Below are 115,343 nucleotides of genomic sequence, written 5' to 3'. Positions count from 1 at the left end.
CAGCCGGGATAGTTAAAGCAGCGCTATCTGCTCCCGGAAGTATAACTTCTGCCTGCATGCCGGGCAGGTACAGCCCCTCTTTGTTGGGCAGTTCTGCGCGCAGCAGCGCTACCTGGCTTCCGGCCCGGAGCTCGGGACTGAGAAAAGCAACCTTCGCAGCAACCGGTTCCTGCGCAAAGCCCTGCACCACAACACGTATCGGATCACCCGTGCTTACCTCAACAATCTCCTGTGGATAGAGTTCTGCTTCTACCCAGATGGTGCCCAGTTTTGCTAACCTGTACAGCACGTTCCCCTCAGCTATATACTGGCCTTCGGCGGCCGCAATTTCCGTTACCACACCGGATTCGGGTGCCAGAAAGGTAACGCGCGCATCCATGCGGCCGCTTTTTGCCAGCTTGTTAATTTGAGCTTCTGAAAGTCCATAGAGCAGGAGCTTCTTTCGAGCTGCCTCCAGGATAGAGGCAAAGCGCGGGTTCTCGCTCCCGAGCTCCCGGTTTTGTGCCAGGGCCAGCAGGTATTCGCGCTGCAGGGTCAGGAGCTGTTCACTGTACAACTCATAAAGCGGCTGCCCCTTTTTCACGGTTTTCCCAGTTTCTTTGATGTAGAGTCTTTCCACCCGGCCGGCGGCGCGGCTACTGATTACCTCCGTCTGCGTCTGATCGAGCGCCAGCCTTCCCGTCAGAATCGTGTTGCTGCCTACGGAACCACCCCCGGCGGGGCTTACCTTTATATTGCCCAGCGCCATCTGGCGATCGCTCAGCATCAGTGCCCCATCCTTGCTGCCCTGTTGGGAGACAGGCACCAGGTCCATGCCGCAGATGGGGCAGGAACCCGGCTGGCTTTGCACAATCTGCGGATGCATCGGGCAGGTATAAGTCGTTTCGCTGGCAGCATGCGCTTCTTCATGCACTTGCTCTTTGCAGGCCACAGCGCCTGCAGCCACAAAGATCAGCAGCAGCAGGTATATGATCCATCTTCTCATAAGCTTGTTTTTTTAAGTTTGATAAAGCTTTCACTGTCCACCAGGAACTGCGCGTTGGCGGCAATGACATCCCCCTGCTGCAGCCCTTCCATCAACTGCGTCTCGTTTCCTGTTGTGGTGCCGACAGTAACAGCTACCGGCTCAAACACGCCGTTCTGTTTCCTGAAAGCAACGGATCTGGCGCCGATGTCCAGCACAGCCGCTTTGGGTACCCACAGCGACGGGGCCGTAGTATAACTGGCTTTGGCGCTTACCAGTTGCCCCACCATGGCTGCCTTTTGGTTACCTGGCAGGAGTACCCGCACTTTGGCGAAATTCTCGCCCTCCTGGTAAAAGGGCTGCAGAAAATCCACTTTTGCCTGTAGCTTCTGATCCGGCAATTGCGGAAACGTAATCTCAACAGCGGTTCCCTTTGCGATGGCACTTATCCGTCCCGCCGGTATGTTGAACTCCGCCCAGAGCTGGTTTGGATTGACAACCTGCAGCAGGGATTGGCCTGTGCTTACGTACATGCCTTCGCGCAGCTGTATATCCTGGCCCGTAGCTGTTGCTGCGGAAACTGGCGCAGTGCTGCCGGAGCTGCTCTCCATGCTGCCCATGCCACCAACCGATGGGGTAGAAACTCCCGGCAGGCCGGGTGCGGCAGGAGTAGTATTAAGACCGATGGCATAGCCGTTGTAAGGGCTGTAAATGGCGAAAGTATAATCAGCTTTCCCTGAGCGGATGAGTTGCCTGATCTGTGCCTCGGTAGCGCCCAGTAAACGCAGCTTTTGTTTTGAAGCCTCGATAAGTTGCTTGTCCTCCGGAGCCGACTGCACGAGGTATAGCAGTTCCTGTTGTGCCGTTATCAGTTCGGGGCTGTAGATCTCCAGTAGCTTTTGACCTTTACTTACCGGCTGAAAATTATACTTCATGTACAGCTGCTCGATACGTCCGGACACGCGTGCCGGAATCGTATAAACACTGCGGGGATCGTAGGTGATGATGCCTTCCATTTCTACCGCCGATTCTACTGCTTTCTGTTCGGGGCGGGTAGTGGCCACCGAGGAAATAATGCTGTTGCTTGCGGGCTTCAGCAGAAAATCCAAATCTTCGGTGACAGCAGATGCGTCGTTGCCGGCAGGTGGAGAAACAGGCACCAGGTCCATGCCGCAGACAGGGCAGGAGCCGGGCGCGTCGCGTACAATTTCCGGGTGCATCGGACAAGTATAAGTTGTCTTTTCTCCGGCTGCATGTTCGTCTTCATGGCCGCAGGCTGCCAGGTTAACCAGCAACAGAAAAGCCAACAGGTACAGGATATTACTTCTCAATTTCTTTCTCATAACTTACTACCATTAAGTATAACTCCTGCAGGTTGTTCAGGTACTCCATCTGGGCCATATTCAGGGCTTCCCAGGCATCAATTACCAGGGGCAGCTCAGCACTGTTCTGCTCGTAGGCCAGCATGGTTACATCGTAATTTTTCTGCAGGGCAGGGATGATTTTGGTTCGGTAGTTCTCTACCTGTTCGCGTTTGGCGTTTAGTTCCAGCGCCATGCTGCGCACCATACTTTGCGCCTCGTTCAGCATACTTTCGCGCTCTTTCTGCATACCTGCAATTTCCAGGTTCATGCCCTTCGTGTTGGCTTTATACATTTTTGAGGCCCAGGGTGCAATGGGGATGGATACCATGGCCATTGCGGTGAACTGGCTGGGCATCATGTTGCTGCCGGGTATCATGTGGTCGAAACGTAAGCGGAAGTCAGGCTTTCGCTCCATTTGCTCCAGTTCCGTGTTCAGCCGCATCGCTTCGATGGTCCTGTCCAGCTGGCGTACATCGCTCCGCACGCTACCCAGGAAAGCCGTATCGGCAGGCAGCAGGATATTAGCAGGCACCTCCACCAGCGTATCAACCTGAAAACGGCTGTCCTGTGGCTGGTTCATCAGCATGTTGAGCTGCACATTCTGCTGTGCAATCTGGCTGGCCGTCATCAGCTGCATGTTTTCCACTTCGTGCAATTTTGCTTCTGCTTTATACACGCTGCCCAGGTTGCCCTGGCTGTAGGGGTACCGGATTTTCGCCAGCTTCAGCATGTAAGCCATAATGCGCTCATTGTCCTTCAGCACTGCCATTTTCTTCTCCAGCACCACCCAGGTATAGTAAGCTGCTTTTGCCTGCGCGCGGAGTTCGTTAAAAGCCACGTCCCTGCCTGCATTTTCGATGGCCGCTTTGGATTTCATATACTTTTCCTTGGCGCGCAGCCTGGCAGGGTTGGGGATGTCCTGCTCGGCAGACAACATCAGCATGCCTTTGTTTGCAGGTTCCATCACTTCCCCGCCCGGGTAAGGCGCCTGGAACACACCTGCGCCTACCATGGGAGCCATCATACTTTTAGCGCCTTCGGCATAGGCATTCATGGCCCGGGCGCGGTAGTCGTACTCCTGCAGCATCGGGTTATTGCTGCTGATTTTCTGTAGTACGCTGTCCAAGGTCATCGCTGGCTGTTGCTGGGCCAGAGCAGGGGTACACCACAGCAGTGCCAATACAGCAAAGGCGGCCGTGTAAACTCCCCATTTCCTTTTCAAGAGAGAAAGTATAAAAGTAGGTTTCTTAATGCTTGACATCGTAGATTTCCAGTTTACCGTGTTTTCTTAACTCGTATTCTTTCGCCATCATAAACACCACCGGCGTTACCAGCAGGATGTGAATAGAGGAGGTAAAGACGCCTCCAATCATAGGCAGTACAATAGGCAGCATCACGTCAGACCCCACGCCCGTTGCCCAGAGTACCGGTATCAGGCCGAACAGGGCTACGGAAACCGTCATGATTTTGGGACGCAGGCGTTTGGCCGCTCCCATAAATACATAATCACGGATGTCCTGCTTGCTGATGGTTTCGCGGCTGTTGCCTTTCAGCTTTACCAGTTCGCCCATGGCCTCGTTCAGGTATACCACCATCACCATGGCCGTTTCAATCGCCAGCCCGAAGAGCGCAATAAAGCCCACTGCTACTGCTACCGACAGGTTCACGCCATAGAAGTACACAATGTACACGCCGCCCACCAGCGCAAACGGAATGGTTATCAGGTTCAGCAAAGCCTCTTTCAAGGATTTAAAAGAAAGATACAGAATCAAAAGAATGATAAGCAGTACCAGCGGGATGATGATTTGCAGTGTTTTGGTAGCCCGCACCTGGTTTTCCCACTGCCCGCTCCACTCCAGGTAATAACCCTGCGGAATGCCTGTTACTTCTTGATTAATTTTCTCCATGGCTTCCTGCACCGTGCTGCCCATGTCGCGGCCGCGCACGTTGAAGAGCACCGCGCCCCGCAGCTGTGCATTCTCGGAGTTGATCATTGGCGGCCCGTCGGTGAAACGAATGGTCGCTACCGACGACAGCGGTATGGTGCCGGCGGAGGCAGTCTGGATCGGAATGCGTTTGATGCGCTCCACGCTGTTGCGATATTCCTGTGCCAGGCGCACATTGATGGAGAAGCGCCGGCGGCCTTCGATGGTATTGCCGATGGGGTTGCCTCCCAGGGCAGATTCTACCACCATGTTCACATCATCCACCGTCAGACCATACCGGCCCAGCGTTTCGCGGTTGATGTCTATCTCCAGGTATTTCCCGCCCGTAATCGGGTCCACGTACAGGTCCTTTACGCCCGGCACAGTTTCCAGGGCTTCCTTCACGCGCTCCGACACTGCATAAATGGAATCCAGGTTCTGCCCGTATACTTTCACGCCTACATCGGTGCGTATACCTGTAGAAAGCATATTGATGCGGTTGATGATTGGTTGTGTCCAGCCATTGACCACACCCGGGATCTGCAACTTGCTGTTGAGCTCCTCCACAATATCCTCCTTCGTGATACCTTCGCGCCATTCTTCCCGTGGCTTCAGCTGGATGATGGTTTCAATCATACTTAGCGGTGAGTTGTCGGTCGCAGTGCTGGCACGGCCCGCTTTCCCCAGCACGCTTTTAACCTCCGGCGTAGATTTGATGATTTTATCCTGCACCTGCAGAATGCGCTTTATTTCGGCGTTGGACACATCGGGCAGGGTAACGGGCATAAACAGGATGGAGCCTTCGTTGAGCGGCGGCATGAATTCAGTTCCGAGGCTAAACAGCATCGGGACGGCTACCAGCAAGGCCAGGATGTTAAGGCCAATGGTCGTTTTGCGCCAGTTCAGGCACCACCGCAGCACCGGCCCATACACACGCTCCATGCCGCGGTTAATGGGGTTGGCCTGCTCGTTTTTATACTTACCCTTCAGAAAGAAGGAAATGAGCACCGGTGTCAGTGTTATTGCCACCACAGCATCCACGATAAGTATAAACGTCTTCGTCCAGGCCAGCGGACTGAACAGCTTGCCTTCCTGACCTGTGAGCAGGAATACCGGCAGGAACGAGGTGATCACGATAATCGTGCTCCAGAACACGCTCGGGCCTACCTGCTTGCTGGCTTTTTCGATGATTTCTATTCTTTGCTGCTTGGTTAGTTGCATTGCAGTCTAATTTTGAATGAGCGATTGCGTGAATGAGTGAATTTTATCTGTTTGTATTTTTTCTGGCTTTAGCCATGACGGACAGGATTTCTGTTGCTTCTCTCATCAGCTCTGAAACAGCCACTTTGCTTGTTGTTCCGGATTCTTCCAGCAGTTCCAGCCAGAACAGCGTTTCATCTGCTTCTTCAATCACGATACTGATTTTTGAGTGGAACTCGGCCGAAGATCTTGCCCGGCAGGTGGCTCTGTAATTTGCGGCAACAGAAGTAGCAGATCTGAGTAGCTGTCGCTTCATTATTACAGCTTCTTCCGTTTTAGGTAAACTCTGGCTAAACCGGATAACATCCAGTGCCAGTTTTTTAGTGCGCTGACGGAACTGCTCAACGAACTGCTCTTTGGGTGTTTTATTCAAATCGCTCATTTACTTATTCTTTAAAATTCACTCAATCATTCATTCATTCACTCACTCATTAATATTCTCCTTACCCGCCTCTGCCAGATGACGGTAGGAATTCTCGACCATCACGATGGCGTCGTCCACGATTACACCGATAGATAAGGCGATGCCCGTCAGCGACATGATGTTGGATGTGATGTCAAATGCATTGAGCAGAATAAAACCGATGGCAATGGAAAGAGGCAGCTGGATAAGTATGACCAAAGCGCTGCGCCAGTGGAACAGGAACAGGAACACAATAACAGCCGCGGCAATCATCTCTTCTATAAGCGTGTGTTTGATGGAATCAATGGATTCTTTGATGAGCCCGCTGCGGTCGTACACGATGTTAAATTTCACGCCTTCAGGCAGGCCTTTGGCCACTTCAGCCATTTTGGCTTTTACCTGGCTGATTACTTCATCAGCGTTTTCGCCGTAGCGCATCACCACAATACCACCCACAGCTTCGCCTTCGCCATTTAAATCAAATATGCCCAGGCGGCTCTCGCCGGTCATCTGCACGGTGGCGATATCTCTTATTCTGACAGGAATGGTATTGTTGGTGGCCACGGCAATGTTTTCGATCTCCTCAGCTGATTTGAGGTAGCCGGTAGTTTTGATGATGTAGCCGATATCGGAAAGCTCGAACTTGCGCCCACCCGCCTCGTTGTTGTTGGCCCGGACAGACTGGATGACCTGCGGCACGGTGAGGTTGTAGTACGTCAGCTTATTGGGGTCTAGTGTAACCTGGTATTGTTTCTGGAAACCGCCGAACGAAGCCACCTCGCTTACGCCCGGTACATTCTGGAGCGCAAATTTTACGTACCAGTCCTGCACGGCCCGCTGCTCGCCCAGGTCCATGTCTGGTGCATCCAAAGTATACCACAGGATGTGGCCCACGCCTGTGCCATCGGGACCAAGGGTAGGGGTTACACCCTCCGGCAACATATTACCGGCAGAACTTAAGCGCTCCAGTACACGCTCGCGCGCCCAGTAAACATCCGTATCATCTTCAAAAATAACATAGATAAAACTCATGCCGAACATAGAGGTGCCCCGCACATACTTTACCTGGGGCAGGCCCTGCAGGTTGGTTACCAACGGATAGGTAATCTGGTCTTCGATAATTTGGGGGCTGCGGCCCATCCACTCGGTAAAAACGATGACTTGGTTCTCCGACAGATCCGGGATGGCATCTACCTTGTTGGTTTGCACCGAATAAACACCCCAGCCAAACAGTACGGCAGCAACAAGCAGCACGAGGGCGCGGTTGCGCAGCGAAAAAGAAATCAGCTTCTCAATCATGAAAATAAGAATTTAACCTTTACAGGAAACAGGACGGGCTACAGAAAATGTAGCAAAGGGGAAAGTGCCTGCCGGGAAGTATAGACTATGGCAAACGCCAACTGCCGGCAAGTATAGCCACAGTCATGCGCGTACCACAGCGGCACTTAGGTCTGTAAGGTTATATAAGAAAGGCTTGCACCAGCACCGGAATATCGCGGGCCAGCGGGGGAGAAGTATAAAGAGCGTAAGCAGGTGTCGTAGCCGTTTCTGGAGCGAACAGCTGAAGAACGACCGCTTTAAAAGCGGCAAGGAATTTTACATCCGGTGTTTTATGAATGGCAATTTTAGTGTCAGCCCCTGCATCCAGACGCTGTACAACCAGCTGGTGATTTTCGCAGCAGCCCTTACTTTCTACCTGCTTCTTTTTTGGCTGGTGGCAGGGAGGGAGCACATCCTGCTTTTGCTCCATACCGCAGCTCTCCGCCCTTCCGAAAAAGCTGAGATCCTGGATTTCGCCGCCGCACATATGCATACCTACCGAGAGGCCTGTCGAGGAGACAAGCAGCAGCAAGGCAAGCGTTAGCACTATAATCTGACGGAACAGCTTCATGGAAAAATAGCAGGTACAATAGTATTACTTCACAAAAGTACGAAAGAAACAGCAGTTAAGCTTTATACATTCCGCTGTATTTGTTATATATTTTCACCAGAGGCATACAAAGCCACAAGTATAGATAGCAGCAAAACAAAAGATTATTATGATGTACAGCATGCCTGAAATTATAATGCCGGGCAAAACACTGTAGTGACATCTCTGTTCCGGCAACGATGTAGCAAATCTATAAGTGCATAAGCTACCATGGCAAATAAAACAGAGATATTTTGATCCAAAAAATTTGGGAGTATGTATTTGATTTAATTAAATTTTCTTCGTAAAATAGTTTAATTATTTTAAGGATATTTTTCCTTGTAAACGAAAGCTGCCCACTTAAGAGGGCATAGCAACTTCGTTTTGCTGCTGGTTAGCAGGCAGGGCAGGGTGCACCTTAACAGCCTGTTTTCTCTGATCCAATTTCCAGGTAGAGCTGTGGCTTTCTTTTTGCCGTTTCTCCTGCTACCTGCGGCATTAAAGATGATACAGGTGGCATACCATACTTGCAGCAATATTATTCATAAACATGAAGCAGCCTGAAAATTTAGTTGAAGCCAGGTTTTCGTTAATCAGACTTTCACCGGCTGCAGCCAATTATTCCGCTGCATTTTGATCAAGATAATACAGTAGCTTATATATGAGCATGTTGGGTTTATTATTCCTGTACCAGGGTACAAGACAAATCACTAAATCGGCATAGCATGAAGATACTTGTAGTTGATGACGAAACCGACGTACAGCCGCTTTTTGAGCAGCGCTTCCGCAGGGAAATTCGTGACAAGGCAGTAGAATTTGTGTTTGCGCTCTCCGGCGAAGAAGCATACACCTATGTAGAACAGCATCCCTTTGAAGTAGTATTGATTTTATCGGACATTAACATGCCTGGTATGAGCGGCCTGGAGTTGCTCCGCCTGCTGCGAAAAAAGTATGGCACACCGCCGCCACTTATAATGATGATTACGGCCTACAATGATCAGGAAAATTACAGGCAGGCCATGCAATTTGGTGCAAACGATTTTTTAACCAAGCCTTTAGACTTTAATCTCCTGAAAGAAAAACTTAAAACGCTTGCTTATTGATGGCAAAGATACTTGTGGTAGACGATGAGGTAGACATGGAACTCCTCATCAAACAGAAATTCCGGAAAAAAATACGCGAAAACGTGTATGAATTTGTTTTTGCCCGGAACGGAGTAGAAGCATTGGCAAAACTGAAAGAGCACCCGGATGTGGATGTTGTTTTAAGTGACATCAACATGCCCGAAATGGACGGGCTGACCCTGCTAAGCAAACTCCCGGAAGCCAGCCCCATCATTAAAACAGTAATTGTGTCGGCTTATGGCGATATGGTAAATATCAGGACGGCTATGAACCGCGGTGCTTTTGACTTTGTATGCAAACCAATCGATTTTGATGACTTGGATCTTACTGTTGCCAAAACGATTGAACATGTGGTGCAACTGCGCAAAACCCTGCAGGCCATTAAGGAAAACAATATTCTGAAAATGTATGTGGATGAGTCGGTGCTGAATTTTATGACACATCAGGAATTTGAAAACAGCCTGCTGGTAAACGAGGCAGTGGAAGCCAGCATTATGTTTGTCGATATTTGCTGCTTTACAGCCATTGCAGAGCATGTTTCGGCCAATACGGTTGTAAACCTGCTGAACAAGATTTTTGATCTGATGGTACACGAAATTATTGAACAGAAGGGGCGCGTCGATAAATTTTTAGGTGATGCCGTGATGGCCGTATTCCGGGATAAATACCACCTGGACCGATGTGTTGAAGCAGCGCTGGCCATCCGGAAGCGGCTTAAAGCCTTTGAGGAAACACTGCCGGATAATTCAGTTTTCAGGCCGGAGGTTTCTATTGGTATAAATTCCGGCGAAGTAATTTCCGGAAACATAGGTTCGGCCTCGCTCCGCAGGTTAGATTATACTGTAATTGGCGACACGGTTAACGTAGCGCAACGGCTGCAATCAATTGCCCAGCCCGGGCAAATTGTTGTAACGCACAAAGCCTATGAGCAGATCAAAGAATCGTTCTGTTGCGCCGAAATAGGCGAGGTTAAACTGAAAAATAAAACTGCGCCCATAATAGTATACGAAGTGACGGAATAAACCTGCATGGGCATCCCCAGCAGAAACCATTGCCCGTGCAGGCACCAGCCTGGGCAGGATTTAACAGCAAATTAACTTTATGAAGTAACCCTCATCAGGTAAAGTATAAAGATCACCACTAAATCGAAAGGTTATGCAGAATTACTTAGCCAGCTGCGTTTTTGGATTCTTGTGTGTATGGATAGGGGCTGTTACAAGCCTCCAGGCACAGGATCAAACTTTCGTTAAAGTTCCTCTGGTTCAGGATAACGGGCTCGGACTCATTGCCGGTATCACACAGGACAAGGACGGTTTTCTGTGGCTTGCCACCCACACCGGCCTGTACCGCTACGACGGCTACCAGCAGGTTGCATATACCAATAACCGATACGACAGCAATTCCCTGGCAGATAATCGCCTGGAGTGTGTTATGGCTGATCACAAGGGCTTTATTTGGATTGGTGTCTGGTCAATGGGATTAGACAGGTTCGATCCAAAATCAGGAAAATTTATACATTACCGGCACAACCCCAGGGATCCCGGAAGCCTGAGTGACGATGTGGTAACAGCGTTGCTGGAGGACCGTGAAGGGAATATCTGGATTGGTACGCACAAAGGCCTCAACTTATTTCATCCGGAAACAGGGACTTTTACACACTTCCGGCATAAGGACACTGATCCGGCAAGTATAAGTGATAACAAAATAAGAGCTATCTACCAGGACCGGCAAGGAACAATCTGGGTAGGCACCGGCAGCCCCTGGGAATCAAAACCATCTGAAGGCGGGCTGAATCGCTTTAACCCCAAAACCGGCACCTTCGAGCGCTTTATGCATGATCCGGATAACCCGCATACTTTGTTCTCGAACTGGGTAAGGGCTATTTATGAAGACAGCCGCGGTACCTTTTGGGTAGGTACTTTCGGGGATGGGCTGCATCAGATGGACCGGAAGAAAGGCGTTTTCAAGCGACTGCCTTATGATGCACAGCATTCTGAAAAGCTCAGCCGGCCTTATGTGGACAAGGAGAAACAAAACGATGGAGTTAACATTATTCATGAAGATCATGCCGGCGCCATTTGGATTGGCACATACGACAGTGGATTAAACCGCTATGACCCTGCAACCGGCAAAGTAAAGCAATACCAGAAAAGTACGGCTGCTGCTACAGGCTTGGATGATAATAATATATGGGCAGCCTATAGCACCCTGGAAGGAAGTTTATGGTTTGGCACGGCTAACGGGAATTTGTTCCGCCTGGACCCGCACCGCCACCGCATTCCGCATTATACAACCAACACGGATGTGTATAGCTTCTACGAAGACCCTGCCGGTTTTATGCTGATAGGCACCTCGGAAGGCTTATTGAAAAAAGATCTTAAGAGTGGAAGTATAAAACAGTTTTCCCATGATCCGGCTGATCCGAGCAGCATCAGCAGCGACACTGTTTACAGTATTTATAAAGATCGCCATGGCGCCTTTTGGTTGGGTAATGCCAGTGGCGACCTTAATAAGTTTAACGCCAAAACAGAGGCGTTTACCCGATACACGCATGATGAAAAGAACCCTTCCAGTTTAAGTGCAGGCCCCATTTTTTCTATGCTGGAGGATGCGCATGATAATTTCTGGATAGCCACCGGCTTTGGCCTGGATAAAATGAATCGTGCCAAAGGTACTTTCATACATCATCAAAGCAATCCCAACGATGCCGGGAGCATTAGCCATAACATGATAACCTCTGTCATGGAAGGTCCGGAAGGTTATTTATGGTTAGGAACCAGGTATGCAGGAGGCATTAATCTGTATAACATCAAAAGCGGCAAATCCAGAAAATACCTGCTCGGCAGCAACATCTCTAAGATCTTTAAGGATTCTAAAAGCAGGATATGGGTGGCAACCGAATCTTCCGGTATTTTTTACTACAACAAGGCTGCGGATGCTTTTATACCTTTTAAGTTAAATCAGAATAAAGAAGCTGTCAACATCAGAAGCATTGTGGAAGATAACCAGCAGAACCTTTGGTTTGGCACCCGGCAGGGGCTTCTGAAGCTTAACAGCAAGCGGGATAATATGATCTTGCTTGGTACACCTTACGGCGTCTCACCGGAGGCGCTTACTTTTCTAGGAGCCTATAAGGGCCGCGACGGAAAGCTTTATTTCGGCAGTACTTCCGGGTATTATGCTTTCTTTCCGCAAACATGGCATCCAAACAGGCACCCGCCGCTTATTACGTTTACCGGATTGCGCATTTTTGATGAACCGGTACTGCCCGGAAAAAACAGTCCACTGAAAGCGCCGCTAAACGAAACAAAAGCAATAAAGCTCGGCCCTAACGAAAATGTGTTCGCCATTGATTTTACCGGCATCCATTTTATAAATCCGGAGCAGAATAAATATCTGTATAAACTGGAAGATTATGATCATGACTGGCGGGTAGCCAGTGAAGAGCGTGCTGCCTCTTACTATAACGTGCCGCCCGGGAATTATACTTTTCGCGTGAAGGCTTCCAGTAGTGACGGTGTCTGGTCAGAAAAAGTATTAGCCGTTCGTGTTGACCCGCCTTGGTGGAATACCTGGTGGGCTTATATCATCTATTTGCTGATAGTTGTAGCCGTGGTGGTAACATTTAACCGCTGGCAGCGCCAGCGCCTGATAAAAATCGAAAGATACCGCGCAAGGGAACGGGAACTGGCGCAGGCCCGCGAAATTGCAAGGGCCTACAAGGAACTCAAGCAAACGCAGGCGCGGCTTGTGCAGCAGGAAAAACTGGCTTCTCTGGGAGAACTGACGGCCGGTATTGCGCATGAAATTCAGAATCCGCTGAATTTTATCAACAACTTTGCTGAAGTCAGCAAAGAACTGGTGGATGAAACCCAGCAGGAGCTTTCGGCAGGTGAGATAAATGAAGCAAAATCTGTTATGGAGGTGCTAAAGGAGAACCTGGAGAAAATAAGGGCGCATGGCCAGCGGGCGGATAACATTGTAAAAGGCATGCTGCAGCATTCCCGATCCAGCAGCGGGCAGAAGGAACTGACCGACATCAATGCTTTGGCCGACGAATACCTGCAACTGTCTTATCATGGCTTGCGAGCAAAAGATAAAGCATTTCGGGCCGGCCTGCAGACAAATTATGATAAAAACCTGGACAAAGTAGCTGTGGTGCCGCAGGAGTTGGGGCGTGTGTTGCTCAACCTGTTTAGCAATGCCTTTTATTCAGTATTGCAGAAACAGAAACTGCAGGGGAACAGCTATGAACCAAAGGTAGAAGTAAGCACGTCCAGGGTTAATGGGCACGTGGAAATAAAGGTACGGGATAATGGAATGGGTATTCCGGAGAAGTTAAGAAACAAGATATTTCAGCCGTTTTTTACCACCAAGCCTTCGGGCGACGGCACCGGTCTGGGGCTTTCCCTTAGTTACGACATCATTACCAAAGGCCATGGCGGCGAGTTACTGGTAGAATCAGTGGAAGGGGAATTTGCAGAGTTCAGAATTCAACTGCCGGTAACGGTTGTTTCGCCTGCGCCTCTACTTACTATATGATACATAATAAAAGAAGCTGTTGTGCTTATGTTTAATAAGTACAACAGCTTCGCTTGTATTTATTATAAATGTTAAGCCGGACGCGCTGAATTAAGCTACAGGTTTCTTAATTCAGCATAAGAGTTGTGCTACTGCCGATACTTTCTGCTCGCTGCCCTGAGAAGGGAATAATCAATAATACAGCGCTTGGCAGGCTAATTGCTGAAAAACAGCCATGCTACAATATAGCTGATCAAAACGATACCGAAGCCAACCGCAAAGATTGTATAAGATAGTTTGAGGAGCCGGTACTTACGCGACAGTACCTTGCCTTGAACGTAAATATTATCGGCCATACTGTTGTATAGCAGGTTGTGGTCACGCATAATATTTCTGATGCCATCGCGGTAGGTATCTGCATTTAGCTGCACAAAGTCCCCGAAAAAGAGCAAATCTATTTTGCCTTCCGGAACCAGTGTGTTCTTGATGTTGGGACGCGTAGACTGCAGGGCAAAAATAATCGTGACAACACATACCACTGTCAGCAGGATAGAGGGCACAATCAGGTGCGGCACATCCTGGAATTTGCTGAAAAATGAGGAAATCATGATAGACGCGATAATAGCGTTTACGGAAATTAGCATATTCGCTTTGTTATCGGCTATAACGCTTAGCTGCAGGTGGCTGGCCATGGTGGTCCGGAACATGGTCTCAATTCCTTTGCTTACTTTCTGTTCCTTTTCTTTTTTCAGATCCTTCTTCAGGTTCTTGTTTTCCTCCCAAAGCGCTTCCACCTCGGCGTTGTCCTTGCTTAGGTCTTTGCGCTTTTTCTTTAGCAGGCTCAGGTTAGCTTCTTTGCCGGCAGAAAAAGCACGCTTGGCATACTTGGTAAAATAATAATGCTTTTTCAGCAGCAGTTTGTGCCTGTCCATCCATTCGTATTGGTCGCTTTTACTGTCGGGAGTGGTTTTAGCCCGCCGCTCTGCCTGCTGCAGGTAATCATCAGAGGCCAGGAAACTCGACACTGCATCACAGAGCGCTTCCTCCAATGTATCCTGCGGTTGCTGCGGATAGCGGGTAGCGGCTATACTCTGGCGTATTTTTAGTATTTCCGGTTTGGTTAAGCCACTGCTATCCAAAAATTCATTTACAGACTGAAGCTTACTGTCATCCAGCAATTCACCGGATTCGGAGAAGTAAAGATCGCGGAGCCAGGCTGTCAGCAGCAGCAATTTCATATCGTCATCATTCAACTCACAGTGCCTGCCGATTACTTCTGCCACAGAAACCAGCGTTCTGGTATGTTGTAAATCAAAGCCGGCCACCGGCAACTGATGTTCCACATAAATGTGTGCATTTTCCAGGATATCGTCATTAAGCATGATCTTTTGCGATTAAAGTTGCTGTTATTCAGATCTTTATTTAAAACTATAATGGCTTTATCAGCCGGTTAGCACACAAGTAAGGAGGGGTAGATTAAACAATGAAAAATAAGCTATAAAATAAGAATTTCCAAACAATTGTCAAGTTTATTATTATTTTTTATTAGCTGAGCTATAGAAGTTAATGTTATGTATAGAACCTTTTTTACAGCCAGGCCGCTTAATCATAAAACATTAGCTGAAGCTTTAAAAATTTAAATGGTGCAGTAAATAACCATATTGGTGCGCTATTCAGGGCACGTAAATAGAAGATTGTTTCAGGAATACGGGTTTATACTTGAATTTTGCACTGTGTTTTGCCTGTGGAAAGCAATATTATGTAATAAGTCGTTTATGGCCGTTATTCTTTTTACATCATTATCGTAAGTATAAAGTATGCGTTTATAACAATAAGCATTATCCAAAACATACAATCCCGACGCAAATCCGCCCTTACCGCGTCCTCAGTTCAGTGTTAGTGTGGCAATCCTTAAGCAAGGAGCCGGTTCCGCCTGTTCTTATACCTGAAGTAATTTGTGTATGCATAAGTTCTACTAAAAATGTTATGAGTCAGCATCGCCAACTTGCGGCCATCATGTTCACAGATATAGAAGGGTATAGTGCCCTTATGCAGCATAATGAGCAGCAAGCAATAACGCTTAAAAACCGCCACCGCCAAGTCTTACAGGACCAGCACAAGCACTGCAACGGACACATTGTTCAGTACTATGGCGACGGCACGCTGAGCATTTTTCAAAGCGCTGTTGAAGCTGTAGAATGTGCGTTAGCCATGCAGCAGGCTTTCCGGCAGGAACCTAAAGTTCCGGTTCGGATAGGACTGCACATGGGCGATGTTATTTTTGATGATGAGCAATTATTTGGTGATGGGGTTAATATCGCCTCCCGCATCGAATCGTTGGGTGTGCCCGGCAGTGTGCTGCTGTCGGACAGGGTACAGGAAGAAATTGTCAACCACCCTGAATTTAAGACCTATTCTGTAGGCAGGTATCATTTAAAAAATATAGCACGCAGGGTAGAAGTATTTGCACTCGATCATGAGGGATTGGTAAAGCCCGCTCCATATTCCTTAAAAGGAAAAACAGAAGAAGCAGAAGGAAGAAACAGACAGGGTTTAAGGACATTTTCAAAGCTTCCTCCGAAAAGTATAGCGGTGCTGCCACTCGTGAATATGAGTAACGACCCCGAGCAGCAATATTTTGGTGACGGCGTAGCAGAAGAAATTATCAATTCACTTTCTAATCTGAAAGATCTGAAAGTTGCGGGCCGTACTTCATCTTTTCAGTTTAGTGGCAGGAATATAGACCTGCGCGAAGTCGGGGAGAAACTGGGTGTCAGCACTGTGCTGGAGGGCAGCGTGCGCAAACAAGGCAACCGGCTGCGGATTACGATTCAGCTGATCAAGGTTGAAGATGGTTTTCATTTATGGTCCGAGAAGTATGACAGAAGTATGGATGACATCTTTGCCATACAGGATGAAATAGCGAATGCTATTACAGAAAAGATGAAAGTGACCCTGATGGAGAAAAGCCGGAACAGAATAAAAAAACCCACAACGAAAAATACCGAAGCCTATGAATTATACCTGAAAGGCCGGTTTTATGTAAACAGGCGGGGCGCTTCCATTATTACCGGAATCAAATACCTGCAGCAGGCAATAAAGTTAGACCCCGGCTTCGCGCTGGCACATACAGGTTACGCAGATGCCAACCTGATGGCTGGTCTTTATGGCCTGTTACCGCCAAAGCAGGTCATGTATAAAGCAAAAGAATCAGCAGAGCAGGCTTTAAAACTAGATCCCTCGCTTTGTGAGCCTTATTGCTCCCTGGGCACCTACTATTGTTATGAATGGAATAAAAAAGAGGCAGAAAAGAACTTCCTGAAATCAATAGAATTGAATCCGCGCTATGCACAGGCACATTTGTGGTATGGCTTAAATTATCTGACCTGGATGAAAGGCGATTTTGCCAGGGCAGAAGAACATGGGCGCATTGCTATTAAACTCGAACCCCTCAGCGCCATTTCTTATGGTATTTATGCCCAGATCCTGCATACAGCCGGTAAGTTCGAAGAAGCCCTTGCTACTTGTAAAGCCGGCCTGGAACTGGATGCCAGCTCCTTCCTGTGCCGCTTGTATGAGGGTTACTCCTACCTGTTTCTGAAACAATACGATGAAGCGGTGCAGATATTTGAACAGCTCATGAAGCTGTCGAACAAGCATAATTTCTCGCACGGCGGCCTCATTATGGCCTATTGCAAAATGGGGAATTATGAGAAAGGCAGGCTATTGTTAGAGGATCTGAAAGCCCGATCCCTGAAGGAATACATTGTATGTACAGTAATAGGAATCGCTGCCAGCTGGGTCAATGAAAATCTGGATGAAGCCTTTAAATATCTGGAAAAAGGATATCGGGAACACGACCCGATGTTGCTTTCACTGAAGTATGAGCATTGGGTTCCTGACACACTCAGAGCTGATCCGCGCTACCAGGCCCTGTTAGATAAAATGGACGCACCGGAAAAGCTGCCTGCATAGTTCCTTTTGTGGCTCATAAAGCGGAGGCAGCTGTTTGTTTTAAATTTAATCCCGACACAGATGGCCGCTTACTTCGACTTCCACTTTCATCCGCTTGGTAAAAGAATGCTTACTGAATTTGATGACCAGGAACGGCAGAACAGGGATTGCACCGAGCGCATTCTGTTACCGCCACTTGGAGGGGTGATAAATAACAGGATTGGACGTATCCTTAATAGTCAGGCATGTATAACGCAGGCTGTTTCAGGAGGCATCAGGTTAGGAGTAGCCAACATAGTGGCCATTGAGTATATTTTCGCCACAAAAAAAGGCATATTAAAACTTCTGGAATGGGAGTGTAATGGAAACGATGTAATTGCCCCGCTTGATAATAAGCTTTTCGAGTTTATCCGGAATGGTTTGGGAAGTTACCTGAAACTTTTTAATAATGAGCTTGATTTTTATCAATGGGTCGCCCGGCAAAATAATTTACGGCACTGCATCAACCTGCTCTCCCGTAAAAAAGGAGATGATCTCCAACTGCAGCAGGGGAAATTAAACCTTATTCTGGCCATAGAAGGCGGGCACAATCTCTCCGCTAAATTCATTAATAAACCGGCCGGTGCATCTGACCCTGTCGCAATAGTCATGGATTATCGTACTGATCCCTTCGTTGATTTTCTTTATCTCACTCTAACCCACCTGTCTCATATACCGGAGCAACCACTATGCAGCCATGCCTATGCTTTTAAAATGGTTAATAACCTGCCTGAGGCAAGGCCTCAGGTAAAAGGCCTGACTAGCCTGGGCAGGCAGGTGGTGCGGGCCTGCGTAGATACAAAGGAAAATGCATACCCTATTTTAATTGATATCAAGCACATGAGCCTGTTGGGGCGCCGCAATTTTTATGCTTACCGCAGGCTCTTGCTGAACAGTCGCCCGGATGGCTTTAAGCCACCAAAAGAGAGCAATGGAGAGCCGTGGTGGCCCATTATTGCCACACATATGGGAGTAACAGGTTACAACAGCATCGACTTAAAGCATTTAATTAATACTTATGGGATTGAGGGAGAAAATAAACATAGTGTGCGCATAAGCCTCTCACGCATAAAAGCCGCAGATTTACCACACACTACTATCCGGAAAAAGCTGACCTTCAATCCTGCCACAGTTGGTTTGTGCGATGACGATATAGAAGAGATTGCACGCAGCAGGGGCCTGATTGGCATCAGCCTGGATGCGAGAATTCTCGGGTATGAAAACATGTGGAAAAATTTACAACCTGATTATGATTACATGTCGCGGAAAGATTTTGCTCAGCTTTTCCCTGAACTGGATAAAAACTTGCCTCCCGTAGATCCCGCTGATGAAGAGCCTGCGGAAGAACAGTCGCGTCTTTTTTCCGACAGGCGCAAACGTGAACTTTATCTTTTCTGCCTGAATATGTTGCATGTGGTGGCTGTGATAAACAGGATGCCCGAAGATGAGCGGCATGGGAAAGATGGCTGGGAATATGTTTGCCTGGGTTCTGACTATGATGGCCTGATTGACTCGCTGGAAGCTGTCGACACTGCTGAATCTCTGCCCGAGTTTGAGCAGAAACTGCAACTATACCTGCCCCCGGCAGAAAAAGCTTATCTTGATGCCCATGCTAATGCACCCGAACTGTTGCCTGCAGGTGGAGAAATTTCTGTAAAACAGGTGCTTAGGAAGGTGTTATACGAGAACGGAGAGCGCTTTGTCCGCGAATGGTGGGGATAGGACCTTCAGAAAGTTACTTCCGGCACTGGCTTTATCGTTATAACGGGCCATCTACAAATCAACCGGCTGCACGAACATTTCCGGGCTTCACGCAAACTACAGCCTTTTAAATTAAACCCCTGCTTGCAACATAAATGTAGCCGGATTACATCAGGAGCAGGTAGGGAAGCAACCCACTGCTTATCCGTCAAAAACAAACTTTCTTCAAAGTAAAATTGTAGTGTTAGGCATCAACGAGTAATAAAAACTGCCTGCCTGCAATCTCTTGTCCGTGTTCATTTACTTAAGTCCTTATACTTTCCTATTTTAGCAGTTTGGCTTTCTATAGGAACATAGCTGGCCAGGCTGACATACAAAGTGTAGCTTGGTGGAATAAAGCCTAGTTCAAGCCTTAGATAGTACCTGCAATTAAATATTGTTATGATAAACCGATATTATAAGACTGGCCTTGCTGCGCTGTTGGGCATGTGTTTCCTTTTGCCGGCGCAGGCACAGCAAAATGTTCACCCGCAGTCTACCGGGTACGAGGCACCAACAGATCCCTTGGTGAAGCAGAAGTTGGAAAAATGGCGGGATCAGAAATTCGGGATGATTATACACTGGGGCTTGTATGCTGTGCCCGGTATCATCGAATCGTGGGAACTTTGCTCTGAAGACTGGATAAACCGCGACAGCACCATCGCCTATAATGATTATAAAAAGTGGTACTGGGGGCTGAGCAAACAATTTAACCCGGTAAACTTTAACCCGGAACAGTGGGCCAGCGCAGCGAAGGGAGCCGGGATGCGTTACCTGGTGTTTACCACCAAACACCACGACGGCTTTAATATGTTTGAAACGAAAGAATCGGACTTTAAAATTACCAATGGGCCCTTTGCAAATAATCCACGCGCCAACGTGGCCAAATACGTGTTTGATGCCTTCCGGAAAGAAGGGTTTATGATTGGGGCCTATTTCTCGAAGCCGGACTGGCACTCAGAATATTACTGGTGGCCCAGATACGCCACACCCGACCGCAACAACAACTACGATATCCGCAAAAATCCATGGCGCTGGGACAAATATAAGCAGTTTACCTATAACCAGATAAGCGAGCTGATGCATGGGTATGGCGATATGGACATACTCTGGCTGGATGGTGGCTGGGTGCGGCCGCTTGAAACGGTTAACGAGGAGGTGCGTGCCTGGGGCGCCGCCATACCGGCCTGGAGCCAGGATATCGACATACCGCGCATTGCGGCTATGGCCCGGCAGGCGCAGCCCGGCTTGCTGATTGTAGACCGGACGGTACATGGCCCTTATGAAAACTACCAGACACCAGAGCAGCGCATACCCGAAAATAAGTTAGATAATCCGTGGGAAAGTTGCATGACGCTGGCCAACAACTGGGGCTACGTGCCAAACGATCAGTATAAATCTTCTGCCAAAATTATTCACTCGCTGGTAGAGGTAGTAGCCAAAGGCGGCAGCCTTTTACTGGGCGTTGGCCCAAAACCGGATGGCACTCTGCCTGATGAAGCTATCGCGCGCCTGGCAGAAATCGGTAAATGGATGGACGCAAACGGCGAGGCCATTTACAACACACGTACCACCGCTAATTTCAAAGACGGCAATATTTATTTTACGCAGAACCCGATGGGAACACGCTACGCCATTGCCTGCCTTCCTGAAAATAAATCCGTTCCCGCCACATTGGAGTGGCATGGAAATCTGCCAAAAAAAGGGAGTAAAATGAAGCTGTTGCAGAATAGCAAAACGGTAAAGTGGGTGCAGGAAGGCGACAAGGTAAAAGTATTCCTGCCAGCCACTGTAACTGCTGCCGGAAAAGCCCGCCCCGCGCTTGCTTTTGCTTTTACCCCTGCAGGCAAATAGCTGAGGAGCTCTGCCGGCTAGTATTGTTTGTAAGTATAAATTCCCAGCCTTATACTTATAAAGTTGCCTGCAGAACAAGACAAACAAGTATAAACCTGGATTCTTAAATGAATTTTCCCTAGCTTACACCAGATGAATAAGTATAAACCCTTAGTTTTTGCATCCGTTCTCAGTGCCTTTCTGCTTTCCTGTTCAGGTAATGTGCCTTCTGTCACCACAGGTTCGGTGCCGCCACCGGCGCCGGTGCTGCCGGTACCATCGGAGGCACAGCTGGCCTGGCACGAAATGGAAACGAATGCTTTTATCCATTTCACCACCAATACCTTTACAGGCAAAGAGTGGGGGTATGGCGACGAAAGTCCCTCCATCTTTAACCCAACGCAACTGGATGCCGATCAATGGGTATCGACCTTAAAAGAGGCCGGGTTTAAAGGTGTTATACTTACCTGCAAGCACCACGACGGCTTCGTGCTGTGGCCCAGCAAGTATACGGAACACTCCATCAAGAACAGTCCTTATAAAAACGGAAATGGCGATATTGTAAAGGCGGTATCAGATGCCTGCAAACGTTATGGGCTCAAGTTTGGCGTTTATCTCTCGCCCTGGGACAGGAACAGATCCGATTATGGCCAGCCCTCTTACATCACTTATTACCGCAATCAGCTGAAGGAGATATTTACGAACTATGGCCCTATCTTCGAAATGTGGTTTGACGGCGCCAACGGTGGCGACGGATACTATGGCGGCGCAAAGGAAGTCCGGCAGATAGACCGTTCTACTTACTACGATTGGCCTACGACTCTTAACATGGTGCGGGAACTGCAGCCGGAGCCCAAGGTGCTGTTCTTTAGCGATGCCGGTCCTGACATACGCTGGGTAGGCAACGAAAAGGGCCGGGCAGGCGAACTGAACTGGAATACCATCAGCAGCGATACGCTTTATGCCGGTAAAGCCGGTATTGAAGATCTGCTGGCGACAGGCTCCGAAGACGGCAAAAAATGGATTCCGGCAGAGGTAGACGTTTCCATTCGGCCAGGTTGGTTTTATCATCCCGAAGAAGATGATAAGGTTAAAACGCCAGCGCAGTTATTTCAGATTTACCTGACTTCGGTAGGGCGCGGTTCTACCCTGTTGCTCAACGTACCGCCCGACAAGCGTGGCCTCATCAACGAAAAGGATGTAGCGGCACTGAAAGGATGGCGGAAAATGCTGGATGAAACCTTTAAAACGAATCTGACCAAAAACGCTAAAGTAAATGCTGACAGCTTCAGGGGCAATGACAAAACCTACGCGGCCGGCAATGTAACCGATGGGGACAAAAACACCTACTGGGCTACAGATGATGAGGTAACCAGCGGCAGCCTTGAAATTGATTTGGGCCGGGTACAGCCTGTAAAATACGTGCTGTTGCAGGAATACATTAAGCTGGGCCAGCGGGTAAAAAGTTTCTCAGTGGAAGCATGGCAGGACGATGAATGGAAAACCATAGCCAATGCAGAGACCATCGGCTATAAACGGATATTACAGTTAGAGAATCCGGTTACAACAAACAAAATCAGGATAAAAATTGAGAGCTCCAAAGCCAGTCCGGTGATTTCCGCTGTTGAGGTTTATTAAATGAATGCTACTGTCAAAAAGTAAAAATTATCCTGGCGCATAAAGATGAAGCGATACTGTTTTGTGCTTGATTTAAAAGAAGATCCGGATTTGATAGCCGAATATGAAGCTTACCACCAGGCAGTATGGCCGGAAGTATTGGCAAGCATGAGAGATGCAGGGATTGAACTCATGGAAATTTACCGCTGGCAAAACCGGCTGTTTATGATAATGGAAGTAAATGATACCTTTAGTTTTGAACAGAAAGCGAAACGGGACGCAGCAAACTCGGTGGTGCAGGAGTGGGAGAAGCTGATGTGGCAATACCAGCAGTCATTGCCAGGAACGGCAGCCGGAGAAAAGTGGCAGCTGATGGATAGGATATTTTAACTCTGAAAACCTGCTTATACTTCTGCCATGTCTTGCCAGAATTTACTTACAGGAAGAATATATTACAAAATCATTGATTGATAATGATAGCAACCGGGAAACAAACATTTCTGCAAATCCACCCTCATGACAACCTGCTGGTTGCTTTGCAGGATCTGAAAGCAGGAGAAAGCATTTTCTTTAATGGGAATGACTTCAGGCTAAAAGATAATGTAGCGGCGAAACATAAATTTACACTTTCTGATCTGGCCGCAGGTGATGCGGTATATATGTATGGAGTGCTGGTGGGCAAAACCACACATTCCCTGCCGGCAGGTAGCCTTATTTCTACCGAAAACCTGAAGCATGCGGCAGAAGATTTTTCTCAGAAAGCGGGAAACTATGTATGGCAGGCGCCGGATGTGCGCAAATGGGCGCAGCGCACCTTCAACGGATATCACCGGCCGGACGGCCAGGTGGGCATCCGCAATTACTGGCTCGTGCTGCCACTGGTATTCTGCGAAAACCGGAACGTAGAAACCCTGAAAGAGGCTTTTCTGAAGGAATTGGGCTATGCTTCTTCCAACAAGTATGAGGCACAGGTACGCGCGCTGGCAAGCCTGTACCGGCAGAGCAAAGACCTGCAGGAGTTCAGGATAGAAGAAGTGCATGCGCATACTTCAAAAGAGCGGCTTTTCCCTAATGTGGATGGCATTAAGTTTTTAGTACATGATGGTGGCTGCGGCGGCACCCGCGAAGATGCAGATAACCTATGCGCTTTGCTGGCGGGCTATTGCGTTAACCCCAATGTGGCAGGTATCACGGTGCTGAGCTTGGGATGCCAGCATGCACAGGTAGACATACTGCAGGAGAAAATAAAAGAGCGGGATACTGCCTTTGCGAAACCGCTTCTGATTTTTGAGCAACAGAAAGCAGCATCGGAATTTAAAATGCTGTCGGATGCCATTTTCCAGACTTTTGCAGGTATGGCCGAAGCTAACCGCTGCGAAAGACAGCCAGCCACTTTAGACAAGTTGATAGTAGGAGTGGAGTGCGGTGGTTCAGATGGCTTTTCGGGTATCTCGGCAAACCCGGCAGTAGGATATGCAGCCGATCTAATAGCCGCTTTAGGTGGTAAAGTCCTGCTGAGCGAGTTTCCGGAGCTTTGCGGCGTAGAGCAGGAACTTATCAACCGGTGCGTGGATGAGCAGACAGCCGATCGTTTTATCCTGCTCATGCGCGAGTATGCGGCACGGGCACAGGCTGTAGGTTCCGGTTTCGACATGAACCCCTCGCCCGGAAACATCCGCGATGGCCTGATTACGGATGCCATAAAATCGGCGGGAGCAGCAAAAAAAGGCGGCACCTCGCCTGTAACGGATGTGCTCGGCTATGCCCAGTATGTACGCAAAAGTGGATTAACCCTGCTGTGCACGCCCGGCAACGATGTGGAAAGCACCACAGCACTGGCCGGTTCGGGCTGCACCCTGCAACTCTTTACCACAGGTTTGGGTACGCCAACCGGAAATCCTGTTTCTCCGGTTGTGAAAATAGCGACCAACACCAACCTGGCACAGCGCTTACCCGATATCATCGATCTGAACGCCGGCACAATCATCAGCGGCGAAAAGACGATTGAAGCGTTTGGTGAAGAGATACTGGACTATATAATCGATATGGCCAGCGGAAAATTTGATACCAGGGCTATGGAGTTAGGGCAGGATGATTTCATCTTCTGGAAAAGAGGTGTTTCTCTTTAGTTCGCCCGTCATACTTTTGTACTTACCTTTTACAGTTGTACTTGAAGTTTTCAGAAAAGCTTTTATACCTTACAAAGTTTTCAGCGGCAAATCTGGAAATTATGTCTGGCGCAAAGTGTATTTTATACTTTGATGCTGGCGGTATAATCATTTAAAACGAACAAACATGTTTGATCTGACAGGAAAGAAAGTTGTTATTACCGGCGGCGGGAGCGGTATCGGGAAAGCTATTTCTATTGTTTTTGCAAAGCAGGGCGCTGAGGTGCATGTGCTGGAACTGCGCGAAGAAGCAGCACAGGAAACACTTGCCGAAATACAGGCAGCCGGCGGCATGGCGCACGTCCATAAATGTGATGTAAGCAAACAGGCAGAGGTTAAGGCGGTGTTTGATGCAGTTCCGAAGGTAGACATACTGGTAAATAACGCTGGCATAGCCCATGTGGGCAGCCTGGAGCATACCACCGAGGAAGACATGGACAGGATTTACCAGGTTAATGTAAAAGGCGCTTACAATTGCCTGCAGGCCGCTGTGCTGCACATGAAAGAAAATGGGGGAGGAGCCATTCTGAACTTATCGTCCATTGCCGCTCAGGTGGGCATCCCCGATCGTTTTGCTTATTCTATGAGCAAAGGTGCCATGCATGCTATGACTTTATCGGTTGCAAAAGATTATCTGAGTTCAAATATCAGGTGCAACAGTGTTTCGCCGGCCCGCGTGCATACGCCATTTGTAGATGGTTTTATAGCAAAGAATTATCCTGGAAAGGAAGACGAGATGTTTGAAAAACTATCGAAAACTCAACCTATCGGGCGCATGGCCAAACCGGAAGAGGTGGCGGCACTGGCCTTGTTTTTATGCTCCGACGAGGCAGGTTTTATTACAGGCTGCGATTACCCGATTGATGGCGGCTTTATCAAATTAAATAACTAAGCAGCAAAAGATCAGAGCATAAGATTTACAGTTCCGGCAGGGGCAGCTTTGTTTCCCTGCTGTATATTATTCCTTATTCCTTTTAAACCTGAAAATAAAGTATGAAACTATTCAGATTTGGTGAGCCGGGGCAGGAAAAAGCCGGTGTGGTTCATAACGATGTACAGTATGATGTGTCGGCTTTCGGTGAAGATTATAATGAGCAGTTCTTCCAACACAATGGTTTAGAGCGGCTGAAAAGCTATGTTCAGCAACACAAAGAACAGCTGCCGCAGATCCCAGCCGGTGTTCGTTTTGGCCCGGCCATTGCCCGTCCGTCCAAAATTATCTGCATAGGGTTAAACTACGCCGATCATGCCAAAGAAACTAATGCAGCCATTCCGCAGGAACCTATCGTGTTTTTTAAAGCAACCTCGGCCCTATGCGGCCCCAATGATGACGTCATCATTCCTAAAAATGCAGAGAAGCTGGACTGGGAGGTAGAGCTTGCCGTGATAATCGGTAAAAAGGCGAGCTATGTTTCGGAAGAAGATGCTTTGGCGTATGTAGCCGGTTACGCGCTGCACAACGACTACAGTGAACGCGCCTTTCAACTGGAGCGGGGCGGACAATGGGTAAAGGGAAAAAGCAACGACACGTTTGCACCCGTAGGCCCTTATCTGGTAACGCCCGACGAACTGGGTGATATAAACAATCTGCGGCTGTGGCTCACTGTAAACGATAACATGATGCAGGACGGCACCACGGCGAATCTCATCTTCAAAGTACCGTTTCTAATTTCATACCTGAGCCAGTTTATGACGCTGCTGCCCGGTGATCTGATTACGACAGGCACACCGGCCGGCGTAGGCCTGGGCATGCATCCGCAGGTATACCTGAAAGAAGGCGATGTGGTGACATTAGGCATAGATGGGCTAGGCACAGCCACACAAACGGTTAAAGCCTATGAAGATTGATGCACACCAACACTTCTGGAAGTTCGATCCGGTGCGGGATAACTGGATAACAGAAGAAATGCCAGCTATCCGGAAAGATTTTCTTCCGGAAGATTTACAGCCGCTGTTGCAGCAGAATGGTTTCGACGGGTGTGTGCTCGTGCAGTCTGCCGAGCCGGAAACCGAAAATGAATTTTTGCTGGAACTGGCGCAGCAGCATGATTTTATCAAAGGCGTCGTGGGCTGGATAGAGCTGCAGGCAGCAGATATAGAAGACACGCTGGCGTATTACAGCCGGTTTGATAAGTTGAAAGGTTTCCGGTATGTGTTACAGGGGCACAGCAACAAGGCGCTGATGCTTGAACCTGAATTTAAAAATGGCATCCGGAAACTGGCCAGGTATGGCTATACTTACGACATCCTTATTTTCCCGGACCAGCTGGCGTATACACAGTCATTTGTGGCTGCCTTTCCTGATCAGCCATTTGTAATTGACCACCTGGCTAAACCGCGCATCAAAGACAATGGGTATGATGCCTGGAAGCAGCGCATCAGGGCTTTTGCCGGATACGAAAATGTGTATTGCAAAGTATCGGGTATGGTTACAGAGGCAAACTGGAAAGGTTGGAAAAAGGAGGACTTTTCGCGCTACCTGGATACCCTGGTGGATACATTCGGGACGGAACGGCTCCTGTATGGTTCTGACTGGCCCGTGTGCCTGCTGGCGGCGACTTACGAAGAGATGCTGGGCATTGTTACGGACTATTTTTCTTCTTTTAGCCAGGCAGAGCAGGCGAAACTCTTCGGCCGTAATGCTGCCAGCTTCTATCACTTGTCTTGATACAGAAACCAATAACATGGACTTAGAGCTAAAAGGTAAAGTAATTGTTGTTACAGGCGGGGCAAAGGGCATTGGCGAGGGGATCGTTAAAGTACTGGCTGCCGAAGGCGCCATACCTGTAATAGTGGGCCGGAATGAACAGGATAACCAGAAAGTAGTTACTGAAGTAAAGGCCGCGGGAGGTGATGCCCTGCAGGTTATAGCGGAACTGACTGATCCGGAGGCATGTAAAAAAGCGATTCAGGAGGTAATGCAGAAGTGCGGCAGAATTGACGGGTTGGTAAACAATGCCGGTTTAAACGATGGTGTAAGCCTGGAAAACGGCAGCTATGATGCCTTTGTAGCTTCGCTCCACAACAGTGTGGTGCATTATTACCTGATGGCACATTATGCTTTGCCTGCCCTCCGGCAATCAAAGGGTGCCATTGTGAATATCAGCTCCAAAACAGCAGAAACCGGGCAGGGCGGCACATCAGGGTATGCTGCTTCTAATGGTGCCCGCAATGCCTTAACGCGCGAATGGGCTGTAGAATTGTTGCCCCACAGCATCAGGGTAAACGCCGTAATTGTAGCCGAAGCTTGGACGCCCCAGTATGCATCCTGGATAAATACGTTTGAGGATCCGGCAGGCAGGCTTAAGGTAATAACCGACAGAATACCACTGGAAAAGCGGATGACAACCTGTGATGAGATAGCCAATGCGGTGGCTTTCCTGCTCTCTTCCCGCTCCAGCCATACCACCGGGCAGCTCATTCATGTGGATGGCGGCTATGTGCATCTCGACCGGGCTTTGTAATCCCTAACAATATTCAAAAAACCTGCAGCATGATGTTAGCAGGTTTTTTTATTTCATCTGTTATGATTGGAGCGGATTTCCTGTAACCTGGCAGAAGCAAGTATGAGAAAGTTCAGGCCGGTTTCTCATACCTGCCTGACGAGATTTGGCATGCAACAGCTCAACTTACACGCCTTTTGAACCTATACTTCGGTAAGTACCAGAAGCTAATGTTTAATATATCGATTGTATTGAAACTTTTGGCATTAGGATACATATACACCTTTGGCAGTGCTGTTTTCTTCAACTTACTCCCATGGAAAAAAATCTGAACAATGCTATTTCTACCTCGCATGCGCCTAAACTCAAAGAATTATCCGCCACTGCTATCTGCGGAAACGATATAACCTCTTCCTGTCTATATGTTTCAGCTTTAGCCATTATTTATGCCGGGCAGTACGCCTGGATATCGCTTCTGATGGTGGGCGGCGTGTTGTATCTGTTCCGGAAAATCTATGGCGAAGTGGTAGGGGCACTCCCGCTGAATGGCGGAGCATATAACGCGCTGCTTAATACTACCAGCAAGCAAACAGCTTCAATGGCTGCCTGCCTTACCCTGTTGTCGTATATGGCCACTGCTGTAATCTCGGCTAACGAGGCCATGCATTATGTGCACCACTTGTGGGAAGGCTTACCGATTATTTATGCTACTGTGGGGCTGCTGGCAGTGTTTATGGGGCTCACCATACTGGGCATCGGCGAATCATCAATCGTGGCAGTGTTTATCTTCATTACGCACATCTCCACCCTTACACTGCTGGTGCTGGTAGGTGGCTTTTATTTGTTCAGCCACGGCTTCAGCATCCTGGAAATGAACTATAGTATGCCGTTGCCGGGCAGTATCTGGGAGGCATTATTTTTCGGTTTTGCGGCTGCTATGCTGGGAATTTCAGGTTTCGAGAGCTCGGCTAACTTTGTGGAGGAGCAGGAGCCGGGTGTCTTTCCCAAAACGCTGCGCAACATGTGGCTGGCAGTTACCATCTTTAACCCGCTTACGGCTTTTTTAGTGCTGGCGATCATTCCGATGGGAGAAGTGCCGGGGCAGCAAAACGCTTTGCTCGCTTACTTGGGCGAAATTGCCGGTGGCAACTGGCTTTCTATACTTATCTCGGTAGATGCAGCCCTGGTACTAAGCGGGGCTGTTCTGACATCGTATGTAGGCGTTACAGGCCTCGTACACCGTATGACGCTGGACCGCTGCCTGCCGCAGTTTTTGCTGATCACAAACAAGCGGGGATCGGCCTACCTGATTATGATCAGCTTCTTTCTGCTGTGCGTCTCTATTCTGCTGATCACAGCGGGTGATTTAGGAGCGCTGGCAGGCGTTTATACTATCTCTTTTCTGTCGGTGATGGTGCTTTTCGGGTTTGGCAACATCTTACTTAAGATGCGTCGTAACCGGTTGCCGCGGCCTGTGCGAGCCAAAGGCTTAGCCCTGTTTGTGGCCATCTCCGCTGTGCTGGCAGCCTTGTTTGGCAATGCTATTCTCAACCCGGAATATCTGCTGGTTTTCCTTAAATACTTCGTTCCAACTGTATCTTTGGTACTTATTATGCTGTACCGCATCCGTATTCTGCGTCTTTTCACTTACCTGATAAAGCAGATAGAAGATCCGCTGGAAAGAATACTACCTTTTACCTCTTACGCCCTGAAACGCCTGATCACAGAAATCAAGTCGCAGGAGTTTGTGTTCTTTACTCGGGGAGACAACATCGCCAACATCAACCAGGTAATGCGTTATATAGAGGAAAATGAGCATACCAACCGTATCAAGATTGTAAACGTGCTGGGCGACGGAGAAGAGCCACTGCATAAGCTCATGGATGAGGTAGATGTACTGGACAGAGCTTATCCCGATATAGACGTGGATTTTGTAACTATAAGGGGACATTTCGGGCCTGAATTAATACAGGAACTCTCCCGTAAGTGGAACATACCCAAGAACTTTATGTTTATAGGTTCGCCCGGCGACCGCTTCGTGTATGGACTGCAGGAGCTGGGAGGCGTAAGGCTTGTTATTTAAAATAAGTAGCTGTACAAAAATAGTTTGAAGTATAAACATATGATGTCATTCTGAAAGAATCCCGTTGACAAGTATGTGTAAGGCTTATTAAGCGGATATAAAGTGCGCTGATAAAATTCCTGCAGGATGACAAAATACGTTAAGTTAATTCTGCCCGGATAATTACAATATTTATTGTTGTATCCACCTGTTGTATTTTGCCTATTTCAACCTCCTGATTGGTACTGTATTCACAAAATCTTCATCAGCTTACTTCAACTGCTTAAACTTCCGGGCCATAATTTCCTGCACGGGTACCTGCTCAATTTTGCTTTCCAGCCACGAAATAATATCCAGGTATAAAAAGGGTCTTCTTTCAAAAGGCTGGGCAGCAATGGCTATCAGCTTTTCTTTAAGTGTGATAAAGGCGCCTTTCAATTCAAGTGGGGTAATGGTGCCGACATTGCGCAGAAACTTAAAAATCTCGATTTGCATCTGTTGCTGCTCGTTCATTTTGCCCAGAAACCGGTAAACAGACCGTATCTGGTACTCCAGTTCATAATCTTCGCCGGCTTCGTAGTGCGCTATCAGGTTCAGGATGCGGGCAAAGCACTGGATGTCCTCCCGCAGGCTGCTGTCTTTCGCCTGAATAATCTTGTTCAGGTATTTGATAGCAGAATGATTGTCGCCGCTGCCAAAGTATAAGCTGGCAATTTTAAAGTAAAATACCAGCATGCGGTGCGGGTCCAGTTGCTGCTGGCGCAATGTTAGCTGCTCAAGCAGTTCGGGAATAATTTGAATTCCCTCCGAGAAAGCGCCCCGCATAAAGTAGGCATTTATCCGGTTGTTGTTGAGGTACATAAAAAGCAGCAGATCGATGTTGGGGCTGCTGCGCCTGGTCTTGTCCGCGGCAAAGCGCTCCATGTCCTCCAGTACCTGCTTAAACTTGCTGTAGTACTGCAGGTTGTAAAGCGCGGCCAGCAAATTGTGCAGTCCTTTGATATACAGGGTAGTATGGGTGTGCTTGAGGTTCGGATTTTCTTCGAACAAATCTACCCACTTCTGGGCATAGCGGTAGCAGGCCTTAAAATCCTGAATTACATACAGGTACCATACATAGGCCTGGTAGTAATGGATTTTTTCTATAAAGGTTGCCGTTTTCAGATCAATTTCCGGTAGGTTGGCCTTGAAGAATGCTTTCATCTGTGCGAAGTCTTCCTGGTTGCGGGCATGGCCGGTTTGCAGGTAGAGCCCGTACAGGCGCAGCGAAGCATTAGATAATTCATGCTCCTGCGAAACATGCCTGGACAGTTCCATAGCCTCCGCCGACAGCGCCTCAGCTCTGCCACGCAGGCTCCTGGTAATGTACTGCGACTCTATCTGCTTTTCGAAATCAATAGCCAACAGTGCTATATGCGGGAGCTCTGCCTGCCGTGCCGCCACCTTTACCTTGTCCAGTATTTTCAGGCTCTGCTGGTAAAATCCTTTGTTGTAGAGAATGCGGGCATAGCCGAGTTGCTCCTGCAACTGGATATCTGGATTATGGTTGGCATGGTAGAGGCGCAGGCTGGAGAGCAACTGCTTGTATAAATTAGCTTTGAGGTTTGCGAGCTGCTCTTTTTTAATACGGGGCGCCTGCTCCAGAATTTTTTCTTCGTCATATTGTGCCTGTTTGTCCATGGCATCAAAAAGCTGCAGAAATTTAAGCCCGTCGGTAGAGCCCTGCCGGTTGGTAAATAACCGGAAATGCCTCTTCTCGGAGCGTGTCAGCGATTTAATTAACTGAAAAACAGGATCTGTCACTTCGTTAGGCATCGTAACGGATTTAATTATAAGGTTGTAGCTGTCAGTAGATTACACAAAGATAGGCAGCTTTTAGAAATAGTAAGCCAGCTTAAAGTTGGTTTTTGGCGCAGCAGTAAAGTTCGCTACTTGCGATCAGGTATAAAGAATGTTTCTGCTTTAAAGACCAAATAAAAGATGTCCGATCAGAAAATACAAATATTTGATACGACGCTCCGCGATGGCGAGCAGGTACCCGGCTGTAAATTAAACATGCAGGAGAAGCTTGTTATTGCCCGGCAACTGGAACACTTGGGAGTGGACGTGATAGAAGCAGGTTTTCCTGTATCAAGCCCGGGAGATTTTGAGGCCGTTAAAGCTATTGCTGCCCAAACAAAAGAGGCGACGGTTTGCGCGCTTTCGCGGGCTGTGGAGAATGATATCCGCACGGCTGCCGAAGCGCTTACGAGCGCCCGCCGTCCCAGAATTCATACCGGCATCGGCACCTCCGAGCTGCATGTAAAGTATAAGCTCCGCGCCACAAAAGACGAAGTGCTGGCACGTGCCGTAGAGGCCGTTAAGCTGGCCAAAAGCTTTGTAGAAGACGTAGAGTTTTATGCCGAGGATGCCGGCCGTACCGATAATGAATTTCTGGCGCAGGTATGCGAGGCCGTTGTGAAAGCAGGGGCTACCGTGCTGAACATTCCTGATACAACAGGCTATTGCCTGCCGGAGGAGTATGGCGCTAAAATAAAGTACCTTTACGAAAATGTAAAAGGCATTCAGAATGTATGCCTTTCCACACATTGCCACAATGACCTGGGGCTGGCCACGGCCAACTCTATTTCGGGTGTAATTAATGGTGCCCGCCAGATTGAGTGTACCATAAACGGAGTAGGAGAGCGTGCCGGCAATACGGCCCTGGAGGAAGTGGTAATGATCCTGCGCCAGCATCCGTACCTCAACCTGACGACAGGTATAAACAGCAAACTGCTTACTGAAACATCCACCCTGGTGTCGCACATGATGCGCATGCCGGTGCAGCCGAACAAGGCTATTGTAGGCGCCAACGCTTTTTCGCATTCCAGTGGCATTCACCAGGACGGCGTTATCAAGCATCGTGAAACATACGAAATCATTGATCCGCGCGATGTGGGTGTCAACGATTCTTCTATCGTGCTCACAGCCAGATCCGGACGCGCAGCGCTGGCATTCAGGTTGCAAAAGCTGGGCTACGACTTTGATAAACCAACTTTAGACAAAGCTTATACTTTCTTCCTGCACGTAGCCGATATTAAAAAAGAAGTGGTAGACGAAGATCTGCATGTATTGGTAGAACAACAAAATTTAGTAACGGCGAGCTAAGTATGGCCAGGACATTAGTCGATAAAATATGGGATGCGCATGTGGTGCGTTCTATACCCGGTGGACTTGATGTATTTTACATCGACAAACACCTGATACACGAGGTAACCAGCCCGCAGGCTTTTGAGGAGCTGGAAGCGCGTGGGTTGCCTTTGTACCGGCGCGAACAAATAGTTGCGACCGCAGATCATAACGTACCTACCAGAAACCAGCACCTGCCTATACAGGATCCGCTTTCCCGCTCCCAGGTAAGCAAACTGACAGAGAACTGCCAGAAGTTTGGCGTGGAGCTTTTCGGGCTGGGCCACCAGCACCAGGGCATTGTGCACGTGATAGGGCCTGAACTGGGCATCACGCAGCCAGGCATGACCATTGTGTGCGGCGACAGCCATACTTCTACGCACGGTGCTTTTGGCGCTATTGCTTTTGGGATAGGCACCAGCCAGGTAACGCAGGTTATGGCTTCGCAATGCCTGCTGCTAAGCAGACCTAAAAAGATGCGCATCACCATTGACGGACAGCTGCAACGCGGCGTATCTGCCAAAGATCTGGTGCTGCACGTCATCTCAGTATTGGGCACAGGCGGCGCAACAGGTTATTTTGTAGAGTATGCAGGCAGTGCGATCCGCAGCCTGAGTATGGAAGGGCGCATGACGGTTTGCAACATGAGTATAGAAATGGGAGCACGCGGCGGCATGATAGCGCCCGATGCTACCACTTTCACCTATATGAAAGGCCGTCCTTATGCGCCGGAGGGCGCGAAATGGGAGCAGGCCGTTGCCTATTGGGGAACGCTGTTCTCGGATGAGGATGCTGTATTTGATGCAGAATATAAGTTTGAGGCAGAGGCAATTGCGCCCATGATAACGTATGGAACCAACCCAGGTATGGGCATGGCCCTGCACACGGCTATACCAACAAATGTAGCAGCCGGCGAGGCCGCCAGTTTTGAGAAATCTCTCAAATACATGGGTTTTGCGCCGGGCGAAAGCCTGCTGGGCAAAGAGATAAGCTATGTATTTATCGGCAGCTGCACCAACTCGCGCATCGAGGATCTGCGTGTGGTAGCCGAGTATGTAAAAGGCAAGCAGAAAGCTCCCCATGTGGAAGCCATTGTGGTGCCCGGATCCAAGCAGGTAGAAACGCAGGCAAAAGCCGAGGGGCTGGACAAAATACTGGCTGATGCAGGCTTTGAGCTGCGGGAGCCGGGTTGCAGCGCTTGCCTGGCCATGAATGAGGACAAGATTCCTGCCGGCGCTTACTGTGTTTCCACCTCAAACCGTAACTTTGAAGGCCGCCAGGGGCCTGGTGCCAGAACCCTGCTTGCCAGCCCGCTGGTAGCGGCCATCACCGCTGTAGAAGGCAAAATTGTGGATATAACCCAATATCTCAACTAATGGAAAAGTTTGAAGTACTTCAGTCGACAGCAGTACCGCTGCCGACTGAAAATATAGATACCGATCAGATTATACCGGCCCGTTTCCTGAAAGCAACTTCCAGAGAGGGCTTCGGGGAAAACCTGTTCCGGGACTGGCGCTACGACAGCAACGGCAATAGAAAAGAAGATTTTGTGCTGAATGATACCCGTTATAAAGGGCAGATATTACTGGTTGGGAAAAATTTCGGCTGCGGCTCCAGCCGGGAGCACGCCGCCTGGGCTATTTATGATGCCGGTTTCAGAGTGGTTATTTCCAGCTCTTTTGCGGATATATTTCGTGGCAACGCCCTCAACAATGGCCTGTTGCCCGTAGAAGTATCTGCGGAAGTGCTGGAGCGGCTGTTTGCTCAGGTTGAACAGGAGCCGCAGACGCAGCTTATCGTAGACCTGCAGGGGCAGGTATTGCGCGTGCCTGTATGGGAAGAAGCGTTTGCTTTTGACATAGACGCGTATAAAAAAGAATGCCTGCTGCACGGGTATGATGACATTGACTTTTTAGTGAGCCAGAAAGAGGCGATTGAAGCCTACGAGAAAACAAGACCATGGGAGTATTAAGAAAAAGAATAGCCTTGCTTTCGGGTGATGGTATAGGGCCGGAAGTATGCCGCGAAGCTGTGAAAGTGCTGGAAGCAGTATCTGAAAGGTTCGGGCACCAGTTTATTTTTGATGCGCAACTGATGGGCGCCTGTGCCATTGATGCCACAGGAAATCCGCTTCCGGAAGAAACGCTGGAAGCCTGCTTTGATGCGGATGCCATATTGCTGGGCGCCATCGGTGATCCGAAGTATGATAATAACCCGGCCGCCAGCGTAAGGCCGGAGCAGGGACTGCTGAGATTAAGAAAGTCGCTGGGCTTATTTGCCAACATCAGGCCCGTAACGGCTTATGAAACGCTGCTCGAACTTTCTCCTTTGAAAAATGCGCATATTGCCGGCACTGACGTGATCTTCTTTCGCGAATTGACGGGTGGCATATACTTTGGCGAGAAAGGCCGTAATGCCGACAGCGCCTACGACAATTGCACCTACAGCCGTCACGAGATTTCACGCATTGCCCACCTGGCTTTTCAGTCGGCCGGTAACAGGCGCCGGAAACTGACGCTGGTAGACAAGGCCAATGTGTTGGAAACATCTCGGCTTTGGCGGGAAGTAGTGCAGGAAATCGCGCTTCATTATCCGGATGTAACGGTGGATTACCTTTTCGTTGACAATGCCGCCATGCAGCTCATACTTAATCCAAAGCAGTTCGATGTGATTCTGACAGAGAATATGTTCGGAGATATCCTGTCTGACGAGGCCTCTGTGATAGCCGGTTCGCTGGGCCTGCTGCCTTCAGCCTCCATAGGCGAAAGCGCGGCTTTGTTTGAGCCTATACATGGTTCTTATCCGCAGGCAAAAGGCAAGAACATTGCTAACCCGATAGCCACAATTTTGTCTGCAGCCATGATGCTGGAGCATTTCGGGCTGCACCGTGAGGCGGAACTGGTAAAGGAGGCCGTGGACTTTGCACTGGAGAAAAAAATATTGACGCTTGATCTGCGCCCCTCCACACTTGCCTATTCTACCGACCAGGTAGGTACTTTTATTGCCTACTACGTGTTGGAAAGAAGCGAAACGCTTCCGCATAAAAGCAACATTGAAGCAGGTTTAAGCACTATTATTTAACTGGTATAAGCAGCAAAGCAAAAAAAATTCGGGAAATATTTTGCAAATCAGCAACAATGGCTACCTTGTGTTTCAAACTATGCAAAAGCAAACAATCATTTCCACGCTTCTGGTCATTCCTGTGATTATTTCACCAGGGGTGAAGATGGTTTGCTAATAGTATAAACGAGTACAGGATACCGGCAGCCATCTCTTAAGGGATGGCTTTTTTTATATCCACATAAATTTTTAGAACTGTGTGCGCATCCTTTTTCCTGGTCCTGATTTACGTCATTATTATTCTCCCGCTGCCGCCGGGCTGAAAGCGCTGTGTTCATACCTTTGGGTATGGAAGCCTTTCAGAGCCCGGTGCGCTGAAAGGCTTTTTTGTTTTTGCTGGCTTATGTTAGATTAAGCCAGCCACCTGTTTCCGGGCGGCAATATGTAACCGGCCAGGTGCTCAAAGAGGCATTTACATTGTAGCTGGCTTTAAATCATGCAACATCCTTAGATACTGTATAGTATTCAGGTATAACTTATTGTTTATAAGGTATTTATACTTTAAATGTCGGGTTTTAGAAATAGTAGACAAGTATAAGATGCATTTTAACGGCAAGTATGGAGGATCGAAATTGCAGGCAGATACAAAGAATTAAAAGTAAATACGTGATAATCCTGGCGGGTTTTCAGCATGACGGCCCGCTATATAAAAGGCATTTTCTTAAACCTGCCGGTTTGATTTCCCGGCGCGACTAACAACCTTTTATACTTTTACTTTCATCATACTTAAAAAATAATCCTGATGGCATTAAACAAGTTTAGCCGCCGCTACACACAAGACGATAGCCTGCCGGCAGCACAAGCCATGCTGATTGGCTCTGGTATAGCGGAGGAAGACCTTAAAAAACCTTTTGTGGGCATCTGCTCTACCGGTTACGACGGCAACACCTGCAACATGCACCTGAACCGGCTGGCTGATGAGGTAAAAGAAGGCGTGAACAAACTGGGTATGGTGGGGCTGCGCTTCAACACGATTGGCGTAAGCGATGGCATCACCAACGGAACAGCAGGTATGCGCTACTCACTGGTATCCCGCGAAATAATTGCCGATTCCATCGAGACTATCACGGCTGCCCACGGCTACGATGCCCTGGCCTGCGTGGTAGGTTGCGATAAAAACATGCCCGGTTCGCTGATGGCGATGGCACGGCTCAACAGGCCATCGCTGATGGTGTATGGCGGGACCATCAAAGGCGGAGATTTTAAAGGGCAGAAACTGAATATCGTCTCCTGTTTCGAAGCGTTTGGTCAGAAGCTCAATGGTCACCTGTCAGAAGAAGATTTCCGGGGCATTATCCGGAATGCCTGCCCGGGGCCAGGCGCCTGCGGCGGTATGTATACAGCCAACACCATGGCCGCTGCCGCTGAAGCTTTGGGTATGTCCATTCCTTTCTCATCTTCCGCGCTGGCTGTCAGCCAGGCCAAAGAAGAAGAATGTCTGAGCACCGGCGCCTACCTGCTGCGCCTGCTGGAAAAAGACATCAAGCCAAGCGATATACTGGTGCGGGAAGCTTTTGAGAACGCGATGGTGCTGATAACGGTGCTGGGCGGCTCTACCAATGCTGTGATACATTTGCTGGCCATTGCGCATGCTGCAGGGGTTAAACTTTCTATTGATGATTTCCAGGAGGTGAGCAACCGGGTGCCCGTGCTCGCGGATTTAAAGCCGAGCGGCAAGTACCTGATGGAAGACTTGTCGGCGCTGGATGGTGTGCCTGCTGTAATGAAAACCCTGCTGCAGGAAGGGCTCATCACCGGCGATTTGCTGACCGTAACGGGCAAAACCATTGCCGAAAACCTGGCGCATATAAAGCCTTTGGGAGCAGAGCAGGATCTGATAAGACCATTCTCTAATCCAATCAAAGCAGACGGACATATCCAAGTATTGTATGGCAACCTGGCACCTGCCGGTGGTGTGGCCAAAATTACCGGGAAAGAAGGGCTGAAGTTTGAAGGGCCGGCTGTGGTGTTTGACTCAGAAGAAGAAGTAAACGAAGGTATAAGCCTCGGCAAAATAAAACCAGGCCATGTGGTGGTTATCCGCTACGTGGGCCCGAAAGGCGGGCCGGGAATGCCCGAGATGCTGAAACCTACTTCTGCCATTATTGGCGCAGGGCTGGGCGACAAAGTAGCGCTGATTACGGACGGGCGGTTCTCGGGTGGCACACACGGCTTTGTGATTGGCCACGTCAGCCCCGAAGCGTATGATGGCGGCCCCATCGCGTTGGTAGAAGACGGCGATATTATCACGCTGGATGCGGCGGCCAATACCATACACCTGCAGGTGGACGATGCCTTGCTGAACCTTCGCCGGGACAAGTGGAAACGACCGGAGTCAAACGTGCAGGGCGGCGTGCTCCTCAAGTACAGGAGATCGGTGACCAATGCAAGTAACGGATGTATAACAGATTTAGAAGAAGCTTATGCTAACGCAAGAGAAACAAGCGCCGGCGTTGCTTGAGGCAACAAAGACGATAGCAGGAAGTGAAGCCATTATGCTCGGGCTGCTGCAGGAGGGGGTAGATACCATCTTCGGTTACCCCGGCGGTGCCATTATGCCTATTTACGATGCTTTATATGATTACCGGGAGCAATTGCACCACGTGCTGGTGCGGCATGAGCAGGGCGGTATACATGCCGCGCAGGGCTATGCCCGCTCTTCCGGTAAGACGGGCGTGGTGTTTGCCACCAGCGGTCCCGGTGCCACCAACCTTATCACGGGCCTCGCGGATGCGATGATCGACAGTACGCCGCTGGTGTGTATAACCGGGCAGGTATTTGCGCATTTGCTGGGCACCGATGCTTTTCAGGAGGCGGATGTTATCAGTATATCCGCACCCGTTACCAAGTGGAACTACCAGGTAACGGAGGCTGACGAATTACCTGAAGCACTGGCCAAAGCATTCTATATTGCCAAAAGCGGCCGGCCTGGCCCGGTGCTGCTGGACATCACCAAAAACGCCCAGCTTCAGAAATTTGATTTTGCAGGGTATGTTCCTTGCCAGCATATCCGCAGTTACCGTCCCAAGCCTATTGTCCGGAAAGAATACATCCGCGAGGCTGCGGAGCTCATCAATAACGCCCAACGGCCCTTCGTGCTGTGGGGCCAGGGCGTTATGTTGGGTTCTGCCGAGCAGGAATTCAAGGCCTTTATTGAAAAAAGCGGCATTCCTGCTGCCTGGACCATTATGGGTGCGGGCGCACTGCCCAGCGATCACCCGCTGAACGTGGGTATGCTGGGCATGCACGGCAACTATGGCCCCAATGTGCTGACAAATGAGTGTGACGTGCTGATAGCCATCGGTATGCGCTTCGACGATAGGGTAACCGGGCGGCTGGACAAGTATGCCAGGCAGGCGAAAGTAATTCACCTCGACATCGACCCTTCAGAAATAGATAAGAATGTTCAGACCACCGTGCCGGTTTGGGGAGATTGCAAAGAAACCCTGCCGCTGCTGACGGAAGTGATAAAAGAGAAGCATTATCCGGAGTGGTTGCAAAAATTCCATACCTATCGTGATACGGAAGTGGCGGAGCTTATCCGGGATGAGCTATACCCGACCAGCGGCGAGTTGACGATGGGAGAAGTGGTGCAGCAACTGAATGAACTCACCAACGGAGATGCTATCATTGTGACGGATGTGGGGCAGCACCAGATGGTAGCCTGCCGTTATGCCAAACTCAACCAAACACGTAGCAATATCACCAGCGGCGGCCTGGGCACAATGGGCTTTGCCCTGCCTGCGGCCATTGGGGCCAAGTATGGCGCCCCTGACAGAACCGTGGTGGCTGTTATCGGCGATGGCGGTTTTCAGATGACATTGCAGGAACTGGGAACCATTATGCAAAGCGGAGTGGATGTAAAGATACTCATTCTTAACAACCGCTTCCTGGGTATGGTAAGGCAATGGCAGGAGCTTTTCAATGAGCGGCGCTATTCATTTGTGGATATCACCAGCCCCGATTTTGTAAAAGTGGCAGATGGCTACGGCATTCCGGGCAAGCAGATTACGGAGAGAGACATGCTGAAAGATGCTTTGCAGGAAATGCTCTCTCACAAAGGATCTTTCCTGCTGGAGGTGATGGTAGCCAAGGAAAACAACGTTTTCCCGATGGTACCGCAGGGATGCAGTGTAAGTGAAATCAGGTTGAAATAAGCGAAGTATAAAGTATGAGCAATCCACAGCAAATCGACAGGCAGGAGTATAACATTACGGTTTATACAGAGAATCACGTGGGCCTGCTGAACCGCATCGCCACCATTTTCTCCAGAAGGAAAATGAACATCGAAAGCCTGAACACCTCGCCATCAGAAATTGAGGGGATTCACCGTTTTAATATTGTGATTCATGAATCCGAAGAAGTGGTTCGCAAGCTTGTGAAGCAAATCGAGAAGCAGGTAGAAGTACTCAAGGCTTACTACAATACCAACCAGGATGTAATCTGGCAGGAGATGGCGCTGTATAAAGTGCCTACAGATGTGATTGCAGAAAAAGCCTTGGTAGAGCGTTTGCTGCGGGAGAACGGTGCGCGCGCCGTGGTAATCCGGAAAGACTATACGGTATTTGAGACAACCGGTCACCGTGAAGAAACCGACAACCTGATCAAAGTACTACAGCCTTACGGCCTGATTGAGTTTGTGCGCAGTGCCCGGATTGCCATCATCAAAGACAGCGAAGGCTTTAACCGGAAACTGCGCGAGTTTGAACGGGCGGAACCAGGCGAGGAGGTCGTTGAAAATGAATTCCTCAACAGCCGCGACAATGTTTTCACAATGTAACGAGATGGGAAGAGGCATTTAGACAAGGGATAATTTGACAAATTAAGTGTAGCAAATTATTAAAGACTTAAAGCATACATACTTTACCATCCTATTATTTATTTATCAAAAATTAAAAATCAATTAACTTAAATCAGCTAAATAAAATGGCAACTATCAATTTTGGAGGAGTAGACGAAACAGTTATCACACGCGACGAATTTCCGCTTTCTAAGGCACAGGAAATGCTGAAAGACGAAGTTATTGCGGTGATTGGCTACGGCGTACAGGGGCCCGGCCAGGCTCTTAACATGCGCGACAACGGCTTTAACGTAATCGTAGGCCAGCGCAAGGATTCTCCTTCCTGGGACAGAGCTTTGCAGGATGGCTGGGTAGAGGGCGAAACATTGTTTTCGATTGAGGAAGCGGCAGAGCGCGGTACTATCATCGCTAACCTGTTGTCGGATGCCGGGCAGATTGCCTTGTGGCCAACTATCAAAGAAAGGCTGACGGCTGGTAAAACACTATACTTTTCACACGGGTTTGGCATTACTTTTAAAGAGCATACCAGCATTGTGCCGCCTGCTGATGTAGACGTGATTCTGGTTGCTCCCAAAGGAAGCGGTACCAGCCTTCGCCGTTTGTTTGTGAGCGGTGGCGGACTGAACTCCTCTTTCGCCGTGTACCAGGATGCTACCGGTCATGCTTATGAAAAAGCTATCGCGATGGGTATAGGCGTAGGTTCCGGTTACCTGTTCGAAACTGACTTTAAAAAAGAAGTATACAGCGATTTAACAGGCGAACGTGGTGTGCTGATGGGCGCCCTGGCAGGCATAATCGAAGCGCAGTACCAGGTATTGCGCGAGCGCGGCCATTCGCCCTCAGAAGCATTTAACGAGACTGTGGAAGAACTGACCCAAAGCCTGGTGCCGCTGGTGGCCGAAAATGGCATGGACTGGATGTTCTCCAACTGCTCCGTAACTGCGCAGCGTGGCGCTTTGGATTGGAAAGGCAGATTTAAAGACGCGACCGTGCCGGTATTGGAAGAACTGTACGACAGCGTGGCCTCTGGCAAAGAAGCAGAACGTACCATTCAGCGTGGCTCAACGCCGGGGTATAGAAAAGAATTGGAAGCAGAACTGAAAGAACTGCGCGAATCAGAATTGTGGCAAACAGGCGCTACTGTGCGTAAACTGCGCTCTGTAGCAAAATAATAAACAGTATGGATAAAGATATAGTCGACTCAGGTACAGTCGTTTCTCTGGAGAAAGTAGAGCAGGCGGCCAGGAACCTCAAAGGCGTCATCAACAAAACGCCGCTGCTGCAAAACCACTGGCTCTCGCAACGCTACGACGCCCAGGTATACCTGAAGCGTGAGGATCTGCAGGTGGTGCGCTCTTACAAGATCAGGGGTGCGTACAATAAAATGTGTACGCTGCCACGGCTGGAAGGAGGACGGGAAATCGTATGCTCCAGCGCCGGGAACCATGCCCAGGGCGTAGCTTACGCCTGCCAGTTGCTGGGCCTGAAAGGCTATATCTTTATGCCATCCAATACACCGGCGCAAAAAGTAAACAAAGTGCACCTGTTCGGCAAGGACATGGTGGAAGTAGTGCTGACCGGCAAAACCTACGATGACACCTTTAATGCAGCCAAGGCGTTTTCGGATGAGCGGGGCAGTACCTTTATACCGCCTTTCGATGACCTGGCTGTAGTAGAAGGCCAGGCGACGGTAGGGCTGGAAATACTAAAGTCTGCTAACTTCTCCATTGATTACCTTTTCATGCCCATCGGCGGCGGCGGACTGGCTTCGGGGGTATCCAGCGTATTTAAGCAGCTGAGCCCGCATACGAAGTTAATTGGCGTGCAGCCTGCAGGCGCGCCGTCTATGTATAACTCGCTGAAAGCGCAAAAACGCATTGCACTGGACACAATTGACAGTTTTGTGGATGGTGCGGCCGTAAAATGCCCGGGTGAGCTAACGTTTGAGATCTGCCGCGAACTGCTCGATGATATAGTATTGGTTCCGGAAGGACAGGTATGCGAGGACATCCTGAAGATGTATAACGAGGAAGGCGTGGTGCTGGAACCGGCCGGCACGCTGTCGGTATCTGTTCTTAAATCCTATGCAGAAGAGATAAAGGGCAAAAACGTAGTATGCGTTATCAGCGGCAGCAACAACGACATCACGCGCATGGAGGACATCAAGGAGCGCGCCATGCAGCACCAGGGGCTCAAGCATTACTTTATGGTTACTTTCAACCAGAACCCGGGCGCCCTACGGACCTTCGTTAACCTGGTACTTCATCCGGACGATGATATCATCCATTTTCAGTACATCAAGAAAAATAACAAAGAAAAAGGCCCTGTATTTATAGGTATAGAAGTAAAGGAGCCCCAGAATGCAGAAGTCATCAAGCGCAGAATGACCGAGGAGGGATTTGCCTATGAGTATTTAAATGGCAAGAGTGATTTTCTGAACTTGTTCGTGTAAATCATACCTGCGCCTTGCTGCATACAAGTATAGCCGGGCCACTAAAGAAGTATAAAACAAAAGTCAGCTTAAAGTATAAGATCGGGTAGAACTGATTTTATACTTTAAACTGACTTCTGCTTTTTAAGACTGCAAAACTGGTAACAATGGTTAAAGCGGAATTACAGGAGCTTCAAAGCTTTTAAATCAAATCTGCAGGTATAACACAGGAGGTACGGCCTAGTGGAAGTATAAGGTAACTGCGTGTTTTTGAACCTATTTGTCTGTTTATTATATTTAGGGTTCTATACTAATCCAATTTATTCTTTATGAAAAAGAAGTTATGGGCCTTGCTGGCCTTCTGCTGTGCAGGCAGCCTAGTGGCGCAGGCCGAAACGCCGAAATGGCTGGTCACCCCGGCTATTTCTCCTGACGGGCAGACGATCGTCTTCAGCTTTAAAGGCGATTTGTACCGCATACCTGCCGCAGGAGGGGCCGCTACGCCGCTTACCATGCACGAAGGTTACGAATACATGCCTGTCTGGTCGAAAGATGGGAAGCAAATAGCCTTTGCCTCAGATAGGTATGGCAACTTTGATGTATTCGTAATGCCGGCTACGGGCGGTGAGGCTAAGCGCCTGACTTTCAACTCCAGCAGCGATTTGCCTTCAGACTTCTCGGCAGATAACAGCAAAGTAATTTTTACGGCTGCCCGCCTGGATGCTGCTTCCAATGCCATGTTTCCTTCCGGAACGTTTCCGGAACTGTATAGTGTGCCCGTAACAGGCGGCAAAAACACGATGGTGCTTACCACGCCCGCCGAGGCTGCCCGCTACAATACGTCCGGCGACCTGCTAGTGTACCAGGACCGTAAAGGTTACGAAAATGCTTTCCGCAAGCATCATGTATCTTCCGTAGCACGCGATTTGTGGGTTTACAATGCCAAAACAAAGCAGCACACCAAACTCACCGCCAATGCCGGCGAAGATCGTAATCCTGTGTTTGGCCCGGGCGAACAGGAGGTCTATTACCTGAGCGAGCAGCCCAACGAAACTTTTAATATCCGCAGGATGAACCTGCAGAACCCGAAAGAAAGTGTAGCCATAACTAATTTCACCAAGCACCCGGTGCGCAACCTGAGCAGTTCCCGCAACGGTGTGCTCACCTTTACCTACAACGGCGAAATATATACTTTAAAGCCGGATGCACAGCCGCAGAAATTAGCTGTTGAGCTTTACACCGATATTCGCTCTAACCCGGATCAGATAATTCCTGTTTCTGGTGGCATGACGGAAATGGAAGTGTCGCCGAATGGCAAGGAAGTGGTATTTGTGAATCGTGGCGAAGTGTTTGTTTCTTCTGTAGAAGGCGGCATTACCAAGCGCATTACCAACACGCCGGAGCAGGAGCGCTCTGTCAGCTTCAGCCCCGATGGTCGTAAAATCCTGTATGCCGGAGAGCGCGACGGCAGCTGGAATATCTATGAAACCAGCATTGCGCGCAACTCGGAGCCATACTTTTATGCCGCTACCTTGCTCAGGGAACAGCCCGTTATAGCAACCGGCGCAGAGGAATTTCAGCCGGCTTACTCGCCTGACGGCAAAGAGGTGGCTTATCTGCAGGATCGTGTGGTACTGAAAGTGGTGAACAAAGCCTCAAAGCAGGTGCGCACCATCATGGCCGACAATAACAATTATTCTTATTCAGACGGAGATCAGTATTATACATGGTCACCTGATGGCAAATGGTTTTTGGTACAGTTCAACCCGCCGAAGCAGTGGATAGATGAAGTCGGGCTGGTGTCTGCCAGCGGCAAGGGCAAAGTGATGAACCTGACGCTGAGCGGGTATGATGAGTCGCAGCCACAATGGATGATGGGCGGCAAAATGATCACCTACTTCTCGAACCGCGATGGCCTGAAAGGAAACGGCAACAACTCGGGACAGGATGATGTGTACGCCCTTTTCACCACGCAGGAGGCCTTCGACCGCTTTAAGCTGAACAAAGAAGACTTTACGCTGCTGGAAGACATAGAAAAGCGGGAAGCTGATGCGCTGGCAGCAGCGGCCGGGGAATCGAAATCAAAGAACAAGAAAGACAAAAAGCCTGAAACAGTAACCCCGCCGGAAATGGCAATTGAGCTGGAAGACCTGCCCGATAGAAAGGTGCGCCTGACGGTAAATTCTTCTGACTTATCGGATGCGGTGGTTTCTCCGAAAGGCGATAAGCTTTTTTACCTGAGCCGCTTTGAAAAAGGTTACGATTTGTGGGTAACCAACCTGCGCGACAATGAAACCAAACTGCTGACCAAATTAGGAACGCGCGGCGGCGACATGGTGATGTCGCAGGATGGCAAGTTTTTATTTATACTGGCAGAAGGCCGCATTGTAAAGCTGGATGCGGAGAGCGGCAAGCAGGAAAATATAAAAGTGGATGGCGAGATGAACCTGCAGGCCGCAGCCGAGCGCGCTTATATGTATGATCATGTGGTGCGTGAAATGAAGGAGAAATTTTATGTAACAGATTTGCATGGTGTTGACTGGAAATCCTATACGGATAATTACAGCCAGTTTTTGCCATACATCGCCAACAACTACGATTTTTCTGATTTACTGAGCGAGCTCCTGGGCGAACTGAATGCATCGCATACAGGCGGCCGTTACAGCCCCAAACAACCCAACGCAGATGCAACAGCCTCGCTGGGCTTGTTCTACGACGAACAATTTACCGGGCCCGGCCTAAAAGTGGAAGAGGTCATCAACATGAGCCCCTTTGATCGCGCCAGTTCTAAAGTGAAACCGGGTACGATAGTAGAGAAAATTGATGGGTTGATGATAGGCGACAACACCAATTTTGATCAGATCATGAACCGCAAGGCGGATAAGTATACGCTGGTATCGCTGTACGATGAAAAGACAGGCAAGCGGTGGGATGAAACCGTTAAGCCAATTACCACCAGCGAACTGAATGAACTGCTGTACCAGCGCTGGGTAGACAACCGCCGCAAAGAAGTGGAGCGCCTGTCCGGCGGCCGCATCGGGTATGTGCACGTGCGGGGCATGAATGATGCCAGCTACCGTACCGTGTACGAAGAGGCGCTGGGTAAAAGTGGTGGCAAAGAAGCCCTGGTGGTAGATACGCGCTCAAATGGCGGCGGCAACCTGCACGACGACCTAATAACGTTCCTGAACAGCAAGCAATACGCCGAGTTTGTTCCGCGCGGACAGAATCTCAGCGACGAGCCGCGCAATAAGTGGAACCGGCCTTCTATTGTTGTGATGAACGAGAGCAACTACTCGGACGCGCATATCTTCCCGACGCTTTATAAAGAGCTCGGCATCGGTAAAACGGTGGGCATGCCTGTAGCTGGTACCGGCAGCTTTGTATGGTGGGAAACGCTCATTGATCCAACCATGGTCTTCGGAATTCCGCAGATAGGTTACCGCACCAGTGCCGGTGGTAAGTTCCTGGAGAATAACCAGCTGGAGCCTGATTATTTAATAGCCAACGATCCGGCCCTGGTGGCGCAGGGCCGCGACCAGCAACTGGAGAAAGCCGTGGAAGTGCTTTTAAAGGAGCTGCCTAAAAAGTAGTTAAGCTATATTCCGACAAGTATAAAAACAAGAAGCCCCGTCATCAGGCGGGGCTTCTTGTTTTTATACTTGTCAACGGCTGCTTTCAATGGAAGAAAAGATAGGCTATCAGAATGGCAGCAACAATACCTGCCAGATCTGCTATCAGGCCGCAGATAAGCGCATACCTGGTATTACGGATGCCAACAGAGCCAAAATAAACGGCCAGAATGTAAAAAGTGGTTTCTGTGGAGCCCTGAATGGTTGATGCCAGCCGTCCTACAAAGGAATCTACGCCATAGGTGGTCATGGCTTCTACCATCATGCCGCGGGCACCACTGCCGCTCAGAGGTTTCATAAAAGCAACCGGCAGGGCAGGTACAAAATCCGTATTCAGCCCCAGCACGCCAAAAATGTAGCCCAAACCATCTACCAGCAAGCCCAGGGCGCCCGACTCCCGGAACACACCAATGGCCACAAGTATGGCTACGAGGTATGGAATAATGGTGATGGCTACCGAAAACCCTTCTTTAGCTCCTTCAATAAAAGCCTCATACACATTCACCTTCCTGATCACAGCCAGCCCGATAAAGGAGATGATGATACCGAAAAGAATAACATTGCTGGCAACAGAAGAAATCGTGCTTATCTGCTCCTGGCTGATGGTGCTGAAATAGTAAATAAGGGCGGCAATCAGCAGCACCAGCGTGCCCAGATAGGCCATGATAACGGGGTTGAAGAGGTTAATGCGCTGGTAAAGCGAAACCGCTATCAGCCCCGATATGGTAGAGAAAAAAGTGGCCAGCAGGATAGGTATAAAAATATCTGAAGGATCGGCGGCGCCCAGCTGCGCCCGGAACACCATGATGCTGATGGGGATAATCGTGAGGCCGGAGGTGTTGAGCACCAGGAACATGATCTGCGCATTGGAAGCGGTGTCTTTATCAGGATTGAGTTCCTGCATCTCTTTCATGGCTTTCAGGCCCAGGGGGGTAGCTGCATTGTCCAGGCCCAGCATGTTGGCCGAAAAATTCATGAGAATAGACCCGAAAACCGGATGATTTTTGGGTATCTCTGGGAACAGACGATTAAAGAAAGGACCTACCAGCCTGGCAAAAACAGCAATGATGCCGCCGCGCTCTCCCACTTTCATTAAACCCAGCCAAAGCGTCATCACACCCGTCAGGCCGAGCGAGATTTCAAAGCCCAGCTTGGCATTGTCGAATGTGCTGGCAACAAGCTTCTGAAAGATCTCAATATCATGAAAAACAATGAGGCGGAACAGGGCAATACAAAAGGCAATAAGAAAAAAAGCTACCCACAGATAATTTAAAACCATGCAGCAAAGGTCGGGTTAGTAAGGATGAGCCTGTAAGTTACAAAACCATCTTAAAAAACAAGTGCAATCAGTGGTTTCTGAGGATTATTAAAGGCGTTTGCTACATTAGCATTTACAGGCAGAAAGTATGACGCTGCTGTTTTAAGTATAAGTATAGATCCAGCATCAAGTTTATACTTTTTGTCATCCTGAAAAGAACTTGGCAGCAGGGCGTTAAGCCTTTAATGATGTATAGATAAGCTTTTGCAACTTGCTTACAAGATCCTGCCAGGATGACAAAGAGAAGATTAATTTAACTGTATCTGCTTTAAACTGTACTGCCGGAAAACTAAAAATGATGCTTGCCTGCTAAAGTATGATGCCATGAATGAGCGCAGGGTTGTCGTTCTTCAGATCATAAACAGAACCGTTCACAATGGCGTACCGCACCTGCCCGTTTGCATCTCTCAGGACGAAGTTAGCGCCGCCGCTCATGCGCAGGGTATGATTAACCTTTGCAGACCTGCCAATGACGTTCAATGGCAATCCTGAGCGATTTTGTTTGCTGGCCGGAAGCTTTTCTACGCGCACGGTCGTATAGCCGTCTGCCAGCAATTGCAGGGCACGTCCATGTGTAAGGGCCTTTATACTTGCAAATGGCTTCTCGTATACTTTGCCCGGCTCTAGTATCAGGCCCTCGCCATTGATTTCTTCATAGCCGTAAAAAACGCTCATGTCACCTATTTCCTGCACGCTGCCACGGTAGTAAAAACCATCCGGCGCTTCAGGTGCATTTATTTCATCGCGCATAATGCCCACATCCAGGAGCGTATGGCGGCCATCTTCCTGGTAATGCACCTTCCGCAGCACCAGGTCGTATAGGTTACGCTCATTCTGGGGTATGTGGTAGTAGTCGTTCAGTTTATAGGCTGTGTAGTCTTCCCTGGCAATCATGTACAGGGCAGATACGATGGAGGCGAAATTAAGCTGGCGGATATATTGTTTCTCCGGGTCATTCTTATACCCCCCGGATTCTATCAGGATAACGCTGGTGCCCCATTTCTGGATATTATCGCCGAAAGCGCGCGGCTCATGCTCATCTGAATATTTGGCTACATGCCCCGGTGCCAACTGCTGCAAAGCCTCATTCATCCCTACAATGGCGCGCATTGCCCGGCTGCGCACAGTATCTACTGTTTGGGCGTAATCGAAAGCGGGCGCCAGAAAAGAAATAGTAGCCGGCCTGGAAGTAGCGCCTACCGTATAATAGCGGCTCTGGTCGTGCAGGTTAAATCCGAATTCCGGGTTCAAGCTGTCGCGCAGCTGCTTGAGCAGGCGGGCTTCCGGGCTTTGCAGGCGCAGGGCATCCCGGTTCAGGTCAATTTCCAGGGCATTGCGGCGCTGAAACCGGGCAGCCCCGTCGGGGTTCAGCATGGGCACCATGTAGAGAGTTGTATTTTGCAATATCTGCTGCCGGATGGAATCGAGTTGGTCGGATTGCTGCAGGAAATTAAAAAGGTCGAACAGGGCCATGGTAGCGGTAGATTCATCGCCGTGCATCTGCGACCAAAGCATCACCTTTGTTTTTCCGGTACCGGCTTTCACCACATAAATCGCACGATCTTCTACCGACTGTCCTGCTTCATTCACCTCAAACAAAGGGTTCTGGCGGAGCTGCTTTATAAGCGGAACAATTGTTTCGTGTTTAAACCGCCTGTTGCTGAGGGCAGGCTCTTTGTAAACTGCGTACTGATCAAAGGCCTGCTGCGCTACTTCTGTTGTAGCGGGTGTAGCAGGTTTACCGGTTGTGCCAGACTGTTGCCTGCACTGCGTCTGAAGAAAGGTCATGCACGTAATGGGTATGAGGATAAGAAGTTTTCGCATCGGGTTCACGGTATTAAGCAGCATTTATTTCATCACAAACAAGCGGGTATTATACAACGATGCGGCGGCAAAATAAATGTGTTTATGTTCCCGTGGTAGGTATAAACCTGCAATTTTAAGTATAAAAACGAAAGAAACTAAAAAGGCCTGCAAATATCTGTTTTGCAGGCCTTTTATATTTTTGAATCAATGCAACTGGGGCTCCTTCCAGGCCTCTCTGAACAGGCTGCAGCTCCGGCAGAGGTTACCGCCTCAGGCAACAAAACCTATTCCTGCTGGGTTAAGGCGTTTTTCAGGGATTCGTAGGTGCCATCGTAACTGTTTAATTTCCGGCCGTTGATAAAGAAAGAAGGCGTGCCATTAACACCGCTGCGGATGCCGCTCTCAAAATCATTTTCTACTTTGGAGGTTGTGGCCTCGCTTTGTAAGTCAGCGGCAAACTTTTCCAAGTTTAAACTTAAAGCCTCTGCAAAATCAACAAAGCTGTCGCGGTTTAATTGGGCCTGATTTTCGTATATCATATCATGCATTTCCCAGAACTTGTGCTGTTTTCCGGCCGCCTCAGCTGCCAGTGCCGACAACATAGCCAAGGGATGCACTTCGTTCAGGGGAAAATTTCTGAAAACGAATTCAAAATCATCGCCTTTTTCTTCAAGTAATTGTTTCAGCAGGGGATGGGCGTGCGCACAATGCGAACATTCGTAATCCCCATATTCAACTAAAGTTATACTTGCATTCGTGTTGCCGGTGTAGTGATCATGTTCGTTTACCGGTGGTTTTAAGTTTGCCATGGTTTATTTTTTGTCCTTATTATTTTCCAGTTCCTCCAGCGCCTCCAGTATGCCGTCTGCACCCGGGTTGATGCCATCAGGAGAGAGATAACTCCACCGGATAATGCCCGCCTCATCTATAACAAAGAGCGCGCGCCGGCTGTTGCCATTTTCCTCATTATAAGCGCCATATAATTTCGATACTTCACCTTTAGGCTCAAAGTCGGCCAGCAGCGGGAAATGGATGTTTCTGTTATCTGCAAATGCCATATGGCACCATTTGCTGTCGACAGAAATGCCGATTATCTGGGCGTTGTATTTCTGGAAGAACTTCAGCATTTCGTTGTACAGGGCTATCTGGTCGCCACAAACGGGGCTCCAGTCAGCCGGATAAAAAACCAGAACAACGCGCTTTCCTTTTAATTCGCTTAATTTCAGCTTCTGATCAGGGGTGGCGTTTAATTCAAAATCAGGAGCAGCAGTACCTTTTTCCAGCAGCATATAGGTTGTTTTTTTAAGATGTAGTTTAGAAGTGTACCGCAAGCATCCCCATTTGGTTGCTTAATATACGGGCGGCACTGACGTGTGCTTTAACAAAGCAAAGCATATAGCTGTTTTGGCGCGGCCAGGCTGTTAGTATGAAAAAGGACGGCCAATTTAAAAGATTAGGCAACAGATAAGGAATAGGTTTATACCTGTTTACCCAGTTCAGCAAGAATCTCATAAGAATGTACCCTGGCCGTATGATCAAAAACAGAGGAAGCAACCATTATTTCATCTACCTGCGTTTCATTTGCAAAAGCCTGCAGTTCTTCTTTCACGGTGCCGGGCCCGCCGATAAACGAATACCGGAGCATCTGGTGCACTGCATACCTCTCTGAGCCATCCCACAGGTCGTCCATACTTGCAACCGGCGGCTGCAGCGGTTTTGCCGTGCCTCTGATTACGTTCAGGAAAGAAGTATAAAGTGTAGTGGATAAACGGATGGCTGCTGCATCTGTGTCTGCGGCAACTACATTTACGCAAGCCATGGCATAGGGCTCTTTCAGGCTGACAGACGGCCTGAAATTATCGCGGTATACTTTGAGCGCAGCATGCAGGCTGGCCGGGGCGAAATGGCTGGCGAAAGCATAAGGCATGCCAAGTATAGCCGCCAGTTGCGCGCCGTAGGTGCTGGAGCCAAGTATCCATATCGGAATTTCCAGCCCTTCGCCAGGCACGGCACGTACATGCGCAGCCGGATCTGCCGGGGCAAAATAGCTTCTGATTTCTTCCACATTCTGCGGAAAGTCGTCCACGGCTCCTCTCAAATCGCGCCGCAGGGCTCTGGCTGTGAGCTGATCGGTGCCGGGTGCGCGGCCCAGGCCCAGATCAATCCTGCCCGGGTACAGCGATTCCAGTGTGCCGAATTGCTCTGCTATCACAAGCGGGGCATGATTCGGCAGCATAATTCCACCCGAACCAACCCTGATGGTAGCAGTGCCGCCTGCAATGTAGCCAATCAGCACAGAGGTGGCCGAACTGGCAATGCCCGCCATGTTGTGGTGTTCTGCCATCCAGTAGCGTTTAAAGCCGAGGCGTTCCGCGTTACGGGCAAGATCCAGGCTATTCCGGAAAGCGTCGGCCGGTGTTTTGTCTGACAGGATAGGAACCAGATCAAGTATTGAGAAGGGTATATCAGAAAGTTTTTTGCTGCTCATAATGTTGTTGTATTTCAGTTTAAATACAGCCCGTTAATGCCATGGCGGTACTTAAATGGCTCGGCGCTTAAGCAACGTACAAAAGCTGACGCTTGCTTAAGGCTGATGTATATAAAGCAGGCATGATGACCTCATAAGTATAAAACACTTGCTGAGGCCATCATGCCTGTTATTTTAAAATTATGTTTTTATATCTGCAAAAGCTTTTTTACTGGCAGTTGCCGTCGATGCCACAGCTCTCGCCTGAAAGGCTTATTTCTTCCAGAACAGGCGCAACCTGCGAAAACACTTGTGTAAACGTTTCAGCCGGCTGTGCACCGCTTACCAGGTACTTGTCGTTGATGATGAAAGCGGGTACGCCCGTAATACCAGCCGACTGTGCCCACTGCTCCATCTCACGCACTTCGGTTTTACCTTCTTCGCTATCAAAAAAGCCCTCCAGCCGCTCCGCCGGAATACCATTGGCTGTCCCGATTTCTGCCAGCAGCTGCGTGTCGTTCATGTTCAGCGCTTCAGTAAAATAGCTGTAGAAAAGGGCTTCGGCTACGCGGGCCTGCACGCCGCATTTGCCTGCCAGCCAAATGAGCCTATGCGCGTTGAATGTATTGTTCACCGTATCCAGCTTATCAAAGTTGAAATCTATACCATCTGCCTTGCCAGCTTCAGTCAGGCGCTCGTTCATCGCCTTTATCTGGGACAGAAACTGCGGCCCATAATTTTTGGTGAAGTAATCGGTTCTGTCCTGGCCTGTTTGCGGAACGTTAGGGTTGAGCTCATAAGGCTTAAAACTTATTTCAAAATCATACTTGTCATCGGTCGCCGAGATGGCTTTTTTCAGGCGCTGATCGCCCACATAGCACCAGGGGCAGTTTACATCAGATACGATATCTATTTTTATACTTTGCTTGGTCATGCTTATCTGTTTTTAATTCGCGGCATATATTTATAAGCAGGCGCGGGATGGTTGTTGTTCCTCGAAACAATGTTGCCATTCAGGCAGATTTACCAGCCTGCTATAAGTTGTTTAACAGGTAAAGCCTCATATTGTTTCAATACACTTCGTCCTTGTTGTTTCAATACACTTCGTCCTTGTTGCTGATGGGAGCTGCTACATGCGTTTGGAGGAGTTATGCTGAAAGGCGGATAGCCGTTGACGGAGCCGGATTTAAAATACTGCTACAGCAACAAGGCGCCGACGCGGTGCGCGTGTACCATATTTTCGCATACCGACCACATAAAGATCGTGAAGTTGCCGTCCTGTGAGGCTACCAGGGCAATCGCATCCCGCTGATCATGCACGAACTGCGCCGCAGAGAGGTGCCTGGTGCCACCGCTTTGCGCAGGATGAATGATGACAGCCTCGTTGCCTTCTATTGGCTCAGTTACCACCATCTTCTCTACCGGCGCATTTCCTTCGGGGCGGCCTATTTTAGCGCCAAAAGCAAGCAGTTCATAGGCATCATTGATCACCGTTGCGCCGTCTACTGCAGTCAGACCGGCCAGCCCGTCTATGGCTCCCTGCAAAGCGGCCGGCCATGCGCTGTGGCCCCGTTCGTGCTCGCTTTGCCGCATCAGATCCGCCAATCCGCAGAAAGCAGGCGAAATGGCATACTTGACAGGTTGTATGATTGATCGGCGCCATACCTGTGTGCCAGCGGGCACCATCAGCAGAGAGCCGCCGCGGCCATGGGTACGCATTGATACTGCCAGTTGCACAAGCACATTTGTAGGGTCTCCCCAGAATACGGGCGAAGCAAAGCCAAGTAGCGTTGTAAGGAGCGCGGGGCAGTCGGGCAGGCTGGCACTCTGTTCGTCCACCACTTTCACCTGGTCGCCTTTGAGCACAGCTACGTTGGCAAACTTTCCAAACCCACCAATGCGCCGGTGCTTGATTACGAGCAATCCGGGTTCGGAAACATCAACAACAAAGCATAGTTTGGGTATAATGCGTGTAGTACCCCATATATACAGCTTACCTGCATCATGCCACACGCCTACATGTATGCCGGCACGCTCAACACCCGGCGCCAATTTGGTAAGAATGCCCGGGCTGAACGGGAGCCGCTGCTCAAATAAGAGCGGCTGGCTTACCTGTTCGGGCGGGAAAAAAGCCAGCGATATTTTTGGCGGCTGCCCTTCCTCGCGCTGCAGGCTGGCCCAGAAAGCAGTATCGATAATCTTTTCTATGAGAGGCGCAGGCGGGGCCGGAGCCAGATCTGTTTCTCCGAGCTGCCGGGCCTCATCCAAATGGCGGGCAAAGTGCTTTTCTGTGGTTGCAGCTACCATCCGGGCTGCCTCGTACGTTGCTTTATCAGTCATATTTCTGATCTCACTGCGCTTTAAAATATTGCCCGCCATTTAACTAAAGGCACATGATGAATAGCAGGGCCTGTTTGCTGCCTGCTTATAACTGCGTTGCCAGATATTCTGCTCTGAGCTGGCTGCCCGACAAATTAAACCATACATTTCAGATATTCTAGCATGAAATTAATTGTTCTTCTAAATTATAGCTTCAGAACGCATTGCTTTCTGCCGGATCTGCTTTGCCGGCCGGCTACTGTACCAATTGTTGTCTTTTATCAATGGAAGTATAAGCGTGATTAATTGCTGGCTTTGCTCCGTATACTTACAGCATAAAATGCCTTAAGCAATCGCACCTAATCTTTTAATCCCTATATTGCATTGATAAACCTATTATTCTGTAAAAAACCTATGACAAATAGCATGGCCGAAAGTAGAATATTAACCATCGACATTGGCGGATCTCACATCAAAGCAACCATCCTGAACCAGGCAGGACAGCTCCAGGTAGATTACAAAAGAATAGCCACCCCGGTACCGTCCTCGCCCGGAAGCGTTATTGAAGCAATCAGAATCCTGCTTCAGGATTTTCCGGGGTATAACAAGGTATCAGTCGGGTTTCCGGGCTATGTAAAAGGGGGCTGCGTCATAACAGCGCCAAACCTGGGCAACGAGTTATGGAAAGACTTTGACCTGCAGCAGAAGCTTACAGAGGTGTTGCAGGCGCCTGTGAGGGTCGTAAACGATGCCGATTTACAGGGCCTTGGCGTGGTTAGCGGCAAAGGACTGGAGATCGTCATTACCCTGGGTACCGGCTTTGGCACGGCGTTGTTGCTGGACGGATACCTGTTGCCCCACCTGGAACTGGCGCATCATCCCGTGACCAAGAAAAAAGATTATGACCAGTACATCGGAGACAAAGCGCTGGAAACAATTGGCAGGGAGAAGTGGAATGTCCGGATGGAACGCGTGCTGGAAATCCTGAAGACGGTTTTTAACTACGACCATTTATACATCAGCGGCGGCAACTCCAGCAAACTCAGTTTTGAACTTGGAGAGCACATCAGCATCGTTTCCAACATCGACGGCATCAAAGGAGGCGCCCGGCTCTGGCAGGACGAATTTACAGTTTAGCATCCTCCTGCGCATTTACCCGTTATTATAATAAAGCCCCATTACCAAAACTATGAATACAACACAATCTATTGAACAGTTAGGAATTGATACCGTGCGAGTACTGGCTGCCGATGCGGTACAAAAAGCAAACTCCGGCCATCCGGGTATGCCCATGGGCGCTGCGCCCATGGGCCATGTGCTCTGGTCGGAAAGTATGAATTACAATCCCCGCAACCCGAAGTGGGCCAACCGTGACCGCTTTATTTTGTCTGCCGGGCATGGCTGCCTGCTGCAATATTGTTATTTATACCTGGCGGGTTACGATCTCACGCTGGATGATCTCAAGAATTTCCGGCAGCTGCACAGCAAAACACCTGGGCACCCCGAGTATGGCATCACGCCGGGCATCGAAATCACAACCGGCCCGCTGGGGCAGGGCTTTGCCAACGGTGTCGGTTTTGCCATTGCCCAGCGGTACCTGGCTGCCCGGTACAACAAACCCGGTTTTACCCTTTTCGACTATAACATCTACGCCATCTGCAGCGACGGCGACATGATGGAGGGTGTTACGGCCGAGGCTGCTTCGATGGCGGGGCACTTGCGGCTGGGTAACCTCATTTATTTGTATGATGATAACCACATTTCGATAGAAGGCAGCACAGGACTGGCTTTTGACGAAGATGTAGCCAAGCGATTTGATGCTTACAAATGGCATGTGCAGGTAGTGGAAGATGGTAACGATCTGGAAGCATTAACGGAGGCTGTTAACAGGGCAAAGCAGGAAACAGGGCGGCCATCCCTGATAAAGGTACGCACCCACATTGCCTACGGCAGCCCCAACAAAGTGGATACAGCGGGTTCACATGGATCACCGCTCGGCAAAGAGGAAGTCAGGCTGGTGAAAGAAAACCTCGGCTTCGATCCTGATAAGTCTTTTGTAGTGCCAGACGAAGTTTTAGAATATTACCGAAGCATCGGGAAGAAAGGTGTAGCCAAAGAACAGGAATGGAACGAGTTGTACCAAGCTTATAAAGCGCAGTACCCGGAACTGGCTGCTGAGTATGAGTTGCTTCGCAGCGGAAAATTACCTGATGGCTGGAAAGACAACCTGCCGGTTTTTAAGGCTGGTGAAGGCGAGATAGCCACGCGCAAAGCCTCCGGCAAAATGCTTAACACCATTGCCGGTAAACTGCCTAACCTGCTGGGTGGTTCAGCGGATTTGTCACCTTCAACAGGTACCGAGCTGAAAGGATATGATTCTTTTTCAGCGGATACCCCCGGCGGCCGTAACTTCCATTTTGGCATACGCGAGCACGCCATGGGCGCTGTAATGAACGGCATGGCGCTGACGGAGGGTCTTATACCTTTCGGCGCCACTTTCCTGATATTTTCGTCTTACATGCGGCCGCCTATCCGCCTGGCAGCTATCATGAAAATCAAGCCCATCTTTATCTATACCCACGACAGCATCGGGCTGGGCGAAGACGGCACCACACATCAGCCTATAGAGCAGCTTATTTCTTTGCGCGCCATACCTAACCTGATTGTTATCCGGCCGGCAGATGCCAACGAGACCGTACAGGCCTGGCGCGTGGCGCTGGAGCATGCTGACGGCCCGGTAGCCCTGGTGCTATCCAGACAGGAACTGCCCGTGCTTGATCAGGAGAAGTATGCCAGCGCCAGCGGGCTTGAACGCGGCGCGTATATTCTTTCTGATGCCGCAGACCCGCAATTGCTTTTGATTGGCACCGGTTCCGAAGTATCCCTCGTTCTGGCAGCGCAGGAAAAACTGAAGGCAGCCTCAATTGCCGCCCGCGTTATCAGCATGCCGAGTTGGGAGCTTTTCGAGAAGCAGGATGCCGCTTACAAGGAAAAGATATTTCCAGGTAATCTGAAAAAGCGGCTGGCAGTAGAAGCAGGATCTACCTTGGGCTGGCACAAGTATGTAACCGACGAAGGCAGCATTATTGGCATGACTACATTTGGTGAGTCGGCGCCGGCTGCAGAATTGTTCGAGGAGTTTGGTTTCACCGTAGACAATGTGGTGAAGCAGGCCAAAGCCCTGTTGTTCTGATCCCTGATCTGCTAAAGTACAACGGGCTTGTCTGATGAAAGTAACCATCGGTGCCCATGGTATTGCACAGAAAAAACAGGTATAAAATCCTGTTGGGTTGTTGTTTGAACAAACAAAAGCAGTGAAGATTGCAGAGGCCCTGCAGATAATTAAAGTATAAGTATAAAAATGAAAATAGGTATCGCAGCTGATCATGGCGGTTTCGCCTTAAAACAAGTCATTCATCCTTTCTTAACCGAAGCGGGGCACGAAGTAACTGACTTTGGCGCTTACAGCGAGAACAACAAGGATGACTACCCGGATTTTGTGGTGCCGCTGGCGAAAGCCGTAGCCGGTAACGAAGTCGAGCGGGGAATTGCTATTTGCGGCAGCGGGGTAGGGGCCGCTATCGTGGCAAACAAAGTGGCAGGCGTGCGTGCCGCCCTGATTCATGACCATTTTTCAGCCCACCAGGGCGTGGAAGACGATGACATGAACCTGCTTTGTCTCGGTGGTCGCGTAACCGGCAACATGGCAGCAGAAGAGCTGATTCTTGCTTTTCTGAAAGCCCGTTTTACGGGGGCAGAGCGGCACCTGCGAAGATTACAGAAAGTAGAGCAATTAGAGCATAAACATTAAAACACGATAAAACATGGAAAAGAACAAAGTAAAAAGCATACATGATCTTGGCCAGAGTATCTGGCTTGATTTTATAGATCGCCAGATCATGGATTCAGGCGAGTTGCAACGGCTGATTGATGAAGACGGCGTGCGGGGGGTTACCTCCAATCCGGCTATTTTTGCCAAAGCCATCAGCAGCAGCTCGGATTATGATGCTGATATCAAAGAACTGAGTCAGGAGGACCTGAGCAATGAAGAAGTATTTTACCGCCTGGCTATAAGCGACATCCAGCGTGCCGCAGATCTGTTTAAACCTGTTTATGAGGAAGAAGTGAGAGGTGCGGATGGTTACATCAGCCTGGAAGTATCGCCGCTGCTTGCCCGTGACACAGAAGGTACTATCCGCCAGGCAAGGGAACTATGGAAAGCCGTGGATCGCGAAAACGTCATGATTAAAATACCGGCCACAGCAGAAGGTTTGCCTGCTATCCGGCAATGTATCAGCGAAGGTATAAATATCAACATAACGCTGCTCTTCGGTCTGGAACGCTACGAAGCAGTAGCCGAAGCATACATTGCGGGACTGGAGGATCGGGTGAAAGCCAATCAGCCTATCAGTCATATTGCCTCTGTTGCCAGTTTTTTCCTGAGCCGCATTGATGTGCTCATCGATCCTATTCTGAAAGAAAAAGGCCTCGAACAATTGCAGGGCGAAGTAGCAATTGCTTCTGCCAAAAAAGCCTACGAGATTTATAAAAGGGTATTCGGCAGCGAGCGCTTTAAAAAGCTGGAAGCCAAAGGAGCCAAACCACAGCGATTGCTATGGGCCAGCACCAGCAGCAAGAATCCTAGTTTCCGGGATACCAAGTATGTGGAAGCGCTGATTGGGCCAAACACTGTGAATACCATTCCGATGGATACGCTGGAAGCTTTCCGCGATCACGGGCAGTTGGCCAGCCGTCTGGAAGAAAACCTGGACAAAGCTACGGACACCCTGGCGCAGCTGAAAAAGGCAGGTATCGATTTGGATGCCATTACGCAAAAGCTGGAAGATGAAGGCATAGAAAAGTTTAATGATCCTTATAACAAGTTGCTGGATGCCATTGCCCAGCAAAAGAAGAAGGCGCTTGCATCCGAAAAATCCTGATGCCTTTCCATGCATCCCTAAAGTATAAAATGCCGGCTGCCGCATGGCATCAGCACAGAAACGCGATGCCCGGCAGAGCCGGATTAACTTGTATTGCATACATGTATTAAAATAAGCTATAAAAAATGGATTCCGCACAAAACAGTAATACCGGTTATGTTTTCGGTATGATTGGCCTGGGTACAATGGGCCGTAGTTTACTGCTCAACATGGCTGATCATGGCTTCAGGGTAGCCGGTTATGATAAAGATATTTCAAAAATAGATATTCTGGAGCAGGAAGGCCGGCATGTAGCTGTCAAAGGCTTTGATTCTTTGCCCGATTTTGTTCAAAGCCTGCAAACTCCCCGGGCCATTATGATGCTGGTGCCGGCCGGCCCGATTGTAGACAGCGTAATTGCTGATCTGTTGCCGCTGCTGGACAAAGGAGATATCCTGATTGATGGTGGCAACTCATACTTTAAAGATACCACGCAGCGGGCAGAAGCGCTGGAAGCCAAAGGATTGCACTTTTTCGGAATGGGAATTTCCGGCGGCGAGGAAGGAGCCCGACGCGGCCCGAGCATGATGCCGGGCGGCGACAAGGCGGCTTACGAAGTAGTAAGACCTATCTTTGAAGCGGTTGCCGCCAAAGTAAACGGCGAGCCCTGTGTTACCTACATCGGCCCGGGTGCGGCTGGTCATTTTGTGAAGATGGTGCACAACGGCATTGAGTATGGCCTGATGCAGCTGATAGCCGAAACATACGAAATCCTGCGCAAAGGGCTACAGCTGGACAATGCAGCAATTAATCAGGTTTTCAAGCAATGGAACGAAGGCCGCCTGCAGTCTTTCCTGCTGGAGATTACGCGTGATATCTTTACCTATAAAGAAAAAGGCTCCGACCATCACTTGGTAGATGATGTGCTGGATGTGGCCAGATCCAAGGGAACAGGCAAATGGACTTCACAGGAAGCCATGGATCTGGAACTGCCGGTTCCGACTATTGATATTGCCGTGTCGATGCGCGATCTGTCGAAGTATAAAGCTTTGCGGGTAAAGGCAGCTGAGATCTATAGCAATAAGCTGCCGGCCGGCTTTGCAGCTGAAAGCCAGGATGCTTTTTTGCAGAAGCTGGAGCAGGCTTTTTATTTCAGTATGATTACAACGTATGCGCAAGGCATGCATTTGCTGGCTAAAGCGTCCGTGGCTTACAACTACCAGCTACAACTCGATCAGATAGCAAAAATATGGCGGGGCGGCTGCATTATCCGGGCTGCTTTTCTGGAAGACATTTATACTGCTTACCAGCAGAAACCTGACCTGGCGCATTTGCTGCTTGACCAGCGGGTGAGCGCGCTGGCGCAGGAAGCCGCGCCAGGTATGCGGGCTGTGGTGGCAGCGGCAGTTACATCCGGCATTGCCATACCTGCTTTTACGGCCTGCCTCGGCTATTTCGACAGCATCCGTAACGCGCACATGCCATCTAACCTGATACAGGCACAGCGCGATTATTTTGGCGCTCATACTTACGAACTGATTGGCAAAGAAGGCACATTCCTGCACACCGAATGGCTGCCTGATGCTGTAGATTAAGGGTGAAAATCAGAATATTATACTTTAATTATTTCCGCTCCTCTCATACATATAACCAATGCAATCTATTAAATCGACTTTAAAATCGCAGCCTACTATTTTTATCATCTTTGGCGGAACAGGCGATTTAAGCTGGCGTAAGCTTGCCCCGGCCATCTATAACCTGTTTCTGGAAAATTGTCTGCCTGAAGAGTTTGCCATTATCGGCACCGGCCGAACAAAGCTCACAGATGAGGATTTTAGAAAAACCCTGCTGGAAGGCATAAATAAGTTTTCGCGCAGAGGGAAAGCAGAAAAAGAGCAGTGGGCGCGTTTCTCGCAGCATATCTTCTACCAGATTTCTGATCTGAACAAAGCAGAAACATACCAGGAATTCGGCGCAAGAATTGAGAAGCACCAGGCAGAATGGAACCAGGAGCCGCAGGTAATTTACTACCTGGCCGTTTCGCCCAACTTTTTCCCGGTTATTGCCCAGAATATTGCACAGGCAGGTCTTTCAGAAAATCCCGACAATGTCCGGATTGTAATAGAAAAACCTTTCGGGCATGATCTGGAATCTGCAAAAGCCCTGAACCAGCTGCTTGGGCAGCTTTTTGAAGAGAAGCAGATTTATCGCATTGATCATTACCTGGGCAAAGAAACGGTGCAGAACATCATGGCCTTCCGTTTTGCAAATTCGTTATTTGAGCCGCTCTGGAACCGCAACTACATCGAGCATGTGCAGATATCCGTTACCGAGCAGTTAGGCGTAGGCGATCGGGGCGGCTATTATGAAGGCGCTGGGGCGCTCCGCGACATGGTGCAGAACCATATATTGCAGTTGCTCTGCCTGATCGCAATGGAACCGCCCACCAACTTTGGAGCTGATGAAGTACGCAACCGCAAAGTGGACGTGCTGCACGCCATGCGCCGGTTTATGGCTGAAGAGGTGCGGATGAATGCCGTGCGGGGCCAGTACAGCCGGGGCTGGATAGAAGGCAAAGAAGTGCCGGGATACCGCGAAGAAGAAGGTGTGGATCCGCAGTCGAACACCGAAACGTTTGCAGCGGTAAAGTTTTTTGTTGACAACTGGCGCTGGCAGGGTGTTCCGTTCTATGTCAGAACCGGCAAGCGCATGCACCAGACGGCCTCTACCATCACCATACAGTTTAAGGATGTGCCGCATTTTATTTTTCCGCCGGAAACCACAGAATCCTGGCAGCAGAACAGGCTCATCATCAGCATACAGCCGGAAATGAGCATCCGCATGCAATTACAGGCGAAGCGGCCGGGCCTGGATATGGTGCTGAACACTGTAGACATGGTATTCGATTATAAAGGAACCTATACATTTGAGGCGCCGGAAGCTTACGAAACCCTGTTGCTCGACACCATGGTGGGAGATCAGACCTTGTTTATGCGTGCCGATCAGGTAGAAGCCGCCTGGGATTTGCTCATGCCTATTCTGCATGCCTGGGGCGCCAAAAAGAGCCTGAATTTTCCTAATTATTCGGCAGATTCGTGGGGTCCGGAAGTAGCGGAGGCCCTGATAGCACGTGATGGCTTTCATTGGGTAACCCTGCCGCTTCAGAACAAAAAATAGCTTTAGACAGATGCAGCATATTTATAAGAACACAGACGAATTACTTACGGCTTTAGCCGGTTTTTTTATAGCAAGCGCCCGGAAGGCTATCTCCGATAATGGCACTTTTTCGGTAGCGCTGTCGGGCGGCAGCTCTCCTAAAAAGTTATATGAGAAACTTGCTTCAGCGGACTATCGCGATCAGGTGGATTGGAGCAAAGTATACTTCTTTTTTGGCGATGAGCGCTACGTGCCGGCAGATGACCCCGACAACAATGCGCTGATGGCACAAAAAGCTTTGTTTGAGCCGCTGAATATACCGGAAGCGCAGGTATACCGGGTAAATACCAGTCTTAGCCCGCAGGAAGCTGCTGCGGCTTATGCCCGAAGTATAAAAGAACACTTTACTACGGAGCCGGCACGGTTCGACCTGGTTTTACTCGGCTTGGGCGATGATGCACATACCGCTTCTCTGTTTCCGGGCACGACTGTTTTGCAGGAGCAGGAAGCTACTGCTAAATCCGTTTATCTGAAAGATAAAGACGTTTACCGCATCACTCTTACCGCTCCACTGATCAACCTGGCCCGCGACATAGCCTTTCTGGTTTATGGCGCTACAAAAGCTGCAGCGGTGCAGCAGGTGCTCGAAGCAGACAAGAACACAGCAACTTACCCGGCCCAACTTATTCAGCCATTATACGGAAACGTGCACTGGTTTTTGGATGAAGCTGCTGCCGCCTTGTTGATAAATAAATAAGCCTGTTTCTATTATAGCGCAGAAATTATGCTGCGCAAGCTCTTTTATACACTAGTATAAATATAATTTCTCTACTTAGCATTTGAAGTATGAAAATAGGCATTATCGGCTTGGGCGGCATTGCACAAAAGGCTTACCTGCCCGTCCTGAACAGCCGGGATGGATTTGAATTTCATCTCTTTTCGCGGGATGCACAGAAGCTGCGACATATAGGCGCAAAATACCGCTTCAGTTACCTGCATAGTTCCCTGGAATCGCTCCTGCAAAGTGGCATACAGGGCGCCATGGTGCATGCTGCAACCAATGCCCATTTTGAGATTGTAGAGGCCTTGCTGCAACATAACATTCACGTGTTCGTGGACAAGCCAATAACCATGTATTACCAGCAGTCTAAACGCCTGGTAGACCTGGCCGCACAAAAAGGTTTGCTGTTTGTGGTAGGTTTTAACCGCCGGTTTGCACCCGTTTACCGCAAGCTGAAAGAGGTGCCGGAACCCAGTATGATTATCATGCAAAAAAACCGTACCTCGCTGCCAGATGAACTAAGAAGCTTTATTGTAGATGATTTTGTACACGTGGTGGATACCCTGCGCTTTCTGTTTCCATACCCTATAGCAGATTTATTGGTCAGTGGCCGTAAGGAGGGCGATTTGCTTTACCAGGTGGTTATTCAGTTTGTGGCGCCTGCCGGACAGATGGCTATCGGCATCATGAACCGCGACGGCGGGCATACGGAAGAAAAAGTGGAGGTGATGAGTGCCGGAGAAAAACGCGTGGCTTATAATGTCGCTGATCTGGTCATCCAGCAGGACAGGACAATCACGCATCTTGTTGGCAGCGACTGGGAATCCACTTTGCACAAGCGGGGCTTTGAGCAGATGATCACAGATTTCCTTGAAGCTGTTGCCGGCCAGGGTACGCCGATGATTTCTGCCCAGGATGCCCTGCTGACACATGAATATTGTGAACGTATTGTAGAAAAGCTAACTGCGCTTCCCGGCTGAACCACAACTATCCAGCGCCGTATTCCGGCATCAGGCAAAGCCTGTCAGTTGCTTAAACCAGAAGTATAAGCTGCAATTTCCTCTTCTTTTTCCTGCAGGTGCAGGTAGCTGAACTTGCTGAGGATGTCACCGGCCATAGCATCCATCACGCCCAAAATTCTGGCCTGGCTTATCACTTCCTTGTCCCAGGCAGAGGCGATGACCAGCAACACGTATCCGTTATAGGAGGTAAGATCCATCAGATTCGGAACCAGGCTGGGAGGTGGCCAGGTATCAGCAGTTATACTATAGTTTCCCTGTTCCCACCGCGGCGGCGTATGCAGTTTGTCCTGATAAGGCTGAAAGAAGCCATCCATCACAGGGCCCAGAAATAATACATTTCCCTCCTGCAAAGCATCCGGTACAATCGCTTTCGGATCAGGCAGAATCACCTCCGCTTCTTCTGCTGTTTCGTCGGGTATCTTTTTTTCGGGTATTGTTTCTTCAGGTTTGTCCATTGCTTCGGCTGGTTAAGGTTGCTTAGCATTAACGTGAGAACACATAGAAATGGTTCTGAACCTTAACCCCGGCGCTTACGGAAGAGCTTTTGCAGTGTGACTTTGATTGCAGCAGCAGGACCATACTGCAACAACATTCTTCAGGAATGACGGCAGCCGTTTATACTTCAATCTGTTTTGTTCAGCTACTTATAAATAAACAAGCCATACATACCTGCAAAATCTAAGTACTGCAGGTATGTATGGCTTGTTTATACTTTTAGCAGGTTAGTTTGGGCGCCTCAGCCACCTGCAAATTACTTTTGGTTCAGCGCTTTGGCTATTGCTTTCTCTGCCAGCGGTTCCATTATATGGTAGCCCGCCTCGTTAGGATGCACACCATCTTTCGAGTATTTGGCCGGAAGTCCCTTGCGCTCATCTGCCATAGCGGAGTAGTAATCGAGGTAAATCATATTATTCTGTGCAGCATAGTTTTTTATCCAGTTATTCAGGGCAGTAATTTTTGCTACAGGCTGCAGGCCTGGCTTCCATGGATAATCATAAACCGGAAGCACGGAGGCAAGTATAACTTTAATGCCGTGAGCTTTTGCCAGTTCGGCCATAGAAGCAAGGTTATCTTCAATCATCTTGAGAGTAGAGGGACCGGTGTTACCTGCAATGTCGTTGGTGCCAGCCAGAATAACTACCGCTTCAGGCTTCAGGTCAATAACATCCGCCCGAAAACGCACCAGCATCTGCGGGGTTGTCTGTCCGCTAATGCCGCGGTTAACATAAGGTTTTCCTTTAAAAAAGTCAGGTGAAACGTTGCTCCAGCCATCTGTAATAGAATTACCCATAAACACAACACGTTTTTCGCCAGCGGCCGGCAATCCCAACTTTTCATTGGCGTCCCGGTAACGCGCAAAATTTGGCCAGTCCAGCCGCAGCCATTCTTCATAAGCTTTCTTAATCGCTGCTGAATCCGGTGCACTTTTTTGGGTAGATGTCTGCGCGTAAGAGAGGTGCCCCAGGAACAGAAAAGTCAGCAGCAGGGCCAAAGTATACTTAAGTTTTACCATGAGATAGAAAAGATTTGTTAGATAAAGAATATTTATTTAGATGTATAAAACACAACAAGGCAGTAAGGCTGGCAGAGCTTATATGAAGTAAGTAACATGACAAAATAAACGATACAATTTAAGCATCTTATTATGAAGTATAAACATCAGGTATAAATCTGATATCTTGCTACTTCTGTTCTTTTACATGTGGAAGTATATTTTACTTATTCCTGTTTGATAGCCGGCAGGAGCTTGTCTAAAATTTAATGCAGGAAGATTGTTTTATACAGCCTGGCAGATTCTTTAGCGGCTTCCAGAATTTCTACAGCCGTAACGTTAACGGGCAGCTCATACATATCATTTTTATCCAGCTTTAACTGGCCACTTACTACCGCTGCCAGCAATGAAAAAGGGTCTGTATAAGGATCAGGCCGCGGGTCCAGTTTTAAAACTTCTTCAGGAGATTTTTCTTCCAGGCGCTGACGAACGGTAGTTGGATTCACTGCTATGGCATAGCCTTCGGTGCCATACACCTCCATATCTTTCCGGGAAAAAGGCCAGTTCCAGGAACCCTGAATAATACATTGGGCTTTAGGGTATTGCAGTATAATAGTTGCTTCATCATCCACTTCCTTGTAAATGGCAGGCTTGTTCTGATGCACAACTGCCGTTACTGAGAGCGGCTTTTCACCTTTTAAAAGCCACGTCATCAGGTTGGCGCCATAGCATCCAAAATCGAACAGCGCGCCGGCGCCATTTTTAACAGGGTCAGTTAAAATATCCAGGAATTCCTTGCTGACACCAATTTCTTTTGGGCCCTGATGTCCGTCGTTTACTATAACTTTCCGGATGTCACCTAATTTTTCTTCCTCCACCAGATTGTTTACGTGCTGGTTACTGGCGTACCAGGAGGTTTCAAAATTTGTAAGTACATGAATAGCGTTTTTCTGCGCGAGCGACTGTATCTCTCTGGCATCAGCCAGGGTGGTGGCAAGGGGCTTTTCCACCATTACATGGATTTTCCGGGGTGCGCAGGCCCTTACAACTGTAATATGGTCGTTTACTGCCCCGAAAGCTGATACAGCTTCCGGCTTTACTTTATCAAGCATTTGATCGAGATCGGTGAAAAACAGTTTCTGATCAAGCTTGTAGTGCCTGGCATACCTGTCTGCCAGTTCCTTATCAGGTTCAAAAATCCCTACAATAACAATGTCATCTTTGCCCGCTCTGTTGAAAATCCAGTCTACATGTCCATGGCTGAGGCCTGCTACCGCAACCTTAACCGGGGTGTTGGCAAATACCTGTTCTACAAGCAGAACACAAATAAGGGTAATCAGAAAACATTTCATATCCTTAGCGATTGTATATATAAGGCCTCCCATAAACAAGGAGTAATATACTTAAAATAAACTGTAAAGTAAGAGTCGTTTACAAATCCCGGCATTCATATGAGTATGGTTGCATGGTTCTCGCATTTACAGAGTATAAAAATATAATAAAACACTGGTATGGCAGCCACTGTGCTTTGCCTGCCGTATTAACCTGTATAAATAAAATCCTTATCTATATGAAGTTATATCACATAAGCTGCTTCCTGGTGAGCGCTCTCCTTATAAGTTGTGCCGAGCCTGTTGATGCACAGTACGGGTTAAAAGAGGCTTATCCGAACATTGAATTCGAAAGTCCGGTAGAGGCAGTTACTGCGGCTGACGGGCAGAACCGCCTTTATGTTGTTGATCAGCAGGGGAAGATTTTCTGGTTGCCTGCCAACGCCGAAAGTACAAAGGCAAATTTGCTGCTGGATATTACGGACCGGGTAGTGGCTGGCGGAGAAATGGGTTTGCTGGGGCTTGCTTTCCACCCGGATTTCCGTAACAACGGGTACTTTTATGTGAACTATACCACAGGCGATCCGCTCGAAACACGGATCTCCAGGTTCACGCTTAAAAAGGATGGGAAGGGACAGGTTGATCCGGCCAGTGAGTCTGTGTTGCTTACTTACAGGCAGCCATACCGTAACCACAATGGCGGCAAAGTTGCCTTTGGGCCCGATGGCTTTCTGTACATTGCCGTTGGTGACGGCGGCAGCGGCGGCGATCCGCAGAACAATGCCCAGGACAGAACAAAGCTTCTGGGTAAAATTCTGCGCATTGATGTGAACAACCCTTCCGGCGGGCGCAAGTATGGTATTCCGGCCGATAATCCTTTTGCAAAAAATACAGAAGGTTTCCGGGAGGAGATTTATGCCTATGGGCTGCGCAACCCCTGGCGCTTCAGCTTTGATACGGTGAACGGGCGACTATGGGCAGGTGATGTGGGCCAGAACAAGATAGAAGAAATTGATATCATCCAGAATGGCGGCAACTATGGCTGGAACATAATGGAAGCATCCGATTGCTTTAAGCCGGAAGCTAATTGCGACAAAACAGGCCTGATTGCACCTGTACATGAATACAAACATGCTGATGGGGTATCGGTAACAGGAGGCTATGTATATCGGGGCAAGAACATCCCGGCGCTGCAAGGCAAGTATATTTATGGCGATTATGCCAGCGGCAAGGTATGGGCCCTGACCCTGAACGAAGACGGAACCAAGGCCAGCAATGAACTGCTGCTTACCACAGGGTTTCCAATATCCTCATTCGGGCTGGATCAGAATAATGAGTTGCTGCTGCTCAGTTACGGCGGAGAAGGCAAGGTTTACAGGCTGAGCAGCCAAGCGAAATAAGAGAACCGTTACTTTTATACTTTATGAACTTCCATAGCAGAAAATGGATTAAGCCTGAGGACCTGAACCCCAACGGAAGCCTGTTCGGGGGCAGCCTTTTACGCTGGCTCGACGAAGAGGCTGCCATTTATGCCATTGGCCAGCTTGGCAGCCTGCGGGTAGTAACCAAGCTCATATCCGAAATTAATTTTATCAGTTCGGCCAGGCAGGGCGATATTATTGAACTTGGTTTGACTGTGGTGTCTTTTGGCAAAACTTCTATTACATTACGCAGTGAGGTAAGAAACCTGATAACCAGAAAAACGATACTGCACATCGACAGGATGGTATTTGTGCATGTAGGTGAAGACGGTATGCCGGCACCACATGGCAGGACACAGGTGAGCGTGCTTTAAATTAACCTATTGAATAAAGGCAGCGGGGCATGATGCATTTAAAGCACCTTGTTATGAAGTATAAGCGCCCGATTACCAAGTATAAGCAGGAAAATCTGATACCTGATGCCTCGCTACCTATGTTCTTTTACACAGGGTAAAATAAACCATATACCTTATACCTTTCCAGGTATAAGGTATATGGTTTATGATGGCTGATAATCAGATGATTTTGCTTTAAACTGCATGTATTTAAACAGCAAAAGCCCTGTAGTGGGAGCTACAAGGCTTATTGCCTACTAAACACAAACAACCAACAACCTGTAAAATTTATAATAAAAATTTTATACTAGTAAATTCTACCTTTTAATACCGCACAAAAGGCGTATTGCTGATAGATAAAAAATGATCGGCTACACCTACAAAGTAATCGCCAATAAATATGCCTGCCCCATTGCTTACTGCATTCTTGCCTGCATTAAAAGTAATCACGCTACCATCTATGGTAGAGAAAGCAGCTTTCTCTTCTTCTGTTGGAGTAGCTTTCTTCGATAAACTTGAACCCAGATTTTTGCTCTTATAGCCACTATCAACCAACTGTTGTTGCATTTGAAGTAAAACTGTATTCATGTACAATGGGTTTAGGTTTAATCACTGTACAAGTTTACTTACTTATATTACCAATAAACAGGAACTTTTATTGATAAAAGTAACATAATTAAGGTTCTTTATTCCAGTTGATAATAAAGACCCCAGGCGTACTTCTATAGCTTTTACTAAGTATATGGTTTGGCTAATACATTTCAATTTGATATAATTTGTAATATATTGATTGAAAATATAAATATACAACTTGCTCAAAAATCTAATAAGTAACATTCTAAGCAGTTATATTTTCGAATTATTTTGTAGCATTAATCTCAAATAGTAGCTAAAAGTTTGAAGAGCAAGTACTGTTAAGGCTAAAAATCCTCCCGGAAAGGCTACGAGCCACCAGGCAGAGGTATTGGATCGGATACCTGTAATGGTTCTGCCCCAGCTTACAATAGTAGGAGGCAATCCTATACCTAAAAAAGATAAGGTTGATTCCAGCGTCAGAAGGGCGGCCAGGCTGAAACCGAATGCGACTAAAACCGGCCCCATCATGTTGGGAAGTGCCTGCTTCAGCACAAGCCGGGCATCCGTAAAGCCCAAGGCCCGGCCAGCCTCCATGTACGGCATCGCTTTTATGCGCAGCATTTCCGCCCGGGCAAGCCGCGCAGTATGGGTCCAGTTGGTGAATATCAGAATAAGTGAAAGTAACATAACAGAAGGAGGCATAAATGAGGCCAGCAGCAACACCAGTATCAGCCAGGGCACACTCGAAACAACTTCTATAACACGTATTATCAACATGTCAAGCGGGAATGCGGCTTTATATCTAAACCAGGCTAATCTTTGCAAAACAAGGTGCAGCAGCCAGGAAATACCTAATAGCAGCGCAAGTGTACCCCAACTAAGCCACATGTAGCTTGCAGGCAGGTGATATTGCTGTATATGAAGCGGCAGGTACAGGCCGAAGTAAAACAGCGGAAACAGCAGCAAAGGCGACAGCAGCAGGGCAGCCCTGCTTATCCTTAATTGATTATCGCCGAAAAAGCCCGCGCCTGCGCCCAACATCAATCCAATAAAAGTGGATGTTATTACCACCGGCAGGCTTATGAAAAGCCCCGTACGGGCGCCATATAGTGTTTCCGTCAGCACATCCCGGCCAAGGGCGTCTGTGCCAAACCAATGTGCGGCACCGGCACCTTGTACATTGGCAAAAGGCGGCTGAAAAATATGGTTCAGATCCAGATAATTGGGTGCAAAGGGGAGCGGCAGCCATGGCAGCACCAGCACCAGCACAACCAACAAAGCCAGGTATACAGTTACCAACCGGAATATCAATTTCTCCAGCCATAGTTGCCTGAAGTTGTAAAGAAGACGCTTCATGCCTGGGACTGGTAACGGATACGCGGGTCTGCGTAGGCATAGCAAATATCAGCTAGCACATGCGAGACTACTTTAGCAACTGCAACCACCAGCACAATCGCCACCAGCAGCGGATAATCTCTTGCCTGTACCGAAGTAACCAGCAGCCTGCCCATACCTGGTATCGCAAAGATAGTTTCGATGATCACAGACCCTGCAATCAGTGCTGGCAAAAAATCCGAGAGCAGTGTAATGATAGGCAAAAGCGCATTTCGCAGCATGTGTTTCCGGATGATAAGCCCATACGGTAATCCCTTGGCTCGTGCCGTGCGTGTATAATCCATACTTTCCGCTGCTGATAAAGCATTATAAAACTGGTTAACCAAATAAGGCAGATGGGCCAGCGAAAGGCAAAGTATAGGCAGCACCAGGTATGGCAGCGTGTGAGTGATTTGCTCAATCCGGGTTTGTCCGCCATACCCATACCCCAGGCCATACACCGGAAAGAGTTGCAGAAAAGCCGGGCTTGCAAACAGCACCAGCAGCAGCAGCGCGAGTACGAACAGGGGAATGCTATCTATCAGGAAGAGGAGCGGCATAACGGCTTTGCGCCATTGCTTGTACCGGGGCTGCATCAGTTTTATACTTAGCTCCAGCGCTGCCAGAGTCGTGAGCAGCATGCTGATAAAAATAATCCAGAAAGTATTTGCGCTGGTCTCTACGATGATGTCTGTTACACTTCTGCTGTCGCGGTAAGAGTTGCCCAAGTTGCCGTGCAGAATGCCTGTGAGCCATTTGTGGTACTGATTAGCGGTGCCATGCCACCGAAGGGAGGGAATCATAAAACTCAAGCGATGTTGCTGCTGCAATTTTAGAGCAAGGCGGTAAAGTTTCCGGGCAAGTGGCGAAGCAGTATCATACTTTATAATTGCCCTGGCTGCCTCAACTCTTTGCTGTACGTTGGTCGTGGTGGTAATAGTCTGCAGAAAAGGTGCAAGCGCCTGTAACTCTGCCGGACCTGCATGCAGCTGTAGTTCCTGTAGAGTGCGCCAGAAAGTGTAAGCTTCCTGCCAGTTTCCTATATGCCAGGCAAGTTGTTGTAAGTTATGCTGGGCTGCTTCCGGAAGCAGCCGTAGTAACGAATCGGGCGGCGTGGCGCCGGAGCTGACACTAAAATAGAAAAGAGGCAGATGCTGGCCTGTTCTGATCAGGTATTGCTGGTATGCGGTGGCTCTGTCTGCAGCCGAGCCTTTGGCGTAGTAGCCGTTTCCTTCCTGCAAGATGCTCTCGGCGGCGTAGGAACCGGGTAATAACCTGCTGAGCATAAACACCAGCGTGGCCAGCAGCCATAATACGGGTATCGCCAGGAATAGTCGCTTAAGCAGGTAGTAGCGCATCAGGTGCTTTATTCTTGCAGCTTAAAGGAGCTTACATCATAGTTGGGCTCCAAGCCGGAGATTTTAAGATTGGTGAACCGGCGATGCACCGCCAGCCGATCTTTCTGGTAATAAAGTGCAATAAAAGCAGCTTCTTCGTGCAGGATCTCCTGTAGCCTTTTCAGGAGACGCGCTTTCTCCTTATCATCTTCAGCCACATTGTACGCATCCAGTATACTGTCGCTTTCCGGCGTGCCGAAGCCGGTATAGTTAGCGCCATCATTGGCATAAGAAGTATAAAAGAGCGGTTTGAAATTGAATACAAAGGGATTGCCCGATAGCGCCCGGAAGAACATGTCAAAATCATGTGCTTTCGCTTTCTGGCTGAAGAGGCTTCCTTCCTGTGCCTGCACGGTTACCGGGATACCGGCTTTGGCAGCGCCCTGCTGAAAAATGAGAGCTGCATTCTCAAAAACCGTATTACCTGCCCGATAGCTTACTTCGAGCGTAAGCTGCTGCTGCTGGCCATTGATGGTTTTAAACCAGCCATCCGCTTTGCGTTGCCAGCCTGCAGCCTGTAGCAGGGCAGTTGCCTTTTGTAAGTTGTAGGAGTAAGGCTTAAGTTTGTTGTTGTAATACGGCTTTATGGAAGGAGGCACCGGGCCTACTGTAGGCGTAGCATACGATTGCTGCGATACCTTTATAAAGCTGTTTATGTCAAGCAAATTGGCTATAGCCTGACGGGTGCGCTTATCCGAAAGTTTTGGCAGCCTGCTGTTGAGACCAATATAGGCGAACTCATACGAGTTCGGCGTATAGAGTGCATAATCCTCTGTAAAGGACTTATCTGCCTTTAGCTGATTGAATTCTGCCGCCGGAATATTTTCAAGTACATCCAGTTGCTGGTTTTTCAGCGCTAAAAGTGCTGTGGTATTATCCGGTATTATCTTAAAACTGATTTGAAGCGGATTTGCAGTTAAGGCATGTGTGTTATCGTCAACATGGTTGCCCCACCAATCATCTTTGCGCTTCAGGGTCAGATACTGTCCTTGTTCCCACGCTGTTATTACGTAGCCACCGCTGCCTTGCAGCAAATCTTTGCTGCGGGCATATTCTGCGCTATTGTAATGGGCAGCAAAATTTTGCAAGCCTTCGTCATTCTCCCGTGCGGAATTATCACCGGCAAAATCAGAAACTGTAAAAGCTTCCATCTTACCTTCCGGATCAAACAGGTAAGCAGGCAGGATAAAAAAGTCTCCTGTCAGCAATTCCATCTCCGGCGTAAAACCATCACAGACAAACGTGAACTTTCTTTTGTCGGCCTTGTCAATGATGATATCATGGATAAATGCTACTTGCGGTTTCATCCGCTCGTTGTTCAGCAAGGGCGCTTTCAGCACCTTAAGGGTAAAAGCAACATCTGCTGCGGTTACGGGGCTGCCATTTGTCCATTGCGCTTCCGGCCGTAACTGGTAAGTAATATAGGTCAGCGAATCCTGCTGTACTATACTAGGTTTTGTAGCAGCTAGTGCCGGCTTAATCTTATCATCTGCCAGGTCAATTGCCATAAGGCTTTGAAACAGCAGGTTGATAACCTGTAAGGATCCGGCAGTAGTATAACTGACCGGGTTTAGTGTTTCAGGATCACTGGTAAGCCGCACTCGCACTTCATCGGGTACCCGATTCGGCTTGCTGCAGAAACAAAGCAGAAGCAGTAAACTGTAACCCAGTATTTGTAATTTCCTCATCCGTTAAGCCTTTTTGGCAAATGGCCTTTAAAGGGCAAGATAGGGAAAAGTATTAATTCTTTATTCTTGATCTTCATTCCAGGTCAGAACGCCGCCACATACTGCATCGGTAGGGCTTACTTGTGTAGTCGTTGCAGCAGGTGCCTGTGGGTTGGTGGCCAGAGACAAATTAAGCATCAGGGAGAAAAGTACAGCTATCATATTTTTATAATTTAGTTAAATATATATAGCAAAGATGGCGCATAATAATGAGGTGTGAAAGGAAGATTTACTATTAAAAGTAACTGTGAAAATAATATACTTTAATAGATTCTTTACATGAAAATAAACAAAAAAGGACCCCCTTGCAGCTTCTTTGGTAGAAGGCGCTGTATCAAAAACGGCTATAGTAACCTTGTTTTGCAGTATATGAAGTATAAAGTTAAAAATTAAACGTAAGTTTACAAATGAATTAATTAGTTAAAAAGTAACAGAGATTTATCTAATAATTTATTGGATTAAATTAGAATTCATTATCTAAATGTTTCTTTAAACGCATTATTGAATGGAAGAGTTAAAGATATTAGCCAGATTAGTAACATCAAGCAAGCGGATAAGCAACTATCTGCCAAACGAAAAGAAGGAGAGCAAAGAAGGCCTCTTCCTGGCTAATTTACGAAATAATAATTATTCTAATGATGCCGATGCCGCTTTTGATCTGTATAAGGCTCAGCCGGATGATGTACGCTACAAAATGCTTAAGCACAGGCTCAGAAAAAAGCTTTATAACAGGTTGCTTTTCATGGAGTATCCTAAGCTTAGGGCTGGGGCATTTATGCATAAAGAAAATGAGTGTTTCCAGTTGTTGCATCATGTAAACATTCTTATCACCCAGCCGAACTATAATTTGGTACTTAGCTTAACCAGCAGGATTCTTGCAACTGCAGAGGAGTTTGATCTTACTAATATCTCAATTGCTGCCTTGGAACTCAGGCTAAGGGCCTATTCAGAACAAGGACTTTTAAAGCAATTTAATGAGACAGACGCCTTGCTTACGCTAAAGCTTCACCAGAAAGCTTACGAAAGAAAAGCTGTAAGCCTGTTTCAGTATATTAAAACTTTATTTAATAAATCAATTAAAGCAAGAAAGGCCTATTTGCCAAACCTGCCTGAAGATATAAAAAGGCTCCATAGGTACTGGAAGGCTGCGGGTACTTTTGATGCTTTTAACTCTTTTTATAAAGTCTCCATCCTATATTATGAGTCTATTGGTGAATTTTCAAAAATTGCCGATCTAACAGTAGTGTCTGAGAAGTTAGTTAACGAAAACAGCGTTAATAAACTTCGGTTTGATTCCAATTTTAATAAATTTATACTTGTTTATGCGCACCTTTTAGCTCGCAAGCTTGAAGATGGGCTACTTTACGCTGAAGAGTACCTGAATAATTTTAATGAGCGTTTGCTCAACTGGTTTGCTTACATGGAAAATTACTTCCTGCTGGCTGTTCACTCCAGGCGCTACAAATTAGCCCATCATCTTATCAGCAAAGTTTATCATAACAATGCTTTTGCGAGAACTTCAGGTGCTTCGAAAGAGAGGTGGGGCTTATACAGTGCCTATTTGCATCTCTATTGTACAGAGCCTATACCTGCTAAACCCGGTGCCAGCTTTTTTGACATAACCTCCTCGCCGGAATACAGCAAAGATAAGCAGGGCTATAATGTGGCTATCCTGATTCTTCAGTTTATTATCTTTCTTAAGAAAGGTGATAAGGAACTGCTGCTGTATAAAATTGAAAGCCTGAAAAAATACATCAATACACACCTGAAGGATGCTTTTAGCCTTCGGAGTAAAACTTTCTTAAAACTTTTGATCCTCACTGTTACAGAAGATTTTGATGCGGTGGCTTGCAAGGCGAAAGGGGAAAGGCTATACCAGAAGTTGATTCAAACGCCGCCGCCCGGCGATGCTTATGCAGAAATTGAAATTGTGCCGTATGAGCATCTCTGGGAGCATATTCTTTCTATACTGGAGGAAAAACATTAAATAAGTATTTAATATAATCATTGTTCAGGGTATATAATTTTGCTTGTTTTAGTTTAACATAGATGAAGGAGCTGAAACGATTGGTTAAACTGGTTGCTGAACAGTCAGGTAAAGCATCGCCCCTTATCACGCAACAGGAAGAAGACAGCTTTGAAAAGAAACTTTTTGATGCTATAAATGAGGGAGCCGTCACAACAGATGAAGAAGCTGCCGCTTATATTTATGGAAGTGCTAATTTGAGCGCAAGCTACCGCATGCTCAAATCCCGCCTGCGGAAAAAAGTGTTGAATAGTTTTATTTTCCTGGAACAGGCACATCCCAATAAATTTAAAATATGCGCGCATGAAATTAGCGAGTGTGGTATAATGCTTCACCAAGCCAGGAAGCTCTCAAATTCTGGAGAGTACAAAGCGGCTCAGAAGCTGACAGAACAAATTCTGCTCATTTCTATTTCTGCAGAATTAACAGAATTCACAATCAAAGCACTGGAATACCAAAGGGATGTCTGCCTGCTGATACATGACAAGCCTAAGTATGCTTATTTAAGCGTTGAACTCCAGAAATATTATTTACAGGAGACAGCGGAGCGCAAGGCAGAAATGTTATTCTATACAGCTAAAATGGAGCTTTCAGGAAAAGCCACTTCCAGAAATAAGTACCTGCCGCAGATCATAACTGTCCTTAAAGAATTAGGCGCATTATGGGAACAAACAAATGCCTCTAAGATTTTTAATTTTTATCATTCTCTTACCATAACCTGGCTTGAGCTGACAGGTAATTATGAAGGCATTTTTGGAGCCATTGAAGAAGCAGAGAAACTGTTGGAGCAAGGCAAATTAAATCCTAAATGGTATAATGCAAGGTTTAATAATTTTATCAAGACATACGCTTATATCCGCACAAACCAGTATGAACTTGGACTGGCCTTTGCGCAGGAGCATTGGACAGATTATAACCCCAAAAGCTTTAACTGGTTTGCTTTTATGGAGAACTACATGCAGTTAGCTATATACAGCAGGAAGTACAAGCTGGCTGTGGAGCTGATGAAGCAGGTAAAAGACAATAATTACTTTAACAGTTTGAGCAGAAACAAGCAGGAACGATGGGAACTGCACCGAAGATACCTGCTGCTATGCTATGCAGCTATAAAAGAAGAAGCACCCGGCTTCCTGAAAAAAGAAATATGCGCAATCAAAATATTGAGTGCAGATAAAGAAGGCGCTAATTTAGCCATCATTGTCTTTGACCTAGTTGACAGCTTGCTTAAAAAGAAGTATGATGTATTAGAAAACCAGCCGGAACTTATCAGTAAATATATTTCAAGAAATCTTAAAGGGAACAAAGCGGAGCGCGTACGGGTTTTCCTCAGGCTCTTGCTTCTGGTGGTGAAAGAAGACGGCAATTTCAGGCAGATTAAAGTAAAGAGCAAGCTCTTACTGGAGAAGTTATCAGCAGCCACCAAGCCCGACGACATCTTTGCGGAGCTCGAGATTGTGCCTTACGAGCATCTTTGGGAACAGGTATATGATGGTTTACTAAGGAAATAAACCTGCATTTGCGGGAACATAATTTATTACGCGCCAAAACCGGTAGGCACAACAGGAGTTTTTATTAAATTACCGGATGCAAAAAAACAACCCTGCCACCACCAGAGCCTGGTGCTTTTACGACTGGGCTAATTCTGTTTACTCACTCGTTATTACATCAACCATTTTCCCGATTTACTATAGCGCCGTTGCCAGAAGCCCTTCTGGTGCTACGGCTGTTGATTTCCTGGGATTGCAGCTGGAGAGTGCGGTGCTTTTCTCTTATGCCGTTTCGGCCTCTTTTCTAATTATTGCCGCCCTTAGCCCTTTTCTGACTTCTATTGCCGATTACAGCGGACGTAAGAAGTTGTTTATGCAGCTTTTTTGTTACCTGGGGTCCCTGTCCTGTGTGGGCTTATACTTCTTTACCAAAGAAACCTTTACGTTCTCGGTCATACTTTTTGTGCTGGCTTCTATCGGCTACAGCGGGAGCATCGTTTTTTACAATGCCTACCTGCCCGAAATCGCAACCGAAGATCAGTATGATAAACTGAGCGCCCGCGGTTTTGCCATGGGCTACATCGGCAGTGTGTTGTTGCTTATTTTTAACCTTGCCATGATTCTGAAGCCTGGCTGGTTTGGCATTGCAGCTAATAACACCAGCCTGCCGCCGCGCATTGCATTTTTAACGACAGGCCTCTGGTGGTTTGGCTTTGCCCAGTATACTTTTTACCATCTGCCAGGCAATGTATACCACCGCAAGCCGGAGGGCAGCTGGTTGCTGAATGGCTTCCGCGAACTAAAGAAGGTACTGGCGCAGGTGCAGCATTTGCCGCTGCTGAAACGCTTTTTACTGGCTTACTTCTTTTACAACATGGGGGTGCAGACTGTCATGTATGTGGCTACCATTTTCGGAATAGAAGAACTGAAGTTGCCTGACGATGCGCTTATACTTACCATACTTATTATTCAGCTGGTTGCCATAGCCGGGGCGTACGGGTTTGCAGTACTTTCGAAAAGAGTCGGTAACATTAGGGCGCTAATCGTGGCAGTCGTTATCTGGATTGGGATTTGTATAGGCGCTTATTTTATCCAGGGAGCTTATGATTTTTATATATTGGCTGCCGTGGTTGGCTCTGTTATGGGAGGGATACAATCGCTGTCGCGTTCAACCTATTCCAAGCTCATACCGGCACATACAACTGATCATGCTTCCTTTTTCAGCTTCTATGATGTAACAGAAAAAATATCCATTGTTCTCGGAACGCTGGCCTATGGCGCCATTGCACAGGCAACAGGCTCCATGCGCAACAGCGTGCGGGCCTTGGTGGTATTCTTTGTACTTGGGCTGGTATTCCTATCAATGGTGCGGTGGCGTAAGCTGATGCAGCCAGATGAACCCGAGAAGACTACAGCTCCGCTTTAAACCTGTTCAGAAATAAAAAGAGCCGCTGTATAAGCGGCTCTTTTTATTTTGGGAAGTATAACTACTTCTTATATACAAGTTTCCCGTTCAGGTAAGTACGGAGCACCTGCGTAGCCCGCATCTGCTCCGGTGCTATGGTCGTCAGGTCGCGGTCTGTAAGTATAAAGTCAGCGAATTTACCTTCTTCTATACTTCCTTTCTCTTTTTCTTCGAAGTTTGATTTTGCGGCCCAGATCGTCATGCCACGCAAGGTCTGCTCGCGCGTAAGTGCATTTTCCATCTGGAAGCCGCCGGCCGGATAATTCTCTGCATCCTGCCGGGCTACCGCTGCGTGGAAAGTATAAAACGGATTGATGCTTTCTACCGGAAAGTCGGTGCCTAAAGCCAAGTAACCTGTTTGCTGCAACATCTCCCTGTAGGGATAGGCATGTGTCAGCCGTTCGCTGCCCAGCCGGTCTCCGGCCCAGTACATGTCTGAAGTGGCGTGCGTGGGTTGTACAGAAGGCACAATGCTATACTTGCCGAACTTGTTCATGTCAGCCGGATCTACAATTTGGGCGTGCTCGATGCGCCAGCGTTTGTCGTTTTTGCCGCCCAGCACCTCACCATATATATCCAGCAGCAGGCGGTTGGCTGAGTCGCCAATGGCATGGGTGTTCATCTGGAAGCCATGTTCGTTGAGTTGCCTGGCCACATCCCGGAACTCCTGCTCTGACGAGAGCAGAAAGCCATAGTGCCCGGCCCTGTCAGCATAAGGTTCCAGCAGATTCGCTCCCCGGGATCCTAAAGCACCGTCAGCATAAATTTTAAAGGAGCAGACATGCAGCCTGTCTGTTTTATAAGGACCATTTTTAAAATAATAATCTTTGTTCTCCTGTGTTGGGTTCATCATGGCATACACCCGCATCTGCAGTTCTCCTTTTTGCTGCATCGCATCTATCAGATCCACAGTAGCTTTATCCAGGCCCGCATCATCAACGGTCGTCAGGCCAACCGCAAAGCAGTTTTGTTCGGCAGTTTTCAGAGCTGTTCGTTGCACCGCTTCGGAGGGAGCAGGAATCTTTGTAGTTACCAGATCCACAGCATTATCAATCAAAATGCCCGTCATATGCCCGTTTTTTACTTCTACCGCGCCTCCAACCATCTTTGTCTCAGGACTAATCCCAGCCAAATCAAGCGCTTCCTGGTTCACGAGCGCAGCATGGCCGTCTACGCGGGTAAGTATAACGGGCGTGTCCGGGAAGAGCAGGTCCAAAGTGTCTTTGGAGGGAAACTCTTTTACCGCCCAGTCATTCTGATCCCAGCCGCGGCCGGTAAGCCATTCTGTATCGGGGTATTTTTGCCGATGTTCCACGACCTGCTGTACCACTTCCTTAAACGAATCCGTGCCATCCAGATCTGCGGACTGCAGGCCCAGGCCATAACGGAAAAAATGGGTGTGCGCATCTATCAGGCCGGGGTAAATGGTTTTGCCTTCAGCATCCAGCATTTCGGTGGCTTTATACTTCTGACGGATATCCGCCGTAGTGCCGACCGCTATAATTTTGCCATCCTTTACAGCAAAAGCTTCAGCTTTATCAAAATTATCATTTACTGTATACACGTTGCCGTTGTATACTATCAGATCAGCCGTTTGGCTACTGGTGCAGCTGCTAAAAAAGATGCCGCCAAAAAGTATGGCGGCAGCAATTGTTCTGTAAGAATTTTTCATGAGGATAACTTATTCAAAGCGCATGTGTTTTACGGATTCGCCGGAGTTGATAAGTTCCAGCAGGGAGTCGATGCCGATGCTTAGGTGTTTCTCAACAAAGGAAGACGTAACCAGCTTATCGCTTTCTGATGTTTTCACGCCTTCGGGAACCATCGGGTTGTCAGACACCAGCAGAAGTGCGCCATGCGGGATGCCATTGATAAAACCGACGGTAAAGAGGGTGGCCGTTTCCATGTCCACACCCATGGCCCGTATCTGGCGCAGGTATTCCTTAAATTCTTCGTCGTGCTCCCATACGCGCCGGTTGGTGGTATACACGGTGCCTGTCCAGTAATCCATCTCATGTTTTTTTATCATAGACGAAACAGCACGCTGCAAACGGAAGGAGGGCAGGGCCGGAATTTCAGCCGGCAGGTAATCGTCTGATGTGCCTTCGCCACGAATAGCTGCAATCGGAAGGATTAGATCCCCAACCTGGGTCTTCTTTTTCAGGCCGCCGCATTTGCCCAGAAAGAGCGCTGCTTTGGGTGTGATAGCGGAGAGCAGATCCATCACGGTGGCAGCCATGGCGCTTCCCATACCAAAATTGATGATGGTGATGTTGTTTGCCGTAGCCGTCTGCATGGGTTTGTCGAGGCCTTTCATCTCCACACCGAAGCGGTCGGCAAACATGCGCACATAGTTTATAAAGTTAGTCAGTAGAATGTACTCGCCAAATTCATCCAGCGGAACTCCCGTGTAGCGGGGCAACCAGTCACTTACAATCTCTTCTTTTGTTTTCATACTATAAATATAGGTAATCAGATATAAAAAAGCCGCCTCGGCAGTTGTAACTACTTGGGCGGAGCAGCAAAAAAGTATAAATTAGCAGGATGGAAAGGTTGAATCTGCCACCATTTGATTACAAAATTAAGAATTCTGGCGCCAATTCATTGATCTTTGATGTGCTTCGGAAAAAATATGTGGTGCTAACGCCGGAGGAGTGGGTGCGGCAGCACTTTGTGCATTACCTGATACAACAACTTCGCTATCCTAAAAGCCTGATAAGCATTGAGCGTGGCGCCAACTATAACAGGCTGCAGAAGCGCATGGATTTATGCGTGTACAACAACGAAGGAAACCCGCACCTGCTCGTAGAGTGCAAGGCTGCACATGTGCCGATCACACAGGAAGTGGTGAAACAGGCTTCCGTTTATAACCAGTCGGTGCAGGCCGGCTTTGTGGTTATCACCAATGGCCTGCAGCATTACTGCTGGCAGGTAGATTTTGAAACAAGGAGCTATACGCCGCTGCAGGATATCCCCGCTTTTCTGCCCGGCCCAGCAACTGATGTATAATAGTTTAATGCTACTTGCCGGTAAACCTGATCCGGTGCATATAAATCAACAAGGCAGCTATAAGCCATACTTTAATTAGAAATAAAAGCGCCTTTCTGACAGATGTCGGAAAGGCGCTTTTATATTTATACTTTAATAAATGGTGCTTACAGTATGCTTTCTACAGGTGTATAATCCAGGTTAAAGGCTTCTGCCACACCTTTGTATACTACTTTGCCATCTACTACATTCAGGCCTTTGCGGAGCTCCTGGTTCTCACTACAAGCCTGTTGCCAGCCCTTGTTGGCTAACAGGAGGGCGAAAGGCAGGGTTGCGTTCGTCAGGGCCAGCGTAGAAGTATAAGGCACAGCGCCCGGCATGTTTGCCACACAATAATGCACCACGTCATCAATAATATAGGTCGGGTTTTCGTGTGTAGTTGGTTTGCAGGTTTCGATGCAGCCACCCTGATCTACTGCCACGTCTACCAGCACCGTTCCCGGGCGCATCTCCTTCAGCATGTCGCGTGTGATTAGGTGCGGGGCTTTGGCTCCCGGGATCAGCACAGCGCCTATGATCAAATCATGGGTCGGAAGCAGCTCCCGGATGTTGTATTCATTCGACATGAAGGTGTTTACATTCGCCGGCATAATATCATCGAGGTAGCGCAGGCGCTGCAGGTTGTTATCCATAATAGTAACGTCGGCGCCCATGCCTGAAGCAATTTTGGCGGCATTGGAGCCTACTACACCACCACCAAGTATAAGCACTTTGGCAGGACGCACACCCGGCACGCCACCCAGCAGAATACCACGACCTTTCAGGGGCTTTTCCAGGTATTTGGCTCCTTCCTGCACGGCCATCCGGCCGGCAACCTCCGACATCGGCACCAGCAGGGGCAGGCTGCGATCTGCTTTCTCAACAGTTTCGTAAGCTAGGCAGGTAGCTTTGCGCTCTATCATTGCTCTGGTAAGCGGCTCGTAAGAGGCAAAGTGAAAGTACGTAAACAGCAACTGGCCTTCCCGGATCAGGTTATATTCTGATTCGATGGGCTCTTTTACTTTGATAATCATATCGGCAATGCCATACACATCTTCAATGCCCGGAAGTACAGATGCGCCGGCCTTGGCGTACTCTCCGTCGGCAAAACCGCTACCCTCGCCGGCACTTGCCTGCACATATACGGTATGGCCATTGCGAATCAACTCGATTACGCCGGCAGGCGTAACACCCACACGGTTTTCGTTATTCTTAATCTCCTTTGGAACACCAATTATCATGTTTTTTGTGTTTTATTTTGAAAAACTGCGCAAAGATACTATAAGTTACCTGATATAAAAGCTTAAACGGAAAGGCTTGCTGCAGGTATGATTTGGGAAGAAAAAAAGCCAGTTCTGTTGCCAGAGAGCGGCATAAACAGCCGGACAAAGGGGAGGGGTAAAATAAAAAAAGGCAGTGATAAAATCACTGCCATTAGTACAAAATAAAACTATGAAAAAAACTATCTGAAAGGAATGGGCTAGTTGCCTTCCTTTAGCATATTTTGAGGAGCCGGGCTCTCCACTACATCCGCTTTAAGTGTCAGGCGGAGATCCGGCATCACTATATCATTCGAAATAATAGTTACAACTTCGTTTTGCTCCTTTAACATTGTTGGGATAAAGGTAAGTTCCAAAGTTGCTGTCTGTCCGGGTTTTAAAGCCGGTTCCGACATACGGTAGCTCACACAGTTGCAGGCTGAACGAACACCCTTGATAATAAGGTCCTGCCGACCAGTATTTTTTATCAGGAATTTAGTTACAGCTTTTTGTCCTTTTTCAAGTTTTCCAAAGTTATAACTAGTGCTTCCGACTGCCAAACGCGGGGACAATGCTTTTTGTTCCGGTGTATGATCTTTTTTCGTGTCAGCCAGGCCAACGTTGCCTTTTATGTACAAAATATGCGTGGGCGTGGCTGCATCAGAGGTAACGGTTATTGATTTATTAAACGGTCCCGGCCGGCCCGTGCTGTTGTATATTACCTTGATATAACCAATTTCACCTGGCTTTAACGGCGTTTTGGTCCATTCAGGGGTTGTACAACCGCAGGAGGGCTGCACATTTGTAATTGCAACGGGCTCTGTACCCGTATTTCTTACCCTGAAATTGTAAGTCGCCTGTGTACCTTCTGCAAAAGTACCAAAGTCATGGCTGTCAAATTCATACTCCAGTTCGCCCTGTGCATGCGCAGAATAGCCTTGCCATATAAAACAGAACAGCGCCAGAAAGTAAAAATTTAGTTTCATAATCAGGTAAAAGCCGACGAAGCAATATAAATTAAATTTTATCAGGAAAACAAGTCAACAAAGATAAGCAATCTTTCGTCAAAAAGGTACAATCTAATACTATGCCAAAATTAGCGCCGCTACCTCCGCAGAATTTGATTTCAGGGGAATTTTAAATACTTTTGGTTATAAAATGTACTTACCGACTATACTGAGAAGACATGCAGACTGCTGAAGCATCTATCACTCAAAAAATAACGACAGAAGAAATCCTGAACGATTACCGCATCGGGTGGGAGAGCCGGCAGGCCAGCCTGTCGGGCCGCAAGGAGGTGTTTATGGGTAAGGCAAAGTTCGGCATTTTTGGTGACGGCAAGGAGGTGGCGCAGCTGGCAATGGCCAAATACTTTATGCCCGGCGACTTCCGCTCGGGCTACTATCGTGACCAGACGTTTATGTTTGCTATCGGAGAGTTGACATTGCAGCAGTATTTTGCTCAGCTTTATGCCCATACTGATGTTGCCGCAGACCCTTCTACAGCCGGGCGGGCCATGAACGGCCACTTTGGTACCCGTTCTTTAGACGACGAAGGCCACTGGAAAAACCTGATGGAGCAAAAGAACTCAAGCGCGGATATATCGCCCACTGCGGCGCAAATGCCCCGCCTGGTGGGCCTGGCCTATGCCTCTAAACTTTATCGGCAAAACCCCGGACTTCATCAGTTTCAGGAATTCTCCGTTAACGGCAACGAAGTAGCGTTTGGCACCATTGGCAATGCCTCCACTTCAGAAGGCATGTTTTTTGAAGCTATTAATGCCGGTGGCGTGCTGCAGATTCCGATGCTGGTTTCTGTCTGGGACGATGGCTACGGTATCTCTGTGCCCGCCGAGTACCAAACCACCAAAGGCAGCATTTCTGAGATACTGTCTGGCTTTCAGCGCAACAGTGAAGACGAACAGGGCTATGAGATTTTTAAAGTAAAGGGCTGGGATTATGCTGCGCTCTGCGAAACCTATGAGGCTGCCGTGCGTGTATGCCGCGAGCAGCACGTGCCGGTGCTTGTGCATGTAGAAGAAATGACACAGCCGCAGGGCCATTCTACCTCAGGTTCGCATGAGCGTTATAAACCCAGAGAGCGCCTGGAGTGGGAAGCCGGGCTGGACTGCCTGAAGAAGATGCGCGAATGGATTCTGGAGAACGATATTGCCACGGCCGAGCAGTTGGATCAGATAGAAAGCGAAGCCAAAGATACCGTGCGTGCTGCCAGAAGCGCCGCCTGGACAGATTTTGCCGATTCTATCAAAGTAGATCAGGAAGAGGCGCTACGCCTGCTGAATAACCTGGCCAGATCAAGTGAGCATATCACAGAACTGAGCATGCTTACGGACGAGTTGCAAAAAACCAGTAATCCTATCCGGAGTGATGCCGTGCGAACGGTGCGCAAAGCCTTGCGCTATGTGCGGGATGAGCACAGTGAAGCGAAACGGGCGCTCATCGGCTGGCTGGAGCAGACACAGGGCGAAAATGCCGATAGATATAATTCATACTTATATAGCCAGTCTGATGAGGCGGCTCTGCTTGTAGCGGAAATTAAACCTTCGTTCGACGAGAATGCACCTCTGGTAGACGGCCGCGAAGTGTTGCAGGCCTGTTTTGATGCGATGCTGGCCCGGGATGCGCGCATATTTGCGATTGGCGAAGACGTAGGCAGGATTGGCGATGTGAATCAGGCTTTCGCCGGTTTGCAGGAGAAGTATGGCGAACTGCGCGTAACTGACACCGGCATACGGGAATGTACTATCATAGGCCAAGGCATAGGCGCTGCACTGCGCGGCCTGCGCCCCATCGCCGAAATACAGTATTTGGACTACCTGCTGTATGCCATCCAAATTCTCTCTGATGATTTGGCACCGCTGCAATACCGCACCAAAGGCGGACAAAAAGCGCCACTGATTGTGCGCACCCGCGGGCACCGGCTGGAGGGAATCTGGCATTCCGGTTCTCCTATCGGGATGATAATCAACGCCATACGTGGTATGCATGTGCTTGTACCCCGCAACATGACACAGGCTGCCGGATTTTACAATACGCTGATGCAGTCTGATGAGCCTGCCTTAGTTATCGAGTGCCTGAACGGGTATCGCCTGAAAGAACGTATCCCACACAACATTGGCGAATTTACAGTGCCGCTCGGTCAGCCCGAAGTGCTGAAGCCAGGCACAGATATAACGGTGGTAACGTATGGCTCCATGTGCCGCATTGTGCTGGAAGCCGCGAAGCAACTGGAGGAATTCGGCATTTCGGCAGAGGTGATAGACGTGCAGACGCTGCTGCCCTTCGACCTAGAGCATATTATCGCAGACTCCATCCGTAAAACCAGCCGTGTGCTGTTTACTGACGAAGATGTGCCGGGTGGTGCAACCGCCTTTATGCTGCAGCAGGTAGTAGATGAGCATGGCGCCTACCAGTGGCTGGATTCCAAGCCTCAATGCCTGTCGGCACAGCCGCATCGCCCACCGTACGGCTCCGACGGCGATTATTTTTCCAAACCAAATGTAGAGGATGTTTTTGAAGCCGTATACGACATCCTGCATGAGGCCGATCCGAAAACTTATCCGAAGATTTACTAAGTATAAATAAAGCAAGGTGAGAAAAAGCTTGCTTACTTCTTCAGAGGCTTCACAGGGCTGGTAAAATCAGCTTATCGCCGCGCAGCCTAAGTTGAATAAAGTATAAAATCCCTGTTAGCTTGAACTAACAGGGATTTTATACTTGAATAGGGTATACTTTATAAAGGAGCAAATTACAACTTAGGCTGGCCGGTAAATAATACGATATCGTCGGTATACACCACATTGCTTTTGTTGAGGGCTCTGTCGTAAATATAAATTTCAAAGCGGATGGTATCGCTTGCATCAAATACGTCAGAATAAAAGCTGGAGATGGTATACTTTATCTCTCCTTCCAGCGCCTCCTCGCGCCCGTCACCCGATAGCCTAGGGAAGCGGCCGTTGAAGTTCAGCGCCGTGTTTTCGAAATAAGGCACGTACGTGTTGCCGCGCTTCACCTGTAAGTCAGCAAAAAAGTTATTGAAATAGGGCGATTTCAAATCAAACGGCGGGTTAAAATCCCCGGAAGCAGTATCTGTTTTGGAAAGTCCCAGGTTGCCGTCACCATCCTTGTAACCTATCACCAGCGTCAGATCATCATGCAAAATGCCATTTTCCTGATCCGTTGTCTGTTCTACGCGCCGGAATTCTATCTGCGGCGTGTCTGGATAATTTGGCTCCTTGCGGCACGAACTGAAAAGCAGCACCGGCGACAGCAGGGCAAGGCTATAGGTTAGCAAATATTTCATGTGGGATATCCGAAAATGAAGCTAAATTTACTAAAGAAACGCACACAATATAGCATTTGTTGTAACTTTATATAAATGGATTTTAAAGCCGAATTTATCGGGCAATTGCACCATAACCAAGAGTTTGACTTCACAGCGAAAGCCCTTGAACTGTTCCATTATCAGGCGCAGCATAACCCCGTTTATAAATCATACCTGCAGCAACTTAGAGTGTTACCGCAGGAAATAAAAGCGCTGGAGCAGATCCCTTTTCTGCCCATTGAGTTCTTCAAGAGCCACGAAGTGATAACAGACGGTTTTGCTCCGGAAGTAACATTTTACAGCAGCGGTACCACCCAGCAAAGCCGCAGCCGGCATTTTGTTTCTCACCTCAGCTGGTATACTACTACCACAAAGCTCATATTTGAGCAGGCATACGGTCCGTTGCTGGATTATGTGGTGCTGGCTTTGCTGCCATCTTACCTGGAACAGGGCAGCTCCAGCCTGGTAGCCATGGTTGCTTATTTTGTGCAGCAAACGGGCCAACCGGAAGAAGGCTTTTACCTACATGCGCACGGCAAACTGCTGCAAAGTATAAAGCAAGCCCGGCAGCGCGGCAAACAGGTGCTCCTCATTGGTGTTTCGTACGCGCTGCTCGACTGGGCACAAAAGTTACAGGGCAGCGAAGATTTCAGCGGCGTGACGATAATGGAAACGGGCGGCATGAAAGGGCGCCGCCGTGAAATGATCCGCGAAGAACTCCACCGGTATCTCAGGCAAGGCTTCGGTGTTGATGCCATCCACTCAGAATATGGTATGACGGAACTCCTCTCGCAGGCTTATTCAAAAGGTGAAGGCATTTTCCGGCCCGGTTATACCATGCGCCTCCTCCTCCGCGATCTCAACGATCCTTTCGATATAGGGATGCACCATTGTTCCGGCGGTATCAATATTATCGATTTAGCTAATGTAGACTCCTGCGCATTTATTGAAACCAAAGATATTGGCCGCCAGCACCCGGACGGTAGCTTTGAAGTGCTGGGCCGTTTCGATAATTCCGATATCAGGGGTTGTAATTTGCTCATCGCCTAGCATCCTTCCTGTCTGAAGGCCGTTTAAGCTGCTTATGGGATACATTTTCTTTGGCGTACTGGTGGTGGCTTTGTGTTTTGCCTTTTACAGGTGGGCTACACGAAGGGAGCGACGGCGCAGGCAGGTGATTAAGCAGGAGTTTCCGGCAGAATGGCGTAAGATCCTGCAGGATAGGATTGGGTTTTATCATACTTTGGATACAGAAGGTAAAGCACGCTTTGAGAAAATGCTGCAGCTCTTTCTGGCGGAAAAGCGCATTACGGGCATCGAAACAGCGATTGACGATCTGACGAAAATACTTGTCGCTTCGAGCGCCATCATTCCTATTTTCGGTTTTCAGGACTGGGAATACCAGAATTTAGGTGAAGTGCTGGTATTTCCGGGAAGTATAAAACGGTATGAAAATGAGCAGAATGAAGTTGTAGCAGAGATGCTGGGGCGTGTAAATCCTTTCCAGAACGACCACTACGTAACCCTCTCAAAACCGGCGCTGGAGCGCGGCTTCAACGACATGCAGGATCGCAGGAACGTGGGCATACATGAGTTTGCGCACATGCTGGACCAGGCGGATGGTGAAATTGACGGCATACCAAAAGCTTACTTGCCCGACGAGTTGGTGCGGCCCTGGCAGGAGCTGATGCTGCGCGAAATTAAAAGTATACATAGTGGCGATTCGGACATCAACGATTACGGCGGCACCTCAGAAGCTGAGTTTTTCGCGGTGGTGACAGAATACTTTTTTGAGAAACCAGGCCAACTGGCTGAGAACCATCCGAAGTTGTATGAACTCCTTACAAAGATTTTTCACCAGAAGCCGCGGAAACGTTTCAGTATCAATTTCAGGCAGTTACTAAACCCGTATGGCAAGCGTGTGGGCCGCAACGAGCCTTGCCCCTGCGGCAGCGGCGATAAGTATAAAAACTGTTGTTGGCAAAAGCGCGGCGTGGCTGCGTAAAGTATAGATGTATACGTAATTTCCCTTCGGTTAATGTTAACTGCTTATAGCCTGGAACAGAAAAGATATTCCTATAGCTAAAAGGCCCATATAGATATATTTATAAAAGCTTTCTCCGTGCAGGCGGTGATTCAATATTCTGCCGAGGAAAATTGCTGGCAACGCTAAGGGCAAGGAAATTAAATAATAGTACGTTACGGCGGGCACCCAGAGGCCAGCCAGCCAGTAGCCAACCATCCCGACAATGCTGGCAGGCAAAAAATATCCTTGTAGGGTCGCCCGAAAGTGCTGTGCCGTCCAGCGGCGCATAGCTCCGTATATTACGAGCGGCGGCCCGTTCAATCCATAGGCTCCACCAAGAATTCCTGCACAGAACCCACATCCGAGCAGCCAGCTCCAGCCGCCGGCTTTAACCGCTACGGCCTTTCGCCCAGTTAGTGAGTATATGGAGAATGCAATGATGATTACACCTAGACCAGCCTTCACGATAAGATCATTACCGGACGTGAGCATCAGCAGACCCAGCGGTATTCCTGCAAGTGTAGAAAGTATCAGCCAGCTGGCGCTGCCTACATGAATTTTTTTCCAGTCCTGCACCACAACAATACTTGCCACTGTAATGGAGATGAGAACGGAGAGCGGAGCAGCTACCTCAAGAGGAATACGAAACGCCAGTAACGGAACTGCAATCAATGATTCGCCAAATCCGAAAGCCGACCGGACTAATGTAGCCAGGAAAATGACGATTAAAACATATAGCGTTAGGGGATCTATGTTGGTATTTGTTTAAAGATGGAGCAAAAACCATATCTGTTGTGCGGTGTTGCTTCTTTTTGGACTTTATTTAAGCAAAAGTAAGAAATTAATTAACCAAAATACATCTTTTAGAGATACACATAATTGCCGAAAGTATAGAATTGGGTTGCGCTATAATTTCAGTATAACAGAAGGGACGAATGTATCTGTGTCTCTATGCTTATGATAAAGCCTCATTTATCGTAAGAAAACAATTTCTAACCCCTGATTCGTATTGCATGGTTTATACTTGCTTTCGCAGCGCCTAAGCGATCATACTGAAAATACCTGAGCAATGGCCGGCTTCTGTTGAGAATCGCTCTCATTGCATAAGTCCTGACTTTATGATTTCGTACGGAACGCCAATTTATGCCGCTTCTGCTATACTTTCTGAATAAATTTTCGCAAACTTGGGTATAACGTCAGTAAGCTTTAACTATGAACCCAAACACTGCTCCTGCACCAACGCCCAAAGCCGGTCTCACTACCGAACAGTTTGTCTGGAAGTATGCTCATCATCCTACTTATATACCACCAACGGGCCCGGAACTAAACGCTAAGAACTGGCAAAGTGAGGCGGCGCTGCGGATGTTTCTCAACAACCTGACCGACGAAGTGGCCGAATCGCCAGCGGATTTGGTGGTGTACGGGGGCACGGGCCAGGCAGCCCGCACGCCTGAAGATGCCCGCAAAATTATAGAAGTGCTGCTGGAACTGGAAGAAGACGAAAGCTTGCTGGTGCAGTCGGGCAAGCCGGTTGGTAAGGTGCGCACGCACCCGGAAGCGCCGCGTGTGCTGATTGCCAACAGCAACCTGGTACCGCATTGGGCTACCTGGGAATACTTTAACGATCTGCGCCGGCGCGGCCTGATTATGTATGGGCAGATGACGGCGGGGAGCTGGATTTACATTGGTTCACAGGGTATACTGCAGGGCACTTACGAAACCTTTGCTGCCTGTGGCAGGAAACACTTTAACGGCGATTTGCGGCACAAACTGCTCGTGACAGGCGGACTCGGCGGGATGGGCGGCGCACAGCCGCTGGCAGCCACCATAGCTGGCGCCACTTTCCTGGGTGTGGACGTGAATCCCGATAGAATACAAAAGCGCCTTGATACCCGCTATATTGATAAAATGACCTACAATTATGAGGAAGCGAAGCGGTGGGTACTGGAGGCGAAAGAAAGGGGAGAAGCCATTTCTGTCGGTTTGGTAGGGGACATCGGCGATGTGCTGGAGCGCCTGCTACAGGACAACATCACGCCCGACATCCTGACCGACCAGACTTCAGCACATGACCCGTTGAACGGCTACATACCCAACGGATTATCCCTGAAGAAAGCTAAAGAACTGCGCATGCAGGATCCGGACAAGTATAAAGCGCTTTCGCTGCAAAGTATGGCCCGGCAAATTAATTTTATGCTGGCGCTGCAGCGGCGTGGCAGCATCACCTTCGATTATGGCAACAACCTCCGCGAATTTGCACAGCAGGGCGGTGCGTCCGATGCTTTTCAGATTCCTGGTTTTGTGCCGGAGTATATCCGCCCGCTGTTCTGCGAAGGTAAAGGGCCATTCCGCTGGGCAGCACTTTCCGGTGATCCCGAAGATATCCGGGTAACAGACGAGGCATTGAAAGAGCTGTTCCCGGAAAACAGGCACATGATCCACTGGCTGGATGAGGCGGAGGAGAAAGTTACTTTTCAGGGGTTGCCGTGCCGCATTTGCTGGTTGGGCATGGGTGAGCGCGAAAAAGCCGGGCTGCTGTTTAACCAGCTGGTGCGTACTGGAAAGGTGAAAGCACCTATTGTTATTGGCCGCGACCACCTGGACTGCGGCTCCGTGGCTTCACCCTACCGCGAAACAGAAGGCATGAAAGACGGCTCCGATGCCATATCCGACTGGCCACTACTTAACCTGATGGCTAACACAGCCGGCGGCGCTACGTGGGTGTCCTTTCACCATGGCGGCGGTGTGGGCATTGGGTATTCGCAACATGCCGGCATGGTTATACTGGCCGATGGCACTGACCGCGCCGAACGTTGCCTGCGCCGCGTGCTCTACAACGATCCGGCACTCGGCATTTTCCGCCATGCTGATGCGGGCTACGAAACCGCACAGGAAAATGCAGCGCAGTTCCGGTTAACGCTCTAAGCACGCTTTTACTTCCGATTTTAAGAATAACTGAAACGACATTGTTTTTCCTTTGCACTAGATGAAATCAACAGACACAAACCATACCCTTATCGGCCCTTTCAGTCAAATCCTGACGATGGAAAACCTGCCGGTTGCTGGGCCGATAGCTGATGGCCGGTTACAGGTGCTGGAGCAGGGCGGTGTGCTGGTGCAGGGGGAGAAAATTATTAAAACTGGCAGGTACACGCAACTGCACCATGAGGCGGTGGAACACAAGTATAAACTGGAATTGATCCGGGAGCCGATGGTGCTACTGCCCGGCCTTATTGACGCCCATACCCACATGTGCTTTGCCGGTTCACGTGCCAGCGATTACGCCCTGCGTGTCGCCGGGAAATCATACCTGGAGATTGCCCGCACTGGCGGCGGCATACTGGATAGCGTGCGCAAAACCCGTGACGCCTCTATAGTAGAACTGGTGGAGTTGCTGAAAAGGCGTTGCGACCGGCATCTGTCTGAAGGCGTAACCACCTGCGAGGTAAAAAGCGGCTATGGCCTGACGGTGGACGATGAATTGAAGATGCTGGAAGTTATCAGACTGGTGAACAGGCACCACGCCCTGGATCTGGTTCCGACCTGCCTGGCTGCGCACATGCTGCCCCCCGAATTCACAGATGCCGAAGTATACTTAGCGCACATAGTAAGCGAGCTGTTGCCGCAGGTGCTGGAGCAGGATTTAGCCGGCCGCGTGGATATTTTTGTGGAGGATACAGCTTTTACGGAGAAGGCCGCCACCAAATACCTGCTGGCAGCAAAAGATATGGGGTTTGACTTGACCGTGCATGCCGATCAGTTCAGCACCGGTGGCAGCAGGGTGGCAGCAGAGGCAGGATCCGTAAGCGCCGATCACCTGGAGGCCAGCACCGAAGTGGAAATAGCGTTGCTGCAGGAAGCCGGAACGGTGGCCACTGTCTTGCCGGGTGCATCGCTGGGGCTGGGCATGCGCTATGCGCCCGCACGCAAAATGCTCGACGGCGGCCTTTGTCTCGCAATAGCTACTGACTGGAACCCCGGCTCTGCACCAATGGGTGATTTGCTGTTACAGGCTGCTTTGCTGGGTGCTTCCGAAAAGCTTATGACCGCCGAAACGCTTGCGGCCATCACCTCACGTGCCGCACACGCCCTCTATCTCACCGACCGCGGCATACTTGCCACAGGAAAGCTGGCCGACATGATTGCCTTCCCGACAGAAAATTACAAGGAGATTTTATACTTCCAGGGTAAGTTAAAACCAAAGATTATCTGGAAAAAAGGGAACAGAATTTCAGGCAGGACTTGAATAGATTGTGCGGGTAGTATAACATAAATTATTGTAGTATAATGCCTTAAGATAAATTACTTTAAAGTATAAAATTAATCCTGATTGTTCTTCCGGAAAGAATCATTTAAGGTGTTTTTACTTAATCTCCCGTGGCTTAAAAAGAAAAGTATGTATAAACCAAGCACCAACGGAGCCTGGAAAGGCAGAGTAGATGCGCATGATGGTGCTTTGGGATTGCGGTGGCACCAGGCGGTAAAGTTATTGGATCTCTCTCAAAATTTACCTGAAGTAAGCAGGGGCCAGACTGCTTTCGCTTTTTTAGGGTTTTGCTGCGACGAGGGTGTGCGGCGCAACCAGGGCAGGGTGGGAGCCGCAGCCGCTCCTGCAGCTTTGCGCGCTGCAATGGCTTCTTTCGCGCATCACCTGCTGGCCCAGGTTATACTTTGCGATGCCGGTGATGTAATTTGCACCAACCAGAACCTGGATGAAGCACAGGAACAGCTCGGGAAAAAAGTAGCGCTGTTGCTGCAGAAAGGCTATCGCCCCTTGGTGCTCGGCGGCGGTCACGAAACAGCTTACGGGCATTTCCTGGGTCTGGCACAGGCCACGACACAGCAACAACTCGGAATCATTAACTTTGATGCGCATTTCGATTTGCGCAGTTACGAGAAGCAACCCAGCTCAGGCACACCATTTCTCCAAATTGCTGAAAGGCAGATTGCAAAAGGTCACCATTTCAAGTATAACGTGATAGGCCTGCAGGAATTCGGCAACACGCGTATCCTGTTCCAAACTGCTGAGAGGCTACAAATAAAGTATACTTTGGCGGCGGAAGTGCAGTGCCATAACCTCGCTGTGCTAGAAGAGCAGCTGACCGGCTTCCTGGCTCAGGTAGATGCTGTTTATGTAACCATCGATATGGATGTGTTTGCTGCAGGGTACGCGCCGGGAGTGAGCGCCGTAAACCCGCTGGGGCTGCAACCTGAAATTGTAGTAGAGTTGCTGAGGCAGGTGGCACGCAGCGGAAAGTTGCTGAGCCTGGATGTGGCGGAACTCAACCCGGCTTATGACATCGACAACCGCACCGCTAAATTAGGAGCCACTTTGCTATATTATGTGGTGCAGGAGTGGAGCAAAGTATAAGCTAAACATCAGCATCAGAGATCTTTTAAGTAAGTATAAAAGCTGGCTAAAATTTTAAAGAATGCCTGCGGAACAAAAATTAAGTTTATCCGGATGCCTGCAATGATGCGCTACAAAATATTTGTCATCAACTTAAAGCGTGATTTTGCTCGGAACGTATTTATTACAAATCACTTAAACTCCCTGGGCCTTAATTTTACGCTGGTTGAAGCAATAGATGTATTGGGTTTAACTCCAGCTGTTTACAAGGAACTTGTAGATGAAGCGGCAATTGCTCCTAAAGTTAAATGGTTGACGAAAGGGGCAATTGGCTGCGCGCTTAGTCATCTTAAGGTGTATGAAATGATTGTCCGCCAGGACTTGGATTATGCACTCGTACTCGAAGATGATTGCCTTTTAGACAACACCACAGCTTTTATACTCGAAGATTTAGCTCACAACCTGGCTTTAAACGAAGTGGTTTTACTTCATTACAGAAGCTGGAAAACCATACACCTTGCACAAGCGAGGAGCACGCAACTAACAGGAAAATACCGCCTTTATGAACCACAGAAGCCATATTCTTTGGGATCGGCTGTGGCCTACGTTATCACCAGGGAAGCTTGCCGCAACTTATCCGGTTTCCTGCTGCCGGTACGCGGCTCTTCGGATGAGTGGAACCGCTTTTTAAGGGAAGGTATCATCAAAAGCATCAGATGTGTTTACCCAATGCCCATTGATACAGCTGATTTCAAGAGTTCAATAGATTATGTACCTCCGGGTTCGCTGAGAGGAAAGTTAGCTGCTTTTATTGATAAGAATAAAATTTTCCCGGCTTACCAGTACCTGCATTACAGAAGAAGAAAGATAAAAAGGAAGTTACAAAAAGTAGAACTAACAGATTAGGCAAATAATGTTAACTGCTTCATCCACAGGAACTGCTACTTCACTTTAAACTTTGTCCAGTAAGTAGTAGCGCCGGTAACTACTTCAATTAAGTAGGTGTCGCGCTGCAGCCTGCCGACGTTGTAGTGCCGCCGTTTTTTACTGCCAGCCATACTTAGCGGCTTATGGTAAACGAGCTTCCCGGCGGTATTCGTAATCTTCAACTGGCCATCTGCTTTAAGTACCTGCTCCAGATCAAGCTGAAAAGTGCCTTTTTTAGCGGGATATAACTTGATGCCGGAGAGCGTTTCCTGCGTGGCTGTGGGTAGAGCTTCCTCAGCTTTTACAAGAATATACTTGTTTTCCTGCACAGGCATAGGCGTTTTGTGCACTTGTGCCGAGGCAGCAGGAATCAGAACAGTTATAAACGGTAGCAGCGCGGCAAATACCAGGCTATACTTATGCTTCATCATCATTTGTTTAACGGTAAAGTATAGGAGTTGCGTTTGCTACTGCATATTTGGGGCCAGATTAACTGCTTTCATCTTCCTGGTTTGCAAACCTGCAGTTAAGTATAATCATCCTGCAATTTGCTATCAAACCCTGTTATACTTTGGCAGGCTTAACCGGTATAGAGGCCTAGCTTTTTGAGCGTGCGCTGGCGCGAGATCTTACCGGTAGCAGTTTCCGTAAAAGCCGGGATATAGTATAGCTCTTTGGGCATTTCAAACCTTTTGAGGAACTTACGCAGGGTTTTCAGCAACTCCTGCTCTTTGCCTGCTTCCAGGGGATTACCTTCCAGCACCAGTACGATTTTTTCTCCCAGCAGCTCGTCCGGCTGCGGCGCCACAAACGAACGCGGCGCGCTGTCCCAATCGATAAGGGCTTCTGCCACGGCCAGTTCTACTTTCTCTATCTGCACTTTCACGCCGCCTGTATTAATGGTGTTATCGGCACGGCCAATCCAGCGGAAACGCGTAGGCGTGAGCAGTTCTACAATGTCGTTGGTAACCAGGAGCTCGTTGTTGGTGATGTCGCCTTTGATGGTAAGGCAGCCGCGCCTGTCGATACCTACACTTATGTCGTCGAGCACCTCGTAATATTCGGCTGCCTCCGGCCCGCTCAGGCGGCGCAGGGCAATGTGCGACGCAGTTTCCGTCATGCCGTAAGTATGATAAACGGGGCTTTTTATACTGCGCAATTCGCGCTGTAACATCGGACTCACAGGAGCGCCGCCTACCAGGATGCCTTTCATGTGGTTCAGCTGTGGGAGCGCCGCCGGCATATCCTGCAGAATAGTCTGGATCTGCATCGGCACAAAAGAAGAAAAATCTATCTGCTCATCAGCAGGAGCCAGCGCCAGCGGGTTGCTCACAGGATCGACAATAACCATTTCCAGGTCTGCTATAAAACCGCGGGCGAGCATCATCATACCGGCAATATATTCGGTGTTGAGGCAGGCCAGCATGCGGTCGCCGGACTGCAGGTTAAGAATTTTAATGGTGCGGCGGGCGCTTGCTTCCATTTGCTGCCGGGTCAGGTGCATGACTTTGGGCGTACCCGTAGAGCCGGACGTCTGTATCGGGAATTCCTGTATGCCGGTGAGCCAGCTGCGGCAGAACTCCAGTGTCTTGCTTTCATAGCCGTTCAGCGGAATGCTGTTGCGGAAAGAATAAGCGGCAATTTCATCATAATAAAATTTCTTGCCGTTGAGGAGAAGAGATTTGTCAGTCATATCAGAAAAAGGGAGGCGGACAGGCCGCTTCTGCTGTAAAATTACAACATTAGTGCCATTGTTTAAAGCCAGCCGCCAGTTTCTGATTGCTGAAAGTATGGATGATGCTAAATATTTGATTCGGTCGGGGCCAGCCATACCCGTCTGGCTGCGGAAACCGCAGCTATTACCGATAACAGGGTGTTTATACTTGTAATTTAATAGGTTCCTTCTTTATGCACCCGCATGTAGTAATCGAAGGAGAAACGGCCGGAGCCAAAAAACAGGAAAAAAATCAACAGTACCAGCACCAGTACTGATACCCACAGTTCAGAGTTTTCGACGTAAAAGCCCTGTTTGGAATTTACAAAAATAACGGCCCCGAGCAGAATAGGCAGCTGAAACAAAATGGCTATGCGCGTAATGAGGCCCAGTGCGATAAGAACACCGCCGGAAATATGGACCATCGCCACGTAATGCGCTAACCCGAAAGCCAGCCATCGGAACTGGCTATGCTCCATAATGTTCCGTATCGTTTCTGTGTGCTGAATAAACATTATGCCCTTGGCAAGTATAAAAAGGCCAAGGCCAACGCGGATAAAGTCAATCCAGATCGGATGGCGCATTTCGCTCCAGCGGTCCACGCGGTTCATGTTTTGAATTAAGTTCATGGCTGTAATCATTTAGGATGAAACTACTGTTATATTTTACTTAAACGATCTAAAACATGAACCGGACACAAATTGCACGACTGTCTTTTACAAAGCTGCCCAAAGGTATAACTTCATCTAAAGCACTGATAATTCGGGCAAAACCTGCTTCAGACCTGGCATGTTACAGCATACTTTCCGGAAGTATAAACGGGAGCTTTCGGTAGCTATACTGCGGGCGGAGCGGGTTGTTTGGGCCGTAAGATTTTATTGTCTATGGAATAGCGGCCTGGGCCCACAATCATGAAAAAAACCAGCAGCCCCAGCACTATAACAGACAGCCAGAGTTCTGCATTGCCCATGTCAACGCCGCGTTGCGGGTTTACCACCAGCACTGCTCCCAGCAATACTGGTATCTGGCAGAGCAGCGCCAGGCGTGTTAAAAAGCCAAAAGCTATCATCAGGCCGCCGATGATGTGCACAGCACTCGTAAACATAGATGCTTTCCGGATACTGATAATATCCTGGTGCTGGCTGAACATGTAGAAAACATCAGTGGTATGCTCTAAAAAGAGGATGCCTTTGATGAAGAGAAAAAGTCCGAGGGCGATACGCAGCCCATCCATCCAGACGGGGTTGCTGGCGCTGTTGATGCGCCTGGTGTGCTGTACTTCGTGGGTTAGTTCCATGGCTATAGCTGTTTAAAGTATATGAACTATATATTTATAAACGACTATTAAACAGAAACGGCTAAAATCCTGCTGAAAATAGAGCTTACAGGTGCGTGAAAGGACATATCTTGCTATCAGCCAGGCCTAATGATTCCGGATTATTGCACAACCAATGTATGATAGGTTACCGCATATCCGCCCCAGATGCCGTAGCCGCCGCTGATGTTGGACTGCACGGCACCGGGCGAACCAACAGGGCTGCCGTTGTTACTTTGCTCGGCCTCCAGGCTGCTCCAGAAACGGAAATGTGCGATGTCGATGGCGGCCCAGCGGACTGTAATCGTGTCACCCTTACCAAAATAGCCATACTTGTCCTGATCCAGTTCTGCCTGTCCTTTGGGCTCCCCGCGCTCCAACGGAAAACTGATAGTGCCGCCGTTGATGAGTTCGTCGTTAAAAACGGATGTAAAATAGCCGGGATAATAAGGCTCGCTGTTGCGTTTGGTAAAGTACCGGATGCTGTTTCCCAGCGTGTCGGGGTCGTTGTAGCGGTAGTATAATGTTACGAGGCTGTCCTGCGCTGCATCCGGGTGCGGCACCGTCCAGAGCGAATCGATGGGATTTAGTTGCGGAATGGTGGTGGAGGCGGTGAGGGTTCTGCCCTCATGGCTGATGCGCAACTTGTAGGTTTCTCCCAGCTTTCCTTTCAGCTCATCCGAAGTATAAACATACACCACAAAGCCGCTGCCTGAAATCAGCAACTGCTCTGGTATACTTAACTGTGCCGAAACTGCCTGTCTCATCGCTTCAGAAAAGGCCGGGGAAGGAACTTCCTGCAAAGTATAATCGCGTCCTTGCGTGCTTACAACGATGTTTGCGTTATGTACGAAATTCCCGGCCAGCTCCTCCGCGTTAAATGCCGAAAATACAGGTGTAGTGCGGGTAAGTATAAGCACAGGTGGCGCATCCTGTTCAATATGGCCTTCTACCACCAGTTGTTCTTGGCCCTCAGGCAAGTCCAGCGTCAGGTTTTGCTCGCAGCCGGTCAAAACAGTAAATATCAAAAGTATAAGTTTATAAAATACGTTTTTCATGCTCATAACCAGCTGAAGTTCCAGGTAACAGAGGGCAGAGGAAAAGGGATAACAGATACCTTCTTCGCCTGTAACTGCACATTGCCGCTATAAGGTTCTCCCTCGCTGTCGATATAGTATAAAAATGGATTCCGGCGGCCATACACGTTGTAAACCGAAAAAGTCCAGCTCGATTTCATATTGCTGTGCTGCCTGCCTTCCAGCGTAGCAGCCAGATCAAGGCGGTGAAAAGGCTGCATCCGGAAGCTGTTGCGGTCGCCGTACTGGTACGCAATATTGCCTTCGATAAAATAGCGCCGGGCCGGCAGGGTAGTGGCCTGACCGGTGCCATAAACAAACGTGCCGCCAAATGTCCAGCGTTTGTTATACTTATAACTGGCCACCAGCGAAAGATCGTGCCGCCGGTCGAAGCGGGCCGGGAAGGTTTCGCCATTATTCAGGGCCGGGAAGGTGCGGGTGGTGCGGGAGAGGGTATAGCCAAGCCAGCCCTGCAGATTACCGTAATTTTTCCGCAGAAAAAACTCCACTCCGTAAGACTTGCCGTTGCCTGTTACAAATTCATACTCTAAATCGCGGTTGCTGGGCCCCGGCGAGAAGCCTTCGCGGTACTCCAACTGATTCTTCATCGCTTTAAAGTATACTTCTACCGAGCCCTCATACTTGTTTTCATGTATACTCCGGAAATATCCCAACGCATATTGCGTGGCCCGTTGCGGCTCCACCAATGCCGAACTCGGCACCCACACATCCAGCGGCAAAGTAGTATAGGCATTGGAAACCAGGTGCACGTACTGTGCCGATTGCGTGAAAGCAGCTTTGAGGGAGGATAACCTGTTAAGTTCATACCGCAACGACACGCGCGGCTCCAGTGCCTGATATGAAATTACTTTTTCACCACGGCCATAGATCGTTGAGTCCGTAACAGCCTGGCTTTCATTAAACTGGTAAAGATGGAACGGCCCCACCTGTTCAAAATAACTGCTTCGCAGGCCGATGCTCAGCAGCAGCTTATCGGTCACGTTCCAGTCATCAGAAACATACAAAGCAGCCTCATGCCCATACTTGGCCAGAACGCGGTTGGTGGAAAAGCTTTGTCCCTCCTGGTTCTGCGCTTCTCCCGAGCGCGGTTCCAGCCGGTGGAAAGTATAATCCAATCCATATTCGATGTGATGGCGCACATTGGGTGTATAATCAAACCCAAGGCGGACGCCATAATCCTGCACACCGGTTTGCACCAGGGTATTAAAGCCGCCATAATCCCAGCCAAAATCGAACGTATACCTGCTGTATAAGCCGGACAGGTTGAGGAAAAGCTTGTCGTTAAACAGGTGGTTCCAGCGAAGTGTAGCGGTGGCATTGCCCCAGCCGAAATCTGAGGAAAAACGACCATCAGAGAGCTTCAGGCTGCCGGCATCGCGGCCATAGTAACCACTCAGGTACAGGCGGTCTTTGGCCGACAAAGTATAGGTCAGCTTCCCGTTCAGGTCATAAAAATAAAAAGGCACGCCACCCTGTTCCGTATTTTTGAGAAAAGGATTAAACAGCACATCCATGTACGTCCGCCTGCCCGAAAGCAGGAAAGATGCCTTTTCTTTGGCAATAGGGCCTTGCAGGGTAAGGCGCGAAGAAATGAGCCCGATGCCGCCCTCCGCTTTGTACTTTGTCTGGTTACCGTCCTTCATGTTGATATCGAGCACAGAGGAAAGGCGACCGCCGTAGCGGACAGGCATATTGCCTTTGATGAGGGTTGTGCTTTGCAGCGCATCAGCGTTAAAGACAGAGAAAAAGTTGAGCAGGTGGCCTGGATTGTAAACCGTAGCGCCATCAAGCAGGACCAGGTTCTGATCGGCCCCGCCGCCGCGCACATAAAAGCCCGTGTTGCCTTCGCCACCTGATGTTACGCCCGGCAGCAGCTGTATGGTTTTAAGAATGTCGTTTTCGCCGAACAGCACCGGCAGCGACTTGATGGTTTCGAGGGGCAGTTCCAACTGGCCCATGGCCGCCGATTCGGTAATGGGCGGTTGCCGGTTGGCCGTTATTTCTACCTCCTGCACACCATAAGCTGCGGCGCTCAGGCGGATATTTTGCTGCACATCGCTGCTTACTTGTATATCCCGCTGCCAGTTTTCGTACCCAATGTACTTTGCCGTAAGCGTATAGGCGCCGCCAGGAGCTGAGAAATTATAATTTCCCTGCGCATCTGTTATAGCACCTGTACCTGCTATTTCCTGCAAGGCAACAGTGGCGCCGGCCAGCGCCTCGCCGGTAGCGGCGTCTGTTACTTTACCGGATAAACGAAAGCGCTCCTGTGCAGCCGCAGGCAAAGCCAGCAGCAGCACAAAACAAAGCAGGTATAATCTCTTGTTGTGGAAGTTGATAGTTATAATTTGCAAACCGCAGGCTCCTCTAAACACCACGAGAACAGCTGGCATGGCTAAAGGTTTAACGCTTTAAGGCCGGATATCTGTTCAACAGCAAATTATAAACAAGCGTGGCCAGGTAAGCGAGCAATGCCCCCAGCAAAGCGCCTCCGATAACGTCCATTGGGAAATGTACGCCCAGGTACACGCGGCTGTAACAGATAAGCACCGCCCAGGTAACCAGTATTATCTTAAACAGGAGGTAGCGGCCGGATAAGATGAGGTTAAAGAAAACGGCCAGGGCAAATGTAGTAGCCGCATGCGACGACATAAATCCGAATTGTCCGCCGCAGCCATGCACCACATTGATAACGGCATCCAGGGTCGGGTCGTGGCAGGGGCGGAGGCGGGCGAAAGTTGCTTTGAAAATGCCGGAAGCTATGAAGTCAGCCAGTCCGATGGCAGCGCCAGCCAGCAACAGCATCAGAAAGCCCTGCCGGCGGTAGCGGTAAACCACATAACCGATAATAGCCAGGTAAAACGGAATCCAGACCAGCTTTTCCGACATAAAAATCATAATGCCGTCCCAAAACGGACTATGCAGGCCATTGATGTAGACAAACAGTTCCTTGTCGAGCTTCTCCAGCGCTTCTATCATACTTACTGCACGTTAAGCCAGTCGATGTCTTTTTTGAGATACTGCTGCGTTTGCGCTTCCAGGCTGCCGGGTTCCGGCGTAAAATTATACTGCCAGGAGGCAAGCGTGGGCAAACTCATCAGGATGGATTCGATGCGGCCTTTGGTGTGCAGCCCGAACTTGGTGCCGCGATCATAAACCAGGTTAAATTCCACATAACGGCCGCGGCGCATCAACTGCCATTGCTTTTCGCGCTCGCCGTAAGGCAAATCGCGGTTCTCGTTCATAATGCGCGTATAAAAAGGCGCAAAGGCATAAGCCACATCGTGCACAAAGGCCAGGCGGTCGGCTATACTTATCTCGTCTGTAGCCATCAGCCTGTCGAAGAAAATGCCTCCCACGCCGCGCGTTTCCTCACGGTGCTGGTTGTAAAAATAATCATCCGCCCACTTCTTAAACTCCGCATAATAAGTTGGGTGGTGCCGATCGCATACTTCTTTCATCAGCCGGTGAAATTCCCGTGCCTGCTCCGGGTTTACATAGATGGGGGTCAGATCGATGCCGCCGCCAAACCAGGCCTGCCCGTTGCCGGCCTCAAAGTAGCGTACGTTCATGTGTGTGATGGGCACCATCGGGCTATGTGGGTGCAGCACCACCGATACGCCTGTGGCAAAGTAGTTGGCATCCGGCATTTCCAGCATCTTCAGAAACTGAGGCGACAACTGGCCCCGCACTGCCGAAAAGTTTACGCCGCCTTTTTCCAGCACGTTGCCACCCTGGATCACGCGCGAAATACCGCCGCCTTCTTCCTCATGTTTCCAAGTGTCGGTGCTGAAAGTAGCGCCACCATCGCAGCGCTCAAGCGCTTCACATAAATCGGACTGAAACCGGCGCATAAACGCTTCTACTTCTTCTCTGAACATATTTTAGAGGTTAGATGCTGGATATTAGATTTTAGACAAAAATTGCTTGTTAAAAGTAGCAGCAGTTTTCTGCCGTAAATATGGCTATACCTGATGGCTAACTGTTAACCAGAAAAAGTATGCTTGCTGGTAATGCAAGTTGAAAAAAATCATCCAGATATCGTCCCATATACTTTCGTAACAGTATCTGGATGGGCAAAATTACCGAATTATAGCCGTTCTACCACCGCCTACTCTGTATTTTAGAAAGAGCTCCTTATTTCGTACTTTCGTGCAAACCGATCTAAACATGTCTAAAGATATAATGGAGGCCGTAAAGCTGGACATCACCCTGCTTAAAAAGGCTTACCTACTGATGCTAACTGCCAAAAACATGGCAGATACTTACGAAGAAAACAAAGCTGTTTGCAGCAGGTATGTACACAGCACCTCACGCGGCCACGAGGCCATACAACTGGCAGCCGCCTTCCAGTTACAACCTTACGATTACGCTTCACCTTATTACCGTGATGATTCCCTGCTGCTCGGCATTGGGTTACAACCTTACGAACTCATGTTACAACTGATGGCGAAAGCGGACGATCCTTTTTCGGGCGGCCGCACCTACTATGGTCATCCATCGCTCCGAAGAGCAGGTTTCCCGACTATACCACATCAGAGCTCCGCCACAGGCATGCAGGTTATTCCGGCTACTGGTATGGCGCACGGCATAGCTTACCTGGAAGGACAGGGGCTGCTGAAAGGAGAGGAGAAACCGGTGGTGCTCTGTTCGATGGGCGATGGCGCCGTTACCGAGGGCGAAGTGGCCGAAGCATTTCAGATGGCGGTGCTGAAGGAGCTACCTATTGTATACCTGGTGCAGGACAACGACTGGGGTATTTCGGCTACGGGCAAAGAGATGCGTGCCATGGATGCTTACGAGTATGTAGCAGGCTTTAAAGGGTTGGAGCGCCTGCGCGTGGATGGCTCTGACTTTGCAGAGGCATATGAGGGCATGCGGGTTGCATTTGATTATGCCCGCCAGGTCCGAAAGCCTGTACTGGTGCATGCCCGCTGCCCGCTGCTGGGACACCATACGTCGGGGGTGCGCCGGGAGTGGTACCGTGGCGATAACCTGAAACAACATGCCCAGGAAGACCCGATTCCCAAGCTGCGGCAGGCGTTGCTGGATGCAGCTATAACACCGGATGAAATAGCGCAGTTGGAGCAGGAAGCCATACAAACCGTGACCAATGACTTTCAGCGTGCCCGGCAGGCCCCCGGCCCTGATCCGGCCACTTTCGATACGCACATGTTTGCTCCCACGCCTGTAACGGAAGAGAAAGGTGAGCGCAGCCCGGCCGGCGCTGAGAAAATCATTATGGTGGATGCTGCCCTGCATGCCGTAGATGATATCCTGCGGACTTACCCGGAAGCTTTATTTTACGGTCAGGATGTGGGCGGTGAACTGGGGGGGGTGTTCCGGGAAGCGGCGCTGCTGGCCAAAAAGCATGGCGATGCGCGCGTGTTCAATACACCCATTCAGGAGGCATACATTATAGGCTCTACGGCGGGTATGTCGGCTGTAGGCGCGAAAGCCATCGTGGAGATTCAGTTTGCTGATTATGTCTGGCCGGGTATGAATCAGCTGGTTGAGGAGCTTTCAAAGAGCTGCTACCTGTCTAACGGCCAGTTTCCGGTGCAGACGCTTATACGCGTACCAATTGGCGCCTACGGTGGCGGCGGTCCTTACCATTCCGGAAGTATAGAATCCACGCTGCTGAACATCAGAGGTATTAAAGTTGTATTCCCAAGCAATGCTGCCGATATGAAAGGCCTGATGAAAGCTGCTTTCCTGGACCCGAATCCGGTAATAATGCTGGAGCATAAAGGTATTTACTGGTCAAGGGTGCCGGGCACTGAGGATGCCAAAACCATAGAACCGGACGAAAACTATATCCTGCCGCTGGGCAAAGCCAACATAGTACAGCAGGCAAGTGATGAACAGGTTAGCAAAGGCAACAGTATGGCCCTTATCACCTACGGCATAGGCGTGTACTGGGCCAAAACTGCCTCAAAACAATTCCCCGGAAGTATAGAAATTGTAGATCTGCGCACGCTCAATCCGCTGGACTATGAAACAGTAAAAGCCGCGGTAGAACGCCACGGCAAAGCGCTGGTGCTCACCGAAGAGCCGCTGCTCAATTCCTTTGCCGAGTCATTGGCCGGCCGTCTGTCCAGGGACTGCTTTCAGAAACTAGATGCTCCGGTTTATACTTTAGGAGCCGAAAGTCTGCCCGCCATTCCGCTGAATGTGGATCTCGAAAAGATGATGCTCCCTAATGCCCGGAAAGTAGCCACTGCCATAGAAGAATTGCTGAACTATTAAGCACCCGCTGGTGCGAGCTTGCAGCTCGTGCCTTTACATCTACAGAAGAAGTACGAGCTGCAAGCTCGCACCAGCAAAAGTAGCCATGAAAACGGGAAATGGGAAAGTATAAACACTTTGATTCTGATGTAAGGTGCACGAAATCAGAAAGGATAGCCGATGCCGATGTTTAGGGTACTTTGGTTGTTGCGGGTGAAGAACTCGGAGAAGCTGAAATTATCCAGCACAAACTTTTCCCCGTTAATGCCTGCCGGATCGTATACTTTGGTAGCCAGGTCGAAGCGCAAAACCACAACGGCCAAATCAAAGCGGATGCCGAAGCCGGTACCCACCGCCAGCTCTTTGTAAAAGCGGTTAAAGGCAAAGTCAGCGCCGGGCTTTGTTTCGTCTTTTTTAAGCCACCATACATTACCGGCATCTACAAAAAAAGCGCCGTTAATAAAGCTGAACATATTAAAGCGATATTCGGCACTGCCTTCCAGCAATACTTCACCGGGCTGTTCTAAAGCGAAATCGCGCTTGCGCACCAGCTCGCCGTTTTCAAATACCACATCTTCTGTCGCATACGAGCCCGGTCCCAGCCTCCTGGACTGCCAGGCGCGTACGCTGGAGGCGCCGCCTGCAAAGAAATATTTATCGTAAGGCAGCACATCAGTGTTAAATAGCGGTGTAGCCACGCCTGCATTAATCCTGTAAACAAAGTATTGTTCGCCTCCAAGCGGAATATAGCGCCTGTAGTCGGGGTTAGCTTTAGCGTATTGAAACGTCTGTAAGTCGCCGAGCTTGATGTTCAGGCCGAGTTCTTTTGTCAGGCCGCCTACTTCCAGCAGCGTCCGGAAGTAGCGGGCATTAAGTGTTTGGGTGAAGTCGTTGGTGTTATAAATAAAATTGAAAGCCATGTAGGACAAAAAGGCGCTCCTGAAACTTTCGATAAGCGATTTGCTGCCCTGGCTATACTTCTCCAGGCTGGCTATAAACTCATTGGAAATGCGGTCAGTCTGCACAATGCTCAGGTTCACCGGCGAAAAAATGAGTTGCTGTGTTGGTATTTGCAGGGTGGTGCGGGCTTTCTGCCAGATGTAATCGTAACTGAGCTGGTAATTTGTGCGCTTGTACTCGTCCCTGTCGATGCTGGTAAAACTGGTGAGCACACGGGTTTTCGGGTTATTCGCCGAGAGAATGCTGGGGCCGCCGAATGGAAGCAGTATCGTCGGGAAAGTGAGTCCCAGGTTAGCGCCATACTGCTTCGATAAAACTGTTTTATCCGGATCTTCGAGGCTCAGCTGTCCTTCCAGGCCACCGTGCAGGCCCAGATCCAGGTTTTCTGCGCCACCAAAAATATTACGTATGCGCAGGTTTATACTACTGAACGGCCCCGGCACGGCTTCGGTATAGTTTAATCCGAGTTCTGCTGTTTCCTGGTACTTCTTAGCAGGTATGGCATTGATAAAAGCATTCAGCAGGTACGTGTTCGTAGAATCTCTGGGGTCCGTTATCTTGTTGTAGAGCACGTTGTTGAACTGGAAGACATCCAGGTCGGCCAGTTGGCGCTGCGTCACACTGGTACGCACCTGGCTGTAGAGCTGCCCCGGATAAATGATGATTTTCTGGTCCAGTACCTTCGGGGCATACTTCAGATCGTAAGCTATATACCGGATGTTGTTGAACGTAACCGTGTCGCGGGCAATACCAAAGCGGTCGGCATCGCTTTTAAAGTATACTTTGTTCAGCTTGTATACATGGTGTGTCGAATCGTTTTCCGGGTTTTGAATGAGCGTTTTCACCTGCGCCGTGTGGCCGGCATAGCTGGTATCCACCTCAAAGGAGATATAGGCGCGGGCAAAATCATAATAGCCGCGGTTCTTCATCAGTTCATACAGCCTGTCCCGCTCCAGCGTCAGAACAGCTTCATCATATATTTCGTGGGGCTGAAGCAAAGAATTTTCTTCGGCAGATTTTACCAGGTTCAGGACAGCCGTATCGGGTATGCCGTAGCTGAAATTGGCATAGCGGTAAGGATCGTTCTCGTCAATATTGATGGTGATGTATACCAGCTTATCTTTTTTGATGTCCTTCTGATAAGTAGCTGTGTGATTAAAGTAGCCTTTGGCGTTAAGGTAAATGTCAATCTGCTCCATGGTTTCGGCCATCAGCGTAGAGTCGTAAATGGCCGGCGGCTCGCCCACCTGCATCAGGAAATTGCCTTCTTTCTTTTTCTCTTCCAGCCGGTCGATACGGTTGTTGATGCGGTCACGGATTTTGCGGGCTTTGGTGGAGTCGCTGCCGGCAGCTGCTACCTTGCGGGCTATTTTCTGCTTCATCCCTTCAATGCGCTGCTGAATTTTAAGCGGATCGAAAAACTTTTGTCCGAAGTAGTACAGCGATAAGTAGGGAGTAGATCCCAGTACCATCCGGTTAGGTTCCTGCTGGTAAAGTGCCTCAATGGCAGCCGGATCGATGTGCTGCAGCCCCTTTGGTTCTATGCTGACCAGCAGCTTCTCGTTCGGACCCAGATGTTTGGTGGGCACGCAGCTACTCAAACATAAAATTGTAAATACGAGGGCGTATATGTATAATCGTGATCTCAAACCTTTATCCGGCTATGTTGTCAAAAGCAGTTGTAAAGTACATTAAATCCCTGCAAGTAAAAAAATACCGCAGCCAACACCAAGCCTTTGTGGTGGAGGGCGCCAAAAGCGTGCTGGAGCTGCTGCAAGCTGATTTCAGGCTGGAGCACCTTTTTGTTACGGAAGCCTTTTACAACCAACATGCGCATCTGCTCGACAAAGGTTTTCAGTTCGATATCGTGAAGGAAGACGACCTGGTGCGGGCGGGTACCTATACCTCCAACAACGCTGCCTTAGCCGTTGCAAGTATGCGCGAACTGCCGCCCCTGGAAGTAAAGCCGCAGGAACTGGTGCTGGCCCTCGATGATATCCGCGACCCCGGCAACCTGGGCACCATCATCCGTATTGCCGACTGGTACGGCATCACCAAAGTAGTCTGTTCAGAAACCTGTGCCGACTTTTACAACCCCAAAGTTATCTCCGCTACCATGGGCTCTTTTACGCGGGTACAGGTATACTTTCTGGATCTGGCCGGCTGGCTGCAGCAGTTAGGCAGCGGCTACCGTATATACGGCGCCTCGCTCGACGGCGACAACATTCATACCATGCAACTCAATCCGCAGGGCATTGTGGTGATGGGCAACGAAGCCAACGGCATCAGGCCGGAAGTGGCGCAACACGTTAACAAGCTGATTAAAATTCCTGCTTTCGGCCAGGCAGAGTCCTTAAATGTTGCTACGGCCACCGCCATTATTATAGATAACTTCCGGCGCTCCGATAGGAAATAAAGTAAGAAAAGGAGCACCGGGCAGGCGCTCCTTTTCTTACTTAAGATTTATCAGAAAGGCTTTATACTTATTCCAGCAGGCGCAGGCCAAAACTGATGACATTTGCCTGCGGGCCGCGGTTGTCTTTGAACAGGTCGTTCATGTTATACTTCACAAACAGGTTCACTGATCCATAACCTAACACACCTTCCAGGCCATACTGAAAATCAGAGAGGTTATAGTTGTCGCGGATTTTATCTTTCTGTGTTTTGCCGCCTTCTTCATACTTCAGTTTGGCATGGCTGCCCAGCCCGTAGCCTACAAAACCACCTGCACCGATGATGAACCCGTCTTTGTCGTTTTCGCGCCTGAACTGCAGTACCGGCATCAGCGGGATGTTGATGGCCGAATGCGTCAACTTTGATTTTTCGTAGTTGATGTCGCCTGTATTGTTGAAGTAAGTATAGTTGTCGATATTCTCCACAAACACATTATCATCAAACATATAGTTGTTAAAAGAGAACTCTATGCCTGAAATCAGGTGCAGCGGACTTCTGCGGCCACCTATCTGCGAATTCAGGTGCATGTTCAGGCTTACGTATCGGGAGCCAAGCGGCTTCAGATCAACCAGGTCATCTATGTCGGAATTTATAAAATTGTTGAGACCTAAATCTATATCAAAGTTGAACTTGGTCGGTCTGTAATGCTCCTCGGTTACCTGTATGCTGTCCTGTTCTTCTTTATCCGGCACGTTCACGTTTACTTTGGTGTTACCGTCCTCTTCCTCTACATCCACTTCAATCTTAAAGGTCTTGTTGATGCGGATTTCGTGGTGTTCCTTGTTGCCTTCTTTGCCGCCCGATTCCTGCACTGTAACGGTTACCTGTTCCGATCCATCCGCGCTGGTTGAGTCTGAAGAGCTGAAAGTGACGGTCATTTCGTCAGAGTCCATGTTGGTGCTGGACTGCTCCAGGCTGTCTACCTGCAGCACATACAGGTTCAGCTTGCGCATTAGCGAATCGAGGCTATAATGCTGGAAAGCTTTCAGTTGCTCTTTGTTCTGGAGCAGCAGCGTCAGTTTAGCGCCGTTGGCCATTTTAATGATGATGGTGTCCTGGTCGCCGAGGCGCTGACCTACGGTAAGATCGCCTTTGGCAAACACACCGGTAACGGCAGCCATGCAAATGGCTGTGATAAGTAGCAATCGTTTCATGGTTTTGGAGAGTTAGAGGTTGATAACTTTAGAGAATTTCTGGTTTCCGATGGTGGTTCCGACAGCAATTTTATCGGCTTTAATGCCCAGGTCTGCCAACTCCACCGGCTCGCCGTTGCTGAGTTTGCGTACCTGCTTAAAAATGTTTTTGGCGAGTTTTGCTTTCTTTTCCAATCCGTTCGGCTCGCCTGCCTTGGCTGAAACAGTTTGGGTGGTCACAGCACGCTTTATAATAATTTCAACGGGTGCAGTATTGGTCATGGCCTCCGGTTCTTCGGAAGAGGCTAAAGCAGCTGCCATCAACGGCTCCGTCCCGGCCACGTTCTCAGAAGTTGCAGCAGGCTCCTGAGCTGGCTTGTTTGCCGGAACAGTCTGGGCCATGGCAGGAGACTTAACAGAAGCTTTTGCTGGTATAGTCGATTTTTTCATAACAGATTCAGGTTGGGCGGCCGGTTCAGCAGTATGGGCGATGGCCTTTGCAGGATTAGATGCGTCTGGCTTTACTTCGGTTGCCTGGGCCGGTAAATTATTTTCTTTTTCATCTGTAGCAGCATCCGCTATACTGGCCGGTGCAGCCTGTTCCTCCAAAGCTTTGGGCGCAAAGTCAGGCGCTTGCTGTGGCTGTTCTGTTGCCGGCTGCTGCGCCACCGTGCCATTTATACCTGGCGCCTTGTGCTGCATGTTGTAAAATACCAGGCCTACCGCCAGCAACAGTCCGATAACGGCAGCCACGGAGTAGCGCACCCACATAAAGCCGAGCTGCTTCTCTTTCTGTTGCGCGGGCATTTCCTCTCCGATGCGCTCCTGCAGCCGGCTCCATAGGTCGCCGGAAGGAGTGGGGGCGCTGTTGCCCAGGCGCTCCTTAAATAACTTATCGATGTCTTCTGGTCTCATGTCTTCCTCCTTTTTAGTTGGTGGTGATAACTTCCTGGCCCGTCAGGCGGCGTTGCAGCATGGCGCGGGCCTTGCTCAACTGCGATTTAGACGTGCCTTCTGTAATTCCCAGCATATCGGCTATCTCCTGGTGTGCATATCCTTCTATGGCATACAGGTTAAATACGGCCCTGTAACCTGCTGGCAGTGTGCCCAGCAAGGCCAGCAGTTCGCCTTCTGCCAAATCCTGATCGGCGCTGCCGGTACCGGCCACCTGTACGTGGCTGTCTTCTATGGCCAGGTGCAGGGGCTCTTTTTTGCGCAGGAAAGCCAGCGCTTCGTTTACCATAATGCGGCGCATCCAGCCTTCAAAGCTGCCTTTGTTTTCGAACTGGCCGATGTTGCGGTATATTTTCATAAACCCGTTCAGCAGCGCTTCTTCTGCATCCATCTCATTTTTGAGATAGCGCCGGCAAACGCCCAGCATCTGGGGCGCAAAACGCTCGTACAGGTGCTTTTGCGCCTTGCTGTCTGCCCGCTGGCATCCTGCTATTAGTTCTGCTTCCGTCACGCTGGGTAAAAGTTTATATCAAATCTGCTTTTTTGGCTTTGTCAGGCGCTTGTTTGCTGCCCTTTGTACCTTAGATGTCGCAACATCCCCGGAGGTTGCCTGAGGAAGTATAAAATTCTCATTTATTTTTCAGATTTGCTTCTTTCATCTCCGGAAAATACTGGCTGCTACCAAGGTGTTGTCTGAATTAGGGTTTGCTGGATTTAAGGATGGATAAAGTATAAATGCCTAGAAAGGTTTTGGGGCATGATACTCGGGCTTTAAGAAGGAAGCAATTGAGAATTAGGCGGTAATATTTATACTTTAGAACGTCAAGCTATTAGATAACCAATCGAAAATGCTATATTAGTTATGCAAAAGTATGAAGTGGATAATGATCTATATAGCAGGGCCGAAAAGCAACAGTAAAATGGGCAAAGCTACTCCATATATAAGGCCAATAACCGGAATAGCTCCTTATACACTATAGTTATGGCAAATAGAAATAATAGATGAGAATAAACTTATTTGTTTCTTTACTTTTAGTAGTTGTAGCATCATGTAGCCCCAAGAATTATGCTGTAGTAACTAATGAGTTTAGATATGGTGACTTGTCTGATGGCTTACCAGATTTGGATTCAACAGTTACCATAAACTATGAAAGTAGAAAAGTAAAGGCTATTGGCAATTACGCTTTAGCTGATGATAATACTTCAAGTAATCTGAAGGCAGGATATTGGAAAGAATATCATGAAAATGGAAACCTGAAGAGTGAGGGTAATTACAAACTTGGTTCCTTTTTGCAATGTTGTACGGGTGGACTTTGTAGTGATTATTACATGTATAGGGATGGTAAATGGAAATACTACAATGAGAAAGGGGAGTTAGAATATGAAGTGGAATTTATACCAAGTAGGCTACACGTAAAGACGAGCTGTGGAAGTGACTCTCTCACCTTTGGTTTGATAAAAACTATACCACTTGAATATGCTGGTACCCTGACTCCTGATATAATGTATGAACTCCAAAAGGTGGAAACTGAACAGAATTTTGGTTCTATAATTTATACTCCCTTAAACGGTAACTTGTACATCGACTGGAAAACAAAATACTAATACAACACGCCATAACCACACCTAAACATAAGCTACGCCTTTGTTTAGGCAAGTACGTTGGGCGTCATTTTTAAACTAACTACTTATGGACACAACTGAATTTTGGGATTATCTTCCTGGTATGCTGATTTTGCTATCAATAATGACCATTGTAATAATTATTTTACAAAAGTTTGGTGACAAAATCTTCGACAAAGAATATACAGGAAGCAACATTTTGCTATTTGTTTCTTCCTTTTTATTTGTAACTCTTTTAATCGTTCATTTATTTAAACCGCAAGAATGGACTGCTGACATATTGAAAGTTTTGATTGGAGTTTTGGTCGGAGCTGGAGCCTCAAAAATCCCCAAAAAAGAGAAAGGTGAAGGAAGTTCAGTAGATGTATCTGGACAAGTCGGAGGAGATGTTGCTGGACGGGACATTAATAAAAACATACAGCACCTTAAAGATGCAGTTTCAAAAATCGAAGACTCTATTGTACATCAAAACAACCAAATAAGTCAAGTAATTGGCGACCTAGCAAACAGTGACTTCTTGATTAATACAATTTATGAAAGGGGTGACAATATAACTGGTTCAATAGCAAGGGTTATTCAATATTGGACAAGACAGGGTTGGCAGTTAAGACATTTCTCATCTGACTACCAAGGAATGGACGGAATTTTTCTTGTATTTAATAGACAAATGGTAGGACTCGAACCTGAAGTTTATTATCAGCATGGCTCTGACACAAAAAGATTTAATTCCCTTCCAAGATAAAAAACGAACGTCCAACAGTATGTTTATAAAATTGCGGCTTGACGTTAAGCTTTCAACTTTAAATCACTATTTTGCTTCTGTGGTTAATTGAAACCAACCTTTTTCAAATGCCACAACTTCATAAATACTTGAACGTTGGCAGAGATTTATAATACCTAAGAGTATGTTTTGAAATTTTTCAATTTCTTGCTTTAGAGGGCTTTAATCTATTTAGCAGGAAGGAGATAAAGGCA

Annotated in this window: 91 protein-coding genes (1 of these 91 running past the window's edge); 49 read left to right on the top strand and 42 right to left on the bottom strand. The window is 48.7% G+C overall.

Annotated elements, in window-relative coordinates; translation table 11 throughout:
- From I2I11_RS16650 to I2I11_RS16620, 7 genes are all read right to left on the bottom strand, one after another.
- A protein-coding gene (locus tag I2I11_RS16650) for an efflux RND transporter periplasmic adaptor subunit (protein ID WP_196268873.1) crosses the window boundary here: on the bottom strand, positions 1-985 show its 5' portion. It extends 224 nt beyond the left edge of the window; 985 of the gene's 1,209 nt are visible here — the first part of the coding sequence; it begins with the start codon at positions 983-985; its stop codon lies beyond the left edge, outside the window.
- Positions 982-2,307: a heavy metal-binding domain-containing protein gene (locus I2I11_RS16645; protein ID WP_196268872.1), complete on the bottom strand. Its 1,326-nt coding sequence runs from the start codon at positions 2,305-2,307 to the stop codon at positions 982-984. Before I2I11_RS16645 ends, I2I11_RS16650 begins: the two co-directional genes overlap by 4 nt.
- Complete coding sequence (locus I2I11_RS16640; protein WP_196268871.1) at positions 2,285-3,589, bottom strand: TolC family protein; 1,305 nt, start codon at positions 3,587-3,589, stop codon at positions 2,285-2,287. The genes I2I11_RS16645 and I2I11_RS16640 overlap by 23 nt, the downstream gene beginning before the upstream one ends.
- On the bottom strand, positions 3,576-5,474 hold the full coding sequence (locus I2I11_RS16635; protein ID WP_196268870.1) for an efflux RND transporter permease subunit: 1,899 nt from the start codon (positions 5,472-5,474) through the stop codon (positions 3,576-3,578). The genes I2I11_RS16640 and I2I11_RS16635 overlap by 14 nt, the downstream gene beginning before the upstream one ends.
- A gap of 43 nt (positions 5,475-5,517) precedes the next feature.
- Positions 5,518-5,895, bottom strand: a complete 378-nt coding sequence (locus tag I2I11_RS16630) for a four helix bundle protein (RefSeq protein WP_196268869.1) — start codon at positions 5,893-5,895, stop codon at positions 5,518-5,520.
- A 42-nt stretch (positions 5,896-5,937) separates the two neighbouring features.
- The gene (locus tag I2I11_RS16625; RefSeq protein ID WP_196268868.1) at positions 5,938-7,215 is read right to left on the bottom strand and encodes an efflux RND transporter permease subunit; all 1,278 of its coding nucleotides are present in this window, start codon (positions 7,213-7,215) and stop codon (positions 5,938-5,940) included.
- A gap of 160 nt (positions 7,216-7,375) precedes the next feature.
- On the bottom strand, positions 7,376-7,807 hold the full coding sequence (locus I2I11_RS16620) for an HYC_CC_PP family protein (protein ID WP_196268867.1): 432 nt from the start codon (positions 7,805-7,807) through the stop codon (positions 7,376-7,378).
- 743 nt (positions 7,808-8,550) lie between these two features.
- Between I2I11_RS16620 and I2I11_RS16615 the strand changes: the two genes are divergently transcribed.
- The 3 genes from I2I11_RS16615 (at position 8,551) to I2I11_RS16605 (ending at position 13,491) form a co-directional block, all read left to right on the top strand.
- Entirely contained in the window at positions 8,551-8,928 is a 378-nt protein-coding gene (locus I2I11_RS16615; protein WP_196268866.1) for a response regulator, read from the top strand.
- Complete coding sequence (locus I2I11_RS16610) at positions 8,925-9,971, top strand: adenylate/guanylate cyclase domain-containing protein (protein ID WP_196268865.1); 1,047 nt, start codon at positions 8,925-8,927, stop codon at positions 9,969-9,971. The genes I2I11_RS16615 and I2I11_RS16610 overlap by 4 nt, the downstream gene beginning before the upstream one ends.
- 133 nt (positions 9,972-10,104) lie before the next feature.
- Positions 10,105-13,491 (top strand): sensor histidine kinase, encoded by a 3,387-nt coding sequence (locus I2I11_RS16605; RefSeq protein WP_196268864.1) that lies wholly within the window; start codon positions 10,105-10,107, stop codon positions 13,489-13,491.
- A gap of 194 nt (positions 13,492-13,685) precedes the next feature.
- On the opposite strand, the gene I2I11_RS16600 is transcribed toward I2I11_RS16605, so the two are convergent.
- Positions 13,686-14,852: a Pycsar system effector family protein gene (locus I2I11_RS16600; RefSeq protein ID WP_196268863.1), complete on the bottom strand. Its 1,167-nt coding sequence runs from the start codon at positions 14,850-14,852 to the stop codon at positions 13,686-13,688.
- Positions 14,853-15,456: 604 nt separating this feature from the next.
- On the opposite strand from I2I11_RS16600, the gene I2I11_RS16595 reads away from it, so the two are divergent.
- From I2I11_RS16595 to I2I11_RS16545, 11 genes are all read left to right on the top strand, one after another.
- Positions 15,457-17,445, top strand: coding sequence for an adenylate/guanylate cyclase domain-containing protein (locus tag I2I11_RS16595; protein ID WP_196268862.1), 1,989 nt, complete (start codon positions 15,457-15,459; stop codon positions 17,443-17,445).
- Between the two features lie 60 nt (positions 17,446-17,505).
- Positions 17,506-19,185, top strand: a complete 1,680-nt coding sequence (locus I2I11_RS16590) for an amidohydrolase family protein (protein ID WP_196268861.1) — start codon at positions 17,506-17,508, stop codon at positions 19,183-19,185.
- Between the two features lie 420 nt (positions 19,186-19,605).
- Positions 19,606-21,057, top strand: coding sequence for an alpha-L-fucosidase (locus I2I11_RS16585; RefSeq protein ID WP_196268860.1), 1,452 nt, complete (start codon positions 19,606-19,608; stop codon positions 21,055-21,057).
- A gap of 132 nt (positions 21,058-21,189) precedes the next feature.
- Positions 21,190-22,674 (top strand): alpha-L-fucosidase, encoded by a 1,485-nt coding sequence (locus I2I11_RS16580; protein ID WP_196268859.1) that lies wholly within the window; start codon positions 21,190-21,192, stop codon positions 22,672-22,674.
- Between the two features lie 45 nt (positions 22,675-22,719).
- Positions 22,720-23,043, top strand: coding sequence for an L-rhamnose mutarotase (locus tag I2I11_RS16575; protein WP_230680369.1), 324 nt, complete (start codon positions 22,720-22,722; stop codon positions 23,041-23,043).
- Between the two features lie 83 nt (positions 23,044-23,126).
- Positions 23,127-24,782, top strand: coding sequence for a UxaA family hydrolase (locus I2I11_RS16570; protein ID WP_196268858.1), 1,656 nt, complete (start codon positions 23,127-23,129; stop codon positions 24,780-24,782).
- 166 nt (positions 24,783-24,948) lie between these two features.
- Positions 24,949-25,713 carry an SDR family NAD(P)-dependent oxidoreductase gene (locus I2I11_RS16565; RefSeq protein ID WP_196268857.1) on the top strand — a complete coding sequence of 255 codons (765 nt, stop codon included), beginning with the start codon at positions 24,949-24,951 and terminating at the stop codon, positions 25,711-25,713.
- 101 nt (positions 25,714-25,814) lie between these two features.
- Positions 25,815-26,669, top strand: coding sequence for a fumarylacetoacetate hydrolase family protein (locus tag I2I11_RS16560; protein WP_196268856.1), 855 nt, complete (start codon positions 25,815-25,817; stop codon positions 26,667-26,669).
- Positions 26,659-27,489 carry an amidohydrolase family protein gene (locus tag I2I11_RS16555; protein WP_196268855.1) on the top strand — a complete coding sequence of 277 codons (831 nt, stop codon included), beginning with the start codon at positions 26,659-26,661 and terminating at the stop codon, positions 27,487-27,489. The genes I2I11_RS16560 and I2I11_RS16555 overlap by 11 nt, the downstream gene beginning before the upstream one ends.
- Before the next feature lie 16 nt (positions 27,490-27,505).
- On the top strand, positions 27,506-28,285 hold the full coding sequence (locus tag I2I11_RS16550) for an L-fucose dehydrogenase (protein ID WP_196268854.1): 780 nt from the start codon (positions 27,506-27,508) through the stop codon (positions 28,283-28,285).
- Positions 28,286-28,580: 295 nt separating this feature from the next.
- The gene (locus tag I2I11_RS16545) at positions 28,581-30,347 is read left to right on the top strand and encodes an APC family permease (RefSeq protein WP_196268853.1); all 1,767 of its coding nucleotides are present in this window, start codon (positions 28,581-28,583) and stop codon (positions 30,345-30,347) included.
- 249 nt (positions 30,348-30,596) lie between these two features.
- Here I2I11_RS16545 and I2I11_RS16540 read toward each other — a convergent pair whose 3' ends face one another.
- Entirely contained in the window at positions 30,597-32,141 is a 1,545-nt protein-coding gene (locus tag I2I11_RS16540; protein WP_196268852.1) for a hypothetical protein, read from the bottom strand.
- Positions 32,142-32,306: 165 nt separating this feature from the next.
- Here I2I11_RS16540 and I2I11_RS16535 point away from each other — a divergent pair, with 165 nt between their 5' ends.
- From I2I11_RS16535 to I2I11_RS16490, 10 genes are all read left to right on the top strand, one after another.
- Complete coding sequence (locus I2I11_RS16535; protein ID WP_196268851.1) at positions 32,307-33,473, top strand: 2-isopropylmalate synthase; 1,167 nt, start codon at positions 32,307-32,309, stop codon at positions 33,471-33,473.
- Positions 33,474-33,475: 2 nt separating this feature from the next.
- A complete protein-coding gene (gene leuC / locus I2I11_RS16530; protein ID WP_196268850.1) occupies positions 33,476-34,870 on the top strand; it encodes a 3-isopropylmalate dehydratase large subunit in 1,395 nt (464 codons plus the stop codon).
- Complete coding sequence (gene leuD, locus I2I11_RS16525) at positions 34,870-35,466, top strand: 3-isopropylmalate dehydratase small subunit (RefSeq protein WP_196268849.1); 597 nt, start codon at positions 34,870-34,872, stop codon at positions 35,464-35,466. The genes leuC and leuD overlap by 1 nt, the downstream gene beginning before the upstream one ends.
- Complete coding sequence (leuB, locus tag I2I11_RS16520; RefSeq protein WP_196268848.1) at positions 35,454-36,575, top strand: 3-isopropylmalate dehydrogenase; 1,122 nt, start codon at positions 35,454-35,456, stop codon at positions 36,573-36,575. Before leuD ends, leuB begins: the two co-directional genes overlap by 13 nt.
- A gap of 781 nt (positions 36,576-37,356) precedes the next feature.
- Positions 37,357-39,075, top strand: coding sequence for a dihydroxy-acid dehydratase (gene ilvD / locus I2I11_RS16515; protein WP_196268847.1), 1,719 nt, complete (start codon positions 37,357-37,359; stop codon positions 39,073-39,075).
- Positions 39,038-40,771 (top strand): biosynthetic-type acetolactate synthase large subunit, encoded by a 1,734-nt coding sequence (gene ilvB, locus I2I11_RS16510; RefSeq protein ID WP_196268846.1) that lies wholly within the window; start codon positions 39,038-39,040, stop codon positions 40,769-40,771. Before ilvD ends, ilvB begins: the two co-directional genes overlap by 38 nt.
- Positions 40,772-40,785: 14 nt before the next feature.
- Positions 40,786-41,394 carry an acetolactate synthase small subunit gene (ilvN, locus tag I2I11_RS16505; protein WP_196268845.1) on the top strand — a complete coding sequence of 203 codons (609 nt, stop codon included), beginning with the start codon at positions 40,786-40,788 and terminating at the stop codon, positions 41,392-41,394.
- 146 nt (positions 41,395-41,540) lie between these two features.
- Complete coding sequence (gene ilvC / locus I2I11_RS16500) at positions 41,541-42,587, top strand: ketol-acid reductoisomerase (protein WP_196268844.1); 1,047 nt, start codon at positions 41,541-41,543, stop codon at positions 42,585-42,587.
- A gap of 8 nt (positions 42,588-42,595) precedes the next feature.
- Complete coding sequence (gene ilvA / locus I2I11_RS16495) at positions 42,596-43,867, top strand: threonine ammonia-lyase IlvA (RefSeq protein ID WP_196268843.1); 1,272 nt, start codon at positions 42,596-42,598, stop codon at positions 43,865-43,867.
- 308 nt (positions 43,868-44,175) lie between these two features.
- Entirely contained in the window at positions 44,176-47,439 is a 3,264-nt protein-coding gene (locus I2I11_RS16490) for a S41 family peptidase (protein WP_196268842.1), read from the top strand.
- An 85-nt stretch (positions 47,440-47,524) separates the two neighbouring features.
- On the opposite strand, the gene I2I11_RS16485 is transcribed toward I2I11_RS16490, so the two are convergent.
- From I2I11_RS16485 to I2I11_RS16455, 7 genes are all read right to left on the bottom strand, one after another.
- Positions 47,525-48,757, bottom strand: coding sequence for a nucleoside recognition domain-containing protein (locus I2I11_RS16485; RefSeq protein WP_196268841.1), 1,233 nt, complete (start codon positions 48,755-48,757; stop codon positions 47,525-47,527).
- Between the two features lie 348 nt (positions 48,758-49,105).
- Positions 49,106-50,620 (bottom strand): M14 family metallopeptidase, encoded by a 1,515-nt coding sequence (locus I2I11_RS16480; RefSeq protein ID WP_230680368.1) that lies wholly within the window; start codon positions 50,618-50,620, stop codon positions 49,106-49,108.
- A gap of 266 nt (positions 50,621-50,886) precedes the next feature.
- Complete coding sequence (locus I2I11_RS16475) at positions 50,887-51,411, bottom strand: DsbA family protein (protein ID WP_196268840.1); 525 nt, start codon at positions 51,409-51,411, stop codon at positions 50,887-50,889.
- 3 nt (positions 51,412-51,414) lie between these two features.
- A complete protein-coding gene (locus I2I11_RS16470; RefSeq protein WP_230680367.1) occupies positions 51,415-51,891 on the bottom strand; it encodes a redoxin domain-containing protein in 477 nt (158 codons plus the stop codon).
- 188 nt (positions 51,892-52,079) lie between these two features.
- Positions 52,080-53,090, bottom strand: a complete 1,011-nt coding sequence (locus I2I11_RS16465) for an LLM class flavin-dependent oxidoreductase (RefSeq protein ID WP_196268839.1) — start codon at positions 53,088-53,090, stop codon at positions 52,080-52,082.
- Between the two features lie 208 nt (positions 53,091-53,298).
- Complete coding sequence (locus tag I2I11_RS16460; protein WP_196268838.1) at positions 53,299-54,003, bottom strand: DsbA family oxidoreductase; 705 nt, start codon at positions 54,001-54,003, stop codon at positions 53,299-53,301.
- 263 nt (positions 54,004-54,266) lie between these two features.
- On the bottom strand, positions 54,267-55,409 hold the full coding sequence (locus I2I11_RS16455) for a putative sensor domain DACNV-containing protein (RefSeq protein WP_196268837.1): 1,143 nt from the start codon (positions 55,407-55,409) through the stop codon (positions 54,267-54,269).
- Positions 55,410-55,814: 405 nt separating this feature from the next.
- Here I2I11_RS16455 and I2I11_RS16450 point away from each other — a divergent pair, with 405 nt between their 5' ends.
- From I2I11_RS16450 to I2I11_RS16415, 8 genes are all read left to right on the top strand, one after another.
- A complete protein-coding gene (locus I2I11_RS16450) occupies positions 55,815-56,525 on the top strand; it encodes an ROK family protein (protein ID WP_230680366.1) in 711 nt (236 codons plus the stop codon).
- A 52-nt stretch (positions 56,526-56,577) separates the two neighbouring features.
- The gene (tkt, locus tag I2I11_RS16445) at positions 56,578-58,581 is read left to right on the top strand and encodes a transketolase (RefSeq protein ID WP_196268835.1); all 2,004 of its coding nucleotides are present in this window, start codon (positions 56,578-56,580) and stop codon (positions 58,579-58,581) included.
- 168 nt (positions 58,582-58,749) lie between these two features.
- Positions 58,750-59,199 (top strand): RpiB/LacA/LacB family sugar-phosphate isomerase, encoded by a 450-nt coding sequence (locus I2I11_RS16440; protein WP_196268834.1) that lies wholly within the window; start codon positions 58,750-58,752, stop codon positions 59,197-59,199.
- A 13-nt stretch (positions 59,200-59,212) separates the two neighbouring features.
- Entirely contained in the window at positions 59,213-60,328 is a 1,116-nt protein-coding gene (gene tal / locus I2I11_RS16435; RefSeq protein ID WP_196268833.1) for a transaldolase, read from the top strand.
- 125 nt (positions 60,329-60,453) lie between these two features.
- A complete protein-coding gene (gene gndA, locus I2I11_RS16430; protein WP_196268832.1) occupies positions 60,454-61,902 on the top strand; it encodes an NADP-dependent phosphogluconate dehydrogenase in 1,449 nt (482 codons plus the stop codon).
- A gap of 58 nt (positions 61,903-61,960) precedes the next feature.
- Positions 61,961-63,484 (top strand): glucose-6-phosphate dehydrogenase, encoded by a 1,524-nt coding sequence (gene zwf, locus I2I11_RS16425; protein WP_230680365.1) that lies wholly within the window; start codon positions 61,961-61,963, stop codon positions 63,482-63,484.
- A 10-nt stretch (positions 63,485-63,494) separates the two neighbouring features.
- The gene (pgl, locus tag I2I11_RS16420) at positions 63,495-64,220 is read left to right on the top strand and encodes a 6-phosphogluconolactonase (RefSeq protein WP_196268831.1); all 726 of its coding nucleotides are present in this window, start codon (positions 63,495-63,497) and stop codon (positions 64,218-64,220) included.
- An 89-nt stretch (positions 64,221-64,309) separates the two neighbouring features.
- Entirely contained in the window at positions 64,310-65,224 is a 915-nt protein-coding gene (locus I2I11_RS16415; protein WP_196268830.1) for a Gfo/Idh/MocA family protein, read from the top strand.
- 44 nt (positions 65,225-65,268) lie between these two features.
- Here the strand turns inward: I2I11_RS16415 and I2I11_RS16410 are convergent, their stop codons facing one another.
- The 3 genes from I2I11_RS16410 to I2I11_RS16400 form a co-directional block, all read right to left on the bottom strand.
- Positions 65,269-65,721, bottom strand: a complete 453-nt coding sequence (locus I2I11_RS16410) for a hypothetical protein (RefSeq protein ID WP_196268829.1) — start codon at positions 65,719-65,721, stop codon at positions 65,269-65,271.
- Between the two features lie 296 nt (positions 65,722-66,017).
- Positions 66,018-66,779, bottom strand: coding sequence for an SGNH/GDSL hydrolase family protein (locus I2I11_RS16405; protein WP_196268828.1), 762 nt, complete (start codon positions 66,777-66,779; stop codon positions 66,018-66,020).
- A gap of 245 nt (positions 66,780-67,024) precedes the next feature.
- Complete coding sequence (locus I2I11_RS16400) at positions 67,025-68,110, bottom strand: Gfo/Idh/MocA family protein (protein WP_196268827.1); 1,086 nt, start codon at positions 68,108-68,110, stop codon at positions 67,025-67,027.
- Between the two features lie 218 nt (positions 68,111-68,328).
- Here I2I11_RS16400 and I2I11_RS16395 point away from each other — a divergent pair, with 218 nt between their 5' ends.
- Positions 68,329-69,489 (top strand): PQQ-dependent sugar dehydrogenase, encoded by a 1,161-nt coding sequence (locus I2I11_RS16395; protein ID WP_196268826.1) that lies wholly within the window; start codon positions 68,329-68,331, stop codon positions 69,487-69,489.
- Between the two features lie 23 nt (positions 69,490-69,512).
- Positions 69,513-69,884, top strand: a complete 372-nt coding sequence (locus tag I2I11_RS16390) for an acyl-CoA thioesterase (protein WP_196268825.1) — start codon at positions 69,513-69,515, stop codon at positions 69,882-69,884.
- Between the two features lie 345 nt (positions 69,885-70,229).
- On the opposite strand, the gene I2I11_RS16385 is transcribed toward I2I11_RS16390, so the two are convergent.
- From I2I11_RS16385 to I2I11_RS16365, 5 genes are all read right to left on the bottom strand, one after another.
- On the bottom strand, positions 70,230-70,493 hold the full coding sequence (locus tag I2I11_RS16385) for a hypothetical protein (RefSeq protein ID WP_196268824.1): 264 nt from the start codon (positions 70,491-70,493) through the stop codon (positions 70,230-70,232).
- A gap of 258 nt (positions 70,494-70,751) precedes the next feature.
- On the bottom strand, positions 70,752-71,837 hold the full coding sequence (locus I2I11_RS16380; protein ID WP_196268823.1) for an ABC transporter permease: 1,086 nt from the start codon (positions 71,835-71,837) through the stop codon (positions 70,752-70,754).
- Positions 71,834-73,213, bottom strand: a complete 1,380-nt coding sequence (locus I2I11_RS16375; RefSeq protein ID WP_196268822.1) for an ABC transporter permease — start codon at positions 73,211-73,213, stop codon at positions 71,834-71,836. Before I2I11_RS16375 ends, I2I11_RS16380 begins: the two co-directional genes overlap by 4 nt.
- Positions 73,214-73,221: 8 nt before the next feature.
- Positions 73,222-74,760 (bottom strand): ABC transporter substrate-binding protein, encoded by a 1,539-nt coding sequence (locus I2I11_RS16370; RefSeq protein ID WP_230680364.1) that lies wholly within the window; start codon positions 74,758-74,760, stop codon positions 73,222-73,224.
- Positions 74,761-75,000: 240 nt separating this feature from the next.
- Complete coding sequence (locus I2I11_RS16365) at positions 75,001-75,141, bottom strand: hypothetical protein (protein WP_196268820.1); 141 nt, start codon at positions 75,139-75,141, stop codon at positions 75,001-75,003.
- Between the two features lie 343 nt (positions 75,142-75,484).
- Here I2I11_RS16365 and I2I11_RS16360 point away from each other — a divergent pair, with 343 nt between their 5' ends.
- The 3 genes from I2I11_RS16360 to I2I11_RS16350 all read left to right on the top strand — a co-directional run bounded on the left by I2I11_RS16360 (position 75,485) and on the right by I2I11_RS16350 (position 79,918).
- A complete protein-coding gene (locus I2I11_RS16360) occupies positions 75,485-76,966 on the top strand; it encodes a hypothetical protein (RefSeq protein ID WP_196268819.1) in 1,482 nt (493 codons plus the stop codon).
- A 62-nt stretch (positions 76,967-77,028) separates the two neighbouring features.
- Positions 77,029-78,513 (top strand): hypothetical protein, encoded by a 1,485-nt coding sequence (locus tag I2I11_RS16355; RefSeq protein ID WP_196268818.1) that lies wholly within the window; start codon positions 77,029-77,031, stop codon positions 78,511-78,513.
- A 76-nt stretch (positions 78,514-78,589) separates the two neighbouring features.
- Positions 78,590-79,918, top strand: a complete 1,329-nt coding sequence (locus I2I11_RS16350; RefSeq protein ID WP_196268817.1) for an MFS transporter — start codon at positions 78,590-78,592, stop codon at positions 79,916-79,918.
- 61 nt (positions 79,919-79,979) lie between these two features.
- On the opposite strand, the gene I2I11_RS16345 is transcribed toward I2I11_RS16350, so the two are convergent.
- Complete coding sequence (locus I2I11_RS16345; protein WP_196268816.1) at positions 79,980-81,629, bottom strand: amidohydrolase; 1,650 nt, start codon at positions 81,627-81,629, stop codon at positions 79,980-79,982.
- Between the two features lie 9 nt (positions 81,630-81,638).
- Positions 81,639-82,412, bottom strand: a complete 774-nt coding sequence (locus I2I11_RS16340) for an AMP nucleosidase (protein WP_196268815.1) — start codon at positions 82,410-82,412, stop codon at positions 81,639-81,641.
- Positions 82,413-82,501: 89 nt separating this feature from the next.
- On the opposite strand from I2I11_RS16340, the gene I2I11_RS16335 reads away from it, so the two are divergent.
- A complete protein-coding gene (locus I2I11_RS16335) occupies positions 82,502-82,966 on the top strand; it encodes a type I restriction enzyme HsdR N-terminal domain-containing protein (protein WP_196268814.1) in 465 nt (154 codons plus the stop codon).
- 146 nt (positions 82,967-83,112) lie between these two features.
- On the opposite strand, the gene ald is transcribed toward I2I11_RS16335, so the two are convergent.
- Both ald and I2I11_RS16325 read right to left on the bottom strand, forming a co-directional pair.
- Complete coding sequence (gene ald, locus I2I11_RS16330) at positions 83,113-84,225, bottom strand: alanine dehydrogenase (protein WP_196268813.1); 1,113 nt, start codon at positions 84,223-84,225, stop codon at positions 83,113-83,115.
- A 239-nt stretch (positions 84,226-84,464) separates the two neighbouring features.
- A complete protein-coding gene (locus I2I11_RS16325; protein ID WP_196268812.1) occupies positions 84,465-85,229 on the bottom strand; it encodes a DUF1573 domain-containing protein in 765 nt (254 codons plus the stop codon).
- Between the two features lie 200 nt (positions 85,230-85,429).
- Here I2I11_RS16325 and I2I11_RS16320 point away from each other — a divergent pair, with 200 nt between their 5' ends.
- Positions 85,430-87,838 carry an alpha-ketoacid dehydrogenase subunit alpha/beta gene (locus I2I11_RS16320; RefSeq protein ID WP_196268811.1) on the top strand — a complete coding sequence of 803 codons (2,409 nt, stop codon included), beginning with the start codon at positions 85,430-85,432 and terminating at the stop codon, positions 87,836-87,838.
- A gap of 173 nt (positions 87,839-88,011) precedes the next feature.
- Here the strand turns inward: I2I11_RS16320 and I2I11_RS16315 are convergent, their stop codons facing one another.
- Positions 88,012-88,566, bottom strand: coding sequence for a hypothetical protein (locus tag I2I11_RS16315; protein ID WP_196268810.1), 555 nt, complete (start codon positions 88,564-88,566; stop codon positions 88,012-88,014).
- A gap of 75 nt (positions 88,567-88,641) precedes the next feature.
- On the opposite strand from I2I11_RS16315, the gene I2I11_RS16310 reads away from it, so the two are divergent.
- Complete coding sequence (locus I2I11_RS16310) at positions 88,642-89,637, top strand: acyl-CoA synthetase family protein (protein ID WP_196268809.1); 996 nt, start codon at positions 88,642-88,644, stop codon at positions 89,635-89,637.
- Between the two features lie 34 nt (positions 89,638-89,671).
- Positions 89,672-90,592, top strand: coding sequence for a M90 family metallopeptidase (locus I2I11_RS16305; RefSeq protein ID WP_196268808.1), 921 nt, complete (start codon positions 89,672-89,674; stop codon positions 90,590-90,592).
- Between the two features lie 36 nt (positions 90,593-90,628).
- On the opposite strand, the gene I2I11_RS16300 is transcribed toward I2I11_RS16305, so the two are convergent.
- The gene (locus I2I11_RS16300) at positions 90,629-91,333 is read right to left on the bottom strand and encodes a sulfite exporter TauE/SafE family protein (protein WP_370583001.1); all 705 of its coding nucleotides are present in this window, start codon (positions 91,331-91,333) and stop codon (positions 90,629-90,631) included.
- A gap of 492 nt (positions 91,334-91,825) precedes the next feature.
- Between I2I11_RS16300 and hutU the strand changes: the two genes are divergently transcribed.
- From hutU to I2I11_RS16280, 4 genes are all read left to right on the top strand, one after another.
- Positions 91,826-93,538 carry a urocanate hydratase gene (hutU, locus tag I2I11_RS16295; protein ID WP_196268807.1) on the top strand — a complete coding sequence of 571 codons (1,713 nt, stop codon included), beginning with the start codon at positions 91,826-91,828 and terminating at the stop codon, positions 93,536-93,538.
- Between the two features lie 61 nt (positions 93,539-93,599).
- Positions 93,600-94,859: an imidazolonepropionase gene (hutI, locus tag I2I11_RS16290; RefSeq protein WP_196268806.1), complete on the top strand. Its 1,260-nt coding sequence runs from the start codon at positions 93,600-93,602 to the stop codon at positions 94,857-94,859.
- Positions 94,860-95,009: 150 nt separating this feature from the next.
- On the top strand, positions 95,010-95,984 hold the full coding sequence (hutG, locus tag I2I11_RS16285; RefSeq protein WP_196268805.1) for a formimidoylglutamase: 975 nt from the start codon (positions 95,010-95,012) through the stop codon (positions 95,982-95,984).
- 102 nt (positions 95,985-96,086) lie between these two features.
- A complete protein-coding gene (locus I2I11_RS16280; RefSeq protein WP_196268804.1) occupies positions 96,087-96,869 on the top strand; it encodes a glycosyltransferase family 25 protein in 783 nt (260 codons plus the stop codon).
- A gap of 35 nt (positions 96,870-96,904) precedes the next feature.
- On the opposite strand, the gene I2I11_RS16275 is transcribed toward I2I11_RS16280, so the two are convergent.
- From I2I11_RS16275 to hemF, 8 genes are all read right to left on the bottom strand, one after another.
- Positions 96,905-97,324, bottom strand: coding sequence for a T9SS type A sorting domain-containing protein (locus I2I11_RS16275; protein WP_230680362.1), 420 nt, complete (start codon positions 97,322-97,324; stop codon positions 96,905-96,907).
- Positions 97,325-97,470: 146 nt separating this feature from the next.
- Positions 97,471-98,583, bottom strand: a complete 1,113-nt coding sequence (locus I2I11_RS16270) for an AMP-binding protein (RefSeq protein ID WP_196268803.1) — start codon at positions 98,581-98,583, stop codon at positions 97,471-97,473.
- Positions 98,584-98,780: 197 nt separating this feature from the next.
- Complete coding sequence (locus tag I2I11_RS16265) at positions 98,781-99,233, bottom strand: DoxX family protein (RefSeq protein ID WP_196268802.1); 453 nt, start codon at positions 99,231-99,233, stop codon at positions 98,781-98,783.
- A gap of 206 nt (positions 99,234-99,439) precedes the next feature.
- Positions 99,440-99,901: a DoxX family protein gene (locus tag I2I11_RS16260; RefSeq protein ID WP_196268801.1), complete on the bottom strand. Its 462-nt coding sequence runs from the start codon at positions 99,899-99,901 to the stop codon at positions 99,440-99,442.
- Positions 99,902-100,041: 140 nt separating this feature from the next.
- On the bottom strand, positions 100,042-100,977 hold the full coding sequence (locus I2I11_RS16255; RefSeq protein WP_230680361.1) for a DUF4249 domain-containing protein: 936 nt from the start codon (positions 100,975-100,977) through the stop codon (positions 100,042-100,044).
- A gap of 2 nt (positions 100,978-100,979) precedes the next feature.
- Complete coding sequence (locus I2I11_RS16250) at positions 100,980-103,409, bottom strand: TonB-dependent receptor (protein ID WP_196268799.1); 2,430 nt, start codon at positions 103,407-103,409, stop codon at positions 100,980-100,982.
- 10 nt (positions 103,410-103,419) lie between these two features.
- Complete coding sequence (locus I2I11_RS16245; RefSeq protein ID WP_196268798.1) at positions 103,420-103,995, bottom strand: phosphatase PAP2 family protein; 576 nt, start codon at positions 103,993-103,995, stop codon at positions 103,420-103,422.
- A gap of 2 nt (positions 103,996-103,997) precedes the next feature.
- A complete protein-coding gene (gene hemF, locus I2I11_RS16240; protein ID WP_196268797.1) occupies positions 103,998-104,897 on the bottom strand; it encodes an oxygen-dependent coproporphyrinogen oxidase in 900 nt (299 codons plus the stop codon).
- A 289-nt stretch (positions 104,898-105,186) separates the two neighbouring features.
- Here hemF and I2I11_RS16235 point away from each other — a divergent pair, with 289 nt between their 5' ends.
- Positions 105,187-107,265 carry an alpha-ketoacid dehydrogenase subunit alpha/beta gene (locus I2I11_RS16235; RefSeq protein ID WP_196268796.1) on the top strand — a complete coding sequence of 693 codons (2,079 nt, stop codon included), beginning with the start codon at positions 105,187-105,189 and terminating at the stop codon, positions 107,263-107,265.
- A gap of 143 nt (positions 107,266-107,408) precedes the next feature.
- On the opposite strand, the gene tamL is transcribed toward I2I11_RS16235, so the two are convergent.
- Entirely contained in the window at positions 107,409-109,853 is a 2,445-nt protein-coding gene (tamL, locus tag I2I11_RS16230) for a translocation and assembly module lipoprotein TamL (protein WP_196268795.1), read from the bottom strand.
- Positions 109,854-109,867: 14 nt separating this feature from the next.
- Here tamL and I2I11_RS16225 point away from each other — a divergent pair, with 14 nt between their 5' ends.
- On the top strand, positions 109,868-110,620 hold the full coding sequence (locus I2I11_RS16225; RefSeq protein ID WP_196268794.1) for a TrmH family RNA methyltransferase: 753 nt from the start codon (positions 109,868-109,870) through the stop codon (positions 110,618-110,620).
- Positions 110,621-110,687: 67 nt separating this feature from the next.
- Here the strand turns inward: I2I11_RS16225 and I2I11_RS16220 are convergent, their stop codons facing one another.
- Genes I2I11_RS16220 through I2I11_RS16210 form a run of 3 tightly spaced genes read right to left on the bottom strand, consistent with a single transcriptional unit; the run spans position 110,688 to position 113,256 of the window.
- Positions 110,688-111,812: an outer membrane beta-barrel protein gene (locus tag I2I11_RS16220; protein ID WP_196268793.1), complete on the bottom strand. Its 1,125-nt coding sequence runs from the start codon at positions 111,810-111,812 to the stop codon at positions 110,688-110,690.
- A 12-nt stretch (positions 111,813-111,824) separates the two neighbouring features.
- Positions 111,825-112,706, bottom strand: a complete 882-nt coding sequence (locus I2I11_RS16215; RefSeq protein ID WP_196268792.1) for a hypothetical protein — start codon at positions 112,704-112,706, stop codon at positions 111,825-111,827.
- Between the two features lie 13 nt (positions 112,707-112,719).
- Positions 112,720-113,256 (bottom strand): RNA polymerase sigma factor, encoded by a 537-nt coding sequence (locus tag I2I11_RS16210; RefSeq protein ID WP_196268791.1) that lies wholly within the window; start codon positions 113,254-113,256, stop codon positions 112,720-112,722.
- Between the two features lie 491 nt (positions 113,257-113,747).
- Between I2I11_RS16210 and I2I11_RS16205 the strand changes: the two genes are divergently transcribed.
- Positions 113,748-114,350 carry a toxin-antitoxin system YwqK family antitoxin gene (locus tag I2I11_RS16205; RefSeq protein ID WP_196268790.1) on the top strand — a complete coding sequence of 201 codons (603 nt, stop codon included), beginning with the start codon at positions 113,748-113,750 and terminating at the stop codon, positions 114,348-114,350.
- An 85-nt stretch (positions 114,351-114,435) separates the two neighbouring features.
- Positions 114,436-115,110: a hypothetical protein gene (locus I2I11_RS16200; RefSeq protein ID WP_196268789.1), complete on the top strand. Its 675-nt coding sequence runs from the start codon at positions 114,436-114,438 to the stop codon at positions 115,108-115,110.
- The last annotated feature ends 233 nt before the right edge of the window (positions 115,111-115,343 follow it).

Origin of the sequence: Pontibacter rufus, assembly GCF_015694705.1 — a bacterium.
GTDB lineage: Bacteria > Bacteroidota > Bacteroidia > Cytophagales > Hymenobacteraceae > Pontibacter > Pontibacter rufus.
This window is presented reverse-complemented; position numbering and strand designations above follow the sequence as displayed.

Bases quoted from the DNA above. Each gene is read 5' to 3' on its own strand.
- I2I11_RS16450 (WP_230680366.1), top strand. From the start codon at position 55,815: ATGGCCGAAAGTAGAATATTAACCATCGACATTGGCGGATCTCACATC.
- I2I11_RS16390 (WP_196268825.1), top strand. From the start codon at position 69,513: ATGAACTTCCATAGCAGAAAATGGATTAAGCCTGAGGACCTGAACCCC.
- leuC (WP_196268850.1), top strand. From the start codon at position 33,476: ATGGCCAGGACATTAGTCGATAAAATATGGGATGCGCATGTGGTGCGT.
- gndA (WP_196268832.1), top strand. From the start codon at position 60,454: ATGGATTCCGCACAAAACAGTAATACCGGTTATGTTTTCGGTATGATT.
- I2I11_RS16245 (WP_196268798.1), bottom strand. From the start codon at position 103,995: ATGATAGAAGCGCTGGAGAAGCTCGACAAGGAACTGTTTGTCTACATC.
- I2I11_RS16625 (WP_196268868.1), bottom strand. From the start codon at position 7,215: ATGATTGAGAAGCTGATTTCTTTTTCGCTGCGCAACCGCGCCCTCGTG.
- I2I11_RS16620 (WP_196268867.1), bottom strand. From the start codon at position 7,807: ATGAAGCTGTTCCGTCAGATTATAGTGCTAACGCTTGCCTTGCTGCTG.
- I2I11_RS16475 (WP_196268840.1), bottom strand. From the start codon at position 51,411: ATGGCAAACTTAAAACCACCGGTAAACGAACATGATCACTACACCGGC.
- I2I11_RS16220 (WP_196268793.1), bottom strand. From the start codon at position 111,812: ATGAAACGATTGCTACTTATCACAGCCATTTGCATGGCTGCCGTTACC.
- I2I11_RS16630 (WP_196268869.1), bottom strand. From the start codon at position 5,895: ATGAGCGATTTGAATAAAACACCCAAAGAGCAGTTCGTTGAGCAGTTC.
- pgl (WP_196268831.1), top strand. From the start codon at position 63,495: ATGCAGCATATTTATAAGAACACAGACGAATTACTTACGGCTTTAGCC.
- I2I11_RS16320 (WP_196268811.1), top strand. From the start codon at position 85,430: ATGCAGACTGCTGAAGCATCTATCACTCAAAAAATAACGACAGAAGAA.
- I2I11_RS16340 (WP_196268815.1), bottom strand. From the start codon at position 82,412: ATGAAAACAAAAGAAGAGATTGTAAGTGACTGGTTGCCCCGCTACACG.
- I2I11_RS16570 (WP_196268858.1), top strand. From the start codon at position 23,127: ATGATAGCAACCGGGAAACAAACATTTCTGCAAATCCACCCTCATGAC.
- I2I11_RS16540 (WP_196268852.1), bottom strand. From the start codon at position 32,141: ATGCCTAACGAAGTGACAGATCCTGTTTTTCAGTTAATTAAATCGCTG.
- I2I11_RS16260 (WP_196268801.1), bottom strand. From the start codon at position 99,901: ATGGAACTAACCCACGAAGTACAGCACACCAGGCGCATCAACAGCGCC.
- leuD (WP_196268849.1), top strand. From the start codon at position 34,870: ATGGAAAAGTTTGAAGTACTTCAGTCGACAGCAGTACCGCTGCCGACT.
- I2I11_RS16310 (WP_196268809.1), top strand. From the start codon at position 88,642: ATGGATTTTAAAGCCGAATTTATCGGGCAATTGCACCATAACCAAGAG.
- I2I11_RS16635 (WP_196268870.1), bottom strand. From the start codon at position 5,474: ATGCAACTAACCAAGCAGCAAAGAATAGAAATCATCGAAAAAGCCAGC.
- I2I11_RS16605 (WP_196268864.1), top strand. From the start codon at position 10,105: ATGCAGAATTACTTAGCCAGCTGCGTTTTTGGATTCTTGTGTGTATGG.
- I2I11_RS16380 (WP_196268823.1), bottom strand. From the start codon at position 71,837: ATGAAGCGTCTTCTTTACAACTTCAGGCAACTATGGCTGGAGAAATTG.
- ald (WP_196268813.1), bottom strand. From the start codon at position 84,225: ATGATAATTGGTGTTCCAAAGGAGATTAAGAATAACGAAAACCGTGTG.
- I2I11_RS16645 (WP_196268872.1), bottom strand. From the start codon at position 2,307: ATGAGAAAGAAATTGAGAAGTAATATCCTGTACCTGTTGGCTTTTCTG.
- ilvA (WP_196268843.1), top strand. From the start codon at position 42,596: ATGGATAAAGATATAGTCGACTCAGGTACAGTCGTTTCTCTGGAGAAA.
- I2I11_RS16590 (WP_196268861.1), top strand. From the start codon at position 17,506: ATGGCCGCTTACTTCGACTTCCACTTTCATCCGCTTGGTAAAAGAATG.
- I2I11_RS16580 (WP_196268859.1), top strand. From the start codon at position 21,190: ATGAATAAGTATAAACCCTTAGTTTTTGCATCCGTTCTCAGTGCCTTT.
- I2I11_RS16250 (WP_196268799.1), bottom strand. From the start codon at position 103,409: ATGCCAGCTGTTCTCGTGGTGTTTAGAGGAGCCTGCGGTTTGCAAATT.
- I2I11_RS16385 (WP_196268824.1), bottom strand. From the start codon at position 70,493: ATGAATACAGTTTTACTTCAAATGCAACAACAGTTGGTTGATAGTGGC.
- I2I11_RS16550 (WP_196268854.1), top strand. From the start codon at position 27,506: ATGGACTTAGAGCTAAAAGGTAAAGTAATTGTTGTTACAGGCGGGGCA.
- hutU (WP_196268807.1), top strand. From the start codon at position 91,826: ATGAACCCAAACACTGCTCCTGCACCAACGCCCAAAGCCGGTCTCACT.
- I2I11_RS16375 (WP_196268822.1), bottom strand. From the start codon at position 73,213: ATGCGCTACTACCTGCTTAAGCGACTATTCCTGGCGATACCCGTATTA.
- I2I11_RS16325 (WP_196268812.1), bottom strand. From the start codon at position 85,229: ATGAAACTAAATTTTTACTTTCTGGCGCTGTTCTGTTTTATATGGCAA.
- I2I11_RS16205 (WP_196268790.1), top strand. From the start codon at position 113,748: ATGAGAATAAACTTATTTGTTTCTTTACTTTTAGTAGTTGTAGCATCA.
- I2I11_RS16265 (WP_196268802.1), bottom strand. From the start codon at position 99,233: ATGAACTTAATTCAAAACATGAACCGCGTGGACCGCTGGAGCGAAATG.
- I2I11_RS16395 (WP_196268826.1), top strand. From the start codon at position 68,329: ATGAAGTTATATCACATAAGCTGCTTCCTGGTGAGCGCTCTCCTTATA.
- I2I11_RS16370 (WP_230680364.1), bottom strand. From the start codon at position 74,760: ATGGCAATTGACCTGGCAGATGATAAGATTAAGCCGGCACTAGCTGCT.
- ilvD (WP_196268847.1), top strand. From the start codon at position 37,357: ATGGCATTAAACAAGTTTAGCCGCCGCTACACACAAGACGATAGCCTG.
- ilvC (WP_196268844.1), top strand. From the start codon at position 41,541: ATGGCAACTATCAATTTTGGAGGAGTAGACGAAACAGTTATCACACGC.
- I2I11_RS16350 (WP_196268817.1), top strand. From the start codon at position 78,590: ATGCAAAAAAACAACCCTGCCACCACCAGAGCCTGGTGCTTTTACGAC.
- I2I11_RS16200 (WP_196268789.1), top strand. From the start codon at position 114,436: ATGGACACAACTGAATTTTGGGATTATCTTCCTGGTATGCTGATTTTG.
- I2I11_RS16275 (WP_230680362.1), bottom strand. From the start codon at position 97,324: ATGATGATGAAGCATAAGTATAGCCTGGTATTTGCCGCGCTGCTACCG.
- I2I11_RS16460 (WP_196268838.1), bottom strand. From the start codon at position 54,003: ATGACCAAGCAAAGTATAAAAATAGATATCGTATCTGATGTAAACTGC.
- I2I11_RS16455 (WP_196268837.1), bottom strand. From the start codon at position 55,409: ATGACTGATAAAGCAACGTACGAGGCAGCCCGGATGGTAGCTGCAACC.
- I2I11_RS16600 (WP_196268863.1), bottom strand. From the start codon at position 14,852: ATGCTTAATGACGATATCCTGGAAAATGCACACATTTATGTGGAACAT.
- I2I11_RS16535 (WP_196268851.1), top strand. From the start codon at position 32,307: ATGTCCGATCAGAAAATACAAATATTTGATACGACGCTCCGCGATGGC.
- I2I11_RS16415 (WP_196268830.1), top strand. From the start codon at position 64,310: ATGAAAATAGGCATTATCGGCTTGGGCGGCATTGCACAAAAGGCTTAC.
- I2I11_RS16345 (WP_196268816.1), bottom strand. From the start codon at position 81,629: ATGAAAAATTCTTACAGAACAATTGCTGCCGCCATACTTTTTGGCGGC.
- hemF (WP_196268797.1), bottom strand. From the start codon at position 104,897: ATGTTCAGAGAAGAAGTAGAAGCGTTTATGCGCCGGTTTCAGTCCGAT.
- I2I11_RS16575 (WP_230680369.1), top strand. From the start codon at position 22,720: ATGAAGCGATACTGTTTTGTGCTTGATTTAAAAGAAGATCCGGATTTG.
- tkt (WP_196268835.1), top strand. From the start codon at position 56,578: ATGAATACAACACAATCTATTGAACAGTTAGGAATTGATACCGTGCGA.
- I2I11_RS16465 (WP_196268839.1), bottom strand. From the start codon at position 53,090: ATGAGCAGCAAAAAACTTTCTGATATACCCTTCTCAATACTTGATCTG.
- ilvB (WP_196268846.1), top strand. From the start codon at position 39,038: ATGCTAACGCAAGAGAAACAAGCGCCGGCGTTGCTTGAGGCAACAAAG.
- zwf (WP_230680365.1), top strand. From the start codon at position 61,961: ATGCAATCTATTAAATCGACTTTAAAATCGCAGCCTACTATTTTTATC.
- I2I11_RS16640 (WP_196268871.1), bottom strand. From the start codon at position 3,589: ATGTCAAGCATTAAGAAACCTACTTTTATACTTTCTCTCTTGAAAAGG.
- I2I11_RS16405 (WP_196268828.1), bottom strand. From the start codon at position 66,779: ATGGTAAAACTTAAGTATACTTTGGCCCTGCTGCTGACTTTTCTGTTC.
- I2I11_RS16560 (WP_196268856.1), top strand. From the start codon at position 25,815: ATGAAACTATTCAGATTTGGTGAGCCGGGGCAGGAAAAAGCCGGTGTG.
- I2I11_RS16585 (WP_196268860.1), top strand. From the start codon at position 19,606: ATGATAAACCGATATTATAAGACTGGCCTTGCTGCGCTGTTGGGCATG.
- I2I11_RS16440 (WP_196268834.1), top strand. From the start codon at position 58,750: ATGAAAATAGGTATCGCAGCTGATCATGGCGGTTTCGCCTTAAAACAA.
- I2I11_RS16305 (WP_196268808.1), top strand. From the start codon at position 89,672: ATGGGATACATTTTCTTTGGCGTACTGGTGGTGGCTTTGTGTTTTGCC.
- I2I11_RS16270 (WP_196268803.1), bottom strand. From the start codon at position 98,583: ATGACTGACAAATCTCTTCTCCTCAACGGCAAGAAATTTTATTATGAT.
- hutI (WP_196268806.1), top strand. From the start codon at position 93,600: ATGAAATCAACAGACACAAACCATACCCTTATCGGCCCTTTCAGTCAA.
- I2I11_RS16335 (WP_196268814.1), top strand. From the start codon at position 82,502: ATGGAAAGGTTGAATCTGCCACCATTTGATTACAAAATTAAGAATTCT.
- leuB (WP_196268848.1), top strand. From the start codon at position 35,454: ATGGGAGTATTAAGAAAAAGAATAGCCTTGCTTTCGGGTGATGGTATA.
- I2I11_RS16480 (WP_230680368.1), bottom strand. From the start codon at position 50,620: ATGCGAAAACTTCTTATCCTCATACCCATTACGTGCATGACCTTTCTT.
- I2I11_RS16255 (WP_230680361.1), bottom strand. From the start codon at position 100,977: ATGAAAAACGTATTTTATAAACTTATACTTTTGATATTTACTGTTTTG.
- I2I11_RS16490 (WP_196268842.1), top strand. From the start codon at position 44,176: ATGAAAAAGAAGTTATGGGCCTTGCTGGCCTTCTGCTGTGCAGGCAGC.
- tal (WP_196268833.1), top strand. From the start codon at position 59,213: ATGGAAAAGAACAAAGTAAAAAGCATACATGATCTTGGCCAGAGTATC.
- I2I11_RS16355 (WP_196268818.1), top strand. From the start codon at position 77,029: ATGAAGGAGCTGAAACGATTGGTTAAACTGGTTGCTGAACAGTCAGGT.
- I2I11_RS16545 (WP_196268853.1), top strand. From the start codon at position 28,581: ATGGAAAAAAATCTGAACAATGCTATTTCTACCTCGCATGCGCCTAAA.
- I2I11_RS16555 (WP_196268855.1), top strand. From the start codon at position 26,659: ATGAAGATTGATGCACACCAACACTTCTGGAAGTTCGATCCGGTGCGG.
- I2I11_RS16215 (WP_196268792.1), bottom strand. From the start codon at position 112,706: ATGAGACCAGAAGACATCGATAAGTTATTTAAGGAGCGCCTGGGCAAC.
- I2I11_RS16365 (WP_196268820.1), bottom strand. From the start codon at position 75,141: ATGATAGCTGTACTTTTCTCCCTGATGCTTAATTTGTCTCTGGCCACC.
- I2I11_RS16595 (WP_196268862.1), top strand. From the start codon at position 15,457: ATGAGTCAGCATCGCCAACTTGCGGCCATCATGTTCACAGATATAGAA.
- I2I11_RS16470 (WP_230680367.1), bottom strand. From the start codon at position 51,891: ATGCTGCTGGAAAAAGGTACTGCTGCTCCTGATTTTGAATTAAACGCC.
- hutG (WP_196268805.1), top strand. From the start codon at position 95,010: ATGTATAAACCAAGCACCAACGGAGCCTGGAAAGGCAGAGTAGATGCG.
- I2I11_RS16400 (WP_196268827.1), bottom strand. From the start codon at position 68,110: ATGAAATGTTTTCTGATTACCCTTATTTGTGTTCTGCTTGTAGAACAG.
- I2I11_RS16315 (WP_196268810.1), bottom strand. From the start codon at position 88,566: ATGAAATATTTGCTAACCTATAGCCTTGCCCTGCTGTCGCCGGTGCTG.
- I2I11_RS16280 (WP_196268804.1), top strand. From the start codon at position 96,087: ATGATGCGCTACAAAATATTTGTCATCAACTTAAAGCGTGATTTTGCT.
- I2I11_RS16485 (WP_196268841.1), bottom strand. From the start codon at position 48,757: ATGGTTTTAAATTATCTGTGGGTAGCTTTTTTTCTTATTGCCTTTTGT.
- I2I11_RS16615 (WP_196268866.1), top strand. From the start codon at position 8,551: ATGAAGATACTTGTAGTTGATGACGAAACCGACGTACAGCCGCTTTTT.
- I2I11_RS16565 (WP_196268857.1), top strand. From the start codon at position 24,949: ATGTTTGATCTGACAGGAAAGAAAGTTGTTATTACCGGCGGCGGGAGC.
- I2I11_RS16360 (WP_196268819.1), top strand. From the start codon at position 75,485: ATGGAAGAGTTAAAGATATTAGCCAGATTAGTAACATCAAGCAAGCGG.
- I2I11_RS16225 (WP_196268794.1), top strand. From the start codon at position 109,868: ATGTTGTCAAAAGCAGTTGTAAAGTACATTAAATCCCTGCAAGTAAAA.
- I2I11_RS16410 (WP_196268829.1), bottom strand. From the start codon at position 65,721: ATGGACAAACCTGAAGAAACAATACCCGAAAAAAAGATACCCGACGAA.
- ilvN (WP_196268845.1), top strand. From the start codon at position 40,786: ATGAGCAATCCACAGCAAATCGACAGGCAGGAGTATAACATTACGGTT.
- I2I11_RS16235 (WP_196268796.1), top strand. From the start codon at position 105,187: ATGTCTAAAGATATAATGGAGGCCGTAAAGCTGGACATCACCCTGCTT.